This is a genomic window from Staphylococcus sp. ACRSN, assembly GCF_022346615.1.
Taxonomy (GTDB): domain Bacteria; phylum Bacillota; class Bacilli; order Staphylococcales; family Staphylococcaceae; genus Staphylococcus.
The window spans coordinates 1-93,454 of record NZ_JAKRNS010000013.1 but is presented as its reverse complement, the minus strand read 5'-3'; the positions used below and the strand labels follow the sequence as shown (position 1 = coordinate 93,454).

Here is a 93,454-nt window from a genome sequence, read left to right as displayed (position 1 = left end):
GTTTGATTAGCTCATAAAATACTAATTTGTGTTATCATTAACACGTTTTTGAACCAACGAATTATCGTTGTGTTCGGAATTAACGTTGACATATTGCAATTCAGTTTTCAATGTTCATTTATTGTATTTGGAGCGGGTGATGGGAATCGAACCCACAACATCAGCTTGGAAGGCTGAGGTTTTGCCATTAAACTACACCCGCATTATTATTTTATTAAAAGTTTTTGATGCGGCCGAGAGGATTTGAACCTCCACGGGATTACTCCCACTAGGCCCTCAACCTAGCGCGTCTGCCATTCCGCCACGACCGCTTGGCAAAACGGTTCTCTGTAAAGTTACAAATATTATTGTAATCTATTTGTAATCATCTGTCAACAACTTTTTAAAATTAAATTAACAATGTTTAAGGTTTATTAATGTTGTTACTTATTATTTTCGCAACGTTTTATATCTTATAACATATTTAAATTATCGTCAATACTTTCAAAATAGAAAATAGAGTAATTTCACATGATATACTATACATCTCGCTTTTTAATATCAATGTATACTAATAACATCTTTGATTTTAGCAATTCATAGCTGAATATTACTTGATAAATCTCAATTTTTAATACTCCGGTGTATATAAAATGAATTTATAACTTATAATATTTAAATCATAAAAGCCTATAAATGAGTTAAAACTCATTTATAGGCTTTATTTTAAAATCCATTTTCAAAATTCTTATAGCTTTAACTGCTTAATTAATCAATGGACTCTGATAAATTTCCATTACAGTAACCACATACCATTTTTCGTATGTTCACTTTTCGTATTCTCTTAAATTGTTTTCCACAGTTGTTGCATTTATAAATATGATTAACTCTTTCTTCATATGTTTCAATTGGAGTACAGTATCTTGGGGCGCCTGTCAGTTTACTTAAAGATTTAAAATCTTTATCTCTATGTTGATAACCTTTACCTTCTAAATGTAGATGATAATGACAAAGTTCGTGTTTGATTATTTCGACAACCGCTTCTTTCCCATAAAATTTATATTGCTTATTATTTATTTCTATATTATGTGATTTAAGTAAATAACGTCCACCTGTAGTTCTCAACCTATTGTTAAAATAGGCTTTGTGTTTAAATGGTTTATTGAACAAACTTTTTGATATAGATTCAGTTAATTGCTGTAACTCATTATTATTCAACTGGATCAATCATTGTTAATGATACCTTTCCTTTTTTCTCATCAATATCAAGTATCCAAACATCTACAATATCACCGACACTTACAATATCCATAGGATTTTTCACAAATTTCTTTGAAAGCTTAGAAACATGTACTAATCCATCTTGTTTAACACCAATATCGACAAAAGCACCGAAATCAACTACATTTCTGACCGTTCCACTTAATTTCATATTTTTTGATAAATCTTCTATAGACAGTACATCAGACTTTAAAATCGGCGTTTCAAATGCATCACGTGGATCACGGTTAGGCGCAATTAATGATTTTATGATATCTTCTAATGTTGGAATACCTATATTTAACCTCTCTGCAATTTTCTCAACATTAATCTTATCTAATGCTTTTTTTAAATGCTCTGTTCCTAAGTCAGTTACTGTTAATTCAAGTTCATTCAATAACTTATAAGTTGCATCATAACTTTCCGGGTGAATCGATGTATTATCTAAGGGTTCTGTCCCTTCTACTATTCTTAAGAAGCCTATACTTTGTTCGAAAGTTTTTGCACCTAATCTTTTTACTTTAGCGATTTCTTTATTGTGTTTTATAGCACCGTTTTCTTCACGATAATCAATTATGTTTTGTGCAATTGTTGCAGAAAGTCCCGAAACGTATTGTAATAATGATTTAGATGCTGTATTTACATCTACTCCTACTTGGTTAACTGCAGTTTCAACGACAAATGTTAATGCGCCTTCTAACATTTTCTGGTTTACATCATGTTGATATTGTCCAACACCAATTGATTTAGGATCAATTTTAACCAATTCACTTAATGGATCTTGCACTCTTCTACCGATAGATACTGCACTTCTTTCTTCTACTTGGAAATCTGGGAATTCAGCGCGAGCTACTTCGGATGCTGAATAAACTGATGCACCCGCTTCATTAACAATGATAAATTGTACATTTAATTTATGTGTTTGAATCATATTCGCAACAAATTGTTCAGTTTCACGACTTGCCGTACCATTTCCAATAGCTATTAATTCTACATCATAGTCATTTACAAATTGAAGGAATATTTTTTCTGCAGCTTCTTTTTTATTTATTGGGGGATGCGGATACATAACACCTTTAGCTATAAATGTACCAAATGGATTTATAACAGCTAATTTACATCCTGTTCTAAAAGCAGGATCGACACCCAAAATTTGTTTTCCTTGCATCGGTGGTTGCAATAATAAATTTCGTAAATTTTCGCTAAATACATCTATCGCATGTAATTCAGCCTTTTCGGTTAAATCTCCTCTGATTTCTCTTTCAATGGATGGCATAATTAATCTTTTCAAACTATCTTTAATCGCTTCATTAATTAACTCTGCACCCTCATGTTCATGTTGCGATTCATATTTACGTATATAATTTTCTATACCTGCAGTATCTATAACGATTTTAACCGATAATATTTTTTCTTTTTCCCCTCTATTAACGGCTAATACTCTATGATTGGCAATTTTTTTAATAGGTTCTGTATAATCATAGTACATACTAAATATTTCTTTTTCATCTTCTGCATTTTTCTTTTTCTGCGTAACTATTTGCCCGGCCATATATGTATCTTTAAGTATTTTCTTTCTATATTTCGGTTCATCCGATATCATTTCAGCTATAATATCTTGTGCACCTTGAAGCGCAGTGTTCACATCTTTTACTTCATCATTTACAAATTGCGCTGCTTTAGTTTCAATTGATTCATTAAGTTTTGGCTGTTTTAACCAAATCGCCAATGGTTCAAGACCTTTTCTCTTTGCTTCTGTTGCTCTAGTTTTTTTCTTTTGCTTATAAGGTCTATAAAGATCTTCCACACGTTGTAATTTACTTTGTTTTAAAATATCTTCTTTTAGGTCTTCGGTTAACAAACCTTGCTCACTAATATTATTGATTACTTCTTCTTTTCTTTTTTGAAGATTAACCATATATTGATATTCATCATCAATTTGTTTTATCTCTACTTCGTCTAAACCACCTGTTTGCTCTTTTCGATATCGTGCAATAAATGGCACAGTATTTTTATCTTCTAATAATGTCAACACAGCATTAATTTGTTGTGTTGAAAATTGGTATTTTTCTTTAATAGACTGAATTAAATTGCTATCCATAATATCCTCCAGTTGTTACTTATTTTTCTCTTTCATTCATTTTAACATATCCTCATTCACGCTAAGATTGTTTGCATTTGAAATTGTTTGTTTAAATATGTAAATTACACAAAAAAAGAGACAGTTGTCCTAATTTTAAGGTGACTGTCTCTTTATTTAAAAATTATTTATTAGCGGCATCTTGCAATTTTTTTATTGCAGTCCTTTGTAGTCTAGAAACATGCATTTGGCTTAAACCAATTCTCTCTCCTGTTTCTTTTTGACTAAGCCCTTCAATAAATGTGCATTGTATTATTTGTCTTTCTCTTTCGGATAATATAGGAAGTATCTTCTCTAATATCATTCGTTTTTCTGTTAGATCATAATTATCATCTTGTTGACCCATAATATCTAACAGTGTAACTGTTGATCCGTCTTTATCAGCTTCTATAGAATGGTCTACACTTAATGCATTATAACTTTGACCCATTTCCATAGCTTCAAGGACTTCTTCCTCATTAACTTCTAATCGATCTGCTATTTCTTCAATTGAAGGTGAGCGCTCCAATTCATTTGTCAATTCATCGCTCACTTTTTTAATACGCGGCCCTATCTCTTTAATTCTTCTAGGCACATGTACACTCCATGTTTTATCACGTAAATAACGCTTTATCTCACCAATAACTGTTGGAACTAAAAAGGCTTCGAATTTTCTATCAAATGATAAGTCAAAACGATTAATTGCCCCGATTAAACCAACCATACCAACCTGAACAAGGTCTTCATGATGAGATTGACCTTTTGAATATTTATATGCCAAGGATTCAATCAACTTCCTATAATGTTTAACCAGTTTATCTTGTGCATCTGTTTCTTCATTATTTTGTTGTTCTTTAATCCATTGGTTTATTTGTTCAGGTGATACATCATTAACTGATTTCGACTCTTTCGCCATTATTTCGCACCTGCTCTTTTTTAATATACTTTATCATACTGATTGTTACGCCTGATTGTTTATCAACTGTAACTTCATCCATTAAAGATTCAATTAAAAATAGACCCAGACCACCTTCTCTTAAGAAATCAATGTTCTCGTCTTCTTTATACGGCCCTAATTTTTCTTTTGTTTCTTCGTAATCGAAACTATCTCCTTGATCTGAAATTACAATTTTAATTTTGTCATCAAAGATTTCGAAACATAGATTAATCATACCTATATTTTCAGGATTATCTTTATATGCATGCTTTACTGCATTTGTTACAGCTTCGCTTACGGCTATTTTTGCGTCTTCGATATCGTCATATGATGCGCCAGCTCTTGAAAATACTCCAGATAATGTTAATCGTATCAAACTCACATACTCTGCAGATGCTGGTAAGCGCATTTCAATATAATCTTGTTTTTGTTGCACGTTATTCAACCTCCGTTCCTTCATTAACATGCATCAAATCTTTCAAACCAGTGATATCAAAAAGTCTGCTTATACGATCTGAAACACCTAAAATATATAATTCTTTATCATGTTGGTTCAATGCTTTTAAAGTTCCAACGAATAATCCTAATCCAGTTGAATCCATATAACTCACATTTTCCAAATTGACATGTATATCATGAGTTCCTTCTTGTCGCATCGGCACTAAGACTTCTTCTAATTCTGGAACAGTATAAACGTCTAGTTCTCCTCCAACTTTCACCTCATAATATGTATCATGAGTTACTGTTTCAATATTAAGATTCATAACATTACACTCCTAATTATAGTCTAATTCCTAACTTTTATACCCTCTAAATTCAAAACTAACCTAACGAGTCAAAACTAATTAACTCTTTTGATAATTAAAATAGTTAAATCGTCTCTTTTCTCTGGTTTTTGAACCTTTAAAATCGCTTCATATAATAATTGAACAATATCTTGAGGATGCATATGTTTGTATTTGTGAATCATATTCAAAAGGATTTCTGTATCAATAAAATCGCCTGCTTCATTTCGTACTTCAGTTACACCATCTGTAAATATGATTACTAAATCATCTAAGTATATTGGAATTTCCTGTTGTTTATATCTCGTTTGCTGATTTACGCCTAATACGCGACCTCGTACACTAATTTCTTCAAATTCTTCTGATTCTGCTCTATATATGTATCCTGGTTCATGTCCAGCTGAACTACAATACAACAAATGATTTAATTCTTCATATAAACCGTAAAACATAGTTACAAACATATTTTGGTTAACATTTTTTTCAACTACTCGGTTTAATCGTTTAAGTCCATCACTTGGTAATTGAGAATGACCATACGAATCCATTCCAAACTTAATCATACTCATAGCAAGTGCTGCTGGAATACCTTTACCAATAACATCTGCTACCGCAAAGCTCATCGTTCCATCTTTATGATCAATCAAGTTAAAATAATCGCCACTTACCTTTTGGGCAGCTACGGAAATCACCCCGATTTGGATACTGTCAAATTGAGGTATATCTGTCTTTAACATAGTTTGTTGCAATCTCGATGCTAAATCAATCTCTTTATCATGATATTGTAATCGATCAACGAGTCTTTGATAATCTCGATAATTATATCCAAATCCTCTTACAACTTCTTTAAGCACATTGAATGTTTCAAAAATTTGAGTTTCATTTAATTCCAACTTTTTCACATAGTCTTTATGAATTTGGACAATGTCTTCAGGCAAAAGATCCTTCTTTATGATTTCATTTGTGAAGACTTCCGTCTTTTTTAATAATTCAGTGCTATCTGTTGTATGTAAACTCTCATCAATTAGCGCTTTATATTGATTTTTGAATTCTTCCACGTGGTAATTCCTCCTCAAAATGCAAATATAAATCGCATACATGGACTTTTAACACAGCTAAAAAGTATTTATGTATGTATCGTTCTTAAATACATTATCATTTAATTTATAATTATAAATCATCTGATTAAAATATCACAAATATATCAGTTTATTTTTTAATATTTTATTTATAAATAAGTATTAAAAAAGCTTTAGGATAACCTAAAGCTTTTAAACTTTGACATCCTATTTATAAGTCATATCTACAATAATTTACATATGCAATCTTGTGGATTACATTTATCATTACAATTAAGTGTTTATTGCATTCTATAGAGACTAGATGTCTATAATTCATTATTTTGTTGACTTATTTAATAAACTTTTTAAAACTAGGATTTTTGATTTCGTACATTATGTAAGCCTAAGCTAATATCAATGGCATTGTTAACTTCTTTCATCTTTTCCTCTGAAAGGTATGTTAACTTCTCCTTCAATCTCTTCTTGTCTAAAGTTCTGATTTGCTCAAGCAAAATTACAGAGTCTTTATCAAGTTTATACTTACTTTTTTCTATTTCTACATGTGTAGGTATTTTAGCTTTATTTATCCTACCAGTAATTGCAGCAACAATTACGGTAGGACTATATTTATTACCAGTATCATTTTGGATGATAACTACAGGTCTAATTCCCCCTTGTTCAGACCCTTGAACCGGTGACAAATCAGCTAAATAGACGTCTCCTCTTCTCATCATTCATTGTTATTCTTAGAGCTGATATAAATTTCATTGCAATCACAAGCTTCACATTCGAATGGAAAAGCTTCTGCTGCAAGGGAGAGGTTTAAATCGGCCATTTGAGAATAACCTTCTTTCAGTAGTTGTTCAATGCTATTATGGTTTCTGCTTTGCGTGATACTTACCATGAATAAAGACCTCCATGTGACTAAAATAGAATATATTATGTTTTCTTGTTAGATATATAATAACAAATTTTAAATACAGTGACTATACTATTTTAGTAATTCATTATTTATTTCTACGACTTCAGCCCCATAATATATACGTGGAAGTCTTCTATTTAAGTTACAAAGTACTTCATAATTTATTGTATGTTGTTGTCGTGCCAAGTTTTCTGCTGCTTGTGGTGAATCTACATGATGATCCATTAATATCACTTTATCACCTATTTTAATTTCTTCTGGAACTTTAATTATAATTTGATCCATACATACTTTTCCTATCACTTCACATTGATGTCCGTTTACGTTTACATATGCTCCTGACATCAATCTTGGATAACCATCTGCATAACCAACAGGTATGATAGCAATATGTGTTGCTTCACTAGCTGTATATTTACTTCCATAGCTAACTGAATCTCCAGGCTGAAGTAACTTCCTTTGTACAACTTCACTGATCCATTGTGCACTTGGTTTTAAATGCACTTTCACATTTTCTTTTACATAATTAGAAGGGTAATATCCATACAGCGAAATCCCCACTCTAACTGCATTACAAAATTGTGTATCTTTCATCAATGACCCAGCAGAATTTTGTGAATGAATGTAGGCCGGTTTAGTAGCTTGATTAACAATTTCTTCAAATAAATTTTGTTGTTTATTCATGGAATCTCCAGGCTCATCAGCACATGCAAAATGTGTAAACACGCCTTCAAACACTAAATGCTCTTCTTTTTCTATAATATCTATAATTTCTTGATATTCTGAAACGTCTTTCACACCTAACCTGCCCATACCAGTATCTACTTTAATATGGAACCATTGGTCTTTAACATTTTCTTCAGGAATATTTTTAATAACTTCAGTTAACCATGCTTTAGAAGGGACTGTGACTGCAACACGATGTTGTAATGCTTTATTTATATCTGCAGTTGGGATAACACCTAAAACAAGTAATTTAGCTTTAATTCCATGCATGCGAAGTTCAATCGCTTCATCTAATGTAGCAACAGCAAAAAATTCTGCACCGTTACGCATAAGATGTCTGGCTATCGGTAAACTACCTAAACCATAACCATTTGCTTTTATAACTGGGATTACTGTTTTAGTGGGATGTAATTTTTGAAATACTTGAAAATTTGAAACTATTGCATTTAAATCAACATTCACATAAGTTGATCTATAATACTTTTCGGACATAAAGCATTTACCTCCTATTTTGATAAAATAAAAAATATCTATATATAGTAAATTAATTTTATAACAAGTATGATGAGATAGCCAATTCAAAAACATCGATATTATAAATTTTCTAAAATCACTTGACTCATCGCATAATGTTCCGTATGTGTTATACTTACATGCACTATAAAACCATCATATTGAATCACGGGTTTACCATTTTCATCATTCACACAATCAATTTCATTCAGTGCAATCTTTTTACCTAATCCGGTACCAAGGGCTTTACTGAATGCCTCTTTACATGCAAAACGTCCAGCTAAAAATTCCATTTGTCGTGGTTTATGTTTAAAACTATGAAATCTTTTTTGTTCATTTTCTGTTAGAACACGCTCAACAAGTTTGCTTTGATGCTCATATAATTTTGTAATTCTATCAATTTCAATTAAATCAATGCCTATACCATGTATCATTCATATCACCTTAATTCACTTATTATTCCAAAGTATTATCATCTTCAGTTTGATACTTAATTCTTTTTTTAATATTTTCAGCTTCCATATCATCTATAAGCTTAATTCTTTCGTTACCACCTGCTGTAGATAGTGTTATCGTAGATAGATTATATTTTCTCATTAACATACCTCTATGTGTATCCACATTTTGGATTCTAAATAAAGGTAGCGTTATTTTTTTAATAGACCAAATACCTTTAATTATAACTACTTCATGTTTATCAATTTTATATTTAAATAATTTAAAGTATAACATCGGTAATAAAATAACCCCATATAATAAGTATAAGACAGATAATGAAATTAGAATTATCAAAAGATATAAATTTGTGGATTCATGTAACCAATTTAACCATAATTTGTTCATTACAAAGATAGCGATTGAAATTATAATATAAGCACAAAACCATAAACAATAATTCAAGCGAATAGCTTTTTTCCCACGTGTCGCCATTTGTTTATATTCTTCCATTTTCATCACCTCTTAAGTACCACGCTTTTAAATGTTCGACTTTCTGTTGTTCGAGATAACGTAAGCCTATTTCCTGATTTCCTGCTGCTTTGGCAATAATAAAATGAAAATTAATTAAATCTTTTTTATCTAAAAATGGGTTCTTTTTCAGTTCTAATCCCAATAATTTATCGTGCTTAAAATAAGTTGTTTTAAAACCGAATAGTTTTGTATTTTTAATCGCCAATTCATCACCTTCAAGTACATAGCCTGATTTTTTTATAACAATTAAACTATGAATGGCTAATAACAGAACAATAAAAATCGCAAGATAAACTGGCCATATTTGCCAATAATATGCGACAACAATTGATACTAACAATAAAATAACAGATTGAATCCAAAAATACCTATGGTAACCACTCCACGGCATACCTTCTTTCACTTTATTGAATTTCATATTAGGCATTAAGCTTTTAATAATTGTATATGCCTTCTGTTTTTTTATGAATGGTAGAACTGTAATATTTCCATCTAAAGAATCATCATCTTTATCAAAATCATGCATATCACTCGTAATTATAAAATGAATAGCCGTAAAGCCAAAAATACTTCTAATAAAAGATTGCCGCTCAACAACGCCTTGAACCCTTTCAATTGGTACAGATATATTTTTAATATTGAACAAACCATAACGAATACTCAATTGATTATCACTTTCTACAACTGTATAATTAAAGTTTTTAATTATGACAATAACAGTACCAATTATATAACTTATTAAAAGCACTATACCGATCATCATCAATACGATGACAAATATTGCCTGAGAGATGTTGGCCAATTCATCTGTTAACCAATGCCATGGTAGCTTGTCTGAAAAGGCGCCTATGATTGGTGATACTGCTGCAAATGCAACACCAATTGCACCACTAGTCATTGCCATTAATAATAATTCTTTGAAAGACAGTTTATATAAATGGTTCTCTATTAATGGTTGTTTTTTATTATCAATGCTAATATTTTCATCATGATTATCCTTGGTTTCAACTGTTAGTAGAGTGTTTTGCGCTTCTTTCAATGCTTGTTGTATTAATAAGCTTTGATTTTTAGATACAGTTTCTAAATCAATACCATCGCTTGGTGTTTTAATTTGAATTTTTACTCCACCTACAATTTGATTAATTATGCTTTGTGAAGTATCCATGGATTGTATTCTTCTAATATTTAGTTCTTTTCTTTCTTTAGTAAATACCCCAGTATCCAAAATAAAGTGCTCATTTTCAATCCAATAACGTGTATTATAAACTTTTACTGCACGGTATAAAAACGAAATTAAAAATATAATAGCAACAATACCTGGATATATGTATGATTTAAAATCATTGAATTCAAAGTCTCTTAAATTAAATATGAGGAATATAAATATGAGAATAATATTCTCTTTTAATGCTTGAATAATACCTGTTATATAAGAAATGGGATGAAGTTTTTGTGGGTTATACATCAGAATCCACTCCTTTTAAATAATCTAATGCTAATTTTTCAAAATTATCAGCATCACTTTGTTTCATTAAAGGAAACTCTAATTCGTGCCCAGCAGTTATTATCATAACCTTAACGAGTCCCCATTTTTTAAGTAAAGGATTACTCGATGTTTTAATAAACTGAATACGTTCCAACTTAATCAGTTTTAATGATTTATTGTAAAAATATCGTTTAATTTCAACGTGTCGGTGGTTAATTTTGTAAAACGAAAATCTATATTTAATCCACGGCACTATTAGTGCATAAATTAAGTTCACTAATAATAAACCTATGAATACGTAGACTAAAAAGTGCCACCAGTTAAAATGTCCCCATAAAAAAATAAGTGCAATGAATACAATTAAACTTATCATAAATGATAATCCTTCGAGCAGAAAATAATACATCATCGCTTTTTTTGGACTACGTTCAAATCGAAGTAACTCCGGCATTTTTACACTCCTTTTATGTTGTTTTCGATTAATTATAACATAGCAATCATATACAATTTAGTAAAAATTAAATTTATAAAGTATTGTTAAAATGATTTAATGTGCCTCGTTTTATTAACATAACTATTCAAAATAAGCACAAAAAAATCATCCCAAAAAATGGGATGATTAAACCTAAAGTTCATATATGATCATGTTATATTATTTTTTATTTCTTGTGGTCGGCAAATGTGCGACCTTTCATTGATTTTTTGTTGTTGTTTCTATCGTTTGATCTATCATTTGATCTATCATTTTTCTTTTTGCTATAACCGCCTTTTGAACGACGATTTTTGTTATCAAATTTATTTCCACGCTTGTTGTTGTTACCACGTTTAGGGCCTTTGCTTTGTCTATTTTTACGAGAAAGTGGTTTTTCAAATGTTAATTGTACATCTACATCATCATTAGACTCCACTAATTCTTGTAATAACGCTGCAACTAAATTCACATCGCTATATTCGTCAATCAATTCAGAAGCAATGCGTTCTAAGCGAGGTTCGCTATCACGTGACATCCATTTTTCGACTTTACCTTTAATATCACTTTCACGAGCTTTTAATACTTCTTTACGATGTGGTGGTCTTAATGCTTGCATTTGACGTTTGTTAGCTTGTTCAATTTGGCGAATATAATCCATTTCAATTGGGTTAACAAATGTAATCGCAATACCTTCTTTACCAGCACGGCCTGTACGTCCAATTCTATGCGTATAACTTTCAGTATCTTGTGGAATGTCAAAGTTATAAACATGACTTACGCCAGAAATATCAAGTCCTCTTGCTGCAACATCTGTTGCTACTAAGATATCTAATTGATCATTTTTGAATTTTTTAAGTACTTCTAAACGTTTTGCCTGAGTGATATCACCATGTAATCCTTCAGCTTTGTAACCTTTAGAAATTAAAGCACTTGTCAACTCATCAACACGACGTTTTGTACGACCGAAGACAATTGCAAGTTCAGGTTGATGTACATCTAAGAAATTCGTAAATGTATCAAATTTTTCTAATTCTTTAACGATTGTATAAAATTCTTCAATTTGAGGATTTGAATTTTCATTATTCATTGTCTTAACAATAGATGGTGATTTCATAAATTGTTGTACCAATGTTTGAATTGCTTTAGGCATTGTTGCAGAAAACAGCATTGTTTGACGTTGTGAAGCTGGGATTTTGTCCATGATAAATTTCATATCATCTATAAAGCCCATGTTCATCATTTCATCCGCTTCATCTAAAATAAGTGTATGAATATCATTTGTTTTTAATGTACGACGATTTAAATGATCAATTACTCGTCCTGGTGTACCTACAACGATTTGAGGTCCTTTTTTCAACGCTTTAATTTGGCGATCGATTGGCATACCACCAAATACGGTAACTACTTGGACATTAAGTCCTTTACTAAATTCTTTAATTGATTCTGCTACTTGCATCGCTAACTCTCTAGTTGGCGCAAGGATTAAAGCTTGGACGCCTTCTTTACCCATTACTTTTTCGATTAATGGAATACCAAACGCACCTGTTTTTCCTGTACCTGTTTGTGCTTGTCCAAGAACGTCTTTACCTTCTAAGGCAAGAGGGATACTATCTGCTTGTATAGGTGTTGCCTCTGTAAACCCGATCGCTTCTAGGGTTTCAACTACCTTATCCGAGATCCCTAATTCTTTAAAATTTTGCAATATAATTCTCCTTTATTTATCTGTATTTCAATACATATATGTTCACTTAAGTTTCTTCAACTTCTTAATAGTACCACCTCAAGTACATAATCGCAATAAACCAAATTTCAATATAGAAGCTAATCAACTCATAAAAATAAATAATGCATTTTTAAAAATGTTGTAAAATATAGGTTGTAAGCGTTTGATTTATTTGATGCTTAACAAATTTTTCTTTCTAAAAAAAGTTGTTAAACAATTTACATTCAAACCCAATTTCTTAATTTTCATCAAAATATTCATATACATCATCGCTTGTGAATTTAAAAAATTTTAACTATAAATATCATTTTCAATATTTAATAAGTTGTTCTAAAAATAAAAATAAACTAACCGATGCTATCATGCATCGGTTAGTCAGTATAAATAATTATGAATACAATTTTTGCTAATGCTTAAAGCATATTGCTAATGTTAAAATATACTATTTTAAAGCTTCGACTACTTCTTCTAATTTCATACCTCTTGATCCTTTAACCAAAATTTTATCTTTTGGTTTCATAAATGCTTTTAATTCAGCAATTAATTCTTCTTTATTTGTAAAATGTTGTGCATTGTTCACAAATGCTTGTCCACTTTGATAAATATAATTTGCTTCTGATCCAAATGTAAATAATCCATTAATAGCTTTATTTTCAAGATATAGACCAACTGCTTCATGCATAGATTGACTATCAGAACCTAGTTCTAATACATCAGCTAATACGATAATTTTTCTACCTTCCATGCCTGAAAGTGTATCAATTGCCGCTTTCATACTTGTAGGACTCGCATTGTATGCATCATTAATGATTAAAGTACCATCTTGTAAATGATGTTGTTCCATACGCATACCTGTTAATTGTACCGCTTTTAAATTATTAAATATTTGTTCATAACTTAAATTTAAATGCTTTCCAATTGCAATTGCAATTGTGGCATTTTTCATATTATGTTCCCCTAATATAGGCAGATCATAATATTCCGTGTCATTGAGTTCGAATGTTATGCCACTATCTTGTACCAAATCAATATGACAAACTAATGTGTTTGACCCTTTTTTACCAATACTGATAAGTTCGATATTTTCAAGTTGTGCTACGTGAGGTTCAAGTAATGGCTCATCTCCATCATATATGAAGAGACCATTTTTTTCTAATCCAGTTACTATTTCAGATTTTGCTTGTGCAATACCTTCTCGTGAACCTAAATCCTGCATATGAGATTCACCTATATTAGTAATAACTGCTATGTCAGGTGTCGCTAATTTTGATAAAATTTCAATTTCATGGAATCCTGACATACCCATTTCTAATATAGAAATTTCTGTATCAATATCTAGTTCAAGTATAGTTAAAGGTAACCCGATTTCATTATTATAATTGCCTTGTGTTTTCTTAACTTTATATTGAGGTTTGAGTATGCTTTCAATCATATCTTTAGTCGTTGTTTTTCCATTTGAACCTGTAACTGCTATTACTTTAGGATTAACGAAATCTAAATATGCTTTCGCTAATTGTTGTAACGCAACTAAAGTATCTTCAACCCAAATAATGGGTCCGCTGATTGATTTATCATCAAGTGGGATATCTTTTTGATAAAACGCTGCACCTGCACCGTCTTTTAAAGCTTGAGATACAAATTTGTGTCCATCTACATTGTCACCTTTAAATGGGATAAATAAATTTTTCTCGTGAATAACGCGCGAATCAATACTTATACCACGAATAGTATAATCTAAATATTCATTATCAATTTCACATGGAATCCAATCTTGAACTTGTTCTAAAGTAACTTCAATCATGATTTATTCGCCTCAATCAATGTTATATTTATTTTGTTGTTTATCAGCATGCTTTTCTTTTGCGAGTTCAATTAATTTTTTAATTAAATCAGAATATGATAGACCCATATTTTCCCAAAGACTTGGATACATACTATAAGCAGTAAAACCAGGCATCGCATTTGTTTCATTAATAAAAATTTGATTATCTTCAGTAACAAAGAAGTCAGCACGCAATAAACCCGAACAGTCTGTCGCTTTAAAAGCTTCTACAGCCATATTTCTTAATGTCATTTGCACTTCCTCATCTAAATCAGCTGGAATATCTAATTTAATTTTCCCATCTTTATATTTCGCTTTATAATCGTAAAAGGCTACATCTTTAATAACTTCACCTGGCCATGTTGTTTCTGGATAATCATTACCCAATACAGCAACTTCGATTTCTCTAGCATCAATACCTTGCTCAATAACAAGTTTGCGGTCAAATTGGAATGCTTCTTCAATACCTTGTTTTAATTCTGCTTCATTATTACATTTACTAATACCAACACTTGAACCTAAGTTTGCTGGTTTAACAAATACAGGAAATTCTAATTTATCATTCACTAATTTTAAAATATTATTTTCATATTTTTTATATTCACTTCTTAAAAAGCTAACGTATGGTAATTGAGGTAATCCTCTGTGTTCAAATAATTGTTTCATAACAAGTTTATCCATTGAACTTGAGGCTGCAAGTACACCATTACCCACATAAGGTAAATCTAGTACTTCAAATAAACCTTGAATCGTTCCGTCTTCTCCGTTAGGTCCATGTAATAACGGAAATACTGCGCTATATTTTTCTCCTGTACTGCCAACGCTTAATAATTGAGAAATTTCGCCTGCAGATATATCAGATAAACGTAAAGTGTCTATTTCATTAATTGAATCAATGATATTTTCTTTCTTTTTCCAGTCACCATCATTTGTAATATAAATAATGTCTACTTGATACTGATCTTTATCAATTGCGTTCAAGACATTTTGTGCTGTCAAAATTGAAACATCATGTTCTGCACTTTTACCTCCGTATACGATACACACATTTTCCTTAGCCATAATTTTGCCTCCATATACAATTCTTAAACTACATCATATCACGACTTAATAGTCCTTTGCATTTGTTAAGTGGTATAATAATAGATTATTTTTCAAATTATTAAATAGAACATCATCAAATGTATTGCTCACCATATTTTACCGTTTTATTTCTCTTAAATCTATATTAATTATATTTTGAGACCCCTACTTCTAGCAAAATAATTTAAAATTCGGTAAAATCGAAATATGATACATAGATAGAGAAATTTAGCTTTTTAAAGGAGTAAGAAATGAGTAGTACTTCACGTCAATTAAGAAAAAATCATTGGATACGTCGAATCGACTGGAAATTAATCGCTATTCTCGCTCTATTAGCCATAATTAGTGTGTCAATTATACACTCAGCTATGGGCGGTGGCCAATATAGCGCCAACTTCAGTATCAGACAAATTTTGTATTACGTCTTTGGTGGCATAATTGCTTGTTTAATCATGCTTGTTTCACCTAAGAAATTGATGAAATATACTTATTTATTATATTTCGTGCTTTGTTTTGGTTTGTTTATTCTTATTATCATTCCCGAAACACCCATTACCCCGATTATCAATGGAGCTAAAAGTTGGTACAAGTTTGGACCAATCAGCATTCAACCTTCAGAGTTTATGAAAGTCGTACTAATCTTGGTGCTTGCAAAATTGATATCTAAACATAATCAATTTACCTTTAATCGTTCAATAGAAACAGATTTCAAATTACTTTTTAAAATAATCGGCGTTTCTATTATTCCTATGGGCCTAATTTTACTTCAAAATGATTTAGGTACAACTTTAGTCATTTGTGCAATTATCGTCGGTGTTATTATTGTTAGTGGCATATCATGGAAAATATTAGCACCACTATTTATTGCAATGTTTACTTCGGGGGCAACTATAATTTTATCTATTATTTATAAACCAGCATTAATAGAAAATTTATTAGGAATCAAAACATATCAACTTGGACGTATCAGTTCATGGTTGGACCCCTATACTTATAGTAGTGGAGATGGTTATCATTTAACCGAGTCACTAAAAGCGATTGGCTCTGGTCAACTTTTCGGTAAAGGATTTAATCACGGTGAAGTTTATATCCCTGAAAATCATACAGATTTTATCTTTTCAGTTATTGGAGAAGAATTTGGGTTTATAGGCTCCGTAATTTTATTGCTCGTATATTTAGCGCTCATTTTCCATCTTATTCGTTTAGCAAGTAACATTGAGATGCCCTTTAGCAAACTCTTTATAATTGGATATGTTGCATTAATTTTATTCCATGTTTTACAAAATATAGGTATGACTATTCAACTTTTACCTATTACCGGAATACCTTTACCATTTATCAGTTATGGTGGTAGTTCTTTATGGAGTCTTATGTGTGGTGTTGGTGTTTTACTATCTATAACGTATCACCAACCAAAACAATATGATCCTAATTTAGAGCAAAAGTCACTCGTTCGTAATAAAATTTAATTAATGAAAAATTTAAAAGAGGACCTCAACACACTCACATGCGTTGAGGTCCTCTTTTAATGTAAAAAAACGACGAGAGCTTTGCTCCAATCGTTTTAATAGGTGACTATTTCAATTCGTTAGCGGTTTTAACAGCAGCTGGTAAAGTATGCATCACTTCAAATCTTGATTTGGTCTTCTTAATGTTTACCCCTAATGATGATAATAGTTTAACTACATTTTGAATTTTTTGGTTATCCTTATTCATATCATCACCCCTAACTTTCAAGCTTCTACTTCATATTACCCCATTTATATAACAAATACCACATTATATTCAATTTTTTTAAATTAATTATTGGTATTAGTATAAAAATAGACATAATTTATTAAACTTAAAGTTAAGTTGTAAAAAATAATCTCATTATTTTCTGTAAAAACAAATTAATTACGATTGCTAACGACTAAACTTATGTTATTTTTACATAATAATAAAACCTAAATCATATACAGCTTTCTCCAGATTATTCAAACTTGCAGGTGTTTCAAAATCTAATATTATCGTACTCTCAGATTTGTTTATTTCAATTGATTTCACGCCATCGATATTATTTAAATATTGTTTTAGTTTTATTATAGATGCATCATCTTTTAAATCAGCGACTGTAATAACTTGTTTTTGCAATTTAGCTCCCCCACTTAATCTTTCATTAACTTTTGAAAAGTAACCAGCAATTCTTCCATTGCTTCTTCTTGTTCACCTTGATTGACTTTATCCATTATACAACTTTTCATATGGTGATCTAACAGCTTTGTTGCAACGCTGTTTAAGGCAGAACGTGTTGCTCTAATTTGAGTCAGTACGTCATCACAATATACATCTTCATCAATCATTCTATTTATCGCACGAACTTGACCTTCGATACGATTAAGTCTTGATTTCAAATTAGACTTTGTCTGTGCTGAATGATGTGCATTTTCTGTTTCTTTCATACTTACACGCCTCCTATTTTCATTTCAAAAATATATTATACCCCTATCTGGTATATGTCAAGTGATAAACCCTCCTAAGCATGTTACAATAATTGAGAATTTAATTTTTCAAAATACATTTTAAAAGTGTGGAGGTTTAAGTATGATAGATTTATTTTCTTTAACTTTTAATCATACAAATGTAATCATTAATGTTATTTTAATCGGTTCATTTATTTTAAACCTTATCTTTGCTTTCACAATCATTTTTATGGAACGCCGATCAGCTGGTTCAATATGGGCTTGGATATTAGTCTTATTACTTTTGCCTATATTAGGTTTCATAATCTATTTACTTTTTGGGAGACAAATTCAACGCGAGCATATTTTCTCATTAAATGAAGAAGATAAAGTTGGAATTGAAATGATTGTAAATGAACAACTGGAAGCCTTAAAAAATGATGAATTTTCAAAAGGTAATCACCAAATAGTTAAATTTAAAGATATGGTCCAAATGTTACTTTATAATAACGCTGCCTTTTTAACGACAGATAATGACATACAAGTATTTACAGATGGAAAGGAAAAGTTTGATAGTTTAATCAACGATATATATAATGCAACTGATTATATTCATATCCAATATTACATATTTAGAAACGATAATCTTGGTAAACGCATCTTAAATGCTCTTGAATATAAGCTCGAAGAAGGATTAGAAGTAAAAATGCTCTATGATGATATGGGCTCTAGACGTCTTTCTATCAAAGATTTTAAATCCTTTCGTAAAAAAGGTGGGCATGTCGAAGCATTCTTCCCATCTAAATTGCCATTAATTAATCTTCGAATGAATAATAGAAATCACAGAAAGATTGTAATTATTGATGGACATATCGGTTATGTTGGCGGATTTAACGTAGGTGATGAATATTTAGGATTAAAGAAAAAGTTTGGGTATTGGAGAGACACACATCTTAAAATTGTAGGTGATGCAGTTAATGCCTTACAATTACGTTTTATGCTCGATTGGAATGCGCAATCCACAAGAGACAATCTAAAATATGCTGAAAAATATTACCCTGATGTAGATTCTGGTGGCAGTATAGGTGTACAGATTGCTTCTAGTGGACCAGATGAAACGTGGGAGCAAATTAAATATGGTTATTTAAAAATGATTTCTTCAGCCAAGAAGTCTATTTATATTCAATCTCCATATTTTATACCGGACCAAGCATTTTTAGACGCAATCAAGATTGCTGCCTTAGGTGGCGTTGATGTCAATGTCATGATTCCAAACAAGCCAGATCATCCATTTGTTTATTGGGCAACTTATAATAATGTGGCTTCCTTACTAGATGCTGGCGTAAATATTTATCAATATCAAAAAGGTTTCCTTCACTCAAAGACACTTATCATAGATGAAGAAGTTGCAAGTGTTGGTACAGCCAATATGGATCATCGTAGTTTCACATTGAATTTTGAAGTTAGTGCATTTATTTATGATAATGAAATTGCTCAATTACTTAAAAATGCCTTTGAACATGATATGAAAGTTTCACAAAAGTTAACACAAGAAATTTATGACCAACGTGGCTTATGGATTAAATTTAAAGAGAGTATCTCTCAATTGTTATCACCAATTCTATAAAATTATGATAATCTAAAGTAGTGTTAAACACATTACTTTAGATTTTTTATTTAAGGAGTCATTTCTATGAATTATATTAAACAGTTGAACGAAGCCAAATCATATATGCGTACTTTTCATAAAGATGATACAACTGGCCATGATGTTGCTCATGTTGAACGTGTCTTGAATTTAGCAAAATTTATCGCCGATACGGAACAATCAGGTGAATTACTCATAATAGAGTTAGCAAGTATTTTACATGATACTGTAGATTCAAAGTTAACTGATACTGCTTATAGTATGACGCAACTCTCGCATTTCCTTCAAAAAATCCAAATTTCTGATGAAAATCGACTTCATATATTATATATAATTGAACATATGAGTTATAAAGGTGGAGCAAACAATAATGTTCCTCTATCTATCGAGGGACAAATCGTTAGAGACGCAGATCGTTTAGATGCAATGGGTGCAATTGGAATTGCACGTACTTTTCAATTTGCTGGACACTTTGATGAGCCAATGTGGATATCCCCTACTTCAGCTTCTGATCTTGAATATGAAACGCATTATCCTCCGCTTACAGAGGAAATAATGTTAAGTCCTCAATCCGCAATCAAACATTTTTACGATAAATTATTTAAATTAAAATCGTTAATCCATACAGAAACTGGTAAACAAATAGCCGAAGAAAGACATCACTTTATGGAACAATTCATTACACAATTCTTTCAAGAGTGGTACTTCAATAATCAATAATATAAATTATAAAAGCCGTTTGGGATTTACCCAAACGGCTTTTTATAATTTGTAAACTGAATTATTTCTTTTTACCTTTTTTTGATACTACTTGCGTGTTGCTTGCTTTTTTAGCCGAAGTATCATTGTTTTTTTTCATTGCTTCAATCATTGGTGCAACTTCTTTTTTAGCAAGTTTAGAATAGTACATATTTGCTAATTGTGTTTGTACAATCAAGAATGCCGCACTGACAGACCAATATAAACCTAATGCTGATGCCGAACTTAATGAAATCCAAACAATCATAATAGGTGAAATAACCATCATCATATAACCCATTTGACGTTGTTCATTTGGCATACTTTTGCTTGAAACAAATGCTTGTAAGAAATATAAAATTCCGGCAATAATCGTTATCCAAATGTCTGGATGCGATAAATTAAACCATAAGAAATTTGGATGTTCTGTAAATCCACCTTTTGAAGGGTATTTTAATACGAAGAATAATCCCATGATGATAGGCATTTGAATTAACATTGGTAAACAACCTAACATACTCTTCATTGGATTCATATCATATTTCTTATAAACTTCCATCATTTCTGAATTTGCTGCCATTTTTTCTTCTTGTGTGCGTGAGCGTTTGACTTTTTCTTGTATTGCATCGATATCAGGTTTTGCAATTTTCATTTTTTCACGCATCATATGACTATTTTTATAGTTAGATAACATGAAAGGTAATAATACGACACGAATTGCTAATACAAGAACAATAATTGCTAGACCGTAGTCATTGTTAAAACTTGATCCTAACCAATGTATTAATTTATCCATTGGTTCTACAAATGTATTAAAGAAAAATCCGTCTCTGTTTCCAGGTTTTGAATAGTCACAGCCCGCTAAAAAGACCATAACACCTAAAAGCAAAGGTAGTAGCGCTTTCTTCTTCATTTTTCCACCTCTAATGATTTATTCACATAGAATTTATTTTATCATACTCAAAGAGAAGTAGAAATCAAAAACAGTGAATTTTATATATTATTCAACAGTTTGTAAAAATTGTCGAACAGTATTTGTAACTGAATTACTTTGAGCTATTGCAGAAATTATTGATATACCATCTGCTCCTTTTTGTAAAATAGTAGGCGCATTTTCTAGTTGAATACCGCCTATCGCAACAATTGGAAAGTCATTGATATAAGTTCTTAGTGTCTGAATCATTTCAGGACCTACGGGCGCACTCGCATCATTTTTGGATGTTGTTTGATACATTGGGCCAACACCAATATAGTCGACATGTGACAAATCCGATTTTTTATATTCATCAACATTACTTACACTTAGTCCTATAATTTTATCTTGAAATTGTAGTGCAAATAAATCCACGGATGGATCATCTTGCCCTACATGAATCCCATCTGCATTTATGTTTAATGCTAATTCAATATCGTCATTAACAATAAATGGTACCTTGTAATTATGACATAATGCTTGCAAGGATAAAGCTAAAGCTTCCTTATCGTCTCCTTGTAATGCAGATTCGCCCTTTTCTCTAAATTGAAACATAGTAATACCTGCTGATAATGCTTCTGTTAAAACTTCATAAATTGTTTTATCTTGAGGTATATCTTGAGTTCCACAAATAAAATATAATCTTAACGCTTTTTTATTAAACATAGTTAAACCTCTGTTCTTTTGAAAGATTTCAAATAATCATCATATGTAATATGATATAATCGATCTACTAATGCTGTTAAAAATGAACCAGGACCACGTTGTTCAGAAATCTTTTCTGCAGTTTCAGCAGCAATATTATAAATAGAAACCGCTTCTTCTAACTGCTGTACTTGAACTTTATTTTTTGTAGTTAAAAAGGCTCCAATTACAGCACCTAATAAGCAACCGGCACCTGTAATACGTGTTAACAATTCAGATCCATTACTTAATTTAATAATCTGATTACCTTGAGCCACAATATCTTCTGAACCTGTAACAACAATAGCAGAATGTAGTTTATCTAATGCTTTACGTGCTATATCAACTGAATTTAAACTTACATCACTATCTGTACCTTTCATCGTTGTCTCTTCATCGATTAAAGTGAGTACTTCAGAAGCATTACCTTTAATAACTGCTACATCTATTTCATTTAAAAATTGCTTACAAAATTGTTTCCTAAAATCAGATGCACCAACAGCAACTGGATCAAATATGATTGGTGTTCCAACTTTATTTGCAATTTTTGCAATTTCTATCATATCTCTTGCTCTTTCTTTTGTAATTGTACCTATATTAATTAATAATGCCTGTGCCACTGATAACATTTCTTTAGCTTCTTCTGGTGCTTCACTCATTGCCGGACTTGCACCTAAGCTCAATAAACCATTTGCTGTAAAATTTTTGACAACATCATTGGTATAACAAATAATCAATGGATTATTCTTTCTTATCTCATCTAAATTACTCATCATCTAACCCCACTTTTTTCATATATGCAAAATGATTTACAGGTCCTCTACCTTGTCCTATTTCAGGTGTATATTCAATACTTAATGCAATAAATTGTTTCGCTTTTTGAACTGCTTGATATATAGATTTACCTTTTGCTAATTCAGCAGTAATAACGGCGGAAAATGTACAACCTGTACCATGTGTATGTTTCGTTTCAAATCTTGGTGACTCAAAAGTATACACGTTTTCCTTAGTAAATAGATAATCCTTCGCTAGTGTTAAATCGTCTGAGTGCCCACCTTTAATCACAACACCCTTACTACCTATTTCTTCTATAAATACTTTACCAGCATTATGAATATCTGATTCAGAATTGATTTTAAAGCCAACGATTTCCTCTGCTTCTGGTATATTAGGTGTCGCTACAGTTGCAAATGGAAGCAAGATATTTTGTAAATCTGCTTTAGCTTCATCATCCATTAGTGAATCACCACTTTTAGCTAACATTACTGGATCTATGACATAGGGAATGTCAGGATATTGTCTTAAATATTGAGCAATAAGTTGCATCATTGATTTTGAGGCTATCATTCCTGTCTTTAATGCATGAGGCAATTCGTCATCAAAAACACTGATCATCTGCTCCTCAAGCCAGCTCGTTTCTAAATTATGAATATGTTGTACACCTTTCGTATTTTGAGCAACAATACTCGTAATTGCTGCCATACCATAAACACCACATGCATGAAATGACTTTAAATCAGCCATTACACCTGCACCACCTGTTGGATCAGTACCAGCTATTGTCAAAGCTATCTTTGGTTTATGCATTATAATCTCCTCCAAATGTCCATTGTTCCTCATTATATGACATTGCAAAAAAGTTTTTTTCATGTACCGTACTCTGTAAATATACTTCAATTATAGTTTGTTTTTCTTCATTACTTAGATTTTCTGTTAATTTATTCATTAAATTATCAAAAACATTTACTAAATCATCCATCTCTGTACTGTAAAATTCAAACCATTGTCTTAAAATCGAATTTTTATTTAAAGTTTCATCTTCCAATGCCCATTTTCCTATCACTTGATAAACATAAGGACAAGGCGCCATAGCAGCAATAGTATATGCTGCATTTTCCTTAGCAAATGCATTGTAATACATATGTTTTATATAATGATCGCCACTCGGTGGCCATACCTTTTCTTGTACTATTTTATCATAGGGTTCTTGAACATAATCGGCAAGAATCTCATGTGCTGCTACTTCACCATCTACTATAAATTGAATTTGTTCAACTAAAAATTTAACATCGTTTAAATCAGGCATTTTTGGAATCAATAGCGCATATATATTTGCAAATTCTTTTAAATATGAAGCGTCTGCTTTTAAATAAAATTTAGTAGCTTGAATCGATAATTTCCCATGTAACATATCTTGTATAAAGGGGTCATGATATATTTCTTTTATAATTGGTTTAGCTTTGCTTTTTAACTCTTCTGAAAATAACAACAATAAAGCCCTCCTATAAACAAAAAAACTACATTCCAACTATAAGAATGTAGTTAATCCATAGAAAATATAATATCGTCTACTATAAATTAAACTACTTTCCTACGTTGGTACTAACCAAATCAGGTTTTAAGGGTCTGAATTTCTTCATCTCAGCCATTTGGCTCCCCTAGTAGTATTTTATATTTGTATTTATTTAAACATAACAAAATGCATTGAACTTTGCAATTATGCTTTATAACATAAATATAAGCTCACTCCTATTATGGAATGAGCTTATTATTAATGCTTTGGTAAAATTATGCAGTTACCCATTGTGAAGCACCAGCTGAGTTATAAAGTTTAACTGCTGCTGCATCTTGTACTGATTCAGGTGCTTCTGTAGGAGATACACCTTGATATTCTGCAGGTGCTACTGAATCCCACGTACTTTGTAAGAATTGGTATTTACCTGCTGCACCTGATGAAGGGTTAACAGCTTTCAAATCGCCACCTGATTCACGTTGAGCAATTTGTTGTAAATGAGAGTTAACATTTACTGAAGAACCTGTTGATTCTTCACTGCTTGAAGTATTTGATGATTCTTGAGTTGAACTTTGTTGTGTTGATGCTTGTTGTGTTGTAGCTTCTTGTTGTGGCTGTTGTGTTTGTTCTGTTTGTGGTGCCGCTTCTTGTGTTGGTTGTTCTGTTTGTGTAGTTGATTGTTGTTTTGGTTGTTCAACTTGACTTGAACCTGAATTATTATCTGAAGAACCGCCAGTATAACTCCATGACCAAGTATCGCCATTTGATTCAAAGTTATAGTTAACGCCATCTAAATTAAAGTTATAGTTATATGAACCTTCTTGAACTGGAGATTCATTTAATTGTTGTGGATTTGATTGAGCTAATTGTGCTAACTCTGCTTTATTAACACCTTGTTCTGAAGCGTCTGCTGAATTTCCTGCTGCTACTCCTGTTACTCCTAAACCTACTGCTAATGTTGATGCGATTACTGTTTTTTTCATTTCTAAAAATTCCTCCTATAAGGTAATTAGTTTGTATGATTAATTTGCTAAAGCAACTATAACATCCAAGATATGCTAGTAGGTTACAGTGAAATAAAAAAACAACTCTTTTTTTTACATCCAAATTACAGTAAAAAATTATATTTATTTTGAAATTAATCTGTTTAAGTATGCCATGAAAGGTTTTAAACGCTTATGATTGATTTTAATAGCGTAATATAAATGTAATTTATCTGATTATTCTGTTAACAAATACCGTCATAATAGGATTTTTTAGTGTTTTTTTACACTTATTCTTACATAAGGTTTTATTTTTATTTCTTCACAAAAAAGCTATTCCTCTCTTTTTAATTTAAAAGAGGAATAGCCAGAAAAAGTATAATGAATAGTAGGATTAAATGTATATTAATTTGAATGGATTATATAAGGGATTATTGTTATTAAGTGGAAGTTTTAAACAATTTCGATGGTTTCACGTACTTCACTTTTTGATTGTTCAATGGTTTGCTGTTGCGTTTCTAGTGGGATAGATTCAAATAGTGTTTCGTTGTCTTTTGTAAGTCTTTTAGACATGAATTTAATTGTTTCAACAAAAATTTCTGATACAAAATGTGTTTGACCTTCTTTCGAGTACTTACTAGATTGCATTTGACCAGTAATACCTACAAGTGAACCTTGATTAGTGTATCGTTCAATATTTGTAGCGAGTTTACCGAAAGCTTTGCAATATAAATAATCACAAATTGTATTTTGTTCCTTGTCTTTGTAATTTCGATTTACAGCTACACAAAAGGTAGCCAATTTTCTTCCCTCCTTTTCATATATTTGTGGGTCCTTTGTCAGTCTCCCTACAATGACAATATTGTTAATCATGTTTCACCTCCTTTATATTAATATATTATGAAATGACCCTACTATAGTCAAAATGCAGTTTTTCATAAATATTAATAATTACTTCTTCTCTTTTTTATAATTATTACCTTTCCTATTTAAAACTACGTTATAATACTTATATAAATGGAATTATAGTAGATTTAAAAATTTATTAATGGATGTGAAGACGATGAAGACATTTAAAGCCGTTCGATTTCAAATTGTATCAGAAAATGGTGGCGTGACTGAATACGAATTAGAAGATGGTGTCATTATCAATAAAGAAAGTAGTGGCACGGGCTGGTTGCTTGAAATCGTCATTTCAGATTTTCATTATGAAACGATGAAAAAATATATGGATGATGAGGCCTTATTAGATATACGTGTCGTAATTACACGTCCAGCTAATGATCCAGCATTATTTGATGCCACTATAAAACATATAAGTAAATTAGAACAGACGCAGGCAATTTCAGTTGTATTTGAGTGTCATATATACACTTTAAGACAAGTTTATGCAGAAAGTTTGTTAGAACAGTTAATTGATGAGGGGTTATCTGGCGAAGAATTAAAAAAATCATTTAACAGAATGATGCAATCTAAACCAAGATTAAAAGATGAAAAGTTTGAAAAAGAATAATCAATAAAATAACCGTAAAAGTTTGTGAAATTTCACAAACTTTTACGGTTGTTTTTATTATTTACTATCTTGAAGGGCAAAGGTAAGCTCACAGCTACATGCAACTTGTCCATCTACAGTTGCTTTAGCACTGCCTTTACCAATAGGTCCCTTCATTTTTGTAATTTCAACTTCTAATTTTAAAGTGTCACCAGGTGTCACTTGCTTTTTAAATCTACATTTATCAATACCTGCAAATAAAGCTAACTTACCTTTATTTGCTTCATTATTTAACATAGCTACAGCACCCGTTTGTGCTAATGCTTCTGTTATTAATACACCTGGCATAACAGCGTATTCAGGGAAGTGACCTTGGAAAAATGGTTCATTCCCTGACACTTGTTTAATCGCCACACAACGTTGTCCTTCTTCATATTCAACAACGCGATCAATTAATAAAAATGGTTGTCTATGTGGGATGATTTCTTTAATTTGATTATAATCAAAAATGGTTTCCATGATTTGTTACCTCCAACTTATAACACATTGTTACTTAAATTATAACTTAAATATTAATCTTGAGTACGTTTAATATCTGCACCTAATCCATTTAATTTACCATGTAAATCAACATAACCACGGTCTAAATGCTTTAATTCTGTTACTTGAGTAACACCATCAGCAACAAGTCCCGCTAAAATAAGTGCTGCTGCAGCACGTAAGTCTGTAGCTTTAACTTGTGCACCTTGTAGTTGACTCTTTCCTTCAATTTTTGCACTTCTACCTTCTACAGTAATTTGTGCATTCATTCTTTTGAATTCAGCTACATGCATAAATCTGTTTTCAAAAACAGTTTCTGTAATAACTTTATGTCCTTCAGAAGTTAATAACAATGCCATCATTTGTGACTGCATATCAGTAGGGAAACCTGGGTGTGGTAATGTTTTAACATCAACAGGTTTAAGTTCCCCATCCGCTTTAACATGAACTGAATCACCATTGTACTCAAGTTCAACGCCCATTTCCTCTAATTTATATAACAAGCTTGTCATATGTTCTTTAATCGCGCCATGCACAATGATATCGCCTCTTGTGATTGCACCTGCAATAATCAAAGTTCCAGCTTCAATTCTATCAGGGATAATTGAATGTTCTACGCCATGTAATGTTTCTACACCATGGATAGTTATAGTATCAGTACCTGCACCAATTACATTTCCTCCCATTTCATTGATGTAATTAGCAAGGTCTACAATTTCTGGCTCACGTGCAACATTTTCAAGTACAGTTTTACCTTCAGCTAAAGATGCTGCCATAATAATATTTTGTGTAGCACCTACACTTGGAAAATCTAGATGAATTGTTGTTCCTTTAAGTCCATCTTTGGTAGTCGCATAAATAAAGCCGCCATCCATATGGATTTCTGCACCTAATTCTTCAAATCCTTTAATATGTTGTTCAATAGGTCTTGAACCGATTGCACAACCTCCAGGTAAAGCTACTTTAGCATGTCCTAATCTAGCTAATAAAGGACCCATCACTAAAATACTCGCTCTCATTTTACTTACATATTCGTAAGGCGCTTCTTCATTTAATTGTTTTGTAGCGTCTACTGTTACTGCTTCTTCTTCTTTATTATAAGAAACTTCTGCATTTAATGTTGATAATACATTATTAATTGTTTCTACATCACTTAAAGCAGGAACATTTAATAATTTACTCGCTCCATCAGATGCTAATAACGATGCTGTAAGAATCGGCAATACTGCGTTTTTTGCACCAGAAACCTTAACTTCTCCTGTTAATCTATTTCCACCTTTAATTTCTATCTTATCCATCTTAAATCCTCCACTTTACTACTTATAAATGTTTTTATCTAATTTTATAAATTTCATGTTTCTTCCAAATCATTATATCTACTATTTCAAAAAAGGTACAAGCATTTGACCTATTGTGCTAAATATTTTATTTGTGTTGAAAATTGCAATAAATCTACTAAAAAATTACTTACCGCAGTACCTAACAAAATAGCTAAAAATATCATACAGATTTGAATTTGTAAGGGATAACCCTTTTTAAATAACTGATCTAATCTCACGGCATTCAAAGCCCAATAAGCAATACAAATACATATAACATGCAAGATTAGGTGAACAATTGAAAATTGTGCCATGTAGTCCATAATTTCTGCACCTCGCTATTCACTATCTACTTATTTTACATGAAATAAGCTTGAAAAGATACTTAAGCAGTAAATTAGATACACGTTTAAATTACACTATAATATTTTTCCCGATTTTATAGTGGTTTACTCATTTTTTGTAATATATTGGACTCATTTTTACTACAAAAAAAATTGAAGTCCCTATATTTAAGGAACTTCAATTTAATAAATCTATTGTAATTTAGCAACACGAATACGGTTATTTGCGCGTTCTAGTGCACGTTTTGCTCTATTAATGTCACTATTACCATTGCTATCGTTTAAATGCGACTCTGCTTTTGATTTAGCTTGTTCAGCTCTAGATACATCTATATCATTTGCAGGCTCTGCAGTTTGAACAATAATAGATAACTTATCTTGTCTAACCTCGACAAAACCTTCACTCACTGCAATATATTCTGAACCGCCATCAAAGTTGATTTTGGCATAGCCAATTTCAAGCGCTGCAACTGTAGGTATATGTCCATACATAACCCCGATGTCACCAGCAGTCGTTTGAAGTACTGCTAATGTAACATCGTCTCGGTCGTAAACAGAACCATTAGGAGTGACAATATTTAGGCTTAATGTATTACTCACTATCCATACCTCCTAATTATTAAACTTCAACACCCATATCTTTTGCTTTTGCGATAACATCTTCCATGCCACCAACTAATCGGAATGCATCTTCTGGAATATGATCGTATTTACCATCTAGGATTGCTTTGAAGTCTTCTACAGTTTTCTTTACTGGAACATAAGAACCTTTTTGTCCAGTAAATTGTTCAGCTACGTGGAAGTTTTGAGATAAGAAGAACTGAATACGACGTGCGCGTTCAACTGTTTGTTTATCTTCTTCAGATAACTCATCCATACCTAAAATAGCTATGATATCTTGTAATTCTCTATATTTTTGTAATGTTGATTGTACATTACGTGCAATTTCATAGTGCTCTTGTCCTACGATTGTTGGTTCAAGCGCTCTTGATGTTGATGCTAAAGGATCAACTGCTGGATAAATACCCATTTCAGTTAATTTACGCTCTAAGTTTGTTGTCGCGTCCAAGTGAGCAAATGCTGTAGCAGGTGCCGGGTCAGTATAGTCGTCAGCAGGTACGAATACTGCTTGAATTGATGTTACTGATCCTTTATTAGTTGAAGTAATTCGCTCTTGAAGTTGTCCCATTTCAGTAGCTAATGTAGGTTGGTACCCTACAGCTGATGGCATACGACCTAATAATGCAGATACTTCTGAACCTGCTTGTGTAAATCTGAAGATATTATCTATAAATAGTAAAACATCTTGTCCTTGTTCATCACGGAAGTATTCAGCCATTGTTAAGCCTGAAAGAGCCACACGCATACGTGCACCTGGTGGTTCATTCATTTGACCGAACACCATTGCTGTTTTCTTGATAACGCCACTATCACTCATTTCGAAGTATAAATCATTACCTTCACGTGTACGTTCACCAACACCAGCAAATACAGAGATACCACCATGTTCTTGTGCAATATTATTAATTAATTCTTGAATTAAAACCGTTTTACCTACACCGGCACCACCGAATAATCCAATCTTACCACCCTTAATGTAAGGTGCTAATAAATCGACTACTTTGATACCCGTTTCTAAAATTTCAACTTTAGTTGATAATTGATCGAATGCTGGAGATTCTCTATGAATTGGATCACGTCTTACAGAATCATCTATTTTCTCATCTAAGTCAATTGTTTCTCCAAGTACATTGAACACTCTACCTAATGTTATGTCACCAACTGGTACACTGATACTTTTACCGCTATCTCTAACTTCAGTACCACGTTTCACACCATCTGTTGAATCCATAGCAATCGTACGTACTACATCGTCACCAAGTTGCAATGCTACTTCTAATGTTAAAGAAATTGTTTCGTTGTCTTTAACAACATCAAGTTCTAAAGCATTATTAATTTCTGGAACTTCATTGTGTTCAAAACGAACATCAATTACTGGACCCATGACTTGTGTTACACGGCCTAATCCCATGCTGTTTTCCTCCTTTAATTATTATTCAAGTGCAGCTGAACCACCAACAATTTCAGTGATTTGTTGTGTAATGGCTGCTTGTCTCGCTCTATTATATTCTAATGATAAATCATCAATAAGTTCTGTTGCGTTATCTGATGCGTTCTTCATAGCAGTCATACGTGTCGCATGCTCACTCGCTTTCGCATCTAATATTGTACCGTATATTAAGCTCTCAACATATTGAGGTAAAATAACACTCAATATAGATTCTTTGTCTGGTTCAAATTCATATGATGACATTTGACCATGACCTAAACTAGAATCTTCTGGAGATAATGGAAGTACAGCTTTCATTGATGGTTTATGTTCTAATACACTAACGAAATGACTAAAGTAAATTTTAACTTCATCTACTTCTTCATCGCTATATAGGTCAATAGCTTTTTTAGCAATTGCTTGTATTTCCTTAAATGAAGGTTGGTCTGGAACTTCAACTAAAGATTCTTTGATCTCATAACCTTTATTCTTTAGAAAATCTACGCCAACTTGACCTAGAACTAATATAGAATATTCATCTGGGCTGTTATGTTTTTGTTCGATATCTTTAAGTAGACGCTTTAAAACATTCGCATTATAAGCGCCAGCAAGACCTTTATCACTTGTAATAACTAAATAACCACTTTTCTTCACTTCACGTTGCTTTAACATGGGGTGGTGTGTGTGTTTATTTGCACCGGCTACGGCTGTTATAGCATCTTGCATTTTATCCATATATGGTCTAAATTGCTTCGTGTTTTGTTCAGCACGACGTAATTTTGAACTCGAAACCATGTTCATTGCCTTCGTTATTTGTTTCATTTTTTTTGTTGATTTTATACGTGTATCAATCTCTTTAAGAGATGCCATTATCTCACCACCTTTAATTTACTTTAACGATTATGCTTCTGTTTTACTGAAACTCTTTTTAAAATCTTGAATAGCAGATTCAAAAGCTTCATCGCTAGGTAATCCACCAGAAGTTTTAATTTCATTTAATAAATCTGAAGCATTAGATTTTGCCCATTGATTTAACTCTTCCTCAAAGCGAGTGATGTCAACTACTGGGATATCATCTAAATGACCTTTTGTTAATGCATAAATGATTAAAACTTGGTTTTCTACAGGTAGTGGTTTATTTTGATCTTGTTTCAATACTTCAACAGTACGTTTACCACGTTCTAATTTTTGAGCAGTAAACTCATCTAAATCTGAACCAAATTGCGCAAATGATTCTAATTCACGATAAGATGCTAAGTCTAAACGTAAGGTACCCGCTACCTTTTTCATAGCTTTAATTTGCGCTGATCCACCAACACGTGATACAGATTGTCCTGCATTAATCGCTGGTCTTACACCTGAGAAGAATAGGTCTGATTGTAAGAATATTTGTCCATCTGTAATTGATATAACGTTTGTTGGTACATAAGCAGAAATATCGCCAGCTTGCGTTTCAATGATTGGTAAAGCAGTTATAGACCCGCCACCTAATTCATCATTTAACTTAGCCGCTCTTTCTAATAATCTACTATGTAGATAGAATACGTCACCTGGGTAAGCTTCACGACCTGGTGGTCGACGTAATAATAATGAAAGTTCACGATAAGCAGAGGCTTGTTTAGTTAAATCATCATAAACGATTAATACATCTTTTCCGCCAAACATAAACTCTTCACCCATTGTCACACCAGCATATGGTGCGATGTATAACATTGGTGCAGGATCTGCTGCAGAGGCAGAAACAATGATTGTATAATCTAATGCGCCTTCTTGACGTAATTTTTCTACGTTTGCTCGAACTGTTGAATCTTTTTGTCCAATTGCTACATAGATACAAATTGTATCTTGATCATGTTGATTTAAGATTGTATCAATTGCTACTGTAGTTTTACCTGTTTGACGGTCACCAATGATTAACTCACGTTGACCTCTACCGATTGGCACTAATGCATCGATGGCTTTAATACCTGTTTGTAATGGTTCATCTACAGATTTACGATCCATAACTCCAGTTGCTTTCTTTTCAATTGGACGTGTTTTTGTTGTATTAATCGGACCTTGTCCATCAATTGGTTGTCCAAGTGGATTTACTACGCGTCCTACCAAATCATCACCAACAGGTACTTCCATAATACGACCAGTTCGTTTTACTTCGTCGCCTTCTTTGATGTCTGTGTATGGTCCTAAAATAACGACACCCACATTTGATTCTTCTAAGTTTTGAGCTAAACCTAGAACGCCGCTTTTAAATTCTACTAGCTCTCCAGCCATAACATCATTTAATCCGTGGATTAAAGCAATACCATCACCAATTTGTAGGACAGTTCCCACATCAGTAACAGTTGTTTCTGACTCATAGTTTTCTATTTGAGAGCGAAGTAATGCACTGATTTCTTCAGCTTTAATGGCCATCTATGTCACTCCTCCAATTTTTTATTTCACTCGTATAAATTGCTTTTCTAACTGGGCAAGGTCATTTTGAACACTTGCATCCATAACTTTGGTACCTACTTTTATACGTACACCACCAATTAACTCTGGGTTAATTTTATTCGATAACATTACTGTTTCTAAGTGAGTACGTTTTTTAATGATCTCTTCAATACTTGTTAAATCTTCTTCAGTTAACGCATATACAGATTCAACCACCGCAAAATCTTGCTTATGATGTGAATTATAAAACGCTTCGAAAGATTTAAATATTTCATGAATGTATGAAAGATGACGATTATAAGCTAAAATTTTCAACATATTTAGCAAATAATGTTCTGTTTCCCCAAATACCAACGTCACAAAACGGATGCGTTGTTCAGCATCCTTTTGTGGGTCTTCATCTAATGCTTTTAATTTAGCCGTTTCTGGGTATACTGCGTAATCAATTGTTGAAAATGATTCGTACATCGTCTCTAATGATTCGTGGTCAACAGCGGTATCAAATAAAGCTTTGGCATATTTATTTGCTATCTTAGCCATTATTTATCGCCTGCCTCTTTTATGTACTTTTCAACTAATTCTTTTTGATCTTGCTCTGAAATTTCTTTTTGTAAAACTTTAGATGCGATTAGTACTGAAAGCTCAGATACTTGATTATTAATATCCGCAATAGCACGTTCTTTCTGGCTATTAATTTCATTTTGAGCAGTTTCAATCATGCCATTTGCTCTAATATTCGCTTCATGAATAATTTCTTCGTGTTGTTTACGCGCTTGAATTTTAGATTCTTCTAAAATTTTGTGAACCTCTTCTTGTGTTTCTTTTAGTGTTTGTTTATTTTGTGCTTCTAATTTTTGTGCGTTTAGTTTAGCTTGTTCAGCGTCATCAATATCTTTATTAATATCACGTTCACGTTTATCCATTACTTCTTTTAATGGACCCCATGCGAATTTTTTCAATAAAGCAAGTAAGACTAAAAATGTTGCTGCTGTAACGAATATTGTTCCCCACTGAACACCTGTAGGCTCAGTTGCACCTAGCACAAACATGTTTGTCGTAGCATTCACTTACATAGACACTCCTTTCATTCATATTATTCATAATGCTTTAAGATAAAACGAATGGCGAAAGTCGTAATCGACTTCGCCTTTAACTAAAATTGTAATTACATGAACATTACGATGAATGAAATAACAAGACCAAGGATTGGTAATGCCTCAACTAAACCAATACCGATGAACATGATTGACATTAATTGTCCACGTGCTTCAGGTTGACGTGCTACACCTTCTACTGTTCTAGATACGATAAGACCGTTACCAATACCTGCACCAAGTGCTGATAAACCAATTGCGATTGCTGCTGCGATTAAATTCATTTATAAAATCCTCCTAATTTTTCTCTTTTTTATTTTAATTTTTATTATTAATGGTCGTCCTGAACTTTATGGGACATATAAACCATTGATAACATGATGAAAATGTATGCTTGGATAACACCGATAAATATCGAGAATGCTTGCCAAACAACTAAACCTGGTATACCTACAATCCAACCCCATGCTAAGTGATTAACAACTAAGCCCGAAAGCAATGTCAGTAATAATTCACCTGCATAGATATTACCATATAGTCGAAGACCTAATGTTAACGTTGATGTAAACTCTTCGAACAAATTAATTGGCATCAAGAATATTGGTTTTGTGTAGTTACCAAAGTATTTCTTGGTTCCTCGCATCTTAATACCGTAGTAATGTGTTAGAAGTATTACTAATGTAGATAAAGTTAATGTAACAGTGGCATCAGCTGTAGGTGATTTCCACCATAAGGTGTGCCCCGATACGATTGAAAAAGGTAAACCTAGCATGTTACTTACAAATAAAAATAATATCAATGTCACTGCAAGGAAATGGAATTGTCCACCCTTCGACCATGATAAATTACTTTCAATAATACCTCTTACAAAATCAAAAACCCATTCAATGAAGTTTTGCTTGCCAGTCGGACGTTTTTTGAGGTTACGTGTACAAATAATAGCTATGACAAAAACAATAACCGCAGAAATAATCAACATCATAATTGATGAAAGATTAAACACGATGTCTATACCAAACAGTTTCCAACCAACTAGAGGATCTTCATGTTGCATCTGTTCTCACCTCTTTCACGTTTAATATTTAATTCTTTTGAATCAAAGGTTTTAATATAATTAAAACATAAGATACGAATAAACCAACAATAACACCAAATATATTAATATAGTCTTTATATAGAACCCAAATACAACAAGCTATTATAACAGTTAAATATCTCCAAACGTTGCCCGTTGAAATATGTATATTATCCTTATCTTTAGCTTTTGCTAGGTAATACTCAAATGTAAAAGTGATACACATTGAACCTGTAAGTCCTATTAAAAGTCCTAATACAATTGGTGACCTTGTGAAAATAAACACAATAAAGAGCACAATCATACCATAACTATAGTATTGTAAGTACTGTTTAAAAATGATGCTGAAACGTTTCATTTTGTGCCTCATTTCATTTTGTAGTTCATTTATGAAAACCGTTCCATTCATATAGTTTTAATAATAATATAGGGTGGTTAGCGTGTCAATTCTATTCAAATTGTAGTTAAAATTTTTACAAACTTGTCACATTTCCGACACATTAACCACCCATAATTATTTAAATGATTCCGGTTTTGTAGCAATTAACTGAAAATAATATTTTATATTTTCACAAATCCTTTGAGATGCTTTACCATCTCCATAAGGGTTACGAGCATGGCTCATCTGTTTATATGCTTCACCATTATCTAGTAATTGTTGTGTTGCTTCATAAATCTTATGTTCATCAGTGCCAACAATTTTCAATGTACCTGCATCAACCCCCTCTGGTCGCTCCGTTGCTTCTCTTAAAACGAGAACCGGTTTGCCCAGTGATGGGGCTTCTTCTTGTACACCACCAGAATCAGTTAAAATCAAATACGCTTGATGAGCAAAATTATGAAAATCAACCACTTCTAACGGTTCAATTAATTCAATGCGTGAATGACCAGACAAATACTTGTCTGCAATCTCTCTAACCTTTGGGTTTTTATGTACAGGATACACAACCACCACATCATCATAATTATCTACTATGCTTCTTACTGCTTTAAATATATGAGTCATTGGTTCTCCAATATTCTCACGTCTATGTGCAGTCAATAAGATAATACGCTTATCTTTATGCTTTTCGATAATAGTAGATTCATATGACTCCTGAATGGTCGTTTTCATCGCATCAATTGCAGTGTTTCCTGTAACTACAATGGATTCAAGCGGCTTATTTTCATTTATTAAGTTATTTGCAGCATTATTGGTTGGGGCAAAATGTAAATCTGCCATTACCCCAACCATTTGTCTATTCATTTCTTCAGGAAATGGAGCATATTTATCAAACGTTCTTAGTCCAGCTTCCACATGACCAATTGGTATTTGATTGTATAATGCTGCTAAACTACCAGCGAAAGTCGTCATCGTATCTCCGTGGACGAGAATCATATCTGGTTGCTCTTCTTTGATAACATCCTCTATTCTATTTAAAATGCGCGATGTAATATCAGAAAGTGTTTGTCCTTGTTTCATAATATCCAAATCAAAATCTGGTTTTATATCGAAACTCGTTAACACTGAATCTAACATTTCTCTATGTTGTGCCGTTACAACAACTATTGGTTGTAATTCGGGATCTTTTTGCATTTCTAAAATAAGGGGTGCCATTTTCACTGCTTCCGGACGTGTGCCGAATACAGTCATTATTTTCTTCATACAACTCCACTCCTAGGAGAAACTATTTTGTGCCAAATAAACGATCTCCAGCATCACCTAAACCAGGCGTAATGTATGCATGGTCGTCTAATTTTTCATCTAATGCTGCAATAAAAATATCTACGTCTTCATGCGCCTCTTGTAACTTTTCAACGCCTTCAGGAGCTGCAATTAAACACATAAAACGAATATGCTTCGCACCACGTTTTTTAAGTGAATTGATTGCTTCTATTGCTGATGCGCCTGTTGCTAACATCGGATCCACGACAACAATTTCACGCTCCTCAATATCTTGTGGTAATTTCACAAAATATTCAACAGCTTCTAATGTTTCTGGATCTCTATATAAACCAACATGTCCGATTCTCGCAGCTGGTACAAGGTTTAAAATACCTTGAGTCATGCCTAGTCCTGCACGAAGGATTGGAACAAATGCTAATTTTTTACCAGTTAAACGTTTTGCAACCATTTTTGTTACAGGTGTTTCAATTTCAACGTCCTGTAATTCTAAATCTCTTGTCACTTCGTATGCCATTAACATACCGACTTCATCTACTAATTCTCTAAATTCTTTCGTCCCTGTATGTACATCACGAATATAACTTAATTTGTGTTGAATAAGTGGGTGATCAAAAACATGTACTTTGCCCATAATTTACTTCCTCCAATTTTAATTATATAAAGGATGTTTTGTTGTTAATGCTTTAACTCTTTCTTTTCCTTCTTCTAATACTTTTTCATCTTCTGGATTTTTCAATACTAAACTAATGATTTTACCAACTTCTTCAAAAGCTGCTTCGTCAAAACCACGAGTCGTAGCTGCTGGCGTACCTAAACGCACACCACTTGTGACGAATGGTTTTTCTTGGTCAAATGGAATCGTATTTTTATTACATGTAATTCCAATAGCATCTAATGTTTCTTCTGCTACTTTACCTGTAATACCTACAGAATCTTTTACATTTAAAGAAACTAGATGATTATCTGTTCCACCTGAAACGACTTTGAAACCTTCACTTATTAATGTTTCTGCTAAAGTTTGTGCATTTTTAATAACTTGTTGTTGATATGTCTTGAAGTCATCTTGCAATGCTTCACCAAACGCAATCGCTTTTGCAGCAATAACATGTTCTAAAGGTCCACCTTGGATACCAGGGAAGATTGTTTTATCGATTTGTTTTTTGTATTCTTCTTTACATAAAATCATACCACCACGTGGTCCACGTAAAGTTTTGTGCGTAGTTGTTGTAACAAAATCCGCATATTCAACTGGGTTTGGATGCAATCCAGCAGCAACTAAACCTGCAATATGAGCCATATCTACCATCAATTTCGCGCCGACTTCATCAGCAATTTCTTTGAAGCGTTTAAAATCAATTGTACGAGAGTATGCAGAAGCACCTGCTACGATTAATTTTGGTTGATGCTCTTTTGCTACTTTTAATACTTCATCGTAATCGATTTGTTCATTTTCTTTATCAACACCGTACTCAACGAAGTTGTAAAATTGACCACTAAAGTTAACTGGTGCGCCGTGTGTTAAATGACCACCATGACTTAAGTTCATTCCTAATACAGTATCACCGTGCTCCAATGCTACGAGATAAACCGCCATATTGGCTTGTGAACCAGAGTGAGGTTGCACGTTAACATGTTCTGCACCAAAAATTTGCTTCGCGCGATCAATCGCTAAAGTTTCTGATACATCAACATATTCACAACCGCCATAATATCTTCTGTTTGGGTAACCTTCGGCATATTTATTTGTTAATACTGAACCTTGCGCTTCCATAACAGCTTCTGAAACAAAGTTTTCTGAAGCGATGAGTTCAATGTTGTTATTTTGACGATTAAACTCATTTTGAATCACTTCATAGATTTCTTTATCTTGCTCTTGAATAAATGACATGGATATATTCCTCTTTTCTGTATTAGTTATATTTCGCTCTTTCGCCACCAATTTTCTTAGGTCTTGAAGAAGCAATAGTAACAACCGCTTCACCAATTTGCTTTACACTTGTACGTTCTGGAATCGCAACATGTTTAATGTGCATTCCAATGAGTGTTTGCCCAATATCTATGCCTTTTGGGACAGAAATATGCTCAACAACCATTGGATCTTCCATATGCTGATATGCGTACGTTGCTAGACTACCACCAGCATGAACATCAGGAATTACAGTCACTTCTTCCATTGTTAAAGGGTTGAATTGAGCACGTTCGATAGTGACAGCTCGATTAATATGTTCACAACCTTGAAAAACAAATGAAACACCAGTTTCTTTTTCAACATGTTGTAACGATGTGAAAATCTCGCGGGCAACATCCATTGAACCAACAGTACCAATGCGCTCTCCAATAACTTCTGATGTCGAACAGCCAATGACACATAATTCATTTGCCTTAAAGAATGATTTTGACATTAATTCATCGAGTAATAACTTTAAATCTTCCATTCTCCCACCCCTTTTAAATAATTAAAAAAAGTAATATGCATATCCTAATGAAAAAAACATACGAAAATGATCGATAGCAAATTTGCTACACGTAATTATTATAACTTATTTGAGTACTCACTTATACCAATTTCATAAATTTATTGCTTTAATATTTTATTTTTTAATCTGTCAATTAAACTATTTAATTCATTATATATTTCTCTATAGTCGACAATTGAGCCACCAAAAGGGTCTGAAACATCACCATAATCATCGACATATTCATTTATTGTAAATACATTTTCTGTATTATTATACATTTGTTGCAATGCTCGTTTATGCGAGGTTGACATTGTAAGTATCAAATCAGCTGTGACATCTTGTTCAGTAAATAATTGAGAATAATTTGGCAATGTTAGTTGTTCTTCCTTAGCAATTTGTTGTGAATATTTTGATATAGGTTGACCATCAGTTGCAAAAATACCTCTCGATTCAAAATGGATATTTGGTATTTTATATTTTGCAATCCCTTCTGCTAGTGGACTTCTACAAGTATTGCCCGTACACACAAAAATGATTTTCATAATTCCTCACCCTTAATAATCGTTTGATTCGCAGCTTTCATTATTCGATTCATAATCGCTGTAGTTTCATCATTAATATCGAATCCATAAATATATGCATATTGAACACAATTATCTGCATCCAATTCATGTAATATATGGTATAAATTGTGATTTGCACCTTTTATATCATACTTACTTTTACATAGAGGTATGAATTTTGCTTTTTTAGGTACCAATGCTTTTTGATCAGCTGGCAAAATAAACGCAGCATGCGACCAATCTTTATCATCATTAGGACGTTGATTTAAATCTTTCACAATATTTAATGGTGTGTCGGGTGAATAATGCTTATACTTCATTCCTGGTGCTATCGGTTTATCCGAATTAAATGGTTGTTCCTTTACACTACCAGGTAAAACTGTTTCAATCATTTGTTTAGTAATAGATCCCGGTCTCGCAATCCTAAATGGATATCGTGTACAATCTAGCACTGTACTTTCCAAACCTTCTTCGCTTTGCTCGGCTTTAATAATTCCATCTATTCTACCATCCAAATCATTTATCACATGCTCAAACGTTGTAGGTGATGGTCTTCCACTTATATTCGCACTAGGTGCAGCGATGGGAATATATACTGATTTTAATACCGCTCTACCTATTGGATGACTTGGCATTCTTACAGCTATTGAGTCTAATCCTCCACTCACGTTTTCACATAAATATCCTCGCTTTAATGGTAAAATAAATGAAATAGGACCAGGCCAAAATTGTTTCATTAATAGTTTAACATTTTCGGTTAATTCTGTAGTAAATGCTTCCAATTGTGCCATATCATATATATGGACGATAAGAGGATTATCTGATGGCCTACCTTTCGCTGAGTATATGTGCTGAATGGCTTCATCATTTCTCGCATCCGCACCTAACCCATAAACTGTTTCGGTAGGTAATGCAATTAAACCGCCTTGTTTATATATTGCACTGATGTCTGATAGATGCTTTTCATTATTCTCTACATCTCCAAAATCCCATATTTTCGTTTCCATATAAACACATCCTTTCGATTCATTATTAATTTTAAAGCAAAATAAAAAGTTATGCACGCTCATGTTAATCATGAGACATACATAACTTAATCATGCCACTTAAAACTTATAATACGATCATTATTATTTATATCTTTAACAATATCCACTTTAAGTTCTGGGTACATTTCACAAATTTTTCCCTTTAATGTTGGACCTTGATTAAAACCAATTTCAAACACAACTTGCGCCTCTGGTAACAAAACTTCAGGAAGCTTTTTCAGAATATCATAATATACCTTATATCCTTTATCTTTAGCAAATAAAGCTGAATGCGGCTCATATTCAATTACAGTATCTTCCATAAAAGCTGCATCCGCTTCATCTATATATGGTGGATTAGAAATCAATCCATTCACTTTTATACCGTTATCCATTAATGGTTTTAATGCATCTCCGTAAATAAATTGAATATCCACTCCGTGAAGTTGCGCGTTTTCTCTGGCAACAGCTAATGCCGATTCACTAATATCAGTAGCATAGACATTTAAAGAGTTATCCATTTTCTTTAGCATAATTGGTATATTACCGCTACCTGTACCAATATCTACAACCTTATCATGATGTTTAAGTAGTTTAAAAAAATGTAACATAACTTCTTCTGTTTCTGGACGTGGAATAAGACAATGCTTGTTCACTTTAAATATTTCACCATAGAATGATTGGTTACCTACTATATACTGAATAGGTTCACCGTCTAACATTCTATCTAATGCTATTTCATAATCATGCGCTTGTTTTGTATTCATCTCATCATTCAAATGCATGATTAAATCTGATTTCGACCAATGAAATAAATCTAACATTAACCATTCGGCTCTCATTGTTTCTATATTACGAGCAGTTGAGGCTTTTTTTGCACGGTCAAGTGCTGACTTAAAGCTCACCATTATTTAGTTCTTTCAATTTTTCAGTTTGTTCAGATACAGTCAGTGCATCTATAACTTCATCCAATTTACCTTCCATAATCTGGTCTAATTTCTGTAAAGTTAAACCAATACGGTGATCAGTCACACGACTTTGCGGATAGTTATATGTTCTTATACGTTCAGAACGATCTCCAGAGCCTACTGCTGATTTACGCTGCGCTGCATACTTTTGTTGTTCTTCTTGTAATTTCATATCAAACAAACGAGCTTTCAAAACTTTCATCGCTTTTTCACGGTTTTGAATTTGTGATTTTTCTGAAGATGTTGCAATAATACCTGTTGGTAAGTGAGTAATACGAACTGCGGAATCTGTTGTATTGACGTGCTGTCCACCTGCACCACTAGAACGATAAGTATCAATCTTAATGTCTTCATTTCTCACTTCAATTTCAACATCTTCTACTTCTGGTAATACTGCAACGGTTGCAGTAGAGGTATGAATACGTCCTCCTGATTCTGTTTCAGGAACACGTTGCACACGGTGTGCGCCATTTTCAAATTTTAGTTTACTGTATGCATCTGCACCTGATACAGAGAAACTTATTTCTTTATAACCACCGTGGTCACTTTCAGCAGCCTCTACAATATCTGTTTTATAATTATGTGCCTCAGCATATTTAGAATACATTCTAAATAAATCACCCGCGAATATCGCTGCTTCATCTCCACCAGCTGCTGCACGAATTTCAACAATTACGTTTTTATCATCATTAGGATCTTTAGGAATTAATAATAATTTCAATGATTCTTCTAATTCTGGAACGCGACTTGTTAAACCTTGACTTTCTTCTTTCAACATTTCAATTTCATCTTTATCTTTAGTATCATTTAACATTTCTTCGATTTCTGAAATATCTTCTTTAACCTGTTTATATTCACGATATACTTCAACTGTTTTTTGTAAATCTGCTTGTTCTTTTGAATATTTACGTAAATTATCAGGATCATTTACTACATCAGGATCACTTAACATTTCATTTAATTGTTCATATCTTTCTTCCACTATATCTAATTGATCAAACATTACATTTCCTCCTTTTCATTATCACTAGGTGCAACAATATGGTGCGCTCTACATCTAGGCTCATAACTTTCATTTGCTCCTACTAATATTACAGGATCATCTACCTTTGCTGGCTTCCCATCGATTAACCTTTGAGTACGACTTGAAGACGAACCACAAACTGCACATACGGCTTGTAATTTTGTCACATCTTCACTGACTGCAAGTAAATGTGGTATAGGTTCAAAAGGTTCTCCTCTAAAATCCATATCTAATCCTGCGGTAATTACTCTATGCCCTTTTTCTGCTAATTGTTCAACTATATTTACAACTTTAGATTCAAAAAATTGTACTTCATCAATGCCAATCACATCGACATCAGATAAGTCGTGTTTAAGTATTTCGGCTGCTGTAGAAATATTAATCGCTTCAATTGCATTGCCGTTATGAGAAACAATCTTATCTTTATGATAGCGGTCATCGATAGCCGGTTTAAACACGACTACTTTTTGTTTAGCATAAAGACCTCGTCTTAATCGACGAATTAATTCTTCCGATTTACCACTAAACATGCTTCCAGTAATACATTCAATCCACCCGGAATGATAAGTTTCATACATGATACGTTCCACCTTTTTTCAAAACATAATCGTCTCATTATATCATATTTTTTAAATTGAAATGTGCTATTTTTTAAAGATATTTTCTAAATTATGTATATGTTTTATCTATAAATCATTATCTATATTTTCTATATCAAGCTTGTATTCAAATGAAAAAAGCATTCTCATAATATGAGAATGCTCTAGAACAACAATTATTCGTTGCTTGATTTGTATCCGAATTTCTTGTTGAAACGTTCCACACGACCATCCGCAGCAGCGAATTTTTGTCGACCTGTGTAGAATGGATGTGAGTCAGATGAAATATCTAAGCGAATAACTGGGTATTCGTTTCCATCTTCCCATTCCATCGTTTCAGATGATGATTTTGTTGAACCACTTAAGAATTTAAAATCTGTAGTAGTATCTAAAAAGATTACTTTGTGGTATTCAGGATGAATATTTTGTCTCATTATTTTCAGCTCCTTTGCCCTGAACCATCCGGAACAGAGTTGTTTGTGAGTTTTTTACCCAATACTTCGTAATTATAATAGCTATACATGCAAAACGCAACCCTAAATATAAGATTTCATTTAATAGAAATCTTAATATTTCTATTAAATAATTGGTTTTCCAGTCTTTGTACTTTCTTCTGCAGCTTTTTGCAATTGTTCAAAGAATTGTTTATTGTCATTAGTACGCTTCAATTTTCTTACAAAACGTTCAGTAAAATCAAGTGAATCCGTAAACATGTTTCGTAATTGCCAAAGTGATTCCAATTCTTTTGGAGAAATCAGTAATTCTTCTTTACGCGTTGAACTACGTCCGATATCAATTGCTGGGAATACACGGCGCTCTGCCAATTTACGATCGAGGTGTAATTCCATATTACCTGTACCCTTAAACTCTTCGTAAATCATATCATCCATACGTGAACCAGTATCAACTAAGGCAGTTGCTAAAATAGTCATACTACCACCTGCTTCAATATTTCTTGCAGCCCCAAAAAATGCTTTAGGCTTATGCAATGAAGCTGGATCTAATCCACCAGAAAGTGTTCTACCGCTAGGCGGAATTACAAGGTTATAAGCACGCGCTAATCTCGTAATAGAATCCATTAAAATGATTACATCTTTACCTATTTCCACAAGTCTTTTGGCACGTTCTAGTAATAATTCTGCAACTTTAACATGATGTTGAGGTGGTTCATCAAAAGTAGAATGAACAACTTCAGCGGACTCAACTGATCTTTCGATATCAGTTACTTCTTCTGGTCTTTCACCGACAAGTAATACAAATAATTCTGCATCTGGCTTATTTGTTGCAATTGCATTAGCAATTTCTTTCAAGAGTGAAGTCTTACCTGCTTTAGGAGGTGCTACGATTAGACCACGTTGGCCTAAACCAATTGGGGTAATCAAATCCATGATTCGTGTCGAATAGTTCTGTTGCGTTGTTTCCAACATAATACGTTCTTCAGGATATAAAGGTGTCAACGCTTGGAAATGCGGTCGTTTCTTAACTTCTTCTGCATTCTCATCATTGACAAAATCAACTTGCAACAAACCATAGTATTTTTCATTATCTTTAGGCTTTCTTACTTTACCAGTTACTTTGTCGCCTCGCTTTATTTCAAAACGACGTATCTGACTAGCAGAAATATAAATATCTTTTTCACCTTTTGAATAATTGACTGTTCTTAAAAAACCATAACCATCTTGTTGGATATCATCTAAGATACCTTCCATATAATAATTACCATCTTTTTCCATTTGGGCTTCCATAATGGCTAGAACAAGCTCTTTTTTATTTAATTTACTATAATTTATTAATTTAAGAGATTTTGCTTTTTGAGTGAGATCTTTTGTAGTGTAATTTTTGTATAATTCGTGGAACGATTCATACTGAGGTGATGTACGTTCTTTTTCAGGCATTATCTTGCACCCATTTCATAAATAAGTTTTTAAATAACGTAAAATCCTACGCTATTTACTTTTTTAACTATAGCAAATTTTCCTTTTAATTACAAAACGTATTTCAATTTCTCAAATATAAAAAAGCAAGGTAGAAAAACTACCTTGCTTAAATCTATTGATTATTGAATAAATTAATTAAAGTAACCAGCAATTGATTTAACTTCTAAGAATTCTTCAATACCAAAGTCGCCCCATTCTCTACCAATACCTGATTTTTTATAACCACCAAATGGTAAATCTGGACGGCGTCCTGCTTCATTAATTTGTATTGTACCAGCTTCAATTGATCGCGCAACTTTTACTAAAGTATCTTTATCAGTACCATAAACATAACCTGCTAAGCCATATTCAGTATCGTTTGCAATTTCAATTGCTTCATCTAAATCGTTGTAAGTGATAATAGACATTACTGGTCCAAAAATTTCTTCTCGAGCAATCACCATATCATTATTAACATTATTGAAAATTGTAGGTCTTGCAAAATAGCCAGTATCTAATCCTTCAGGTTTACCAGGGCCGCCGAATAATAATTCCGCACCTTCTGCTATACCTTTATCAATATATGATTGAACTTGATCAAATTGTTTTTTACTTATGATTGGTCCAACACGTGTGCCTTCTTCTCTAGGGTTACCTACTTTAACTTGGCTAAATTCTTCTTTAACTGCTTTTAAGAATTCTTCTTTAATACTTGCTGGCACAAGTGTTCTTGTACCGGCCGCACAAACTTGACCAGTATTATGAACCACTTTATTTGTAGCTGCTTTTGCAGCACCTTTAATATCAGCGTCTTCTAAAACGATAAATGGTGATTTCCCACCTAGTTCAAGTGATACTTTCTTAAAGTCTTCTGCTGCTTCTTTCATAATACTTGATCCAGTTGGTCCAGATCCTGTGAATGACATCATTCTTACTTTTGGATGTGCACTTAACGGGCGACCAACACCTTGTCCGTCACCATTAACTAAATTAAACACACCTTTTGGTACGCCTGCTTTTTCAAAAATTTCTGCTAAAATTACAGCAGCAAATGGTGTTTCTTCAGACGGTTTTAATACGACAGGACTTCCTGCTGCAAATGCCGCTGCTAATTTTAATGAAGTTTGATTCATTGGAAAATTCCAAGGTGTTACTAAACCAGCAACCCCAATTGCTTCTTTAACAACGAGATTATCACCTCTACGCTCTTCAAATTCAAAATCATTAAGCGCATCTCTTGCTGCTGTAAAATGATCTAATCCCATTTGATAGTGAACACTTTCAGCTACAGAAGCTGGTGAACCTAATTCATCTATAATTGTATCTACGATGTCATCTTTTCTGTTTTCATATTCTTTAACGATATTATCAAGCAATTCTTGTCTTTCCTTCACTGAACTATGTCTAAATTCTAAATAAACATTTTCAGCTGCATCGACTGCTTTATCAACATCTTCTTTATTACCTTTAGCGACAGTGCCCGCAACTTCTTCTGTTGCTGGATTAATTACTTCAATAGTCTCTCCACTTGCGCTTTCTATCCATTCTCCATTGATAAATTGTTTAGTGAAATTTCTCATTAATTATTCACTCCTTAAGTTGAATTACTAACCATATTTTAACCTAGATAATTAAAATTTAAACTAAACTGCTCACATATATTTTAAAAAATTCACTATAAAACGTTTTCGAATCAAATTACACATATCATTCAAAAAATTTTTTAGCTTAATAGAAATAACGAAAAAGCATTATATTTCAATACATTTTCATTACATTAAAATGATTATGAATAATTTATTACAAACCCATAAAATTATAATACTTACATATTTTAGATAACTACTTAACATTACTAACTAAAAAAACTGCTAACAAAAATTAATTTGCTAGCAGTTCAAAAGTACAAAACATTCCTATATTAATTGTTGGAATTCGTGACACTTTCATTCTCTAATTCAATATATTCCTGAGCCCATTTTTCCATAGGTACTAAGGCAGTCGCTAATGCATTACCTTTATCTGTAAGTTGGTATAATATATTGATTGGACTAGTAGAAACGACGTTCTTTTCAACTAAGCCCCATTCAATCAAATCAGTTAATTTAATGCTAAGTGCACGTGGCGTAATCGTTTTTAAATCACGTTTCATATCTGAAAAATGAGCAGACTTCTCCGTACACCTAGACAAATAATTAATGATTAAACCATTCCAACTTCTACCCACTATTTTAAAGGTTTCTTCAAGATAAGGGCAAACCTCCATGGTCATCACCTCATATCACTTATAATTATAATTAAAGTCAAATCAATGTACTTTAATTATGTAGTATATTTATTATACCACATTATTTAAACTTCTTCAGTCCAAATGTCTGCACCTAATGATTTAAGGGTGTTAACAATATTTGTATAGCCTCTATGAATATGTTTAACATTATATATAGTTGTAATGTCCTCAGCGATTAAACCTGCCACAATAAGGCTCGCACCTGCTCGTAAATCACTTGCATAAACTTTAGCACCTGTAAGTTTTGAAGGTTTAATAGTGGCTGTACCATTATCCGCTTCGATATCAGCACCCATATTTTTTAATTCATCAACATGTTTAAAACGTGCAGGATAAATCGTCTCTGTCACGAAAGATACGCCATCTGCCATAAACAATAGCGGCGTAATCGGTTGTTGCAAATCAGTTGCAAAACCTGGATATACAAGTGTCTTAATATCAACGCTTTTATATTTATCACCACGTCTAATCATTGCACTATCTTCATTTACTTGGATATCTAAACCTAATTCTTTTAATTTAACAATTAATGGTTCAACATGTGTTGGAATAATGTTATTTATTTTAATTTCTTCACCACATGCAGCTGCTATACACATATATGTCCCCGCCTCTATACGGTCTGGTATAACTTGATGTTCTGAACCATGTAAATGTTTAACACCATTAATTTTCAAAGTACTTGTACCTGCACCTTTGATATCAGCACCTAAACTAATTAAAAATCTTGCTACATCCACTACTTCAGGCTCTTTAGCAGCATTTTCAATTACAGTTTGTCCTTCTGCACGCACCGCAGCTAACATAATATTAATTGTTGCACCAACACTTACGATATCTAAAAAGATATTTGCACCAACTAATCTTTCAGCTTCAATTTTCATAGAAGTATCACTAGATTCATCTATTGTTGCACCAAGCGCTTTGAAACCTTTAATATGCTGATCTATGGGTCTTGGTCCTAATGGGCATCCACCTGGTAATCCGATTACACATTTATTAAATCTACCAAGCATTGCTCCCATCATATAATAAGAAGCACGCAATGACTCTACTTTTTTATTTGGTAATGGGGCATTTATTATTTCTTCAGGATCAACTTCTAACGTTGTACCTTCTAAATTTGTTTTAATATTCAAATCGCTTAATAAGCTTACCAAAGTTTCTACATCTGAAATTTGCGGCAAATCTTTTATAGTTACTTTCTCTTCGGCCAAAATTGCTGCAGGAATAATAGCAACCGCGCTGTTTTTCGCACCATTAATATTGACTTCACCTTTAAGTGTTTGACCACCTCTAATTTTAATCACTTCTTGACCCATTTATTCGTTCTCCTTTACCATACTTTCAATCGTTCATTTCTTAACATCAATAGCATTATACTATGAAATCGTTACAGTTTGCAAAATACATTAATCTTACAAAATTTATTAAAAATGATATTAAGTACTTATATAGTATGTAAAAATTTATTGTTATACCTTTTAATTCCCAATGTTCTACAACCCAAATCATAAATAAAGCTTTTTTCTTATAAAAATTATGTAAATTATTAAATAATTAACTGTAAAATTACTATTTAATACTTTTTGAAGTAAAAAAATAACTATTATACCGAAGTATAATAGTTATTTTTACGATTAAAATTATTTAGCGCGGTTAGAAGTACCGAATTCTTTAATTTTACCGATAACAGTTGCTTTAATAGCTTCACGTGCTGGTCCTAAGTATTTACGAGGATCATATACTTCTTGATCTTTGTTTAATACGTCGCGAACAGCTTGTGCTGAAGCAATTTGGTTTTCAGTATTTACATTGATTTTTGCAGTTCCGAATGGAATTGCTTTTTGGATATCTTTTGTAGGGATACCAGTACCACCATGTAATACTAATGGTAAACCAGTTGAAGCACCGATTTCTTCCATTTCTTTAAATCCTAATTTTGGTTCACCTTTATAAGGTCCGTGTACTGAACCTAATGCTGGAGCCAATGTATCAATACCTGTTCTTTCAACAAGTTCTTGACACTCTTTAGGATCTGCATAGATAACACCTTCAGCGACAATATCATCTTCCTGTCCGCCAACAGTTCCTAATTCTGCTTCAACAGATACACCATGTTCATGTGCATACTCAACAACTTTAGCAGTTGTAGCAACGTTTTCATCAAACGGATCGTGTGAAGCATCAATCATAACTGATGTGAAACCAGCGTCGATTGCTTCTTTACATTTTTCGAAACTTGAACCGTGGTCTAAGTGAATCGCTACTGGAATAGTGATTTCTTTATCGTGCATTAAACCTTCAACCATTTTAACAACTGTGTAGAAACCACCCATATAACGAGCAGCACCTTCAGATACACCTAAGATTACTGGTGCATTCTCTTCTTGAGAAGCTTCTAAAATAGCTTGTGTAAATTCTAAGTTATTTAAGTTGTATTGACCAACTGCATAACCATTTTCTTTTGCATCGATTAACATTTCTTTCATTGAAACTAAAGGCATGAAAGTTCCTCCTTGGTGCTTTAAGCACATATTTTTACAATCTAATTATATCAAAACAATTAACTTTTTGCATTATTCTATACAATTGTAAGCGTTTTTATTTTAACTTTTCTTTTTATTATCTACAAATATTCATATTTTCACAATATTTTTATAAAATTGCAATATCGTATCACCTTATTTACAATAGTTTAGTGAATAGAATGGAGGTATAATTTATGTCTAAAATTTTAAATACTCAACTCAATGGAATTTTCAATCGTATTGAAGCACAAGAGCTTGATATACAAATGGCAAGTCAATGTTTAATACAAGCAATTGGTGGTGAAGGTTTCGTATATATAAAAGGCTACGATGATTTGAAATTTTTCGAATCTTTTATTATTGAAAGTGACGAAAGTTTAAGATCTAGTAAACGATTAACAGATTTACAAAATATTCAACAATTAGATTCTACAGATAGAGTATTACTTTTTGGTCCCACGTATACACAAGAGCTAGCACATGATGTTGAATCATTGATAGCAGAAGAGATTGATTTTGTGTTGATATGTAATCGCCCTAAAGATATAACGATTTCTGATCATTTATTTCATTTTATCGATTTGAGTACACCTAGACCTATAGTTTATACAGAGGATTATGCAAAAGTAGTTACACCTCATCCAATTGCCTTTAACTACATATATTATGATATTTACACGCAAATGATTGAAATGGTAAACGATTTAGATTTATAATGTAGTATTTCGTAACAACAGTATAAAATTCCTTTTCGTCATCACTCTACAGCAATTCCATTTTAATATTATTATACTCTTTAACTTAAACAACAATTTATGTAATGAGTCTGATCAAAAAATCCTAGAAATATACCCAGTAAATGTATTTTATATCATTTACTGGCTTTTTCATTTACAATACTTCGAATTCTCAGTTCATTTTCCTAGCATATCTCCTCACTCTTGGCTTCGATTGGTATTGATTCCTCAGGTTGCCAAAATATTTCGCAAATAATTATGATTTTAAACTAAAATCATTCAATACTTAAAACATCACTTTTAAAATTGTGTAGTAATCATTTTATTATATGAAAGGACCTTATTTTTTTCTATATTAATAAGCATAATATACTGCTTATCTGCTGTGATGTCGCTAGAAGTAGTATGAGTAAAAAGACTACAGGTATGAACCATAGCATTTATAGGAAGGCATATATACACATTCAAAATATTAATATTTTGAATATAAAAGAGAGCTAATCATTATAGATTAACTCTCTTATTGTGAGAATAGAAATTTACTTACCAGTCTCATTTGTTTATATATATTATTTATTAGTTTGATGTTTTAAAGAAGCTTCGATAAATGCTTTGAAAATTTGTTGTGGTCTATTTGGTCTTGATAAAAATTCCGGATGGAATTGACATGCAACAAAGAAATCATTTTCAGGAATCTCTACCATCTCTACTAAACGTCCATCAGGACTTGTACCAGAGAAAACCATACCATTTTCTTCTAATTGCGCTCTATAATCATTATTAAATTCATATCGATGACGATGACGTTCCTCTATATTTTCTTCCTCATATATCTTATGAGCTAAAGTTCCTTCTTTTATCGTACATGGATATAAGCCTAATCGTAACGTACCACCTAAATCTTCGATGTCTTTTTGTTCAGGTAATAAATCAATAATCGGATAAGGTGTATTAGGATCTAGCTCTGCTGAATGTGCACCATCTAAACCAATAACATTTCTTGCAAATTCAACCGTAGCTAACTGCATACCTAAACAAATACCAAAATACGGCACATTATTTTCACGTGCATATTTTATCGCAGAAATTTTACCTTCACTTGCACGGAATCCAAATCCGCCAGGTACTAAGATACCATCAACATCTGCTAAATATTCAGCAGCATTATCATCAGTAACCTCACTTGAATCAATCCATTTTACTTCAATATCTTTCTTGAATGGGTAACCTGCATGTTTCAATGATTCTACTACTGATAAATACGCATCTTGTAAACTAACATATTTACCAACTAATCCGATAGTTATTTTTCCATCTAGACTATTAACAGTATCTAATAAAAATTGCCACTCATCTAATTGTGTATCATATTTAGCATCCAATTCTAAACGATCAATAACAATATCATCCATATCCTGTTTACTTAGTTGTAAAGGAATTTCATATAATGAATCTGCATCTCGACATTCAATTACACTTGCTTTATCAATGTCACAGAACAATGCAATTTTATCTTTTAAATCTTGTGTCAATTCATATTCAGTACGTACTACGATTAAATCTGGTTGAATACCTAAACCACGAAGTTCCTTAACACTATGTTGTGTCGGTTTTGTTTTCATTTCACCAGCTGCTTTAATATATGGTAAAAGCGTACAATGTACATACATTACATTTTCTCTACCTAAGTCACTTCTAATTTGACGAATTGCTTCAATAAATGGCAGTGATTCAATATCACCTGTTGTACCACCAATTTCAGTTATTACCACATCTGCATTTGTACTTTCACCAGCTAATAATAATCGTTCTTTAATTTCATTAGTTATATGCGGAATAACTTGCACCGTGCCACCTAAGTAGTCACCACGACGTTCCTTTTTCAATACATGGGAATAAACTTTACCAGCCGTCACATTAGAATATTTATTTAAGTTGATATCGATAAATCTTTCATAGTGTCCTAAATCTAAATCTGTTTCGGCACCATCATCTGTTACAAATACTTCACCATGTTGATATGGACTCATTGTACCTGGGTCAACATTTAAATAAGGGTCAAATTTTTGAATTGTAACTTTTAAACCTCTATCTTTTAAAAGTCTTCCTAAAGATGCTGCTGTAATACCTTTACCTAATGAAGAAACTACTCCACCAGTTACAAAAATAAATTTTGTCATGTTCTGCCTCCTATAAATATAATGGTATTTGAATAAATACCAGAAATTGACATTCTAAATATTTTCATTAATATTTTTGACTTTATACATATGTTTTACTACATCAAATTATTTTTAAATGGGAGATTTGTTCAGCAAAAACCATAGAACAATTAACGAAATTAAAAATAAATTAACAATTTTTATAATAAATAAAATAAAAAAATCGCTCCCTCTCACATATTTGCAAGGGGGAGCGTATGATTTATACACGTTGTCCTAATTAAAGGAGCCCGAATAAAATTTTATCATGTTCACGGGAAAAGTCAATTAAATATCGGAAAATTAATTTTCCGTGTTTTCGTCTTCCTCATATTCATCTTCGTCTTCTTCATCATCTAAATCTTCGTCATCTAAATCTTCGTCATCTTCATCAATAACAATATCAGATTCTTCAATTTCTTCGTCCACTTCTTCTTCTTCTGGATCTTCTGGATCATTTAAAGTTTCTTGATCATCAGTTTCAGCTGGAATATCATCATCGTCATCCGCTTCATCTTCGCCAAGTAATTTCAATGTTTTGTCTTCTTCATCATCGTCATCTAAAATATCAAATTTTTGAATCGTTGGTGCAATTTTTTCTTCTATATCATCTACTGAATACCAGTCACGTAATCCCCAAATATTTTCTCCAATATTCAAGAAACGACCATCTGTGTTTAAATCAGTATAGAATTGTACAATTCTATCCTCAATTTCATTATCCTCATAATGACCAAGTGCTTTAAATTCATCAATGATATCATATAAATTCATTGTGTCGCCTTTTTCGTGTAATAACGTGTAAGCCATGTCGATAAATGATTTCTCATCAACCATTTCTTTTGTATATTCTTGAATTCTCATATTATATATTCTTCCTTTCAAAGGCATTTATCCAAATCAGTACTAAGTTTTCTTAAGTAATAATAACAAATGTAAATTATAAATGACAATGCTTGATTTCGCAATCGCTATTAATAATTTATATATTTTTCAAAAGTAATAAAATCATCTGCACTTTCAATTTCAACAAAATTACTATTAGTACATAGTGTTTTTAATTCATTATGTTCACCATATAACGTGATGGTAACAACCGCAACATCTTTAAAATGTTTTCTAATATATGTTGAAAGTTGACGCAATGCGCTTTCTGCAATACCATTATGTCGTTCCGATTCATTTACTTCTATAGATGAAATATTCATACGACTTTCATGCTTTTCTATAGCTACAAAACCAACCTTTTCTCCATCTTTTAATAAATCAACAATATGAATGTTATAAGGTGTTTCGTCCGTACTTGTTTGTAATTTTAAAGATGAAACATACTTAGAATCTAAATCTAGGTAATAAAGTCGTTCTTTCCCTATTGGACCTTCCTCTTTTGTCGCAGCATGCATAAATCCAGCTCGTTCATATACATTCCAAGCACCTTTGTTTTCTGCATCTACTACTAAATACAAATGATTAAAGTTTGGAAATAAAATTTGGACATATTGTGGTAAATACATCATCATTTTAGTACCATAGCCGCAACCTTGAAACTTTTCATTAATTGATAAGGAACGAACATAAACGACTTGATTAGGTGTCTCATAACCTTCATGTTGGTAATATTGATGCAACACGAAAAAACCTACCACTTCCCCTGATTCGTTCAATGCAATATTTGCAATTCTATCCTCATCAATTAATGCACCATCTAAAACTTCTTTAGGCAATGATGAATAAATTTGTTGTCTTTCACTCAACTCAAAGTCGTAGAGCGCTTGTTTATACTTCTCTTCATAAGTTTGTACTGTAATATCTTCAAATTGCTGTTTAGTAAACATATTTAATCCCCTATTTAAACTGTTATATATATCTATCAAAAACATACCACTATTTTATAATAATTAATCTTTTAATTTAAGATAAGAAACAATTCATTAACCAATTCACTTGAAATTGATCTTTCACTTGTCCATGCATTGCATTAAAGAACGTTTTTTTTAATGGCATATGAGGCTCACCATTTACACTGAGTGCTTCATAAGCGCTAGATTGTTCATCAAGGTTATCAAATGTCAAAATAATATTTGTATTTTCATTACTAGTAGCTTTGCCATAATTGCTAGAAACATGTAGTACGACCGTGTTACTAATATGTAATTCAGCATGTAATATTTGCTCAGTAGTTTGATTTAAAATTTTAATTTCCCCACCAAAAGCAGTCTTATAAAAAGCTAAAGCCTGTTCTACATCATCCACAATAATGTATGGACTCAATTGCAACATAAATAAGTCTCTCCCTTTATTTTCATATTTGATTTTCTTATATTTTATTATACTATAAGAAAGAATGAAAATTATTTGGGGGAATTCAACATGAAAATAGGTATTGATGCGGGTGGCACATTAATAAAAATTGTCCAAGATAACGGTGAAGAACGTAAATACGAAACAAAGTTATCAACTGAAATTGACCAGGTTATAGAATGGTTAAATCAAACAGATGTTGAAAGTATTAGTTTAACTGGGGGCCAAGCAGCTACAATTCAAAAGCAACTTAATTGTGATTCGCAATTATTTGTAGAGTTTGATGCTTCAGCAGCTGGTTTAGATATTTTATTAAAAGAACAAGGCCATCAAATAGATAATTACATATTTGCAAATGTCGGTACTGGAACTTCGATTCACTTTTTTGACGGAGACACTCAAAAACGTGTAGGCGGTGTCGGAACTGGTGGTGGTATGATACAAGGATTAGGTTATTTGTTAACAGGAATCGCTGATTATCAAACACTTACGGATACAGCACAGAAAGGTGATAGGGATATCATTGACTTAAAAGTCAAACATATCTATAAGGACACAGAGCCCCCTATTCCTGGTGATTTAACTGCGGCAAATTTTGGAAACGTATTGCATAATTTAGATAAAACTTTTACTAATGCTGACAAGCTCTCTTCTGTAATAGGAGTAGTTGGTGAAGCAATTACAACAATGGCGATAACTGTAGCAAGAGAGCACAATACTGAACATGTAGCTTATATTGGATCTACATTTATAAACAATCAGTTATTGAGACACGTCATTGAAGATTACACCGTACTTCGTGGCTTTAAACCTTATTATATTGAAAATGGCGCATTTTCAGGTGCACTTGGTGCGATTCATTTATAATACAAAATACAATGTAAGTAAAAGGCCAGCTAAAGATTCTGAAACTATCCAGAATGCATACTTTAGCTGACCTTTTTAAATAAATAATTATATAAGACAATAAATTTTAACAACTAAGCATTAGCATTATACTGTAAGTTGATCAATTACTTTTTGAGCTGGTACAACAGTTCCAACCACACCTGGCTTCAAATCAATTGCTACTGCTTTGTCGTCATCTCTTAATGTATCAAGCCATTCATTGAATACTGCTCCTTCGACTTCAATTAACTCCAAGGATTCAAAATCTTCACGACGTACTTTTTCGGCTCTATTCTTTATACTCCAAACTGGCATAATATGAGGTCTTTTGTTTTCTTCATCACTAATTAAAGTGAATTGTTTACTATCTTTAGAAGTTAGACCAAATACTGCATCATCTTTTGCCACATCCTTAGCAAATTCTTTCAAGCGAATACTGTCTAAATCAGACATCACTTCATCACTAACTTTAATAACATCTACAAGTTCTCCATCCGACTTACTTGAAGAATTTACTAAAACCTGATCGCCTTCAGTGAAAATATTATCTAGTTCATATGTGACAAATCTATCTACATCAATTTTTTTAACCTTATCAAATTCAATATTTTTCGAATCTAAAAATGGTTGTGCTAATGTTTTATCTGTCCATAAACAAACTCGATTTTCACCTAACACTTCATATCTCACTAATTCTTTTGACTTTGTAGCAACATAAAAACATTCATTTACTAATATATCTTCATAGAATGAACTTTCTTTATATGACATAGCAACACCTTCAATCCGTTTTAAATAATTACATTCTAGCCAAAATATAAATGACTGAATGCCAACAGTCAAACACTATAAAACTACAGTTGATTACAATCAACTGTAGTTTTAATGCACAACTTATTCTTATTATCTCATACTTATACTTTATTTAAATCTTTCAAGAACTGTAATTCTATTTTTTCAATTTGCTGTTGTGAATCACCATGCCAAATGCAACCAAATCTCGATTGTACATTTTCTGTTTCATACCAATTCCCATCATAATAAGATAGTGGAAATAACACACCTTGTTTTATATATTTAACAATCGTATTAAAAAAATGGTCATTATCTCCTAGTGATTGATAGCTATAAAATTTGTGGAAACCTTGTGTTAGTACAGGCTCAAGTAATAACATACTTGTTGAGCCATTTTGTCTGAAATTCAAATCAATTGCGAAAATATCTCCATGTTTATCTTCTAACAAATCAAAACCTGCAACACCATAATAACCTTGTGCTACTCCAATTTCCATAATTTCTTTACCAGCTTGTATTACTTTGGATGGCACATTTTGGACATTCAGATTCCCATTATAATGACCATATTTATCCGTAAGTTGTTGTGATGTCCCAATATACTGAACACCTAATTTCGGAGTATATGCAAATTGTACACAATAGTTCGCAACAGCTTCAACTTTTTGTTCAATTATGATGGTGTCTGTTTCATACTTCGCTTTTTCGATTCGTTCAGATGCTTTTTTTAAATCCAATTCATCATAACAAATCATGACTCCGTAGCCACCTGCTGTAGGCAAATCGTCTCCGGGTTTCAGTACAAATGGAAATGCCCAATGTTGAATTGCTTGTTCAAAGTCCTCTATATTAACCACTTCTCTTTTTGGCAAATATTTATTATTAGTCCATTCTGGTATCCGAGACTTATTATTTAACGAAATAAAAGTATCTTTATTTAAAGCGTAGTAGTCTTTATTTAAAATGGATTCATCATGTATATATTGAAAATATATTTTTTTATCAAGATCTTGCGCTAAGGTCGTTAATAATTGTTCATAACTCGTTTTATCATTAAATTGATATATGTTTTTAGGCATGTCTTTACCTATTAATCGAAATAATTGCGCTAATTTTTCTGTAACGCTCGCTTCATGGACAATTACAGGCATTTGATTCGCAATCAATAATTCTCTTCCCGTTAAAAAATTAGATTGATGTTCTTCTGGTTCTAACCATGGATTTGATATATATGATGGTCGAGATGTATATACTATATTTGAATCATAAAGATCACTAAGTGTCATTTTAGGTCTTAGAGAACTTTGTCTTGTCATTTCTTGTGCTCCTTTATAAATTGATGTTGTTCAATGATTTCTTTAAACAAATCTTGGTTTTGTATTAATTCTAAGCCCATTAAAGATAAAATTTTCGCCCCTCTTATCAAGGCCTGATCACCATGTGTACTTCCTGCTGCTTCTCTAAAACGATGTGTGTGCCCTACTAAATTTCTTGAGCCTATTTTGATATGAGGATGAATTGTCGGTACAACATGGCTTACATTTCCCGTATCCGTTGAGCCATATCCAAAGTCATCATCAATAACTGCTTCACCTATTTCTGTTGCATACTTTGCAAATAAGTCATCTAATTTAGAAGTTTTTACAAATTCATTTACGCCATTTTGGATTGGTCCAAATTCATAATCACAACCAGTTTGAATCGCTGCACCTCTCGCAATTTGTCCTACTCTTTCAGTCAATACATCTAGTTCTTTTCTTGTCGTTGCCCTTGTATAGAATCTAGCATGAGTAAAGTCGGGAATTATATTGGCTGCTTTGCCACCATCTAAAATCACACCATGCACACGTTGACTTTTTTTAATATGTTGCCTAAGTTGTGATACACCATTAAAATATGAAATCATTGCATCTAATGCATTTCGAGCTTCATCTGCATTTTCTGATGCATGGGTACTTTTACCGTAAAATTTAATATCTAAAACATCTACCGCAAGCGTATTAATCGTTCGATATGTTTCATTTCCAGGATGGACCATCAATGCAATATCTAATTCATCGATAATACCTTCTTTTACGTATGAAGCTTTTGCACTTCCATTTTCTCCACCTTCTTCTGCCGGACAACCAAGTACAATAACCTTTCCACCAGTTTTATCGATGACTTGTTTTAACGATATACCTGCTAACACACTTGCTGTACCAATAATATTATGACCACAAGCATGCCCTAATCCCGGTAAAGCATCATATTCTGCTAAATAACCTATAGTAGGTCCAGGTTTCATAGAATCATATTTAGCAATAAAACCTGTCGCATGGCCAGCCAAATCAGTTTCCACTTCAAAATTATGTCTATTTAATTGTTCAATTAAAATTCTGGAAGCAAATATTTCTTCATTTCCCAACTCAGGCCTTTGGTGTATTTGATGACTCAATTCAATATATTTATTTTTTTCGTTTTCTATATAATCTAAAATATTTTGTTTATTTTCCATTGCTGAAACCCTACTTTCCACATTACTAAAAATAGTTATTGCAAAAATTTCAAGAAATTAAATACAATACCAAATCATTTAAATAATCAAATCAAGTGTACAAAACACTTTTAATTATTACTTATTTTATCGGCTTTGTTGTATTCTGTCATTAATTTTCTGAAATTTAAAAAATTTTTACTTTTGTATTAGTGCTTATACCACATTTAACAAATTGTAAAAGCAAGTTCATCTTGTTACAATTACTTTATTAAGATTTTAGGAGGAAGCATAATGCCAAAAATGAATGTTGAAAGTTTTAATTTAGATCATACAATTGTTGAAGCACCTTTTGTAAGACTTGCAGGAAAAATGGAAGGCGAAAACGGAGATGTCATTCATAAATATGATATTCGTTTCAAACAACCGAATAAAGCACATATGGAAATGCCTGGTTTGCATTCACTAGAGCATTTAATGGCTGAAAATATTAGAAATCATTCTGATAAAGTTGTTGATTTAAGCCCAATGGGTTGCCAAACTGGATTTTATGTTTCATTCATAAATCACGATGATTACAATGACGTACTAAATATTATTGAATTAACAATTAAAGACGTTCTAAATGCGACAGAAGTTCCAGCATGCAATGAAGTACAGTGCGGTTGGGCTGCAAGCCACTCATTAGAAGGTGCAAAAGAAATTGCACAAGCATTTTTAGATAAGCGTTCAGAGTGGCATGATATTTATGGTGAAAACAAATAGTTTCAGCCTAATCTAAAATCATTTTATATAAGCTGAATAATATTAAATCCACCTAGATAGTTCTAGGTTATAAATCCTAAATACATTGTCAGTAAATGCATTTTCATTTACTGGCTTTTTTATGTACAATACTTCGTATTGTGTAGGGTTAATTAATTAGGTTACCATCTTTTTCTTCGACTACCATTGCTTTTCAAGAATTTCGACAAATTACTTCTCAACTAATTATAGTTTCACATTAAAATAATATAAAACTTAATTAATAAGCCTATCGTACCAATTTTATATTATAGCCACGTCCAGGGGATTATGAGTGAGAGACTATAATTTCACATCATCTCGCATACAAACATGCACGTTCAAAATAGTTGCATTTTAAATATAATAGAGAGTTAATCTATTATGAACTGAGCTCTATCCAATGGACAGTAAAAAAGGTATGTCTCGACTTTATAAGCGAGACATACCTTTTAAATATAATTTTTTAATACAGTAAAATTTATAGCTTGCGTATTATAGAAATTAATAAAAATTGCATCGGTAGGCGTAAATATAATGCCCATGGCGATAATGGTTTATCTCCTAATGGTAATTTTTTTCGAGCCATATAAATATTGGCAGGAAATACTGCTAATAAAAATGCAGTAATTGCATTTTTCAAGCCATTTGTAGGTTGTTTAATCAACAATAATATACCGAATACACATTCAATTACACCTGTTACTAGAACTGCTGTTTTTTTAAATGGTAAGTAAGATGGTACAATTCGTCTAAAATTTTCTTCATTTTTAAAGTGTAATACACCAGCAAATGAAAATACCAATCCAAACACAATACTTATTATTCGTTTCATTTTTCGACGCCCATTTCTTTTAAGTAACTTTTACCAAATTTCGGCAATGCTACTCCAAAGTTATCAGCAATTGTAGCACCGATCGAACTAAATGTATCATCAATAGATAATTCATGTCCTTCTTGGAATTTAGGACTATACATCAATACTGGTATATATTCTCTCGTATGGTCTGTCCCTTCTGCAGTAGGATCATTACCATGATCTGCCGTAATAATGACCAAGTCATCTTCACGTAGATATTTCATTAACTCAGGTAAGCGCTCATCAAAATCTTTAATTGCTTGTGCATAGCCTGGTTTGTCACGTCTGTGCCCATATAACGCATCAAAATCTACTAAGTTTAAGAAACTCAAACCAGTAAACTCTTTTTGGACTGTATCTATCAATTTATCCATGCCATCCATATTATCCTTGGTACGTATCGCTTCTGTTACACCTTCACCATCATAGATATCATTTATCTTACCAAGTGCAATCACATCATAACCACTATCACTTAACTCATTCATCACTGTACGACCAAATGGTTTTAAAGCATAGTCATGTCGATTAGATGTTCTTTTAAATTTGCCCGGTTCCCCTATATACGGACGAGCGATAATTCTACCGATAAGATATTTAGGGTCTTTCGTCAATTCACGTACCTTTTCACATATGTCGTATAGTTCTTCTAATGGAATAATATCTTCATGTGCTGCAATTTGAAGAACCGGATCTGCTGAAGTATAAACGATTAAATCGCCTGTCTTCATTTGATGTTCTCCCCACTCATCAATGATTTGCGTACCTGATGCCGGTCTATTCGCTACTACCTTACGACCAGTTAACTTTTCAATTTCTGAAACAAGTTCTTCTGGAAAACCATCCGGATATACCTTAAAAGGTTGCATAATATTTAAGCCCATAATTTCCCAATGTCCAGTCATTGTATCTTTACCAACAGATGCTTCACTCATTTTTGTATAAAAAGCTTTTGGATTTTCAACTTTATCAATTACTGGTAATGATTCAATATTACCTAGACCAAGATTTTGCAAATTAGGTAAAACTTGATCAAAGTCTTCTAATGTATGTTTTAATGTATGGCTACCTTCATCATTAAATGCTTTTGCATCTGGACCTTCACCAATACCGACTGAATCCATTACAATTAAATGTACTCTTTTAAATGGTATCGTCATATTTTTCACTCCTATTCAGTTATTACTTTGTGAATTAATGTTGGTGCTTCACCACTATCACTTATTGTGATACTTTCGTTTAATTTTTCAATGACTTCATCTACTTGTTCACGGTTACTGTGAATTGTTAATAATGATTCCCCAGCTTCAACTTTGTCGCCAACTTTTTTATTCAACACGATACCTACGCTCAAATCAATTTCGTCCTCTTTCGTTTGTCGACCAGCACCAAGCATCATTGATGCAACACCAACTTCATTTGCCACGATTTCCGTAACAACACCTGCTTTAGCAGCTGGAAAATCAATTTGATACTGTGCTTGTGGCAATTTAGTAAGATCGTCTACAACTGAACCGTCACCATCTTGATTTTCAATAAATAATTTAAAACGTTCTAATGCCGAACCATCATTAATAGCAGCTTTAAGCAATTGTCGTGCCTCATCTAAATCTTGTGCTTTACCACCAACAACAACCATTTGAGAACCTAATGTTAATACTAAATCCGTTAAATCATCTGGACCTTTACCTTGCAATGTCTCGATTGCTTCTTTTACTTCTAATGCATTACCAATCGCATTGCCTAAAGGTTGACCCATATCTGATATAATGGCCATTGTATTTCTACCAACATTATTTCCAATGCTAACCATTGCACGTGCCAATGCTTCTGCATCTTCTAATGTCTTCATAAAAGCACCGTTACCTGTTTTCACGTCTAGAACAATTGCATCTGCACCTGCAGCAATTTTTTTACTCATAATTGATGAAGCAATTAGTGGAATTGAATTAACTGTCCCAGTTACATCACGTAATCCATATAATTTTTTATCTGCTGGCGTTAAATTACCTGATTGTCCTATTACTGCAACTTTTGCTTCATTTACTAATTTTACAAATTTTTCTTCAGTAATTTCAACATGGAATCCTTTTATAGATTCTAATTTATCAATCGTACCACCTGTATGTCCAAGTCCTCTACCACTCATTTTTGCAACTGGTACACCTACTGATGCTACCAACGGTGCAAGAACTAAAGTCGTTGTATCACCAACGCCCCCAGTTGAATGTTTATCGACTTTAACACCATTAATATTAGATAAATCAATAACATCTCCAGAATTTACCATTGCCATTGTTAATGATGCTCTTTCATCTTCATTCATATCTTGAAAATAAATTGCCATCGCTAAACTAGACGCTTGATAATCTGGTATTTCTCCCTTTGTATAACCTTCGATAAAGAAATTTATTTCTTCTTCAGTTAGCGTTTGTCCATCACGTTTCTTTTCAATTAAATCTACCATTCTCATTTGTGTAGACCTCCCTTATTCAATCAATAAAACGTACCATTGCTCGTTTTAATTAATAATCAGAATCACTTTCTAGACCTTGAATGATTTGGATACCTGCACTTGCACCGATACGTGTTGCCCCAGATTCAATCATTTTATTAAAGTCTTCAAGGTTTCTAACGCCTCCTGATGCTTTAACTTCTAGGTCATCTCCAACCGTTTCCTTCATTAATTTAACATCTTCAGGTGTAGCGCCTCCTCCTGCAAAACCGGTAGATGTCTTAACGAAATCAGCACCTGCTGACTTACTTAATTCAGATGCCTTAACTTTTTCCTCATCAGTTAATAAACAAGTTTCAATAATAACTTTTACAGTTTTACCGTTAGCCGCACCAACTACACCTTCGATATCTTTTTGAACTAAATCATAATTGCCATCTTTTAATGCTCCAATATTAATTACCATATCTACTTCTGATGCACCTTTTTTAATAACATCTTCAGTTTCAAACATTTTCACTTCAGTCGTTGTAGCACCTAATGGAAAACCTATTACTGTACAAACTAAAACATCGCTATCTGTTAATTGTTTAGCTGCATATTCCACATGTGTTGGGTTAATGCAAATAGATTTAAAATTATATTCTTTTGCTTCTGAAATAATCTTATCAATTTGTTCTTTTGTCGCCTCTGGTTTCAATAAAGTATGGTCTATATATTTTGCATAATTCATTTCAAATCCTCCTAAATTTTGTTTAAAGTAATATTTATCTTCACTTAAAATGTTAAAAGTAAATTTTTACTTGATTTGTTGCTATTCCCTTTAACTCTATACTACAAAAATTCGCAAAAATAATAAACAAATGTTATCTTTATTTTGATAAAGAATTTAAAGGAGAAGATGATTATGACAAAAGGTACACCTCATATTCAACCTAATGGGACTAAAATTGCTAAAACCGTATTAATGCCAGGTGATCCATTACGAGCAAAGTACATAGCTGATAACTATTTAGAAAATGTTGAACAATTTAACGAAGTAAGAAATATGTTTGGTTACACAGGTACATATAAAGGAAAAGAAGTTTCTGTTATGGGATCTGGGATGGGGATTCCTAGTATTGGTATTTACTCATACGAACTATATAATTTCTTTGATGTAGATACGATTATTCGAATTGGTTCATGCGGTGCATTACAAGAAGACGTGAACCTTTACGATATTATTATTGCACAAGGTGCTTCAACAAATTCAAATTATGTTGATCAATACAATATACCAGGTCATTTTGCACCATTAGCAGATTTTGATTTAATTTTAAAAGCAAAAGAAAAAGCAGATGAAATCGGAGCAAAAACACATGTAGGTAATATCTTATCTTCAGATACATTTTATAATGCGGATGAAACATTTAATGAAAAATGGCAACGCATGGGTATTTTGGGAATTGAAATGGAATCTGCCGCACTTTATTTAAATGCAACATATGCTAAGAAAAAAGCACTTGGTGTCTTTACTGTAAGTGACCATATCTTAAAAGATGAAGCTACAACTGCAGAAGAACGTCAAAACTCATTTACACAAATGATGGAAATTGCTTTAGAAATTGCAGAATAATATAAAACTTAATTTTAAAACTATCAATAATATTTATTGATAGTTTTTTATTTTTCTATATTTTGACAAATAAAAAGCCTTGTGAAAAAAGCTTAAATCGCTTGATTCACAAGACATCTATATCTACTCGTTTTAATTTTAAATTATTGACCTAGGTATGATTTTAACATCCAATTATGTTTTTCAATGTTTGTTTGCATACCGATAAACATATCTTCTGTTACATCATCTTCTGCTTTAGATGCAACCTCAATTGCTTCTTCTAATTGTTTTGATACATTCGTAAAGTCTTTAGAAAGTTCTTCTACCATTTCTTCTGCTTTATATCCTTTACCAGCTTCTTCAATAATTGAAAGCTCTAAACTTTCTTTCAAAGTAGCTACAGGGTTACCACCTACAGCTAAAATACGCTCAGCTAAGTCATCTACATAACCGCTCGCCTCATCATATAATTCCTCAAATTTAGTGTGTAAAGAAAAGAAGTTTGGTCCTTTTACATACCAATGGAAATTGTGTAGTTTAGTAAATGCTACTGTCCAGTTTGCTACTTGTTGATTTAAAACTTTTACTACTTCTTGATTATTTGCCATAAATTAACCTCTCCTTATTATCTATACTTTACCTTTTATTTAGGTTGTTTTCATCTCCTGATTACAATAACTATTATATTATAATAATTATAATCTGTAAAGAGATTTCCCTGACTTAATTATAATAATTATAATCTAGATAATATAACGTCACATATTAGACAAATACCCTAAATCAAAACTTTTAATCTAGGTCTTTTCTGTATGGCATTGCACCTTGAGCACCTAAACCTGTGACAGAATAACTACCCGCAAGGTTAGCAAAATTTACTGCTTCCACCAATTGTTGATTCTCATTTAAAGCTACAGCTAAAGCACCATTAAATGTATCACCAGCACCTGTAGTATCTACTACTTCTTTTTTAAATCCAGATACCTGTTTAACACCGTTATTATAGAATATCGCTCCATCCGCACCTTTTGTTACAATCAATTTTTCAGGATATTGCTTTAAGGCAGCTTCTACATTATTTTCAAATAATAATTCACTTTCAGTTTCATTTGGTGTTAACCATGTTACTTTATCAAGTATGTCTTTTTTTACTTTACGATATGGCGCAGGATTTAACATAACTTGAATCTTTTTCTCCACAGCAAAATCTACAACTGCTTCTATCGTTTCCTCTGGAATCTCATGTTGCATTAGTATAATGTCCCCTGTTTGAAATTGCTCTAATTTAGGTAGTACACGTTCTGCAGTAACATATTTGTTTGCTGCAGGTACAACTATAATTCTATTATCATTTTCATATAATGTAATATGGGCAGTGCCTGATGTTTCATTTTCGATTACATCAATAAATTTAGTATTTACATTATTTTCTTTTAGATTATCTAATATTTGTTGACCATAAGCATCATTACCTACAGCACCAATCATATATACATTGTTACTTAGTCGTGCAGCAGCAACAGCTTGGTTTGCGCCCTTTCCACCAGGCGCTGTAAAGAATGATGTTCCCATCACTGTTTCACCATTTTGTGGTATATTATCAGTCTTTACTACTAAATCAATTGATGCACTACCTATAATTATAATATTTCCCATTGTCTGATCCTCCGTTGCTATTGTTCTTTTAATCTATAAAAAACGATTGCTCATATGCATTCGGTTTATGCCAATGTGTCTTCCACATCCGATTTCTATTATTTGCAAAGGTGTTGTAACCAAATTCCCTTAAAAATTTAGGCGTTAATCTGAGCAAGACTCCTAGCCATTTATAACTAGTTAAAGAAGTTATCAAAGTAGCTATAGCATCTGATTTAAATTCAAAGTGATTGCCATTTTGTAAGATAACACTATTTTTCACATCCGCTTCAGGATAATTATCAAATAAAGTTTGTGCTGTTTGACCTTGTAATCGAGCAAACTCATATTTTTTCGACAATCCATTTTGAATCAACCAAATTGCATAGTTATAGCAGTACACACAGTTACCATCATAATATATTATTGGCATATCATTTCACTCCTATTAAAAATTTCAATACCTTGCACATTTTATTCCTTTATATATATTATATCCTAAATCCATAATAATAAATCATAATATGTTCACTCAAATATCAGTGTTTTACACATTTAAATTATAAAAAATACCACTTTTGTAAAACAAGCTCAAATTCCCTCAATAGGTATAAAGCTGTGCTTAGTTTACAAAAAGTGGTAGTACTTTTTCGATATAACTTATATTATTAATTAAATGCTTTAATCGTCTTGTTTAACTTTAACGATTCGCGTATATTTCAAGAATTGCTCAGTATACTTATGTTTAATTTCATTTAAATCATCATACGTAATACCTACAATATGCCAATTTGGATTAAAATGATAATATGAATCTTTCTTTCTCGACCATTTTATCATATTTCCTTCTTTATTATATCTTGGCATTGTCATTTCATAGCCCTCTAACACATTTATATATGTTTGAAAAATATCAACATCGATTCGATTAAAATTATCAATCACTAAATAACTTTTATCTTTACGTGGCATTAAATTTGTAATAAATCCTTCGCGATAATACAACGCGCCTGATTCATTAGGTAGGTATTTTCCATACAACATATCTTCTGAAAAATCTGGATGACCAGCTACTAACACAGGATTAGCATTTGTTTTTTGTAATAAATCTTCAGCTGCTTGCAATCCTTCTCCTTTATCAGCGACTAATAAAATAAACGGCTTTAAATCTTCACTAAGTGTATCAATGACTTGTTCATTTTTAACCATTTCAAATTGCGATTTAAGTCCATCATTTTCACTCATTTCAATAATTGCTTCATATTGTGTCTTTGACATACTGGCAATTGCTTGTTTAGCATTCTCTTGTAAGAAATAAAGGTTTTTTAATTTTGGATGCTTATTTAATGTACCAAGAGATACAGGTTCTATTTCTTTTTCAAAATATATTTCAATTGCAGTACTATTCGTTCTTCCTGGAATTGGTGATTTTTCGTGTATATGTCTACTTACTTCGCCTATACCAATCACTGATTGATCCCTTTTTCTATTATAAAACACTAACTGATCACCAATTTCTAATTGTGTATAGAAATGATAACCATTACGTTTAATACCATTATATGTATGTGTAAAAATCGTATGTGTTGTTTCAGGCTCATACTCTTCTTCTTCTGAAACAAAAAAGTATCTCGGCACTTTAGTCTCACCTTTACCAAGGCTAACAATTAAATCAAACTCATCCTTAGTAATCTGATTAAATAATGTTTCTTTCATATTACTCATTCTAAACTCTAATTGTTCACTACGCTTTAAATAATCTGCAGTTAGTGGTTTAAGTTGTTCTTGTAATTGAAAATGCACTCGAATTTTATTCTGTGCACCTGTTTGAACACTAGTTATTTGACCAAAGCCCAATAAACCAGTATCCATCTGCACTTGATAAAATATAACACAGTCCCCTACTTTTGCTTGTTTGAATGATCGGAAACCTTGCGAAGGACTGAACTGTGCACCTGACTCAAATAATGTCGTTTGTCCTACTAATGGTTCATTATGATTCCAGCGATTATATCCGCAATTCAACCAAAAATAACTTGTTTCCTCTGCCATTTAGATACTCCTTATCTCAATTTATAAATTCTATCTTTCCTATTATATGCAAAAATTGCTTGTTGAACAAACATTACATTAAGTTAATTATTTTCAATGTGATGATACTTGTGACGATGACGACAATCCATGTCACTAGACCTAATAGTATTGGTTTTATGCCTGTACTTTTAAACTGTTTTAAATTAACTGTTAAACCAATTCCTGCCATTGCCATTGTTATTAAAAATACAGATAATTGTTGAAATATATTTATAACAAATGCAGGGAAATGAAAAACAGTGCTTATTATTGATGCAATTACAAACCAAAGAATAAACCAAGGAAAAATATTTTTAATTGCAACATCTGTATTTTGTTCTTGTTCTTTTTTTATAGTTCTATAAGTAAAATATAGGACGACGGGAATAATCATTAGTGTACGGGTTAATTTAACTATTGCGCCTATTTCTAATGCTTTATTTCCATAACTTGAAGTAGCTGCGATGACACTAGATGTATCGTTAATTGCTGTTCCACCAAAATAACCAAAGGTCATTTGATTCATATGTAATATGTGTCCAATAGGTGGAAAAATAAATACAGCAATTAAATTAAATAAAAAAATGGTTGATATTGCAAAGGCTACCTCACTTTCCTTTGCTTTAATAACAGGACTAGTGGCTGCAATTGCTGATCCACCACAAATCGATGTACCAACACCAATTAATATACCTAAATTTTCATTCACTTTAAATAGTTTCATAAAAAGAAAAACAGTGAAAAATGCAGCAAATAAAGTAATAATTATAATTGGTAATGACTTCCATCCAACAGTACCAATCGACTGAAAGCTCAGACTAAAACCTAGCACAACAATGCTATAATGCAGTATTTTTTTGCTACTAAATTGAATTCCTGCTTCATATTTTTTTGGTATCCAAATTATATTATTAATTATAATACCTATGATAATTGCAAAAATAGCACTACCAATAACTGGAAATTTACTTCCTAATATCGTTGCAACCATTGCAATTACTAAAGTCATAATCATGCCTCTTACTTTTTTCACTGTCACCATTCCTATCTTTAAACCTTCAATTCAAATTACTACTTTAAATAATTGCTCAATACTAATAATTAAGTATATATTATGTTAAATTTTAACTAAATCCTGTACACATTCTTTTAAAATTTCAAATTACTGTATAAATATTATACAACATTCATAAAAAAAGTATCTATCACATTAAATAATGTACAGATACTTTGATATTAAACTATTATGTCACTGTAAATGCACCTAACAAAGGCATTACATTGATAAGGATACCACCCAACCTTAACATTCCACTTATCTTTTTGTCTTTTATTGTCATTATAGCAGAGATTATTCCAATCAAACTTATAATGACTGGAATCGTAAGATTAGGATAGTGTGGTATTTTTAAAAAGATTCCAGCACCAGAAATAATGCCGCATACTAACGAAACATATAAAAATTTGTACATCGAGCATCACTCCTTATCACTATATGTATTATAAATAACTTATAATTAATTCAAAATCGCCTTCAAATATTGTATCTAAATCATCTGAAGTTAGTATGAAATTTTGACCTTTAGTTAAATTATAAACTTCACCATCAACAATAACTTGGCCATCTCCATCAATAACCGAAACCAATACAAATTCTCTAGGTTTCATATAGTTAAGTGTTCCTGAAATTTCCCATTTTACCATTGTAAAAAAGTCATTTGAAACCAATTGTGTACGCCTATGATTTTCAATAATTTCAGTATCTGTTGAAATGTTAATATTTTCTGTCGAAATCTCGATTACATCTTTTGCTTTTTTATGATCTAATGGACGCTTTGAATCATTTTCTGTACGATCATAATCATAAATTCGATAAGTAACATCAGATGATTGCATTGTTTCATATACTAAAATACCTGCACCGATAGAATGCACAGTACCAGCTGGAATAAAATAAAATTCCCCAGGCTTAACTTTTACTTTGTTGAATGTTGATTCATACGCAGCATCGTCCAAAGCTTCTACCGCTTCAGATTTTTGTTCTACCTTTAAACCATATATAATTTCTGCGTCTTCTTCAGCAGATATAATATACCAACATTCTGATTTTCCGTATTGTCCAGCCTCTTTTTCAAAAGCATACGCATCATCCGGATGAACATGGACTGATAGTGATTCTGTTGCGTCTACAATTTTAGTCATTAGTGGAAAATCTTTACTAGGAAAATCACCAAACAACTCTCTATGATTATTCCATAATTGATCTAAGGTTTGTCCTTTATATGGACCATTTAATATCTCACAATTACCATTTGGATGTGCTGATATACCCCAAGCTTCTCCTGTTTTATCGCTAGGAATATCATATCCTAAAGATTTTAATTTTGTTCCACCCCATATTTTTTCATGAAATACAGGTTTTAGAAATAACGCCATGACTTACACCTCCATATGCTCTTAATAATTTATTTATATCTATTTTAAAATGTGTTATTTATTTATAAATGACTTATCCATCGTATTGCTTACACGATTATTATTGTATCATAATTTAATCCTAGTTATAAAAAACGACTAATTTTTGACACATTTCCAGTTAATTCTAATTACTCATTTCATTACTATAGTAATACATTATCGCACCGCATTATCATACAATCTAATTTACCAAAACTAAAATATTAAAAAATAAAATCTGCTTAAATTGGTTTAAAATTCTACTTGCTTTCTCAAACAAAGTGATAGTATAATAATCTTCGGGTTACGTAATGTGCCCTGCGCTTTCTGTATATTGCGTATAAGGTAGTTAAAGATTAATTATGCTCATGAAAAGGTTGATTAACCTTTTCAACAATATAAAATTTGCTAGGAAGTCCAAACATTTTATTGTTTGGACTTCTTTTTATGTATAGCCATATAAGTACTATTAAATTTAATCATTTCGTTTCTGCAAACTAATCATTATTATAGTTATATTTAAGCATACATATTACAAGTTCCAATTACTATATATTTATTACATACTTAACGAAAGGCATAACAAAAATTAAAAATCTAAAGTAATTATCGTAAATATTATGCCTTGAAATTTGTTAAAATAGTTTCTTTTACTTCAGTTAAATGCGCATCCATTGCTTTGACTGCCTCAACAGCATCTTGGCTTTTTATTGCATTGTATATATTCACATGCTCTTCATGCAATCGATGCATCGTTTTTTGAGCACTGTATATAAATATTTTACGTGTTTCTTCCATGGAATCTTGAATCAATCCTGAAATATTATTTAACAATTCTACTAACAATGTATTTTTCGCAGCTTTAGCGATAGAAAGATGAAATTGTAAGTCCGCTTTTTCACCAGAGGTGCCATCTGTTACTGCTTTCCCCATATCATCTAATGCTTTTTTCAATTGTTCCATATCCTTATCGTCTCTTAATTGAGCCGCTTTTTCTACTGTAGCACTCTCTACAATTTCTCTCAATTCAAGTAATTCTTTAATTTGTGCTAATGAAGTAAATTTATCACCTAATTCAAAGAACGTCGGCTTTACCTGTTTAATAAATGTGCCATATCCTTGTTTGAGTTCAATAACACCAATTGTTCTCAAAGCATTGAGCGCTTCACGAATAGAGGCCACACTTACGCCATATATTTGTGCCAACTGTTGTATCGAAGGTAGACGATCTCCAACCTTATATTCACCTGATTTTATGCGTTCTAATATGATATCTGCAACTTGTTCGTATATTTTTGTGTTTGAAATCTTCATAATAACCTCCACACGATATGTCTTATTGTATCAAATTTTAATACGTATGAACTCAAAAATGAATAACTTTATCAATAAAAAAGACCAATTCGCACTAATATGCAAATTGGTCTATCATATATTTTAAGAAAATTTAATCATTCTAACTAATACTAAAATCATTTTATTTACTTCAAGTTGCAATTATGATTTCGCAAAATCTGACAAAGCGGATTTAACATCTTTATCGCCACTAATAATTTGGAACTCTGTATTATTATAGCTATCTGATAATACGACTTCTTTTAAAACTGTTGCTACATCTTCACGAGGTATCGTACCACGACCTTCAAAGAATGCAGCAGCTTCCACTTTATTATTCCCTGCTTCATCTAATAAGCCACCAGGATGAACAATTGTATAAGGAACTGTTGCTTGTTTTAAATATTCATCTGCATAATGTTTAGCAATCGTATATGGTTTCAAACTACCACTTGCATCAAAGGCTTCTCTACGTGAATCATAAGTAGATACCATTACATATTGTTTTACGTTGTTTGCTTCACTGGCTTTAATCGATTTAATCGCACCATCTAAGTCAACACTTATCGTTTTATCTGCTCCTGTGCTACCACCTGAACCAACTGAAAAAATAACTTTGTCAAAACCTTTAATTTTTTCAGTAAGTGTGTCGATATCATCCGCTTCAACATCGATTAATAAACTATCAACACCTTGTGATTTCAATGCCTCTGCTTGCTCTTCTTTTCTAACACCAGCAGTAAATGCTTCATTGCTTTCTTTAAATTGATTTACTAGATGTTTACCAACGCCACCATTTGCTCCAATAAGTAAAATACTCATATCAACGTTACCTCCTTATTTTCTTCATAATAAAAGTCTACCACTTTTATAAGAATTTAAAACTAAAACAACTCACACTTATAAGATTGACAAAATAATCACAAAACATTAATATATGAATAAATGTTCATATATTAATAAAGGAGTTGTATTATGACAGAACAAATCGACAATCAAACGCTAGAAAAAGTTACTGAGATATTCAAAGCATTAAGTGACGGTAATCGCATTCGAATTATGCATCTATTGACACATGGCCCATGTAGCGTTGGTCATATTGCCCATACACTTCAATTGAGCCAATCTAATGTTTCACACCAATTACGAACGTTGAAACAAGCACATTTAGTTAAATCGAACCGTTCTGGTCAATCTATGATTTATAACTTAGATGACACACATGTCACTACTTTATTAAATCAAGCGATACATCACGCAACACACAAATCTTAAGAGAAAGGTGGCATTTTAAATGTCAAATCATCACGGACATAATCATGCACATAGCCATGTGCACACAAATAATAAAAAAGTCTTATTATTTAGCTTTATTTTCATAGGTTTGTTTATGATTGTTGAAATTATTGGTGGATTTTTAGCAAATAGTTTAGCATTATTATCAGATGGTATGCACATGCTGAGTGATACAGTTTCTCTAGGTGTTGCATTACTTGCATTTATTTATTCTGAAAAAAACGCAACGAAATCAAAAACATTTGGTTATAAGCGATTCGAAATATTAGCTGCTTTATTTAATGGTGTAACCCTTTTTGTTATAGGAAGTATTATTATTATTGAAGCCATAAAAAGGTTTTTCGAACCAGAAAATGTCCAATCAACAGAAATGTTTATCATTAGTCTTATCGGTCTGTTGGTAAATATTATTGTCGCATTGTTTATGTTTAAAGGTGGCGACACATCTGACAATATCAATATGCGCGGTGCATTTTTACATGTACTAGGTGATCTGTTAGGTTCCATTGGTGCTATTATTGCTGCAATATTAATTTGGACTTTTGGTTGGTATGTCGCCGATCCGATTGCAAGTATAGTTGTTTCTATATTAATTATTAAAAGTAGTTGGGGAATAACAAAATCATCAATAAATATTTTAATGGAAGGTACACCATCAAACGTTGATTTAAATAAAGTGATTGAATCAATTAAAAGTGAACCTCAAATACAAAGTGTACATGATTGCCATGTTTGGACAATTTCAAATGAGATGAATGCGTTGAGTTGTCATGCAGTGGTCGATAATGAAATGTTAATTGCTGATGGTGAGCAGTTACTACGTCGTATAGAACATGCGCTTGAACATTTAAATATACAACATATGACAATACAACTAGAGACAAAATCTCACAAACATGAAGAAACGACACTATGTTCTAATGTTTTAAATTCTAATGATCAAGTAAGTCATATACACACACATTGATGCAATATAACATGAATACTATAATAAAAAGCCTTACTAAACGTTTCAATTAATGATTTACATCATTAATAACGCTTGAGTAAGGCTTTACTATTTTGACAATCTATTTAAAAGTAATTCTAAACAATCATATTTAAATAAATTTATCAAAGATTAACGATTTTCCTGGTACTTGCTTTTCATCAAAGCCTTTTAGAAATTCTTCATTATCATATGGCACCTTAATACGATCACAAGATATTTCATTATCATCTATCGTGACAATTCCATATACGGCATATGCACCATTATTTAAACCTACAGATCCCGGATTGAAATAAATTGTAGACTTATCATCAAATAAATGAATTGTATGATTATGACCGAACGCGATTAAATCTGCTTCTTTATCATCAAATAATTGCTTGATATTATCTTCTGATGGTTCAACAATTGGACTATATGGTTGACCATCAATTGGTGTTTTTAATTTTTCATTTTCTATTTCATAATGAATAAAAAGTAATTTTTGATTATGAATGGTTTGTTCAATAACTCGCGGCAAATTATTCAATGTGTCGTAATAATCCTCATCAAGATGATTTTCAATCCATTGATGATGTTCATAGAATTTATCTTTTAGGTCTTCTGGGTAAGGTGTCTCATTCACTAATGACATAACTGCTTCGTCATGATTTCCCGCAATAATTTCCATATCATCTCTGTCAAATATTGCATCCAATACTTTATTTGTTTCATGGCCCACACCAATATTGTCACCTAAGTTATAAATTTTAGAAATATCACCTCGTCTATCAATATCATCTAAAACTGCTTCCAACGCATCATAATTTCCATGAACATCCGTAATAATTGCAAATTTCATGTTTTTGCCACCTTTCTTTCATACTCAATTGGATATTTTAACATTTTATTACGATTTTACTAGCTATTAATTTTAAATTCTTCAAATTTTTGATATCGTATTCTTATCATCAAAAAGGAGTGCTTAAATTTTGTTTAAATTTCATAAACTAGCTTTACAAAATGCTAAACCACAAAATGCTAAAGTTTTATTATTTACATTAGTGAGTTTTGTAATACTATTTGCATTAACTTATTTAACTTTAATACCAATGCAAACATCAATATATAACTTTGTTATGTCAATGGCAATGCAACAACCAATAGGGAAAGCGTTGTTCGTGCTTATATTGACGATTTTAATTCCATTAGTTGTTATTATCTTTGTAGCTTACCCTATTATTGCTGGAACTATTTACACTATAGATAAAGCAATTAACAAAGACAAGACAAATTTCAAAGATATTTTTTCTGTTTTCAAAAAAGGGAAATATTTAAAAGCAGTTAAACTATCATTATTCACTTTATTATTTATCGTAATTTTTATGGCTATTAATTTATTATTAGCTAAATTATTAAACTTAGGAATTGTGAACTTGTTCACTGCATTACAAGGTCCAATTAGTGGAGCTGATCATGCGCTAGCAATTTCGTTAACTTTCCAAATTGTAGCTGCAACATTAGTTGCTTTTATTCAATCGTTCATTATTTGGTTTATGATAATCGTAGTTATCAATTATACTGTTGCATTTATTAAAAAACCTGAAAATGGTGCTTGGACTTCAGTTAAAAATGGTTTCAAAGGAATTAAAAATGGACAAAAAACTTGGTTCAAATTCTTCCTTGGTATATTATTACTAAACTTGGTTGTTATTATACTAGCGAATCCCGTGAGTCAGTTGATTTCAATCGGTACGGGTGGCATTTCACAAAACGTCGCAACGGTTCTAATTTATATCGTAACTATAATTGTAATTTTAGTTCGTTTATTCATTTACTATCTAAATATTTTAGCAATTATTCAGTATTATAATCATGATGGTCAAAAATTTGAAACTGATTCAAAACAAACATCTAAAGTAAGTAAAAGTGTTACTAATACTACAGAAAAAGCAAAATCAAATGCAACAGAACACAAGGATTCAGCACAAGAACATATAAAATCAGAAGGTTCAAAGCTAAAAGACAATTTGAATAATACAGAAAAATAATTTTATTCATTCGTTCAAATCATAAAGTTAAAGCTTAAAAATGTTGTAAAATAAAATAATTTCACATTTATAAACAACGACAAATTCTATTTTCTTTCAATAGAATTTGTCGTTTTGTTTTTATATGGTCATTCAATGTACAGTGTTCTTGAGCTACATGATACAAATGTATTATAAGTGATCGAACAAAGTGCTACGAGCCGAATTCCTATGCAATCAGTAACGTTCAAAGTTGTTAGATTTTAAATAAAAAAGAGAGCAAATCTATTACAGATTTGCTCTCTTTTTTAAAATTTATACTCTAACTTTTATGCTATCCTTATGCTTTTAAAAAGTGTTCTTCTAAATAACGTGCTGCTCCATTATCTTCATTCGTATAAGTAGTGATGTCTTTTGTTAAAGCCTGAATTTCTGGTCGTGCATTTTTCATTGAAACGGTATAATGTCCATATTCAAACATCGCTCTATCATTATCACTATCACCTATTACAAGTGTCTCAGATTGGTCTATACCGAAATGTTCTATCATTTCCTTTATGCCTGTACCTTTATCTGTTTGATATGCCATTGTTTCAGCGTTAAATCTTGAAGAATTTGAAACACTGATTTGTAATGATTCTGCATCTGATTTTAATTGATCTCTATAAGCTGTAATCTTATCATAATCAGTAGAGAATAAATATATTTTAGAATATGATGTACTAGGAAGCTCTGTTGTCCAATCAACTTTTTCTACCAATGATTCTTTACGTGACGTCCACTCACTTTCACCAACCTTACCTGGTGGTGTCTCAGAATCAAATAAGGATTTAGCCCATGTCTCATCTTCCGCAAGTACTATTCTATTTCCTTCAAATGGAAATACTTCATAATATATTGATTGTTTCTTCGCACGTTTCACTATCTCATTCACTGCATCAAAAGAAAGGCTATGCTTGAAGATAATTTCATCATTTACCATACCAAGTGTTCCATTTGAGCTAATTATTCCATCAACTTCAAATGTATCAGGTACTAAATAATGAATTTCATTATGTGCTCTGCCGGTTGCAAGAAATACCTTGAATCCTTTGTCTCTCAATTGCGCAATCACATCAGCTGTTTCTGTATCAACCCGATTATTTTTATGTAAAATTGTTCCATCCATATCCAAAAATATCGCTTTCACATTATCCATTATTGTTAGCCTCCAACATATATTTTCGTTTTAAATTATGTCACTATATTTCATTTTCTGCAATGTTATGCTCTTTTAAAAACAATGAATATCGATTATTTTGCTTATTAATAATCACATTTCTATTAAAATATTCTGATAGTGTTTCACTAGACAATACATTTTGAATATCGCCTTGCATAAATCGGCGACCTTGTTTTAATAAAAATCCCTTTTGAATGCTTTCTGTAATTTCTTCTACGAAATGTGTAACATAAATCACTGCAAGTTCTGAATTTTGATTATAGAGTTTATCAAGCGATATTAACAAATCTTCTCTAGCAATAAAATCTAATCCTGATGCAGGTTCATCTAAAATTAATAACTGTGGATTCCCCATCAAAGCTCTTGCAATCAATACTTTTTGCCTTTCACCTGTAGAAAGATAACCGTAATATTGTTGTTCAAATGAAGACATACCCATATTTGAGAGACTTTGTTTCGCTCTCTCAATATGTTCTGGTGAAACAGATTGATATACACCAATCGATTTAAAAATACCACTAATTACAACATCTAATACAATCTCACCATCTTGAAAACGGTCCATTAAACTATTTGAAACAAATCCAATATTATCACGCACAGCATCCGCTGAATAACCCATTTTACCTGGTTTCATATTAAATAATGTAATGTCGCCTTCAGTAATGGGCTCATAGGCATTCAATATGTTTAAAAGCGTTGTTTTGCCTGCACCATTTAGTCCATACAACATCCACTTTTCACCTTTATTAATTTTCCAAGACACATTTTTTATAATTTCTTTCCCTTGCTTTCTTCTTGAAATGCCATTTAAATCTATTAACACAAAAACTACCCCTTTTAGTTAAATTGATTTGCCAAAATATATAACTCTATTTCTACTTACTGCGTTCCGATAAGTTGATTCATTGATTTTCCTTTAGCAAGATCATCAACTAATTTATCTAAATATCGAATTTCTTTCATTATAGATGCGTCCATTTCTTCAACTTTCACACCACAAATACGACCTGTAATAAACTTTCTTTGAGGATTTAATTCAGGCGCATTTATAATGAAATGTTCATAATCCGTATCATCCAAAATTAGATTATCTATATCAATTTGACTATATCCAGTCATCCACTTAATCAGTTGATCAACTTCTGCTTTTGTGCGACCTTTTTTCTCAACTTTTTTTACTAAGTGAGGGTACACATCACTAAATCTCATAGTATAAATTTTAGGTTTTGCCATCATCAAACTCCTTTCTCACCTTAAAATGTTGTATTTCAATACAATAAGCATAATAAATCATATACCTTTTAACAATATATTAATTTCAAAATGTTAATTGATATTTCATTTCCTAATTTAAAAGTTTTAAATATTATTAATATTACAAATTAAAACAATAATATCATAACCAAAATGTAATTTCAGATGTTTATATACATTAATTTTAGTACGTTTGAAGTATATACTAATTAAATCAACTTCGTTAGTTAGCTCCGATAGAAATGACATATATAGTAACACCAAAAATCGCCATTTCCTTAAAATTTCAATTATGATATGAAAAAAACTGCCGATAAAGTTATAAACTTTACCGACAGTTCACATATACTATATTTATTCCACTGTAACTGACTTAGCTAAGTTACGTGGTTTATCGACATCTAACTCTCTGTGTAATGCTGCATAATAAGAAATTAATTGGAAAGCAACTACTGACACAAGTGGCGTCAATAATTCATGGACATGAGGGATAACATAAGTATCTCCTTCTTTATCTAATCCATCCATTGAAATGATACAAGGATTTGCACCGCGTGCAGCAACTTCCTTCACATTACCACGAATCGAAAGATTTACCTTACTTTGAGTAGCTAATGCAATGACTGGTGTCCCTTCTTCAATTAATGCAATCGTACCATGCTTCAATTCTCCACCAGCAAAACCTTCAGCTTGAATATATGAAATCTCTTTTAATTTCAATGCTCCTTCAAGACTAACATTGTAATCAATTGTACGACCGATAAAGAATGCGTTTCTTGTTGTTGCTAAGAAATCTCTAGAAATTTGTTCCATAATATCAGCATCATCAACAATTGCTTCAATAGATGTTGTCACTTTTGCAAGTTCACGTAACAAATCAACATCTGCTTCTCTTCCATGTTCTTTTGCAACAATTTGTGACAAGATTGATAATACTGCAATTTGTGCTGTATACGCTTTTGTTGAAGCAACAGCAATTTCAGGACCAGCATGCAATAATAATGTATGATTCGCTTCACGTGAAAGCGTTGAACCAGCGACATTAGTAATTGTTAATGACTTGTGGCCTAATTTATTAGTTTCAACTAGTACTGCTCTACTATCTGCAGTTTCACCTGATTGTGAAATATAAATGAATAATGGTTTTTCAGATAATAATGGCATGTTATAAACAAATTCAGATGCAACATGTACTTCAGTCGGAACGCCTGCCCATTTTTCAATAAACTCTTTACCTACAAGTCCAGCATGATAGCTTGTTCCTGCTGCAATAATATAAATACGGTCAGCTTCTGCCACATCTTTAATAACGTCTGCATCCATTTTTAAATTACCGTCTTCATCTTGATACTCTTGAATAATTCGGCGCATAACTGCAGGTTGCTCATGAATCTCTTTTAACATATAGTGATCATAAACACCCTTTTCTGCATCAGCAGCATCGATTTGAGCTGTGTATGCATCTCTTTCTTGGATGTTACCATCTTGGTCTTTAATAACCACTTCATTACGTTTAACAATTACTATTTCATGGTCATGAATTTCTTTATATTGGTTTGTTACTTGTAACATTGCAATAGCATCTGATGCAATAACGTTAAAGTCATCACCAACACCAACTAATAATGGTGATTTGTTCTTCGCTACAAAGATTGTTTCTTTATCTTCATCATCAATTAAACCTAATGCATATGAACCTTCTAATAAAGAAATAACTTTAGAAAAAGCAGCTTCAGTAGTTAAACCTTCATTTGAAAAGTGTTCTACCAATTGAACAATAACTTCTGTATCCGTTTCAGAAATAAAAGATACATCAGATAAATATTCATTTTTAAGCTCTTCATAATTCTCAATTACACCATTATGAACTAATGTGAAACGATTTGAACTAGAACGGTGTGGATGTGAATTTTCATAGTTAGGAACACCGTGTGTCGCCCAACGTGTATGACCGATACCCACGTTACCATCAGTTTCTTCGCTCTCTGCTACTTCTCTAAGGTCAGCTATTCTACCTTTAGATTTAAACACTGAAGTCCCATCTTCATTTGCAACTGCGACACCAGCTGAGTCATATCCTCTGTATTCTAATTTTTCTAATCCTTTTAATAATAATTCTTTAGCATTATCATGCCCAATATATCCTACAATTCCGCACATATTAATATTCCTCCAATGAATAAGGCATTGGTATATACGCTATACGTTATTACGATGCGTGATAAATTAATACAATTCTATAGACTAATTTTCATTAAATGGTTATAAATCAACCTAAAAAAGTACATACTTATCCCAATGACCTTTTTATAGTTTTTATTTAGTTTGGCTAACTTATTAACTTTGTGCACCAGGTTACCCTAATGTTTTCCTTAATAAGTTCACGAATGAGCCACATCCGGGATAGCATCCGCCGATGGTTCGATAACTATCCTCCTCGTCTACAAGTTTCGATATTTTTGTCTATTAAGATTTCTGATATAAACCTTAAATGTTTGACGCAATACCTCATCACTTGCACAGGCGCTTTAAATTGAATACTTACTTTCCTTTCCTCCTTCCTTCAATACAACCTATTGTACAATGTTTAACTCTACCAATGCAAACATTAAATAAACTTTATAAAATCACCAAATTCAAATAAATTTTTTCTTATTTTAAAATCAGTAAATGACAACTAAACCACTAGCTATATAATATCTCACACTTTTGTCACAATGTGTGTGACAAAGTTTAAATTACTTTAAGTTGTTTATATTCATGCCTCCCACTACAATGAAGCTATAATCAAAAGAAAAAGGGGTGCAAAATTATGTCACAATCTCAAACTGAGGAGAATAAAGGAATTGGACGCAAAGTTCAAGCATTTGGTTCATTTTTAAGTAGTATGATTATGCCAAATATCGGTGCTTTTATTGCTTGGGGTTTCATTGCCGCTATATTTATAGATGGTGGTTGGTGGCCAAATAAAGATTTAAGTCAACTCGCGGGACCTATGATTACTTATTTAATCCCATTACTTATTGCGTATAGTGGTGGTAGATTAATACATGAAATGCGAGGTGGAATTATTGCTGCCGTAGCAACAATGGGAGTCATTGTTGCATTGCCAGATACACCGATGTTACTTGGTGCTATGATTATGGGGCCATTAGTTGGTTGGTTGATGAAAAAGACAGATGAATTTATTCAACCTCGAACACCACAAGGTTTTGAAATGTTATTTAATAATTTTTCTGCTGGTATTTTAGGATTTATCATGACAATTGTTGGATTTAAAATATTAGCTCCAATTATGGAATTTATCATGCACGTACTCTCCTTAGCGGTCGAAACATTAGTACATGCACATTTATTACCACTTGTAAGTATTATTGTTGAACCTGCTAAAATCGTATTCTTAAATAATGCAATTAATCATGGTGTCTTCACACCACTAGGAGCAGATCAAGCTGCATCTGCTGGACAATCGATTCTTTATACAATTGAATCAAACCCGGGACCTGGTTTAGGTATACTTGTTGCCTATATGATATTTGGTAAAGGCACAGCTAAAGCTACATCATATGGAGCTGGGATTATTCATTTCTTAGGCGGAATTCATGAAATCTACTTCCCGTATGTATTGATGAGACCTTTATTATTTATCGCTGTTATTTTAGGTGGTATGACAGGTGTTGCAACATATTCAATTGTTGATTTTGGATTCAAGAGTCCCGCTTCACCAGGCTCATTTATTGTTTATATGTTAAATGCACCTAAAGGCGAATTTCTACAAATGTTGTTAGGCGTTTTATTAGCAGCAATCGTTTCATTTGTAGTAGCTGCATTAATTTTAAAATTCACAAAAGAACCAGAACAAGATTTAGAAGCTGCAACTGCTAAAATGGAAGCAAATAAAGGCAAAAAATCAAGTGTATCTTCTAAACTATCAGGGAAAGAAGATAAAGATACTGCTGAAACTTCTACTGATACAGCAACTACAGCTACTGCAGTTAATCAAAATCGTACCGAAGATTCTGAAGAAGATTTATTAGATAACTATGATACAGAAAACGTTGATGCACATGATTATAGCACGGTAAATCATGTAATCTTTGCTTGTGATGCAGGTATGGGATCAAGTGCTATGGGAGCTAGCATGTTGAGAAATAAATTTAAAAAAGCTGGTATTCAAAATGTTGATGTAACAAATACTGCTATTAATCAATTACCAAGTGATGCTCAACTTGTTATTACTCAGAAAAAACTTACTGATAGAGCAATCAAACAAACACCTAGTGCTATTCATATATCAGTGGATAATTTCTTAAATTCACCGAGATATGATGAATTATTAGAAAACTTAAAAGAACAAGACAAATAAATACTTTTATGATTACCTAAAGGAATACATTGGAGGATATAGCTATGTTTTTAAGCACTCGTGAAAAAGAAATTATCGAAATGTTAATTAAATATCACGGCCAATATGTCAAAATTTACGACATTGCACAACATTTAGCTGTATCCTCTCGTACGATTCATAGAGAATTGAAATCTATTGAAACTTTTCTTGATACATTTAATATTAAATTAGAACGTGTGAATAAAAAAGGTATCCAATTAGATGCTAATTTAGCGTTAATTACAAACCTTAAAAAAACTATTTTAAAGCAAGATACAATTGACTTATCTCAAGAAGAACAAAAAGTAATCATCTTATATGGCTTGATTCAGACAAAGGACCCAATCAAACAATACAGTTTAGCACATGAAATTGGTGTATCTACTCAAACATTAGCTAAACTATTAGATGAGTTAGAATATGAACTCGTACAGTATCAATTGGCATTAATTAAAAAACGCGGTGAAGGTATTCGATTAGAAGGACCAGAATCAAAAAAACGCGAGTTATTAAGCCAACTTATGGTAAATAATTTAAATAGTACCAGTGTATATTCCGTTATAGAAAATCACTTTGTATACCAATCTTTAAATGCTTCACAGTTATCCATGGTTGACATGGATAAAATTTTCCAAGTAGAGCGTGTCTTAATGGATCATCTAGATCAACTACCCTACTCACTAACTGAATCAAGTTATTTAACACTGACTGTGCACATCGTTTTAAGTATAGATCGGATGTTAAATGGAGAATATGTTGGTCTTAGCACTGAAATATACAATAGTGCTAAAGACACATTTGAACATGAAGTCGCATCAGCATTGGCATTACAATTAGAACATATATACGGCGTTCAATTTAACCAGTCAGAAATTACATTCATTACAATTCACTTGAGAGGCGCTAAACGTAAAGCATCTACTGATGGTGTTAATGATGACTATGATGAAAATATCATTACTGAATTTGTATCCAATGTCGCTGAGAAATCAAACATGACTTTCACAGATTTAACAACTTTAACAGAAGGCTTAAAGTTGCATATCATACCGGCAATTAATAGACTTAGAGCGAATATTGAAACTTATAATCCATTGACAGATATGATTAAACAAAATTACCCTGTTTTGTTTAATAGTATTACACATGCTTTACAACAAACATGGCCAGAACTTGAATTCCCTGATAGTGAAATTGCTTTTATTGTTTTACATTTTGGTGGTGCAATCTATAATCAACAAGAACATGAATTATCAATACTTGTTGTATGTAGTAGTGGTATAGGTACTAGTCGATTATTAGCAACGCGTTTAGAACAAACATTTTCAGAAATAACCCGTACTACACAATCATCGGTTAGTGATTTAAAACAACTTAATACAAATCAATTTGACGCTATTATTTCAACCGTAGATTTAGATATTAATGCGTCCTATATTACTGTTAATCCTTTATTACCTGATGCTGATATTAAACATGTAGCAGCATTTTTAAACACACATTCATCAACAAATCAAAATTTGACACAAGAACAAGATTCAAAACTTGAAATTATGAACTCGGATGCAACAATAAGCTTTATGAGAAAAGGTTTAGAACTTGTAGATTCTGTATATATTGATAATACAGATGTTACAAATTGGCAAAGCTATTTAGCAGAAAAAACATTTGAACATCAAATTATCAATGATAAAAATGCTTTCATTAAACTTTTAACCAAACGTAATAGTGAACAAAATTTTGCATTAGATCCATACCCAATTGCAATTCCACATTTAAAAAGTGACTTGATACAAAAGCCTTTTATCTTAATTACAGTTTTAAATAAACCAATTGTATTTGAAAAGGATAATACTGAAAGTTGTGAAATTAGCTATTTATTAAATATGTTTATACCTGCAGATGAAAATATGCTTTCTGAAATTATCAGTGATGTTTCTAGCAATTTAGTAGAGCATATAAACACTTTAGATACATTTCTTCAAGATTCAAGCAACATAAAACAAATATTAAAACAAAGTTATCTTTTAAAATTAAAAAAATTACTTAACTAGGAGAGATTTACTATGACTGAATTATTTAGCAACGAAAATATTTTTATTAATGCGACAGTAACAAATCAAAATGAGGCAATTGAAAAAGCTGGAAATGCTCTAGTATCAAGTGGTGCAGTAACAGATGCATATATCCAAGCTATGAAAGATCGAGAACAAGTTGTTTCAACATTTATGGGTAATGGTTTAGCTATTCCTCATGGTACTGATGAAGCCAAAGCAAGTGTATTGAAATCAGGTTTGACATTACTACAAATTCCTGAAGGTATCGATTGGGATGGTGAAGAAGTTAAAGTAGTTGTTGGTATCGCTGGGAAAGATGGAGAACATTTAGATTTATTATCAAAAATTGCGATTACTTTTAGTGAAGAAGAAAATGTTGATCGTATTATTAACGCTAAATCAGCTGAAGAAATCAAACAAGTCTTTGAGGAGGCTGATGCATAATGAAAGCTTTACATTTTGGAGCTGGAAATATAGGAAGAGGCTTTATCGGGTATATTTTAGCTGATAATAATATCAAAGTTACATTTGCCGATGTAAATACTGAAATTATTGATGCTTTAGATAAAGAAAAAGCATATGACGTGATTTTAGCAGACGAATCACGTACAACAACACGTGTAAATAATGTTGATGCTATTAATTCAGCCTCACCTACCGATGAACTCAAACAAGCAGTTTTAGAAGCAGACATTATCACTACAGCCGTTGGTGTAAACATATTACCTATTATCGCTAAATCATTTGCGCCATTCTTAAAGGAAAAAGATACACCAGTAAATATTGTTGCATGTGAAAATGCGATTATGGCTACCGACACTTTAAAAGAAGCCATTCTCAATATTACTGGCCCTTTAGGTGATCATATTCATTTCTCTAATTCAGCGGTTGATCGTATTGTACCGTTACAAAAAAATGACAATATTTTAGATGTAATGGTTGAGCCATTTTACGAATGGGTTGTTGAAAAAGATACTTGGTTTGGTCCAGAGTTGAATCACATTAAATATGTAGATAGACTCACACCTTATATTGAAAGAAAGCTTTTAACTGTCAATACTGGACACGCATTTTTAGCTTATGCTGGTCAATTCCACGACAAAAAAACAGTTTTAGATGCAGTTAATGATAAAGTAATTAAACATGATTTATATCAAACGTTAGAAGAAACAAGTGAATATATTACACAACAGTTTGATTTTACTCAAGAAGCACAATCACAATATGTTGAAAAAATAATCAAACGTTTTGAAAACCCACATCTTTCTGATGAAGTAACACGCGTAGGTCGTGGTACTTTAAGAAAAATAGGTCCACAAGACCGTATCATCAAACCTTTAAATTACTTGTATCAAAACAATCTAAAACATACACATTTAGTAAAAACTGCAGCTTTATTACTAAAGTATGAAGATAATAATGACAAAGAAACAGTAGAAAAAAATAACTATATCCATTCATATGGTGTAGAGGCTTTCTTAAAAGAATATGCAAATACAGATGAAAATTTAACTGAAGAAATTACAAAAGCTTACAAATTATTATAAGCGAACGAAAAAAGGACAACTAAATTAGTTGTCCTTTTTTATTAATTTATTATTCTAAGCCCATTTTTTCTTCAACAACATCAGCAATTGTTTGAGCATAACGCTGTGCATCCTCATCGGTAGCCGCTTCCACCATTACACGAACAAGTGGCTCTGTACCAGAAGGTCTGACTAAAATACGGCCTTCACCATTCATTTCAACTTCTACTTTTGTCATTACCTCTTGTACATCAACATTTTCCTCTACACGATACTTATCTGTTACTCTAATATTTACTAATGACTGAGGATATTTCTTCATTTGTTTAGCTAATTGACTTAATTTTTTTCCAGTCATTTTAATGACACTTGCTAACTGGACACCTGTTAAAAGTCCATCTCCTGTTGTATTATAATCCATCATAACAATATGACCTGATTGTTCGCCACCTAAGTTGTAATTTCCTCTACGCATTTCTTCAACGACATAGCGATCGCCAACTTTTGTTTTATTAGATTGAATACCTTCATTTTCTAATGCTTTATAAAAGCCAAGATTACTCATTACTGTAGAAACTATCATATTGTCATTAAGTTCTTGGTTTTTCGACATTTCTTGCCCAATGATAAACATAATTTGATCTCCATCGACAATTTCACCATTTTCATCAACTGCAATCAATCGATCTCCATCTCCATCAAATGCTAAACCAAAATCACATTCATCTTCAAGCACTTTTTTAGCTAACACTTCAGGATGTGTTGATCCCACACCATCATTAATGTTATATCCATTTGGATTACAACCAACAGTAACTGTATCTGCTTCTAAATCACCAAATAAAAACGGAGCTAATGAAGAAGTCGAGCCATGAGCACCATCAAGTGCAATTTTCATACCATCTAAATCAACATCTACTGTTGACTTGATGTAACTTAGATATTTTTGAGCACCCTCAAAATAATCTGAGTAATGAACAATATCTTGACCAACTGGTCTTGGTAAATCAGGATTGTCTTGATCTAATAAAGACTCAATTTCTTGTTCTTGATCATCTGAAAGTTTAAAGCCATCTGAACCAAAGAATTTGATTCCGTTATCTGCCACAGGATTGTGTGATGCAGAAATCATAACACCCAATGCTGCTTCCATTTCTCTTGTTAAGTAAGCTACGCCAGGTGTTGATATCACACCTAAACGCATTACTTCAGCACCAATTGAGATTAATCCAGCGATAAGCGCTGATTCTAACATTTCCCCTGACACACGAGTATCTCTACCTACTAGTACTTTAGGGTGTTTTTCACCTTTATTATGAGCTAAAACATATCCACCATAACGCCCTAATTTAAACGCAAGTTCTGGGGTCAATTCTTTATTTGCAATGCCCCTTACGCCGTCTGTACCAAAATATTTTGCCATCATTATATCTCCTTTATATTAGATAATCTATTTTACACTTATATCAGCAGTTGTATCTTCAGAACTAGCTTTAGAAACACTTTTCGGAATTTTTAATTTTACATTTTTCTTCGTTGATTCTGTAATATTATTTAAATTAATTTCCGCCGTAACTGAATTAATATCATCTAAATCGTTTCTATTACCGTAAATTTCTATTTCTTTATCATCTAAATCAATATCATCAAGCTTAAGATTATCTGGTAATTCACCAGTCGTTTGTGGTCTTACTTTAACTTTCTTACTATAATCAGTCAACTTTACTGTGAGATTAACTTCCTTAGGTGCCACTGATACTTTAACTTTATTTAAATTTCTATCAAATGCAGTAATAGTTGCTGCATCTGTTAAATCTTTTGAGATTTTACTTTTATTTTTATAAGTAGCTTTTAAGTAGGCTATATTATCAATTTGTTCTTGACCACCTGTAACAGTAACCGATTCAGGTGATACTTTTTGAGAGCTCACCTTATAATCTGAATCTAAATCATTATTACTTACATCAGGCTCAACCTTTAATGTCTTACTAACCTTTTTCTCTAAACTAACTGATGTTTCTTTTGGTTTTACATTATAATCGATATCTTCACTAAGACCGTTCACCTTAAACTGTGCAGTATGTTTTCCTGCTTTTTCACCAGTTAAATCTAAAACTGCTTTAACATTCTCTGCATTTTCCGCTTTTAACACCTGAGATTGAGGACCTGAAATTTCCACATCTACTTTATCAGGTACATCACTCGCATATAGCGACTTATTGTCATACTTAACTTGTACTGGTACTTCTTGTAAAGTATCGTTTGACTTTTGACCAAAGTGATCAGCGTCAAATATATTGCCAAACATGTTATTTGCAGATAAGAAAAAAACAACTGCTAAAACTAAAGCTATTAGTCTAAGCCCCCATTTACTCTCTAACATCTACTTCACACCTTTCTGTTGAAAGTGTGTGCCAAACCAATGTTCAGCTAGTAACTCTTCAAAAGCTTCTGTTGAAATATCTTTTCTCAATTTACCATCAAAAGTAACTGATATTGAACCCGTTTCTTCGGACACTACAACTGTAAACGCATCAGATACTTCTGAAATACCGACAGCTGCTCTATGTCTTGTGCCTAAACTTTTTGCTATTTTAGCACTATCTGAGAGAGGTAAATAACTTGCTGCACTTGCTATTTTACTTGCTTGTATAATCATAGCGCCATCATGTAATGGTGTATTTGGAATAAACACATTTGTGAGTAATTCCTGAGATATCTCAGAATTCATAGCTATACCTGTTTCAATATAATCTTGTAAGCCTGTTTCCTTTTCAAAAACAATTAGTGCACCAATACGACGTTTCGCCATATATTGAACTGCTTTAGATACAGAAGAAATTAATTTACCTTCATCGTTATTCAAGTTTGAAGAATAACGCTTAAACAAGCTTCCTCGTCCTAACTGCTCCAACGCTCGTCTTATTTCCGGTTGGAAAATAACAATTAGTGCTAACACACCCCATTGAATAACCAAATCAAACAAACGAGATGTAGCTGTTAAATTCAACATCTTACTCAATTGCTGGCCAATAACAATGACCACTATACCTTTTAATAATTGAATGGCTTTAGTACCTTTAAAAACTGTAATGAGAAGATAAAGTACATACCATACGATGAGTAAGTCGAGTACGCCAGCTATAATTTTTACTGTACTCCAGTTATCAAAAAAATTGGAAAAATCCATAACATCTCCTCCGGTATTCTGTTCCCATAGTATTATTATACCAATCTAAAGCTTAACTGTCATATGAAGTATATATTTTTTACAATTAAAATAAAGCTGATATATAAAGAATTTATATCAGCTTTAAATCATGTTTATAATAATGTTTCACCAAAGAAACTGCCTACTAAACTTACTGCTTGCTCTGCTGTATGATTATTTTGATCAATTAAAGGATTTACCTCAACAACATCCATAGAAGTTATCAAATTACTGCTGTGTAGTAGCTCTAGTGCAAAATGACTTTCTCTATAAGTTAATCCGCCTAATACTCTTGTCCCTGTACCAGGTGTTTCAACAGGATCCAGTCCATCAACATCTAAAGATAAATGAATTCCATCAGTTTTATCTTTTAAATAGCTTAATGATTCTTCAATAACTTGATTTATGCCAATACGGTCAACATCTGCCATAGTAAAAGTTTTAATATTGTTTTCTTTTATGTATTTCTTTTCACCGATATCTAAATCTCTCATTCCAATTAAAACAATGTTCTCAGCCTTAACTTTAGGATTATCTCCACCTATTTCAACTAGTGATGGGTCACCATCACCTGCTAGTATACGTAAAGGCATACCATGAATATTACCGGACGGCGACTCTTCAGGCACATTTAAATCACCATGCGCGTCATACCATATAATACCTAAATTATTATAATGTTGACTCACACCAGAAATAGAACCAATCGCTATCGAATGATCGCCTCCTAAAATCAATGGAAAATGATTTTCACTAATACTCTCAGAAACAGATTTACAAAGATTACTTGAAACTGTTGCAATCTCATTTAAATTACGTAATCCTTTTTGCTCTGAATTAAATTTTTCTATATCTAAAAAAGGTACTTCTATATTACCTTTATCATTCACTGATAATCCAATTGCCTTAATGCGTGAAACTAAACCAGCATATCGAATTGCATCTGGTCCAAAATTCACACCTAACTTTCTTTGACCAAAAGTTGAAGGCGCGCCTATAATATCTATTACTTTATTTGTCATTCGTAAAAACCCCTTTGTCTTCATGTGATACTAGAATAAGCTAAACAGAATTAACTTTCAAGTCAATTTAATAAAGGTTTTTTAAAATAAATTAAGCATTTTACATATAAAATCAAAATTATGATTTAACATACATTTTCATATCACATATAAAGGGTTAATAAGCATAAAAATTATATTTATAAATTATAATTTTTTTCAATATTATTTGATAAAATAAAAAAAGCACTTCTCCAAGGAGAAATGCTTTTCTAAGTGAGCCATAGAGGATTCGAACCTCTGACCCTCTGATTAAAAGTCAGATGCTCTACCAACTGAGCTAATGGCTCTAATGGCTGGGCTAGCTGGATTCGAACCAGCGCGTGACGGAGTCAAAGTCCGTTGCCTTACCGCTTGGCTATAGCCCATTAATGGTGGAGGGGGGCAGATTCGAACTGCCGAACCCGAAGGAGCGGATTTACAGTCCGCCGCGTTTAGCCACTTCGCTACCCCTCCGCGTATTAACTTGAATGGTGGAGGATGACGGGTTCGAACCGCCGACCCTCTGCTTGTAAGGCAGATGCTCTCCCAGCTGAGCTAATCCTCCGTATGTAATGACCCCGACGGGACTCGAACCCGTGTTACCGCCGTGAAAGGGCGGTGTCTTAACCGCTTGACCACGGGGCCATATGGCTCCACAGGTAGGACTCGAACCTACGACCGATCGGTTAACAGCCGATAGCTCTACCACTGAGCTACTGTGGAATAATGTTATTGCCTGGCAACGTCCTACTCTTGCGGAACGTAAGTCCGACTACCATCGGCGCTAAGGAGCTTAACTTCTGTGTTCGGCATGGGAACAGGTGTGACCTCCTTGCCATTGTCACCAGACAA

General features: G+C 32.2%; 97 protein-coding genes, 8 tRNA genes, 1 rRNA gene and 1 riboswitch. Of the genes, 15 read left to right on the top strand and 91 right to left on the bottom strand.

Annotation, left to right across the window (positions count from 1 at the left end; all coding sequences use genetic code 11):
• Positions 1-128 precede the first annotated feature (128 nt).
• From MHZ36_RS12200 to MHZ36_RS12115, 18 genes are all read right to left on the bottom strand, one after another.
• Positions 129-202 (bottom strand) — tRNA-Gly (locus tag MHZ36_RS12200).
• A 26-nt stretch (positions 203-228) separates the two neighbouring features.
• A tRNA-Leu gene (locus MHZ36_RS12195) sits at positions 229-311 on the bottom strand.
• A gap of 436 nt (positions 312-747) precedes the next feature.
• A complete protein-coding gene (locus MHZ36_RS12190; protein WP_239231961.1) occupies positions 748-1,197 on the bottom strand; it encodes a SprT family protein in 450 nt (149 codons plus the stop codon).
• Positions 1,190-3,340 carry a Tex family protein gene (locus tag MHZ36_RS12185; RefSeq protein WP_239231960.1) on the bottom strand — a complete coding sequence of 717 codons (2,151 nt, stop codon included), beginning with the start codon at positions 3,338-3,340 and terminating at the stop codon, positions 1,190-1,192. The genes MHZ36_RS12190 and MHZ36_RS12185 overlap by 8 nt, the downstream gene beginning before the upstream one ends.
• Before the next feature lie 163 nt (positions 3,341-3,503).
• Entirely contained in the window at positions 3,504-4,274 is a 771-nt protein-coding gene (gene sigB / locus MHZ36_RS12180; RefSeq protein ID WP_239231959.1) for an RNA polymerase sigma factor SigB, read from the bottom strand.
• Positions 4,249-4,731, bottom strand: coding sequence for an anti-sigma B factor RsbW (gene rsbW, locus MHZ36_RS12175; RefSeq protein WP_239231958.1), 483 nt, complete (start codon positions 4,729-4,731; stop codon positions 4,249-4,251). The genes sigB and rsbW overlap by 26 nt, the downstream gene beginning before the upstream one ends.
• Before the next feature lies 1 nt (position 4,732).
• The gene (locus MHZ36_RS12170; protein ID WP_042739507.1) at positions 4,733-5,059 is read right to left on the bottom strand and encodes an anti-sigma factor antagonist; all 327 of its coding nucleotides are present in this window, start codon (positions 5,057-5,059) and stop codon (positions 4,733-4,735) included.
• A 77-nt stretch (positions 5,060-5,136) separates the two neighbouring features.
• The gene (locus tag MHZ36_RS12165; protein WP_239231957.1) at positions 5,137-6,138 is read right to left on the bottom strand and encodes a SpoIIE family protein phosphatase; all 1,002 of its coding nucleotides are present in this window, start codon (positions 6,136-6,138) and stop codon (positions 5,137-5,139) included.
• A gap of 374 nt (positions 6,139-6,512) precedes the next feature.
• Positions 6,513-6,875 carry a type II toxin-antitoxin system PemK/MazF family toxin gene (locus MHZ36_RS12160; RefSeq protein WP_239231956.1) on the bottom strand — a complete coding sequence of 121 codons (363 nt, stop codon included), beginning with the start codon at positions 6,873-6,875 and terminating at the stop codon, positions 6,513-6,515.
• Complete coding sequence (mazE, locus tag MHZ36_RS12155; protein ID WP_042739510.1) at positions 6,872-7,045, bottom strand: type II toxin-antitoxin system antitoxin MazE; 174 nt, start codon at positions 7,043-7,045, stop codon at positions 6,872-6,874. The genes MHZ36_RS12160 and mazE overlap by 4 nt, the downstream gene beginning before the upstream one ends.
• Positions 7,046-7,132: 87 nt before the next feature.
• Entirely contained in the window at positions 7,133-8,281 is a 1,149-nt protein-coding gene (gene alr / locus MHZ36_RS12150) for an alanine racemase (RefSeq protein ID WP_239231954.1), read from the bottom strand.
• A 101-nt stretch (positions 8,282-8,382) separates the two neighbouring features.
• Positions 8,383-8,736: a holo-ACP synthase gene (gene acpS, locus MHZ36_RS12145; RefSeq protein ID WP_239231952.1), complete on the bottom strand. Its 354-nt coding sequence runs from the start codon at positions 8,734-8,736 to the stop codon at positions 8,383-8,385.
• 22 nt (positions 8,737-8,758) lie between these two features.
• Complete coding sequence (locus tag MHZ36_RS12140; protein ID WP_239231951.1) at positions 8,759-9,250, bottom strand: PH domain-containing protein; 492 nt, start codon at positions 9,248-9,250, stop codon at positions 8,759-8,761.
• Positions 9,237-10,736: a PH domain-containing protein gene (locus MHZ36_RS12135; RefSeq protein ID WP_239231950.1), complete on the bottom strand. Its 1,500-nt coding sequence runs from the start codon at positions 10,734-10,736 to the stop codon at positions 9,237-9,239. Before MHZ36_RS12135 ends, MHZ36_RS12140 begins: the two co-directional genes overlap by 14 nt.
• Complete coding sequence (locus MHZ36_RS12130) at positions 10,729-11,208, bottom strand: PH domain-containing protein (protein ID WP_239231949.1); 480 nt, start codon at positions 11,206-11,208, stop codon at positions 10,729-10,731. Before MHZ36_RS12130 ends, MHZ36_RS12135 begins: the two co-directional genes overlap by 8 nt.
• A 208-nt stretch (positions 11,209-11,416) precedes the next feature.
• Positions 11,417-12,931 (bottom strand): degradosome RNA helicase CshA, encoded by a 1,515-nt coding sequence (gene cshA, locus MHZ36_RS12125; protein ID WP_239231948.1) that lies wholly within the window; start codon positions 12,929-12,931, stop codon positions 11,417-11,419.
• A 463-nt stretch (positions 12,932-13,394) separates the two neighbouring features.
• The gene (locus MHZ36_RS12120; protein ID WP_239231947.1) at positions 13,395-14,753 is read right to left on the bottom strand and encodes a UDP-N-acetylmuramoyl-tripeptide--D-alanyl-D-alanine ligase; all 1,359 of its coding nucleotides are present in this window, start codon (positions 14,751-14,753) and stop codon (positions 13,395-13,397) included.
• A gap of 12 nt (positions 14,754-14,765) precedes the next feature.
• A complete protein-coding gene (locus MHZ36_RS12115) occupies positions 14,766-15,836 on the bottom strand; it encodes a D-alanine--D-alanine ligase (protein WP_239231946.1) in 1,071 nt (356 codons plus the stop codon).
• A 272-nt stretch (positions 15,837-16,108) separates the two neighbouring features.
• Between MHZ36_RS12115 and MHZ36_RS12110 the strand changes: the two genes are divergently transcribed.
• Positions 16,109-17,326: an FtsW/RodA/SpoVE family cell cycle protein gene (locus MHZ36_RS12110; RefSeq protein WP_239231945.1), complete on the top strand. Its 1,218-nt coding sequence runs from the start codon at positions 16,109-16,111 to the stop codon at positions 17,324-17,326.
• Positions 17,327-17,432: 106 nt separating this feature from the next.
• Here MHZ36_RS12110 and MHZ36_RS12105 read toward each other — a convergent pair whose 3' ends face one another.
• From MHZ36_RS12105 to csoR, 3 genes are all read right to left on the bottom strand, one after another.
• Entirely contained in the window at positions 17,433-17,573 is a 141-nt protein-coding gene (locus MHZ36_RS12105; RefSeq protein ID WP_239231944.1) for an Lmo0850 family protein, read from the bottom strand.
• A 213-nt stretch (positions 17,574-17,786) separates the two neighbouring features.
• Positions 17,787-17,990 (bottom strand): heavy-metal-associated domain-containing protein, encoded by a 204-nt coding sequence (locus tag MHZ36_RS12100; protein WP_239231942.1) that lies wholly within the window; start codon positions 17,988-17,990, stop codon positions 17,787-17,789.
• A 14-nt stretch (positions 17,991-18,004) separates the two neighbouring features.
• A complete protein-coding gene (gene csoR, locus MHZ36_RS12095; protein WP_239231941.1) occupies positions 18,005-18,298 on the bottom strand; it encodes a copper-sensing transcriptional repressor CsoR in 294 nt (97 codons plus the stop codon).
• A 142-nt stretch (positions 18,299-18,440) separates the two neighbouring features.
• Here csoR and cls point away from each other — a divergent pair, with 142 nt between their 5' ends.
• Positions 18,441-19,925, top strand: coding sequence for a cardiolipin synthase (gene cls, locus MHZ36_RS12090; RefSeq protein WP_239231939.1), 1,485 nt, complete (start codon positions 18,441-18,443; stop codon positions 19,923-19,925).
• Between the two features lie 66 nt (positions 19,926-19,991).
• Complete coding sequence (locus MHZ36_RS12085; protein WP_239231937.1) at positions 19,992-20,666, top strand: HD domain-containing protein; 675 nt, start codon at positions 19,992-19,994, stop codon at positions 20,664-20,666.
• A 61-nt stretch (positions 20,667-20,727) separates the two neighbouring features.
• On the opposite strand, the gene yidC is transcribed toward MHZ36_RS12085, so the two are convergent.
• The 7 genes from yidC to MHZ36_RS12050 form a co-directional block, all read right to left on the bottom strand.
• On the bottom strand, positions 20,728-21,597 hold the full coding sequence (gene yidC / locus MHZ36_RS12080; RefSeq protein WP_239231935.1) for a membrane protein insertase YidC: 870 nt from the start codon (positions 21,595-21,597) through the stop codon (positions 20,728-20,730).
• 87 nt (positions 21,598-21,684) lie between these two features.
• Positions 21,685-22,323 carry a thiamine phosphate synthase gene (gene thiE, locus MHZ36_RS12075; protein ID WP_239231934.1) on the bottom strand — a complete coding sequence of 213 codons (639 nt, stop codon included), beginning with the start codon at positions 22,321-22,323 and terminating at the stop codon, positions 21,685-21,687.
• A gap of 2 nt (positions 22,324-22,325) precedes the next feature.
• Positions 22,326-23,114, bottom strand: coding sequence for a hydroxyethylthiazole kinase (gene thiM, locus MHZ36_RS12070; RefSeq protein WP_239231933.1), 789 nt, complete (start codon positions 23,112-23,114; stop codon positions 22,326-22,328).
• Complete coding sequence (thiD, locus tag MHZ36_RS12065; protein WP_239231932.1) at positions 23,107-23,928, bottom strand: bifunctional hydroxymethylpyrimidine kinase/phosphomethylpyrimidine kinase; 822 nt, start codon at positions 23,926-23,928, stop codon at positions 23,107-23,109. The genes thiM and thiD overlap by 8 nt, the downstream gene beginning before the upstream one ends.
• Positions 23,921-24,610 carry a thiaminase II gene (gene tenA / locus MHZ36_RS12060; protein ID WP_239231930.1) on the bottom strand — a complete coding sequence of 230 codons (690 nt, stop codon included), beginning with the start codon at positions 24,608-24,610 and terminating at the stop codon, positions 23,921-23,923. The genes thiD and tenA overlap by 8 nt, the downstream gene beginning before the upstream one ends.
• Before the next feature lie 82 nt (positions 24,611-24,692).
• Positions 24,693-24,791: riboswitch (TPP riboswitch) on the bottom strand.
• Positions 24,792-24,909: 118 nt separating this feature from the next.
• Positions 24,910-25,617 carry a transglycosylase family protein gene (locus tag MHZ36_RS12055; protein WP_239231928.1) on the bottom strand — a complete coding sequence of 236 codons (708 nt, stop codon included), beginning with the start codon at positions 25,615-25,617 and terminating at the stop codon, positions 24,910-24,912.
• 453 nt (positions 25,618-26,070) lie between these two features.
• A complete protein-coding gene (locus MHZ36_RS12050) occupies positions 26,071-26,490 on the bottom strand; it encodes a single-stranded DNA-binding protein (RefSeq protein ID WP_239231926.1) in 420 nt (139 codons plus the stop codon).
• 190 nt (positions 26,491-26,680) lie between these two features.
• Between MHZ36_RS12050 and MHZ36_RS12045 the strand changes: the two genes are divergently transcribed.
• On the top strand, positions 26,681-27,130 hold the full coding sequence (locus MHZ36_RS12045) for a YwpF-like family protein (RefSeq protein ID WP_239231925.1): 450 nt from the start codon (positions 26,681-26,683) through the stop codon (positions 27,128-27,130).
• 57 nt (positions 27,131-27,187) lie between these two features.
• Here MHZ36_RS12045 and fabZ read toward each other — a convergent pair whose 3' ends face one another.
• The 27 genes from fabZ to fdaB form a co-directional block, all read right to left on the bottom strand.
• The gene (fabZ, locus tag MHZ36_RS12040) at positions 27,188-27,628 is read right to left on the bottom strand and encodes a 3-hydroxyacyl-ACP dehydratase FabZ (RefSeq protein WP_239231923.1); all 441 of its coding nucleotides are present in this window, start codon (positions 27,626-27,628) and stop codon (positions 27,188-27,190) included.
• 53 nt (positions 27,629-27,681) lie between these two features.
• Complete coding sequence (gene murA / locus MHZ36_RS12035) at positions 27,682-28,947, bottom strand: UDP-N-acetylglucosamine 1-carboxyvinyltransferase (RefSeq protein ID WP_239231921.1); 1,266 nt, start codon at positions 28,945-28,947, stop codon at positions 27,682-27,684.
• Positions 28,948-29,057: 110 nt separating this feature from the next.
• Complete coding sequence (locus MHZ36_RS12030; RefSeq protein ID WP_239231919.1) at positions 29,058-29,291, bottom strand: DUF1146 family protein; 234 nt, start codon at positions 29,289-29,291, stop codon at positions 29,058-29,060.
• A gap of 213 nt (positions 29,292-29,504) precedes the next feature.
• Positions 29,505-29,912, bottom strand: a complete 408-nt coding sequence (locus MHZ36_RS12025) for a F0F1 ATP synthase subunit epsilon (RefSeq protein WP_239231917.1) — start codon at positions 29,910-29,912, stop codon at positions 29,505-29,507.
• Positions 29,913-29,931: 19 nt separating this feature from the next.
• Positions 29,932-31,344 (bottom strand): F0F1 ATP synthase subunit beta, encoded by a 1,413-nt coding sequence (gene atpD, locus MHZ36_RS12020; protein ID WP_239231916.1) that lies wholly within the window; start codon positions 31,342-31,344, stop codon positions 29,932-29,934.
• A 21-nt stretch (positions 31,345-31,365) separates the two neighbouring features.
• On the bottom strand, positions 31,366-32,232 hold the full coding sequence (atpG, locus tag MHZ36_RS12015; protein WP_239231915.1) for an ATP synthase F1 subunit gamma: 867 nt from the start codon (positions 32,230-32,232) through the stop codon (positions 31,366-31,368).
• A 30-nt stretch (positions 32,233-32,262) separates the two neighbouring features.
• A complete protein-coding gene (atpA, locus tag MHZ36_RS12010; protein WP_239231914.1) occupies positions 32,263-33,774 on the bottom strand; it encodes a F0F1 ATP synthase subunit alpha in 1,512 nt (503 codons plus the stop codon).
• Positions 33,775-33,795: 21 nt separating this feature from the next.
• Positions 33,796-34,335 carry a F0F1 ATP synthase subunit delta gene (locus MHZ36_RS12005; RefSeq protein ID WP_239231913.1) on the bottom strand — a complete coding sequence of 180 codons (540 nt, stop codon included), beginning with the start codon at positions 34,333-34,335 and terminating at the stop codon, positions 33,796-33,798.
• Positions 34,335-34,862, bottom strand: a complete 528-nt coding sequence (locus MHZ36_RS12000; protein ID WP_239231912.1) for a F0F1 ATP synthase subunit B — start codon at positions 34,860-34,862, stop codon at positions 34,335-34,337. Before MHZ36_RS12000 ends, MHZ36_RS12005 begins: the two co-directional genes overlap by 1 nt.
• Positions 34,863-34,960: 98 nt before the next feature.
• Positions 34,961-35,173, bottom strand: a complete 213-nt coding sequence (atpE, locus tag MHZ36_RS11995; RefSeq protein ID WP_002510315.1) for a F0F1 ATP synthase subunit C — start codon at positions 35,171-35,173, stop codon at positions 34,961-34,963.
• 47 nt (positions 35,174-35,220) lie between these two features.
• Positions 35,221-35,943, bottom strand: a complete 723-nt coding sequence (gene atpB / locus MHZ36_RS11990; RefSeq protein WP_239231911.1) for a F0F1 ATP synthase subunit A — start codon at positions 35,941-35,943, stop codon at positions 35,221-35,223.
• A 28-nt stretch (positions 35,944-35,971) separates the two neighbouring features.
• Positions 35,972-36,322: an ATP synthase subunit I gene (locus MHZ36_RS11985; RefSeq protein WP_239231910.1), complete on the bottom strand. Its 351-nt coding sequence runs from the start codon at positions 36,320-36,322 to the stop codon at positions 35,972-35,974.
• Positions 36,323-36,478: 156 nt separating this feature from the next.
• A complete protein-coding gene (gene wecB, locus MHZ36_RS11980) occupies positions 36,479-37,609 on the bottom strand; it encodes a non-hydrolyzing UDP-N-acetylglucosamine 2-epimerase (RefSeq protein ID WP_239231909.1) in 1,131 nt (376 codons plus the stop codon).
• Between the two features lie 22 nt (positions 37,610-37,631).
• On the bottom strand, positions 37,632-38,261 hold the full coding sequence (upp, locus tag MHZ36_RS11975; RefSeq protein WP_042739544.1) for a uracil phosphoribosyltransferase: 630 nt from the start codon (positions 38,259-38,261) through the stop codon (positions 37,632-37,634).
• An 18-nt stretch (positions 38,262-38,279) separates the two neighbouring features.
• Complete coding sequence (glyA, locus tag MHZ36_RS11970; protein ID WP_239231908.1) at positions 38,280-39,518, bottom strand: serine hydroxymethyltransferase; 1,239 nt, start codon at positions 39,516-39,518, stop codon at positions 38,280-38,282.
• A gap of 22 nt (positions 39,519-39,540) precedes the next feature.
• Positions 39,541-40,065 (bottom strand): TIGR01440 family protein, encoded by a 525-nt coding sequence (locus tag MHZ36_RS11965; protein WP_239231906.1) that lies wholly within the window; start codon positions 40,063-40,065, stop codon positions 39,541-39,543.
• Positions 40,066-40,205: 140 nt separating this feature from the next.
• A complete protein-coding gene (locus MHZ36_RS11960) occupies positions 40,206-40,631 on the bottom strand; it encodes a low molecular weight protein arginine phosphatase (RefSeq protein WP_239231905.1) in 426 nt (141 codons plus the stop codon).
• On the bottom strand, positions 40,628-41,659 hold the full coding sequence (locus tag MHZ36_RS11955) for an L-threonylcarbamoyladenylate synthase (protein WP_239231903.1): 1,032 nt from the start codon (positions 41,657-41,659) through the stop codon (positions 40,628-40,630). Before MHZ36_RS11955 ends, MHZ36_RS11960 begins: the two co-directional genes overlap by 4 nt.
• Before the next feature lie 86 nt (positions 41,660-41,745).
• A complete protein-coding gene (gene prmC / locus MHZ36_RS11950; protein ID WP_239231901.1) occupies positions 41,746-42,588 on the bottom strand; it encodes a peptide chain release factor N(5)-glutamine methyltransferase in 843 nt (280 codons plus the stop codon).
• Positions 42,575-43,651 carry a peptide chain release factor 1 gene (gene prfA / locus MHZ36_RS11945; RefSeq protein WP_239231900.1) on the bottom strand — a complete coding sequence of 359 codons (1,077 nt, stop codon included), beginning with the start codon at positions 43,649-43,651 and terminating at the stop codon, positions 42,575-42,577. Before prfA ends, prmC begins: the two co-directional genes overlap by 14 nt.
• A complete protein-coding gene (locus tag MHZ36_RS11940) occupies positions 43,651-44,250 on the bottom strand; it encodes a thymidine kinase (RefSeq protein ID WP_239231898.1) in 600 nt (199 codons plus the stop codon). Before MHZ36_RS11940 ends, prfA begins: the two co-directional genes overlap by 1 nt.
• 197 nt (positions 44,251-44,447) lie before the next feature.
• Positions 44,448-44,705: a type B 50S ribosomal protein L31 gene (locus tag MHZ36_RS11935; RefSeq protein ID WP_107527136.1), complete on the bottom strand. Its 258-nt coding sequence runs from the start codon at positions 44,703-44,705 to the stop codon at positions 44,448-44,450.
• A 144-nt stretch (positions 44,706-44,849) separates the two neighbouring features.
• The gene (rho, locus tag MHZ36_RS11930; RefSeq protein ID WP_239231896.1) at positions 44,850-46,166 is read right to left on the bottom strand and encodes a transcription termination factor Rho; all 1,317 of its coding nucleotides are present in this window, start codon (positions 46,164-46,166) and stop codon (positions 44,850-44,852) included.
• Between the two features lie 173 nt (positions 46,167-46,339).
• Positions 46,340-47,767 carry an aldehyde dehydrogenase family protein gene (locus MHZ36_RS11925; protein ID WP_239231895.1) on the bottom strand — a complete coding sequence of 476 codons (1,428 nt, stop codon included), beginning with the start codon at positions 47,765-47,767 and terminating at the stop codon, positions 46,340-46,342.
• A 341-nt stretch (positions 47,768-48,108) separates the two neighbouring features.
• Positions 48,109-48,453 (bottom strand): winged helix-turn-helix transcriptional regulator, encoded by a 345-nt coding sequence (locus MHZ36_RS11920; RefSeq protein WP_239231893.1) that lies wholly within the window; start codon positions 48,451-48,453, stop codon positions 48,109-48,111.
• 86 nt (positions 48,454-48,539) lie between these two features.
• Positions 48,540-49,799 carry a UDP-N-acetylglucosamine 1-carboxyvinyltransferase gene (locus MHZ36_RS11915; RefSeq protein WP_239231892.1) on the bottom strand — a complete coding sequence of 420 codons (1,260 nt, stop codon included), beginning with the start codon at positions 49,797-49,799 and terminating at the stop codon, positions 48,540-48,542.
• Between the two features lie 324 nt (positions 49,800-50,123).
• Positions 50,124-50,984, bottom strand: a complete 861-nt coding sequence (fdaB, locus tag MHZ36_RS11910; RefSeq protein ID WP_239231891.1) for a class IIb fructose-bisphosphate aldolase FdaB — start codon at positions 50,982-50,984, stop codon at positions 50,124-50,126.
• Between the two features lie 218 nt (positions 50,985-51,202).
• Here fdaB and MHZ36_RS11905 point away from each other — a divergent pair, with 218 nt between their 5' ends.
• Positions 51,203-51,724: a DUF2529 family protein gene (locus MHZ36_RS11905; RefSeq protein WP_239231889.1), complete on the top strand. Its 522-nt coding sequence runs from the start codon at positions 51,203-51,205 to the stop codon at positions 51,722-51,724.
• Between the two features lie 590 nt (positions 51,725-52,314).
• Here MHZ36_RS11905 and MHZ36_RS11900 read toward each other — a convergent pair.
• The 4 genes from MHZ36_RS11900 to MHZ36_RS11885 all read right to left on the bottom strand — a co-directional run bounded on the left by MHZ36_RS11900 (position 52,315) and on the right by MHZ36_RS11885 (position 56,226).
• Complete coding sequence (locus MHZ36_RS11900; RefSeq protein ID WP_239231887.1) at positions 52,315-53,925, bottom strand: CTP synthase; 1,611 nt, start codon at positions 53,923-53,925, stop codon at positions 52,315-52,317.
• Between the two features lie 324 nt (positions 53,926-54,249).
• Complete coding sequence (gene rpoE, locus MHZ36_RS11895; RefSeq protein WP_239231885.1) at positions 54,250-54,810, bottom strand: DNA-directed RNA polymerase subunit delta; 561 nt, start codon at positions 54,808-54,810, stop codon at positions 54,250-54,252.
• Positions 54,811-54,920: 110 nt separating this feature from the next.
• Positions 54,921-55,781: a GNAT family N-acetyltransferase gene (locus MHZ36_RS11890; RefSeq protein ID WP_239231883.1), complete on the bottom strand. Its 861-nt coding sequence runs from the start codon at positions 55,779-55,781 to the stop codon at positions 54,921-54,923.
• Positions 55,782-55,857: 76 nt separating this feature from the next.
• On the bottom strand, positions 55,858-56,226 hold the full coding sequence (locus MHZ36_RS11885) for a VOC family protein (protein WP_239231882.1): 369 nt from the start codon (positions 56,224-56,226) through the stop codon (positions 55,858-55,860).
• A gap of 90 nt (positions 56,227-56,316) precedes the next feature.
• Between MHZ36_RS11885 and coaW the strand changes: the two genes are divergently transcribed.
• Positions 56,317-57,114, top strand: a complete 798-nt coding sequence (coaW, locus tag MHZ36_RS11880) for a type II pantothenate kinase (RefSeq protein ID WP_239231881.1) — start codon at positions 56,317-56,319, stop codon at positions 57,112-57,114.
• Between the two features lie 126 nt (positions 57,115-57,240).
• Here coaW and MHZ36_RS11875 read toward each other — a convergent pair whose 3' ends face one another.
• The 3 genes from MHZ36_RS11875 to MHZ36_RS11865 all read right to left on the bottom strand — a co-directional run bounded on the left by MHZ36_RS11875 (position 57,241) and on the right by MHZ36_RS11865 (position 60,427).
• Positions 57,241-57,906, bottom strand: coding sequence for a DUF2750 domain-containing protein (locus tag MHZ36_RS11875; protein WP_239231879.1), 666 nt, complete (start codon positions 57,904-57,906; stop codon positions 57,241-57,243).
• A gap of 143 nt (positions 57,907-58,049) precedes the next feature.
• Positions 58,050-59,246, bottom strand: coding sequence for an L-aspartate--L-methionine ligase LdmS (ldmS, locus tag MHZ36_RS11870; protein WP_239231878.1), 1,197 nt, complete (start codon positions 59,244-59,246; stop codon positions 58,050-58,052).
• A complete protein-coding gene (locus MHZ36_RS11865; protein WP_239231877.1) occupies positions 59,243-60,427 on the bottom strand; it encodes a M20 family metallopeptidase in 1,185 nt (394 codons plus the stop codon). The genes ldmS and MHZ36_RS11865 overlap by 4 nt, the downstream gene beginning before the upstream one ends.
• A 273-nt stretch (positions 60,428-60,700) precedes the next feature.
• Between MHZ36_RS11865 and MHZ36_RS11860 the strand changes: the two genes are divergently transcribed.
• The gene (locus MHZ36_RS11860; RefSeq protein WP_239231876.1) at positions 60,701-61,171 is read left to right on the top strand and encodes an S-ribosylhomocysteine lyase; all 471 of its coding nucleotides are present in this window, start codon (positions 60,701-60,703) and stop codon (positions 61,169-61,171) included.
• Positions 61,172-61,670: 499 nt separating this feature from the next.
• Here MHZ36_RS11860 and MHZ36_RS11855 read toward each other — a convergent pair whose 3' ends face one another.
• Genes MHZ36_RS11855 through deoC form a run of 4 tightly spaced genes read right to left on the bottom strand, consistent with a single transcriptional unit; the run spans position 61,671 to position 65,236 of the window.
• Positions 61,671-62,024 (bottom strand): DoxX family protein, encoded by a 354-nt coding sequence (locus MHZ36_RS11855; RefSeq protein ID WP_239231875.1) that lies wholly within the window; start codon positions 62,022-62,024, stop codon positions 61,671-61,673.
• Positions 62,021-63,208, bottom strand: coding sequence for a phosphopentomutase (gene deoB / locus MHZ36_RS11850; protein ID WP_239231874.1), 1,188 nt, complete (start codon positions 63,206-63,208; stop codon positions 62,021-62,023). The genes MHZ36_RS11855 and deoB overlap by 4 nt, the downstream gene beginning before the upstream one ends.
• 11 nt (positions 63,209-63,219) lie before the next feature.
• Entirely contained in the window at positions 63,220-64,521 is a 1,302-nt protein-coding gene (locus MHZ36_RS11845) for a pyrimidine-nucleoside phosphorylase (RefSeq protein ID WP_239231873.1), read from the bottom strand.
• 52 nt (positions 64,522-64,573) lie between these two features.
• Positions 64,574-65,236 (bottom strand): deoxyribose-phosphate aldolase, encoded by a 663-nt coding sequence (deoC, locus tag MHZ36_RS11840; RefSeq protein ID WP_239231872.1) that lies wholly within the window; start codon positions 65,234-65,236, stop codon positions 64,574-64,576.
• 174 nt (positions 65,237-65,410) lie between these two features.
• Here deoC and deoD point away from each other — a divergent pair, with 174 nt between their 5' ends.
• Positions 65,411-66,121 (top strand): purine-nucleoside phosphorylase, encoded by a 711-nt coding sequence (deoD, locus tag MHZ36_RS11835; protein ID WP_239231871.1) that lies wholly within the window; start codon positions 65,411-65,413, stop codon positions 66,119-66,121.
• A 143-nt stretch (positions 66,122-66,264) separates the two neighbouring features.
• On the opposite strand, the gene MHZ36_RS11830 is transcribed toward deoD, so the two are convergent.
• The 9 genes from MHZ36_RS11830 to MHZ36_RS11790 all read right to left on the bottom strand — a co-directional run bounded on the left by MHZ36_RS11830 (position 66,265) and on the right by MHZ36_RS11790 (position 74,425).
• Complete coding sequence (locus MHZ36_RS11830) at positions 66,265-66,711, bottom strand: Dps family protein (protein ID WP_239231870.1); 447 nt, start codon at positions 66,709-66,711, stop codon at positions 66,265-66,267.
• Positions 66,712-66,895: 184 nt separating this feature from the next.
• Positions 66,896-67,759, bottom strand: a complete 864-nt coding sequence (gene rbsK / locus MHZ36_RS11825) for a ribokinase (protein ID WP_239231869.1) — start codon at positions 67,757-67,759, stop codon at positions 66,896-66,898.
• A 28-nt stretch (positions 67,760-67,787) separates the two neighbouring features.
• Positions 67,788-68,171, bottom strand: a complete 384-nt coding sequence (locus tag MHZ36_RS11820; RefSeq protein WP_239231868.1) for a thiol-disulfide oxidoreductase DCC family protein — start codon at positions 68,169-68,171, stop codon at positions 67,788-67,790.
• Positions 68,172-68,419: 248 nt separating this feature from the next.
• Positions 68,420-69,790 (bottom strand): EVE domain-containing protein, encoded by a 1,371-nt coding sequence (locus tag MHZ36_RS11815; protein WP_239231867.1) that lies wholly within the window; start codon positions 69,788-69,790, stop codon positions 68,420-68,422.
• Positions 69,791-69,863: 73 nt separating this feature from the next.
• A complete protein-coding gene (locus tag MHZ36_RS11810) occupies positions 69,864-70,844 on the bottom strand; it encodes a YeiH family protein (protein WP_239231865.1) in 981 nt (326 codons plus the stop codon).
• A 211-nt stretch (positions 70,845-71,055) separates the two neighbouring features.
• Positions 71,056-71,283, bottom strand: a complete 228-nt coding sequence (locus tag MHZ36_RS11805; protein WP_239231863.1) for a hypothetical protein — start codon at positions 71,281-71,283, stop codon at positions 71,056-71,058.
• A 28-nt stretch (positions 71,284-71,311) separates the two neighbouring features.
• On the bottom strand, positions 71,312-72,247 hold the full coding sequence (manA, locus tag MHZ36_RS11800) for a mannose-6-phosphate isomerase, class I (protein ID WP_239231861.1): 936 nt from the start codon (positions 72,245-72,247) through the stop codon (positions 71,312-71,314).
• 639 nt (positions 72,248-72,886) lie between these two features.
• A complete protein-coding gene (locus MHZ36_RS11795) occupies positions 72,887-73,582 on the bottom strand; it encodes a FadR/GntR family transcriptional regulator (protein WP_239231860.1) in 696 nt (231 codons plus the stop codon).
• 183 nt (positions 73,583-73,765) lie between these two features.
• Positions 73,766-74,425, bottom strand: coding sequence for an SDR family oxidoreductase (locus tag MHZ36_RS11790; protein WP_239231858.1), 660 nt, complete (start codon positions 74,423-74,425; stop codon positions 73,766-73,768).
• A 153-nt stretch (positions 74,426-74,578) separates the two neighbouring features.
• On the opposite strand from MHZ36_RS11790, the gene MHZ36_RS11785 reads away from it, so the two are divergent.
• Both MHZ36_RS11785 and czrB read left to right on the top strand, forming a co-directional pair.
• Positions 74,579-74,878, top strand: a complete 300-nt coding sequence (locus tag MHZ36_RS11785) for an ArsR/SmtB family transcription factor (RefSeq protein WP_239231856.1) — start codon at positions 74,579-74,581, stop codon at positions 74,876-74,878.
• 19 nt (positions 74,879-74,897) lie between these two features.
• Positions 74,898-75,866 carry a CDF family zinc efflux transporter CzrB gene (gene czrB / locus MHZ36_RS11780; protein WP_239231855.1) on the top strand — a complete coding sequence of 323 codons (969 nt, stop codon included), beginning with the start codon at positions 74,898-74,900 and terminating at the stop codon, positions 75,864-75,866.
• 133 nt (positions 75,867-75,999) lie between these two features.
• Here the strand turns inward: czrB and MHZ36_RS11775 are convergent, their stop codons facing one another.
• Entirely contained in the window at positions 76,000-76,731 is a 732-nt protein-coding gene (locus tag MHZ36_RS11775; protein ID WP_239231854.1) for a metallophosphoesterase family protein, read from the bottom strand.
• A 130-nt stretch (positions 76,732-76,861) separates the two neighbouring features.
• On the opposite strand from MHZ36_RS11775, the gene MHZ36_RS11770 reads away from it, so the two are divergent.
• Positions 76,862-77,920: a hypothetical protein gene (locus tag MHZ36_RS11770; protein WP_239231852.1), complete on the top strand. Its 1,059-nt coding sequence runs from the start codon at positions 76,862-76,864 to the stop codon at positions 77,918-77,920.
• A gap of 319 nt (positions 77,921-78,239) precedes the next feature.
• Here the strand turns inward: MHZ36_RS11770 and MHZ36_RS11765 are convergent, their stop codons facing one another.
• The 4 genes from MHZ36_RS11765 to glmS form a co-directional block, all read right to left on the bottom strand.
• Positions 78,240-79,097 (bottom strand): HAD family hydrolase, encoded by an 858-nt coding sequence (locus MHZ36_RS11765; RefSeq protein ID WP_239231851.1) that lies wholly within the window; start codon positions 79,095-79,097, stop codon positions 78,240-78,242.
• Positions 79,098-79,140: 43 nt separating this feature from the next.
• Complete coding sequence (locus MHZ36_RS11760; RefSeq protein WP_239231849.1) at positions 79,141-79,947, bottom strand: ABC transporter ATP-binding protein; 807 nt, start codon at positions 79,945-79,947, stop codon at positions 79,141-79,143.
• 56 nt (positions 79,948-80,003) lie between these two features.
• Complete coding sequence (locus tag MHZ36_RS11755; protein WP_239231847.1) at positions 80,004-80,357, bottom strand: DUF2200 domain-containing protein; 354 nt, start codon at positions 80,355-80,357, stop codon at positions 80,004-80,006.
• 375 nt (positions 80,358-80,732) lie between these two features.
• Positions 80,733-82,538 (bottom strand): glutamine--fructose-6-phosphate transaminase (isomerizing), encoded by a 1,806-nt coding sequence (glmS, locus tag MHZ36_RS11750; RefSeq protein WP_239231846.1) that lies wholly within the window; start codon positions 82,536-82,538, stop codon positions 80,733-80,735.
• 652 nt (positions 82,539-83,190) lie between these two features.
• On the opposite strand from glmS, the gene MHZ36_RS11745 reads away from it, so the two are divergent.
• Genes MHZ36_RS11745 through MHZ36_RS11730 form a run of 4 tightly spaced genes read left to right on the top strand, consistent with a single transcriptional unit; the run spans position 83,191 to position 88,369 of the window.
• A complete protein-coding gene (locus MHZ36_RS11745) occupies positions 83,191-84,744 on the top strand; it encodes a PTS mannitol transporter subunit IIBC (protein ID WP_239231845.1) in 1,554 nt (517 codons plus the stop codon).
• Between the two features lie 44 nt (positions 84,745-84,788).
• Positions 84,789-86,819, top strand: a complete 2,031-nt coding sequence (locus MHZ36_RS11740) for a BglG family transcription antiterminator (protein ID WP_239231843.1) — start codon at positions 84,789-84,791, stop codon at positions 86,817-86,819.
• Positions 86,820-86,831: 12 nt separating this feature from the next.
• Positions 86,832-87,266, top strand: coding sequence for a PTS mannitol transporter subunit IIA (locus MHZ36_RS11735; RefSeq protein ID WP_239231842.1), 435 nt, complete (start codon positions 86,832-86,834; stop codon positions 87,264-87,266).
• The gene (locus MHZ36_RS11730; protein WP_239231840.1) at positions 87,266-88,369 is read left to right on the top strand and encodes a mannitol-1-phosphate 5-dehydrogenase; all 1,104 of its coding nucleotides are present in this window, start codon (positions 87,266-87,268) and stop codon (positions 88,367-88,369) included. The genes MHZ36_RS11735 and MHZ36_RS11730 overlap by 1 nt, the downstream gene beginning before the upstream one ends.
• Positions 88,370-88,418: 49 nt before the next feature.
• On the opposite strand, the gene glmM is transcribed toward MHZ36_RS11730, so the two are convergent.
• The 11 genes from glmM to rrf all read right to left on the bottom strand — a co-directional run bounded on the left by glmM (position 88,419) and on the right by rrf (position 93,451).
• The gene (gene glmM, locus MHZ36_RS11725; protein WP_239231839.1) at positions 88,419-89,771 is read right to left on the bottom strand and encodes a phosphoglucosamine mutase; all 1,353 of its coding nucleotides are present in this window, start codon (positions 89,769-89,771) and stop codon (positions 88,419-88,421) included.
• 27 nt (positions 89,772-89,798) lie between these two features.
• Entirely contained in the window at positions 89,799-90,731 is a 933-nt protein-coding gene (locus MHZ36_RS11720; protein WP_239231838.1) for a CdaR family protein, read from the bottom strand.
• Positions 90,732-91,538 (bottom strand): diadenylate cyclase CdaA, encoded by an 807-nt coding sequence (gene cdaA, locus MHZ36_RS11715; RefSeq protein WP_239231837.1) that lies wholly within the window; start codon positions 91,536-91,538, stop codon positions 90,732-90,734.
• A 134-nt stretch (positions 91,539-91,672) separates the two neighbouring features.
• Complete coding sequence (gene rocF / locus MHZ36_RS11710) at positions 91,673-92,581, bottom strand: arginase (RefSeq protein WP_239231836.1); 909 nt, start codon at positions 92,579-92,581, stop codon at positions 91,673-91,675.
• Positions 92,582-92,837: 256 nt separating this feature from the next.
• Positions 92,838-92,910 (bottom strand) — tRNA-Lys (locus tag MHZ36_RS11705).
• 3 nt (positions 92,911-92,913) lie between these two features.
• Positions 92,914-92,988, bottom strand: a tRNA-Gln gene (locus MHZ36_RS11700).
• A 4-nt stretch (positions 92,989-92,992) separates the two neighbouring features.
• Positions 92,993-93,076, bottom strand: a tRNA-Tyr gene (locus MHZ36_RS11695).
• 15 nt (positions 93,077-93,091) lie between these two features.
• Positions 93,092-93,167 (bottom strand) — tRNA-Val (locus tag MHZ36_RS11690).
• Between the two features lie 8 nt (positions 93,168-93,175).
• Positions 93,176-93,247: transfer RNA gene (locus MHZ36_RS11685), tRNA-Glu, on the bottom strand.
• 3 nt (positions 93,248-93,250) lie between these two features.
• Positions 93,251-93,325 (bottom strand) — tRNA-Asn (locus tag MHZ36_RS11680).
• Between the two features lie 11 nt (positions 93,326-93,336).
• Positions 93,337-93,451 (bottom strand): 5S ribosomal RNA (gene rrf / locus MHZ36_RS11675).
• Positions 93,452-93,454 lie beyond the last annotated feature (3 nt).

Bases quoted from the DNA above. Each gene is read 5' to 3' on its own strand.
- rocF (WP_239231836.1), bottom strand. From the start codon at position 92,581: ATGACAAATAAAGTAATAGATATTATAGGCGCGCCTTCAACTTTTGGT.
- MHZ36_RS12105 (WP_239231944.1), bottom strand. From the start codon at position 17,573: ATGAATAAGGATAACCAAAAAATTCAAAATGTAGTTAAACTATTATCA.
- MHZ36_RS11790 (WP_239231858.1), bottom strand. From the start codon at position 74,425: ATGAGTATTTTACTTATTGGAGCAAATGGTGGCGTTGGTAAACATCTA.
- cdaA (WP_239231837.1), bottom strand. From the start codon at position 91,538: ATGGATTTTTCCAATTTTTTTGATAACTGGAGTACAGTAAAAATTATA.
- MHZ36_RS11925 (WP_239231895.1), bottom strand. From the start codon at position 47,767: ATGAGAAATTTCACTAAACAATTTATCAATGGAGAATGGATAGAAAGC.
- MHZ36_RS12055 (WP_239231928.1), bottom strand. From the start codon at position 25,617: ATGAAAAAAACAGTAATCGCATCAACATTAGCAGTAGGTTTAGGAGTA.
- MHZ36_RS12185 (WP_239231960.1), bottom strand. From the start codon at position 3,340: ATGGATAGCAATTTAATTCAGTCTATTAAAGAAAAATACCAATTTTCA.
- MHZ36_RS12130 (WP_239231949.1), bottom strand. From the start codon at position 11,208: ATGCCGGAGTTACTTCGATTTGAACGTAGTCCAAAAAAAGCGATGATG.
- atpG (WP_239231915.1), bottom strand. From the start codon at position 32,232: ATGGCATCTCTTAAAGAGATTGATACACGTATAAAATCAACAAAAAAA.
- MHZ36_RS12140 (WP_239231951.1), bottom strand. From the start codon at position 9,250: ATGGAAGAATATAAACAAATGGCGACACGTGGGAAAAAAGCTATTCGC.
- MHZ36_RS11845 (WP_239231873.1), bottom strand. From the start codon at position 64,521: ATGAGAATGGTAGATTTAATTGAAAAGAAACGTGATGGACAAACGCTA.
- ldmS (WP_239231878.1), bottom strand. From the start codon at position 59,246: ATGACAAGACAAAGTTCTCTAAGACCTAAAATGACACTTAGTGATCTT.
- glmS (WP_239231846.1), bottom strand. From the start codon at position 82,538: ATGTGCGGAATTGTAGGATATATTGGGCATGATAATGCTAAAGAATTA.
- MHZ36_RS11900 (WP_239231887.1), bottom strand. From the start codon at position 53,925: ATGACAAAATTTATTTTTGTAACTGGTGGAGTAGTTTCTTCATTAGGT.
- MHZ36_RS12045 (WP_239231925.1), top strand. From the start codon at position 26,681: ATGAAGACATTTAAAGCCGTTCGATTTCAAATTGTATCAGAAAATGGT.
- prfA (WP_239231900.1), bottom strand. From the start codon at position 43,651: ATGTTTGATCAATTAGATATAGTGGAAGAAAGATATGAACAATTAAAT.
- csoR (WP_239231941.1), bottom strand. From the start codon at position 18,298: ATGAAAGAAACAGAAAATGCACATCATTCAGCACAGACAAAGTCTAAT.
- MHZ36_RS11860 (WP_239231876.1), top strand. From the start codon at position 60,701: ATGCCAAAAATGAATGTTGAAAGTTTTAATTTAGATCATACAATTGTT.
- MHZ36_RS11885 (WP_239231882.1), bottom strand. From the start codon at position 56,226: ATGTTGCAATTGAGTCCATACATTATTGTGGATGATGTAGAACAGGCT.
- mazE (WP_042739510.1), bottom strand. From the start codon at position 7,045: ATGGTAAGTATCACGCAAAGCAGAAACCATAATAGCATTGAACAACTA.
- thiE (WP_239231934.1), bottom strand. From the start codon at position 22,323: ATGTTTAATAAAAAAGCGTTAAGATTATATTTTATTTGTGGAACTCAA.
- MHZ36_RS11865 (WP_239231877.1), bottom strand. From the start codon at position 60,427: ATGGAAAATAAACAAAATATTTTAGATTATATAGAAAACGAAAAAAAT.
- upp (WP_042739544.1), bottom strand. From the start codon at position 38,261: ATGGGCAAAGTACATGTTTTTGATCACCCACTTATTCAACACAAATTA.
- deoD (WP_239231871.1), top strand. From the start codon at position 65,411: ATGACAAAAGGTACACCTCATATTCAACCTAATGGGACTAAAATTGCT.
- MHZ36_RS11940 (WP_239231898.1), bottom strand. From the start codon at position 44,250: ATGTATGAAACTTATCATTCCGGGTGGATTGAATGTATTACTGGAAGC.
- MHZ36_RS12030 (WP_239231919.1), bottom strand. From the start codon at position 29,291: ATGGACTACATGGCACAATTTTCAATTGTTCACCTAATCTTGCATGTT.
- alr (WP_239231954.1), bottom strand. From the start codon at position 8,281: ATGTCCGAAAAGTATTATAGATCAACTTATGTGAATGTTGATTTAAAT.
- MHZ36_RS11745 (WP_239231845.1), top strand. From the start codon at position 83,191: ATGTCACAATCTCAAACTGAGGAGAATAAAGGAATTGGACGCAAAGTT.
- rbsK (WP_239231869.1), bottom strand. From the start codon at position 67,759: ATGGGAAATATTATAATTATAGGTAGTGCATCAATTGATTTAGTAGTA.
- MHZ36_RS11775 (WP_239231854.1), bottom strand. From the start codon at position 76,731: ATGAAATTTGCAATTATTACGGATGTTCATGGAAATTATGATGCGTTG.
- murA (WP_239231921.1), bottom strand. From the start codon at position 28,947: ATGGATAAGATAGAAATTAAAGGTGGAAATAGATTAACAGGAGAAGTT.
- deoB (WP_239231874.1), bottom strand. From the start codon at position 63,208: ATGACGATACCATTTAAAAGAGTACATTTAATTGTAATGGATTCAGTC.
- rho (WP_239231896.1), bottom strand. From the start codon at position 46,166: ATGCCTGAAAAAGAACGTACATCACCTCAGTATGAATCGTTCCACGAA.
- MHZ36_RS12135 (WP_239231950.1), bottom strand. From the start codon at position 10,736: ATGTATAACCCACAAAAACTTCATCCCATTTCTTATATAACAGGTATT.
- MHZ36_RS11960 (WP_239231905.1), bottom strand. From the start codon at position 40,631: ATGAAAATCATTTTTGTGTGTACGGGCAATACTTGTAGAAGTCCACTA.
- MHZ36_RS12160 (WP_239231956.1), bottom strand. From the start codon at position 6,875: ATGATGAGAAGAGGAGACGTCTATTTAGCTGATTTGTCACCGGTTCAA.
- atpB (WP_239231911.1), bottom strand. From the start codon at position 35,943: ATGCAACATGAAGATCCTCTAGTTGGTTGGAAACTGTTTGGTATAGAC.
- MHZ36_RS11805 (WP_239231863.1), bottom strand. From the start codon at position 71,283: ATGTACAAATTTTTATATGTTTCGTTAGTATGCGGCATTATTTCTGGT.
- atpE (WP_002510315.1), bottom strand. From the start codon at position 35,173: ATGAATTTAATCGCAGCAGCAATCGCAATTGGTTTATCAGCACTTGGT.
- atpA (WP_239231914.1), bottom strand. From the start codon at position 33,774: ATGGCCATTAAAGCTGAAGAAATCAGTGCATTACTTCGCTCTCAAATA.
- MHZ36_RS12005 (WP_239231913.1), bottom strand. From the start codon at position 34,335: ATGGCTAAGATAGCAAATAAATATGCCAAAGCTTTATTTGATACCGCT.
- MHZ36_RS12115 (WP_239231946.1), bottom strand. From the start codon at position 15,836: ATGGCTAAGGAAAATGTGTGTATCGTATACGGAGGTAAAAGTGCAGAA.
- fabZ (WP_239231923.1), bottom strand. From the start codon at position 27,628: ATGGAAACCATTTTTGATTATAATCAAATTAAAGAAATCATCCCACAT.
- MHZ36_RS11855 (WP_239231875.1), bottom strand. From the start codon at position 62,024: ATGAAACGAATAATAAGTATTGTGTTTGGATTGGTATTTTCATTTGCT.
- MHZ36_RS11920 (WP_239231893.1), bottom strand. From the start codon at position 48,453: ATGGAGGTTTGCCCTTATCTTGAAGAAACCTTTAAAATAGTGGGTAGA.
- MHZ36_RS11915 (WP_239231892.1), bottom strand. From the start codon at position 49,799: ATGGGTCAAGAAGTGATTAAAATTAGAGGTGGTCAAACACTTAAAGGT.
- MHZ36_RS11905 (WP_239231889.1), top strand. From the start codon at position 51,203: ATGTCTAAAATTTTAAATACTCAACTCAATGGAATTTTCAATCGTATT.
- coaW (WP_239231881.1), top strand. From the start codon at position 56,317: ATGAAAATAGGTATTGATGCGGGTGGCACATTAATAAAAATTGTCCAA.
- MHZ36_RS12085 (WP_239231937.1), top strand. From the start codon at position 19,992: ATGAATTATATTAAACAGTTGAACGAAGCCAAATCATATATGCGTACT.
- MHZ36_RS12110 (WP_239231945.1), top strand. From the start codon at position 16,109: ATGAGTAGTACTTCACGTCAATTAAGAAAAAATCATTGGATACGTCGA.
- atpD (WP_239231916.1), bottom strand. From the start codon at position 31,344: ATGGGATTAGGCCGTGTAACACAAGTCATGGGTCCAGTAATTGATGTT.
- MHZ36_RS11955 (WP_239231903.1), bottom strand. From the start codon at position 41,659: ATGGAAACGAAAATATGGGATTTTGGAGATGTAGAGAATAATGAAAAG.
- MHZ36_RS12120 (WP_239231947.1), bottom strand. From the start codon at position 14,753: ATGATTGAAGTTACTTTAGAACAAGTTCAAGATTGGATTCCATGTGAA.
- thiD (WP_239231932.1), bottom strand. From the start codon at position 23,928: ATGCATAAACCAAAGATAGCTTTGACAATAGCTGGTACTGATCCAACA.
- MHZ36_RS11740 (WP_239231843.1), top strand. From the start codon at position 84,789: ATGTTTTTAAGCACTCGTGAAAAAGAAATTATCGAAATGTTAATTAAA.
- MHZ36_RS11785 (WP_239231856.1), top strand. From the start codon at position 74,579: ATGACAGAACAAATCGACAATCAAACGCTAGAAAAAGTTACTGAGATA.
- MHZ36_RS11730 (WP_239231840.1), top strand. From the start codon at position 87,266: ATGAAAGCTTTACATTTTGGAGCTGGAAATATAGGAAGAGGCTTTATC.
- manA (WP_239231861.1), bottom strand. From the start codon at position 72,247: ATGGCGTTATTTCTAAAACCTGTATTTCATGAAAAAATATGGGGTGGA.
- MHZ36_RS11765 (WP_239231851.1), bottom strand. From the start codon at position 79,097: ATGGATAATGTGAAAGCGATATTTTTGGATATGGATGGAACAATTTTA.
- MHZ36_RS11815 (WP_239231867.1), bottom strand. From the start codon at position 69,790: ATGGCAGAGGAAACAAGTTATTTTTGGTTGAATTGCGGATATAATCGC.
- sigB (WP_239231959.1), bottom strand. From the start codon at position 4,274: ATGGCGAAAGAGTCGAAATCAGTTAATGATGTATCACCTGAACAAATA.
- yidC (WP_239231935.1), bottom strand. From the start codon at position 21,597: ATGAAGAAGAAAGCGCTACTACCTTTGCTTTTAGGTGTTATGGTCTTT.
- rpoE (WP_239231885.1), bottom strand. From the start codon at position 54,810: ATGAGAATTCAAGAATATACAAAAGAAATGGTTGATGAGAAATCATTT.
- MHZ36_RS11875 (WP_239231879.1), bottom strand. From the start codon at position 57,906: ATGTCATATAAAGAAAGTTCATTCTATGAAGATATATTAGTAAATGAA.
- glyA (WP_239231908.1), bottom strand. From the start codon at position 39,518: ATGTCATTTATTCAAGAGCAAGATAAAGAAATCTATGAAGTGATTCAA.
- deoC (WP_239231872.1), bottom strand. From the start codon at position 65,236: ATGAATTATGCAAAATATATAGACCATACTTTATTGAAACCAGAGGCG.
- prmC (WP_239231901.1), bottom strand. From the start codon at position 42,588: ATGGTGAGCTTTAAGTCAGCACTTGACCGTGCAAAAAAAGCCTCAACT.
- MHZ36_RS11965 (WP_239231906.1), bottom strand. From the start codon at position 40,065: ATGGAAGATTTAAAGTTATTACTCGATGAATTAATGTCAAAATCATTC.
- MHZ36_RS11830 (WP_239231870.1), bottom strand. From the start codon at position 66,711: ATGGCAAATAATCAAGAAGTAGTAAAAGTTTTAAATCAACAAGTAGCA.
- MHZ36_RS12050 (WP_239231926.1), bottom strand. From the start codon at position 26,490: ATGATTAACAATATTGTCATTGTAGGGAGACTGACAAAGGACCCACAA.
- MHZ36_RS12170 (WP_042739507.1), bottom strand. From the start codon at position 5,059: ATGAATCTTAATATTGAAACAGTAACTCATGATACATATTATGAGGTG.
- MHZ36_RS11820 (WP_239231868.1), bottom strand. From the start codon at position 68,171: ATGCCAATAATATATTATGATGGTAACTGTGTGTACTGCTATAACTAT.
- acpS (WP_239231952.1), bottom strand. From the start codon at position 8,736: ATGATACATGGTATAGGCATTGATTTAATTGAAATTGATAGAATTACA.
- czrB (WP_239231855.1), top strand. From the start codon at position 74,898: ATGTCAAATCATCACGGACATAATCATGCACATAGCCATGTGCACACA.
- wecB (WP_239231909.1), bottom strand. From the start codon at position 37,609: ATGAAGAAAATAATGACTGTATTCGGCACACGTCCGGAAGCAGTGAAA.
- thiM (WP_239231933.1), bottom strand. From the start codon at position 23,114: ATGAGTAATTTAGATGAGATAAGAAAGAATAATCCATTGATTATTTGT.
- MHZ36_RS11890 (WP_239231883.1), bottom strand. From the start codon at position 55,781: ATGTTTACTAAACAGCAATTTGAAGATATTACAGTACAAACTTATGAA.
- MHZ36_RS11935 (WP_107527136.1), bottom strand. From the start codon at position 44,705: ATGAGACAAAATATTCATCCTGAATACCACAAAGTAATCTTTTTAGAT.
- MHZ36_RS11795 (WP_239231860.1), bottom strand. From the start codon at position 73,582: ATGAAGATTTCAAACACAAAAATATACGAACAAGTTGCAGATATCATA.
- fdaB (WP_239231891.1), bottom strand. From the start codon at position 50,984: ATGCCTTTAGTTTCAATGAAAGAAATGTTAATCGATGCAAAAGAAAAT.
- cls (WP_239231939.1), top strand. From the start codon at position 18,441: ATGATAGATTTATTTTCTTTAACTTTTAATCATACAAATGTAATCATT.
- MHZ36_RS11735 (WP_239231842.1), top strand. From the start codon at position 86,832: ATGACTGAATTATTTAGCAACGAAAATATTTTTATTAATGCGACAGTA.
- glmM (WP_239231839.1), bottom strand. From the start codon at position 89,771: ATGGCAAAATATTTTGGTACAGACGGCGTAAGGGGCATTGCAAATAAA.
- MHZ36_RS11720 (WP_239231838.1), bottom strand. From the start codon at position 90,731: ATGTTAGAGAGTAAATGGGGGCTTAGACTAATAGCTTTAGTTTTAGCA.
- MHZ36_RS11985 (WP_239231910.1), bottom strand. From the start codon at position 36,322: ATGAAACGTTTCAGCATCATTTTTAAACAGTACTTACAATACTATAGT.
- MHZ36_RS11755 (WP_239231847.1), bottom strand. From the start codon at position 80,357: ATGGCAAAACCTAAAATTTATACTATGAGATTTAGTGATGTGTACCCT.